Origin of the sequence: Microbacterium sp. RD1, from assembly GCF_052220165.1 — a bacterium.
In the GTDB taxonomy this organism is placed as follows: domain Bacteria; phylum Actinomycetota; class Actinomycetes; order Actinomycetales; family Microbacteriaceae; genus Microbacterium.
Genome location: NZ_JBQPOL010000001.1, coordinates 1,067,957 through 1,178,104 on the forward strand (window position 1 = coordinate 1,067,957; position 110,148 = coordinate 1,178,104).

At 69.3% G+C, this 110,148-nt stretch carries 116 protein-coding genes (2 of these 116 only partly in view); 74 read left to right on the plus strand and 42 right to left on the minus strand.

Translation table 11 applies throughout. From position 1 onward, the window contains the following. The 3 genes in view from ACTU3I_RS05105 to ACTU3I_RS05115 are tightly spaced (at most 30 nt apart) and all read left to right on the plus strand, a layout consistent with a single transcriptional unit that may run on beyond the window. Positions 1-13: the 3' end of an alpha/beta hydrolase fold domain-containing protein gene (locus tag ACTU3I_RS05105; RefSeq protein ID WP_442924561.1), read on the plus strand. It extends 242 nt beyond the left edge of the window; 13 of the gene's 255 nt are visible here — the last part of the coding sequence; the start codon falls outside the window, past its left edge; it ends in the stop codon at positions 11-13. A 30-nt stretch (positions 14-43) separates the two neighbouring features. Then, positions 44-463, plus strand: a complete 420-nt coding sequence (locus ACTU3I_RS05110) for a nitroreductase/quinone reductase family protein (protein ID WP_442924562.1) — start codon at positions 44-46, stop codon at positions 461-463. Positions 464-468: 5 nt separating this feature from the next. Next, positions 469-1,428 carry an aldo/keto reductase gene (locus tag ACTU3I_RS05115; protein ID WP_442924564.1) on the plus strand — a complete coding sequence of 320 codons (960 nt, stop codon included), beginning with the start codon at positions 469-471 and terminating at the stop codon, positions 1,426-1,428. 22 nt (positions 1,429-1,450) lie between these two features. Here ACTU3I_RS05115 and ACTU3I_RS05120 read toward each other — a convergent pair whose 3' ends face one another. Then, positions 1,451-2,032: a TetR/AcrR family transcriptional regulator gene (locus tag ACTU3I_RS05120; protein WP_442924566.1), complete on the minus strand. Its 582-nt coding sequence runs from the start codon at positions 2,030-2,032 to the stop codon at positions 1,451-1,453. A gap of 92 nt (positions 2,033-2,124) precedes the next feature. Between ACTU3I_RS05120 and ACTU3I_RS05125 the strand changes: the two genes are divergently transcribed. The 4 genes from ACTU3I_RS05125 to ACTU3I_RS05140 are packed head-to-tail and all read left to right on the plus strand — an operon-like array spanning position 2,125 to position 6,249. After that, complete coding sequence (locus ACTU3I_RS05125; RefSeq protein ID WP_442924567.1) at positions 2,125-3,003, plus strand: 3-keto-5-aminohexanoate cleavage protein; 879 nt, start codon at positions 2,125-2,127, stop codon at positions 3,001-3,003. Further along, positions 3,003-3,848 carry an HpcH/HpaI aldolase family protein gene (locus ACTU3I_RS05130; protein WP_442924568.1) on the plus strand — a complete coding sequence of 282 codons (846 nt, stop codon included), beginning with the start codon at positions 3,003-3,005 and terminating at the stop codon, positions 3,846-3,848. The genes ACTU3I_RS05125 and ACTU3I_RS05130 overlap by 1 nt, the downstream gene beginning before the upstream one ends. 35 nt (positions 3,849-3,883) lie before the next feature. Beyond that, positions 3,884-5,266 (plus strand): MFS transporter, encoded by a 1,383-nt coding sequence (locus ACTU3I_RS05135; RefSeq protein ID WP_442924569.1) that lies wholly within the window; start codon positions 3,884-3,886, stop codon positions 5,264-5,266. Positions 5,267-5,292: 26 nt separating this feature from the next. Then, positions 5,293-6,249 carry an alpha/beta hydrolase gene (locus tag ACTU3I_RS05140; protein ID WP_442924570.1) on the plus strand — a complete coding sequence of 319 codons (957 nt, stop codon included), beginning with the start codon at positions 5,293-5,295 and terminating at the stop codon, positions 6,247-6,249. 110 nt (positions 6,250-6,359) lie between these two features. On the opposite strand, the gene ACTU3I_RS05145 is transcribed toward ACTU3I_RS05140, so the two are convergent. The 4 genes from ACTU3I_RS05145 to ACTU3I_RS05160 form a co-directional block, all read right to left on the minus strand. Then, positions 6,360-7,667, minus strand: a complete 1,308-nt coding sequence (locus ACTU3I_RS05145; protein ID WP_442924571.1) for a fumarylacetoacetate hydrolase family protein — start codon at positions 7,665-7,667, stop codon at positions 6,360-6,362. 177 nt (positions 7,668-7,844) lie between these two features. After that, the gene (locus ACTU3I_RS05150; protein WP_442924572.1) at positions 7,845-8,519 is read right to left on the minus strand and encodes a response regulator; all 675 of its coding nucleotides are present in this window, start codon (positions 8,517-8,519) and stop codon (positions 7,845-7,847) included. Next, positions 8,516-9,754, minus strand: a complete 1,239-nt coding sequence (locus tag ACTU3I_RS05155; RefSeq protein ID WP_442924573.1) for a sensor histidine kinase — start codon at positions 9,752-9,754, stop codon at positions 8,516-8,518. Before ACTU3I_RS05155 ends, ACTU3I_RS05150 begins: the two co-directional genes overlap by 4 nt. A gap of 81 nt (positions 9,755-9,835) precedes the next feature. Beyond that, complete coding sequence (locus ACTU3I_RS05160) at positions 9,836-10,462, minus strand: hypothetical protein (protein ID WP_442924574.1); 627 nt, start codon at positions 10,460-10,462, stop codon at positions 9,836-9,838. 210 nt (positions 10,463-10,672) lie between these two features. On the opposite strand from ACTU3I_RS05160, the gene ACTU3I_RS05165 reads away from it, so the two are divergent. The 3 genes from ACTU3I_RS05165 to ACTU3I_RS05175 all read left to right on the plus strand — a co-directional run bounded on the left by ACTU3I_RS05165 (position 10,673) and on the right by ACTU3I_RS05175 (position 13,484). Next, positions 10,673-10,957, plus strand: a complete 285-nt coding sequence (locus ACTU3I_RS05165) for a DUF4342 domain-containing protein (protein WP_442924575.1) — start codon at positions 10,673-10,675, stop codon at positions 10,955-10,957. Positions 10,958-11,226: 269 nt separating this feature from the next. Beyond that, the gene (locus tag ACTU3I_RS05170; protein ID WP_442924576.1) at positions 11,227-12,300 is read left to right on the plus strand and encodes a Glu/Leu/Phe/Val dehydrogenase dimerization domain-containing protein; all 1,074 of its coding nucleotides are present in this window, start codon (positions 11,227-11,229) and stop codon (positions 12,298-12,300) included. Next, positions 12,297-13,484: an acetyl-CoA acetyltransferase gene (locus tag ACTU3I_RS05175; protein WP_442924577.1), complete on the plus strand. Its 1,188-nt coding sequence runs from the start codon at positions 12,297-12,299 to the stop codon at positions 13,482-13,484. The genes ACTU3I_RS05170 and ACTU3I_RS05175 overlap by 4 nt, the downstream gene beginning before the upstream one ends. A 28-nt stretch (positions 13,485-13,512) precedes the next feature. On the opposite strand, the gene ACTU3I_RS05180 is transcribed toward ACTU3I_RS05175, so the two are convergent. Further along, the gene (locus tag ACTU3I_RS05180) at positions 13,513-14,142 is read right to left on the minus strand and encodes a TetR/AcrR family transcriptional regulator (RefSeq protein WP_442924578.1); all 630 of its coding nucleotides are present in this window, start codon (positions 14,140-14,142) and stop codon (positions 13,513-13,515) included. Positions 14,143-14,227: 85 nt separating this feature from the next. Between ACTU3I_RS05180 and ACTU3I_RS05185 the strand changes: the two genes are divergently transcribed. Next, entirely contained in the window at positions 14,228-14,656 is a 429-nt protein-coding gene (locus ACTU3I_RS05185) for a DUF6640 family protein (RefSeq protein WP_442924579.1), read from the plus strand. A 42-nt stretch (positions 14,657-14,698) separates the two neighbouring features. Here ACTU3I_RS05185 and ACTU3I_RS05190 read toward each other — a convergent pair whose 3' ends face one another. Then, positions 14,699-15,313 (minus strand): TetR family transcriptional regulator, encoded by a 615-nt coding sequence (locus tag ACTU3I_RS05190; protein ID WP_442924581.1) that lies wholly within the window; start codon positions 15,311-15,313, stop codon positions 14,699-14,701. Positions 15,314-15,397: 84 nt separating this feature from the next. Here ACTU3I_RS05190 and ACTU3I_RS05195 point away from each other — a divergent pair, with 84 nt between their 5' ends. Next, positions 15,398-16,804, plus strand: coding sequence for a serine hydrolase domain-containing protein (locus ACTU3I_RS05195; protein WP_442924582.1), 1,407 nt, complete (start codon positions 15,398-15,400; stop codon positions 16,802-16,804). A gap of 52 nt (positions 16,805-16,856) precedes the next feature. On the opposite strand, the gene ACTU3I_RS05200 is transcribed toward ACTU3I_RS05195, so the two are convergent. Genes ACTU3I_RS05200 through ACTU3I_RS05215 form a run of 4 tightly spaced genes read right to left on the minus strand, consistent with a single transcriptional unit; the run spans position 16,857 to position 20,434 of the window. Next, positions 16,857-18,023: a cytochrome P450 gene (locus tag ACTU3I_RS05200; RefSeq protein ID WP_442924583.1), complete on the minus strand. Its 1,167-nt coding sequence runs from the start codon at positions 18,021-18,023 to the stop codon at positions 16,857-16,859. Positions 18,024-18,078: 55 nt separating this feature from the next. Further along, entirely contained in the window at positions 18,079-19,614 is a 1,536-nt protein-coding gene (locus ACTU3I_RS05205; protein ID WP_442924584.1) for a diflavin oxidoreductase, read from the minus strand. 41 nt (positions 19,615-19,655) lie between these two features. Continuing rightward, on the minus strand, positions 19,656-20,153 hold the full coding sequence (locus tag ACTU3I_RS05210) for an HtaA domain-containing protein (protein WP_442924585.1): 498 nt from the start codon (positions 20,151-20,153) through the stop codon (positions 19,656-19,658). After that, positions 20,150-20,434, minus strand: coding sequence for a putative quinol monooxygenase (locus tag ACTU3I_RS05215; RefSeq protein ID WP_442924586.1), 285 nt, complete (start codon positions 20,432-20,434; stop codon positions 20,150-20,152). Before ACTU3I_RS05215 ends, ACTU3I_RS05210 begins: the two co-directional genes overlap by 4 nt. 144 nt (positions 20,435-20,578) lie before the next feature. Here ACTU3I_RS05215 and ACTU3I_RS05220 point away from each other — a divergent pair, with 144 nt between their 5' ends. From ACTU3I_RS05220 to ACTU3I_RS05235, 4 genes are all read left to right on the plus strand, one after another. Continuing rightward, positions 20,579-21,154: a TetR family transcriptional regulator gene (locus ACTU3I_RS05220; RefSeq protein WP_442924587.1), complete on the plus strand. Its 576-nt coding sequence runs from the start codon at positions 20,579-20,581 to the stop codon at positions 21,152-21,154. 82 nt (positions 21,155-21,236) lie between these two features. Continuing rightward, a complete protein-coding gene (locus tag ACTU3I_RS05225) occupies positions 21,237-22,013 on the plus strand; it encodes an SDR family NAD(P)-dependent oxidoreductase (RefSeq protein WP_442924588.1) in 777 nt (258 codons plus the stop codon). 116 nt (positions 22,014-22,129) lie between these two features. Further along, a complete protein-coding gene (locus ACTU3I_RS05230; protein WP_442924589.1) occupies positions 22,130-22,531 on the plus strand; it encodes a nuclear transport factor 2 family protein in 402 nt (133 codons plus the stop codon). Next, a complete protein-coding gene (locus ACTU3I_RS05235; RefSeq protein WP_442924590.1) occupies positions 22,528-23,325 on the plus strand; it encodes an SDR family NAD(P)-dependent oxidoreductase in 798 nt (265 codons plus the stop codon). Before ACTU3I_RS05230 ends, ACTU3I_RS05235 begins: the two co-directional genes overlap by 4 nt. A 93-nt stretch (positions 23,326-23,418) precedes the next feature. Here ACTU3I_RS05235 and ACTU3I_RS05240 read toward each other — a convergent pair whose 3' ends face one another. Together ACTU3I_RS05240 and ACTU3I_RS05245 are read right to left on the minus strand one after the other, a co-directional pair. Next, positions 23,419-23,883 (minus strand): SRPBCC family protein, encoded by a 465-nt coding sequence (locus ACTU3I_RS05240; RefSeq protein ID WP_442924591.1) that lies wholly within the window; start codon positions 23,881-23,883, stop codon positions 23,419-23,421. 22 nt (positions 23,884-23,905) lie between these two features. Beyond that, on the minus strand, positions 23,906-25,036 hold the full coding sequence (locus ACTU3I_RS05245) for a quinone oxidoreductase family protein (protein WP_442924592.1): 1,131 nt from the start codon (positions 25,034-25,036) through the stop codon (positions 23,906-23,908). A gap of 159 nt (positions 25,037-25,195) precedes the next feature. On the opposite strand from ACTU3I_RS05245, the gene ACTU3I_RS05250 reads away from it, so the two are divergent. Together ACTU3I_RS05250 and ACTU3I_RS05255 are read left to right on the plus strand one after the other, a co-directional pair. Beyond that, positions 25,196-25,984: a 2-keto-4-pentenoate hydratase gene (locus tag ACTU3I_RS05250; RefSeq protein ID WP_442924593.1), complete on the plus strand. Its 789-nt coding sequence runs from the start codon at positions 25,196-25,198 to the stop codon at positions 25,982-25,984. A gap of 27 nt (positions 25,985-26,011) precedes the next feature. Further along, entirely contained in the window at positions 26,012-27,499 is a 1,488-nt protein-coding gene (locus tag ACTU3I_RS05255; protein WP_442924594.1) for an aldehyde dehydrogenase, read from the plus strand. A 66-nt stretch (positions 27,500-27,565) separates the two neighbouring features. Here ACTU3I_RS05255 and ACTU3I_RS05260 read toward each other — a convergent pair whose 3' ends face one another. From ACTU3I_RS05260 to ACTU3I_RS05275, 4 genes are read right to left on the minus strand one after another with little or no spacing between them, the layout of a single operon-like run. Continuing rightward, a complete protein-coding gene (locus ACTU3I_RS05260) occupies positions 27,566-28,375 on the minus strand; it encodes an IclR family transcriptional regulator (protein ID WP_442924595.1) in 810 nt (269 codons plus the stop codon). Further along, on the minus strand, positions 28,372-28,569 hold the full coding sequence (locus tag ACTU3I_RS05265; RefSeq protein ID WP_442924596.1) for a tautomerase family protein: 198 nt from the start codon (positions 28,567-28,569) through the stop codon (positions 28,372-28,374). Before ACTU3I_RS05265 ends, ACTU3I_RS05260 begins: the two co-directional genes overlap by 4 nt. Then, positions 28,569-29,474, minus strand: coding sequence for a VOC family protein (locus ACTU3I_RS05270; RefSeq protein ID WP_442924597.1), 906 nt, complete (start codon positions 29,472-29,474; stop codon positions 28,569-28,571). Before ACTU3I_RS05270 ends, ACTU3I_RS05265 begins: the two co-directional genes overlap by 1 nt. Continuing rightward, a complete protein-coding gene (locus ACTU3I_RS05275) occupies positions 29,471-30,196 on the minus strand; it encodes a class II aldolase/adducin family protein (RefSeq protein ID WP_442924598.1) in 726 nt (241 codons plus the stop codon). Before ACTU3I_RS05275 ends, ACTU3I_RS05270 begins: the two co-directional genes overlap by 4 nt. A 94-nt stretch (positions 30,197-30,290) precedes the next feature. On the opposite strand from ACTU3I_RS05275, the gene ACTU3I_RS05280 reads away from it, so the two are divergent. The 4 genes from ACTU3I_RS05280 to ACTU3I_RS05295 all read left to right on the plus strand — a co-directional run bounded on the left by ACTU3I_RS05280 (position 30,291) and on the right by ACTU3I_RS05295 (position 33,390). Further along, positions 30,291-30,905 carry a PadR family transcriptional regulator gene (locus tag ACTU3I_RS05280; RefSeq protein ID WP_442924599.1) on the plus strand — a complete coding sequence of 205 codons (615 nt, stop codon included), beginning with the start codon at positions 30,291-30,293 and terminating at the stop codon, positions 30,903-30,905. 74 nt (positions 30,906-30,979) lie between these two features. Then, a complete protein-coding gene (locus ACTU3I_RS05285; protein ID WP_442924600.1) occupies positions 30,980-31,876 on the plus strand; it encodes a VOC family protein in 897 nt (298 codons plus the stop codon). Positions 31,877-31,881: 5 nt separating this feature from the next. Then, positions 31,882-32,784, plus strand: a complete 903-nt coding sequence (locus ACTU3I_RS05290; RefSeq protein WP_442924601.1) for a fumarylacetoacetate hydrolase family protein — start codon at positions 31,882-31,884, stop codon at positions 32,782-32,784. A 102-nt stretch (positions 32,785-32,886) separates the two neighbouring features. Beyond that, positions 32,887-33,390, plus strand: a complete 504-nt coding sequence (locus tag ACTU3I_RS05295; RefSeq protein WP_442924602.1) for a nuclear transport factor 2 family protein — start codon at positions 32,887-32,889, stop codon at positions 33,388-33,390. A gap of 4 nt (positions 33,391-33,394) precedes the next feature. On the opposite strand, the gene ACTU3I_RS05300 is transcribed toward ACTU3I_RS05295, so the two are convergent. Further along, the gene (locus tag ACTU3I_RS05300; protein WP_442924603.1) at positions 33,395-34,108 is read right to left on the minus strand and encodes a TetR/AcrR family transcriptional regulator; all 714 of its coding nucleotides are present in this window, start codon (positions 34,106-34,108) and stop codon (positions 33,395-33,397) included. An 82-nt stretch (positions 34,109-34,190) separates the two neighbouring features. Next, positions 34,191-34,940 carry an SDR family NAD(P)-dependent oxidoreductase gene (locus tag ACTU3I_RS05305; protein WP_442924604.1) on the minus strand — a complete coding sequence of 250 codons (750 nt, stop codon included), beginning with the start codon at positions 34,938-34,940 and terminating at the stop codon, positions 34,191-34,193. A 175-nt stretch (positions 34,941-35,115) separates the two neighbouring features. Here ACTU3I_RS05305 and ACTU3I_RS05310 point away from each other — a divergent pair, with 175 nt between their 5' ends. Continuing rightward, entirely contained in the window at positions 35,116-36,075 is a 960-nt protein-coding gene (locus ACTU3I_RS05310) for an MBL fold metallo-hydrolase (RefSeq protein WP_442924605.1), read from the plus strand. A gap of 231 nt (positions 36,076-36,306) precedes the next feature. Here ACTU3I_RS05310 and ACTU3I_RS05315 read toward each other — a convergent pair whose 3' ends face one another. Then, positions 36,307-37,029, minus strand: a complete 723-nt coding sequence (locus ACTU3I_RS05315) for an alpha/beta fold hydrolase (RefSeq protein WP_442924606.1) — start codon at positions 37,027-37,029, stop codon at positions 36,307-36,309. Positions 37,030-37,118: 89 nt separating this feature from the next. Further along, entirely contained in the window at positions 37,119-37,574 is a 456-nt protein-coding gene (locus ACTU3I_RS05320) for a MaoC/PaaZ C-terminal domain-containing protein (protein ID WP_442924607.1), read from the minus strand. A 176-nt stretch (positions 37,575-37,750) separates the two neighbouring features. On the opposite strand from ACTU3I_RS05320, the gene ACTU3I_RS05325 reads away from it, so the two are divergent. The 12 genes from ACTU3I_RS05325 (at position 37,751) to ACTU3I_RS05380 (ending at position 49,933) form a co-directional block, all read left to right on the plus strand. Then, entirely contained in the window at positions 37,751-38,512 is a 762-nt protein-coding gene (locus ACTU3I_RS05325; RefSeq protein ID WP_442924608.1) for a maleate cis-trans isomerase family protein, read from the plus strand. Positions 38,513-38,533: 21 nt separating this feature from the next. After that, a complete protein-coding gene (locus ACTU3I_RS05330) occupies positions 38,534-39,214 on the plus strand; it encodes a VOC family protein (protein ID WP_442924609.1) in 681 nt (226 codons plus the stop codon). After that, positions 39,211-39,459 carry a hypothetical protein gene (locus tag ACTU3I_RS05335; RefSeq protein ID WP_442924610.1) on the plus strand — a complete coding sequence of 83 codons (249 nt, stop codon included), beginning with the start codon at positions 39,211-39,213 and terminating at the stop codon, positions 39,457-39,459. Before ACTU3I_RS05330 ends, ACTU3I_RS05335 begins: the two co-directional genes overlap by 4 nt. Next, positions 39,456-40,703, plus strand: a complete 1,248-nt coding sequence (locus ACTU3I_RS05340; RefSeq protein ID WP_442924611.1) for a hypothetical protein — start codon at positions 39,456-39,458, stop codon at positions 40,701-40,703. The genes ACTU3I_RS05335 and ACTU3I_RS05340 overlap by 4 nt, the downstream gene beginning before the upstream one ends. Before the next feature lie 65 nt (positions 40,704-40,768). Beyond that, complete coding sequence (locus tag ACTU3I_RS05345; RefSeq protein WP_442924612.1) at positions 40,769-42,328, plus strand: sugar ABC transporter ATP-binding protein; 1,560 nt, start codon at positions 40,769-40,771, stop codon at positions 42,326-42,328. Positions 42,329-42,378: 50 nt separating this feature from the next. Then, entirely contained in the window at positions 42,379-43,398 is a 1,020-nt protein-coding gene (locus ACTU3I_RS05350) for an ABC transporter permease (RefSeq protein WP_442924613.1), read from the plus strand. A gap of 61 nt (positions 43,399-43,459) precedes the next feature. Continuing rightward, positions 43,460-44,551: a sugar ABC transporter substrate-binding protein gene (locus tag ACTU3I_RS05355; RefSeq protein WP_442924614.1), complete on the plus strand. Its 1,092-nt coding sequence runs from the start codon at positions 43,460-43,462 to the stop codon at positions 44,549-44,551. Positions 44,552-44,590: 39 nt separating this feature from the next. Then, on the plus strand, positions 44,591-46,111 hold the full coding sequence (locus ACTU3I_RS05360; RefSeq protein ID WP_442924615.1) for a sugar ABC transporter ATP-binding protein: 1,521 nt from the start codon (positions 44,591-44,593) through the stop codon (positions 46,109-46,111). Continuing rightward, on the plus strand, positions 46,095-46,811 hold the full coding sequence (locus ACTU3I_RS05365) for an SDR family NAD(P)-dependent oxidoreductase (protein WP_442924616.1): 717 nt from the start codon (positions 46,095-46,097) through the stop codon (positions 46,809-46,811). The genes ACTU3I_RS05360 and ACTU3I_RS05365 overlap by 17 nt, the downstream gene beginning before the upstream one ends. Positions 46,812-46,944: 133 nt before the next feature. Then, complete coding sequence (locus tag ACTU3I_RS05370; protein ID WP_442924617.1) at positions 46,945-48,075, plus strand: sugar ABC transporter substrate-binding protein; 1,131 nt, start codon at positions 46,945-46,947, stop codon at positions 48,073-48,075. Between the two features lie 25 nt (positions 48,076-48,100). After that, a complete protein-coding gene (locus tag ACTU3I_RS05375; RefSeq protein WP_442924618.1) occupies positions 48,101-49,171 on the plus strand; it encodes an ABC transporter permease in 1,071 nt (356 codons plus the stop codon). A gap of 3 nt (positions 49,172-49,174) precedes the next feature. Beyond that, complete coding sequence (locus tag ACTU3I_RS05380) at positions 49,175-49,933, plus strand: SDR family NAD(P)-dependent oxidoreductase (protein ID WP_442924619.1); 759 nt, start codon at positions 49,175-49,177, stop codon at positions 49,931-49,933. 59 nt (positions 49,934-49,992) lie between these two features. On the opposite strand, the gene ACTU3I_RS05385 is transcribed toward ACTU3I_RS05380, so the two are convergent. Beyond that, positions 49,993-50,715: a TetR/AcrR family transcriptional regulator gene (locus ACTU3I_RS05385; RefSeq protein WP_442924620.1), complete on the minus strand. Its 723-nt coding sequence runs from the start codon at positions 50,713-50,715 to the stop codon at positions 49,993-49,995. A gap of 118 nt (positions 50,716-50,833) precedes the next feature. On the opposite strand from ACTU3I_RS05385, the gene ACTU3I_RS05390 reads away from it, so the two are divergent. The 3 genes from ACTU3I_RS05390 to ACTU3I_RS05400 are packed head-to-tail and all read left to right on the plus strand — an operon-like array spanning position 50,834 to position 53,859. Next, positions 50,834-52,501 carry a (2,3-dihydroxybenzoyl)adenylate synthase gene (locus ACTU3I_RS05390; RefSeq protein WP_442924621.1) on the plus strand — a complete coding sequence of 556 codons (1,668 nt, stop codon included), beginning with the start codon at positions 50,834-50,836 and terminating at the stop codon, positions 52,499-52,501. 51 nt (positions 52,502-52,552) lie between these two features. Continuing rightward, positions 52,553-52,915 (plus strand): EthD domain-containing protein, encoded by a 363-nt coding sequence (locus tag ACTU3I_RS05395; protein WP_442924622.1) that lies wholly within the window; start codon positions 52,553-52,555, stop codon positions 52,913-52,915. After that, positions 52,906-53,859: an MBL fold metallo-hydrolase gene (locus ACTU3I_RS05400; RefSeq protein WP_442924623.1), complete on the plus strand. Its 954-nt coding sequence runs from the start codon at positions 52,906-52,908 to the stop codon at positions 53,857-53,859. Before ACTU3I_RS05395 ends, ACTU3I_RS05400 begins: the two co-directional genes overlap by 10 nt. Positions 53,860-53,914: 55 nt before the next feature. Here the strand turns inward: ACTU3I_RS05400 and ACTU3I_RS05405 are convergent, their stop codons facing one another. Further along, the gene (locus ACTU3I_RS05405; RefSeq protein WP_442924624.1) at positions 53,915-54,763 is read right to left on the minus strand and encodes a mycofactocin-coupled SDR family oxidoreductase; all 849 of its coding nucleotides are present in this window, start codon (positions 54,761-54,763) and stop codon (positions 53,915-53,917) included. A 141-nt stretch (positions 54,764-54,904) separates the two neighbouring features. On the opposite strand from ACTU3I_RS05405, the gene ACTU3I_RS05410 reads away from it, so the two are divergent. Further along, positions 54,905-56,188, plus strand: a complete 1,284-nt coding sequence (locus tag ACTU3I_RS05410; protein ID WP_442924625.1) for a DUF222 domain-containing protein — start codon at positions 54,905-54,907, stop codon at positions 56,186-56,188. Between the two features lie 83 nt (positions 56,189-56,271). Here the strand turns inward: ACTU3I_RS05410 and ACTU3I_RS05415 are convergent, their stop codons facing one another. Then, positions 56,272-56,970, minus strand: coding sequence for an SDR family NAD(P)-dependent oxidoreductase (locus tag ACTU3I_RS05415; RefSeq protein WP_442924626.1), 699 nt, complete (start codon positions 56,968-56,970; stop codon positions 56,272-56,274). A gap of 71 nt (positions 56,971-57,041) precedes the next feature. Continuing rightward, positions 57,042-57,908: a helix-turn-helix domain-containing protein gene (locus tag ACTU3I_RS05420; protein ID WP_442924627.1), complete on the minus strand. Its 867-nt coding sequence runs from the start codon at positions 57,906-57,908 to the stop codon at positions 57,042-57,044. A 136-nt stretch (positions 57,909-58,044) separates the two neighbouring features. Between ACTU3I_RS05420 and ACTU3I_RS05425 the strand changes: the two genes are divergently transcribed. Continuing rightward, positions 58,045-59,073 (plus strand): NADP-dependent oxidoreductase, encoded by a 1,029-nt coding sequence (locus ACTU3I_RS05425; RefSeq protein ID WP_442924628.1) that lies wholly within the window; start codon positions 58,045-58,047, stop codon positions 59,071-59,073. 3 nt (positions 59,074-59,076) lie between these two features. On the opposite strand, the gene ACTU3I_RS05430 is transcribed toward ACTU3I_RS05425, so the two are convergent. Genes ACTU3I_RS05430 through ACTU3I_RS05450 form a run of 5 tightly spaced genes read right to left on the minus strand, consistent with a single transcriptional unit; the run spans position 59,077 to position 62,661 of the window. Continuing rightward, positions 59,077-59,679 (minus strand): nuclear transport factor 2 family protein, encoded by a 603-nt coding sequence (locus ACTU3I_RS05430; protein ID WP_442924629.1) that lies wholly within the window; start codon positions 59,677-59,679, stop codon positions 59,077-59,079. Further along, positions 59,676-60,530 carry a 3-keto-5-aminohexanoate cleavage protein gene (locus ACTU3I_RS05435; protein ID WP_442924630.1) on the minus strand — a complete coding sequence of 285 codons (855 nt, stop codon included), beginning with the start codon at positions 60,528-60,530 and terminating at the stop codon, positions 59,676-59,678. The genes ACTU3I_RS05430 and ACTU3I_RS05435 overlap by 4 nt, the downstream gene beginning before the upstream one ends. A 10-nt stretch (positions 60,531-60,540) precedes the next feature. Continuing rightward, positions 60,541-61,383, minus strand: a complete 843-nt coding sequence (locus tag ACTU3I_RS05440; protein WP_442924631.1) for a sugar phosphate isomerase/epimerase family protein — start codon at positions 61,381-61,383, stop codon at positions 60,541-60,543. A gap of 1 nt (position 61,384) precedes the next feature. Beyond that, positions 61,385-61,978, minus strand: a complete 594-nt coding sequence (locus ACTU3I_RS05445) for a nuclear transport factor 2 family protein (RefSeq protein ID WP_442924632.1) — start codon at positions 61,976-61,978, stop codon at positions 61,385-61,387. Beyond that, on the minus strand, positions 61,975-62,661 hold the full coding sequence (locus ACTU3I_RS05450) for a GntR family transcriptional regulator (protein WP_442924633.1): 687 nt from the start codon (positions 62,659-62,661) through the stop codon (positions 61,975-61,977). The genes ACTU3I_RS05445 and ACTU3I_RS05450 overlap by 4 nt, the downstream gene beginning before the upstream one ends. A gap of 118 nt (positions 62,662-62,779) precedes the next feature. Here ACTU3I_RS05450 and ACTU3I_RS05455 point away from each other — a divergent pair, with 118 nt between their 5' ends. The 8 genes from ACTU3I_RS05455 (at position 62,780) to ACTU3I_RS05490 (ending at position 70,289) form a co-directional block, all read left to right on the plus strand. Next, positions 62,780-63,481, plus strand: coding sequence for a VOC family protein (locus ACTU3I_RS05455; RefSeq protein WP_442924634.1), 702 nt, complete (start codon positions 62,780-62,782; stop codon positions 63,479-63,481). Further along, positions 63,478-64,347 carry a fumarylacetoacetate hydrolase family protein gene (locus ACTU3I_RS05460; RefSeq protein ID WP_442924635.1) on the plus strand — a complete coding sequence of 290 codons (870 nt, stop codon included), beginning with the start codon at positions 63,478-63,480 and terminating at the stop codon, positions 64,345-64,347. The genes ACTU3I_RS05455 and ACTU3I_RS05460 overlap by 4 nt, the downstream gene beginning before the upstream one ends. After that, positions 64,344-65,105: an SDR family NAD(P)-dependent oxidoreductase gene (locus ACTU3I_RS05465; protein WP_442924636.1), complete on the plus strand. Its 762-nt coding sequence runs from the start codon at positions 64,344-64,346 to the stop codon at positions 65,103-65,105. The genes ACTU3I_RS05460 and ACTU3I_RS05465 overlap by 4 nt, the downstream gene beginning before the upstream one ends. Before the next feature lie 72 nt (positions 65,106-65,177). Next, positions 65,178-66,236 (plus strand): ABC transporter substrate-binding protein, encoded by a 1,059-nt coding sequence (locus ACTU3I_RS05470; protein WP_442924637.1) that lies wholly within the window; start codon positions 65,178-65,180, stop codon positions 66,234-66,236. Beyond that, positions 66,233-67,114, plus strand: a complete 882-nt coding sequence (locus ACTU3I_RS05475) for an ABC transporter ATP-binding protein (RefSeq protein ID WP_442924638.1) — start codon at positions 66,233-66,235, stop codon at positions 67,112-67,114. The genes ACTU3I_RS05470 and ACTU3I_RS05475 overlap by 4 nt, the downstream gene beginning before the upstream one ends. Before the next feature lie 113 nt (positions 67,115-67,227). After that, entirely contained in the window at positions 67,228-67,998 is a 771-nt protein-coding gene (locus ACTU3I_RS05480) for an ABC transporter permease (RefSeq protein WP_442924640.1), read from the plus strand. A 7-nt stretch (positions 67,999-68,005) separates the two neighbouring features. Further along, positions 68,006-68,953, plus strand: coding sequence for a VOC family protein (locus ACTU3I_RS05485; RefSeq protein WP_442924641.1), 948 nt, complete (start codon positions 68,006-68,008; stop codon positions 68,951-68,953). Positions 68,954-69,005: 52 nt separating this feature from the next. Continuing rightward, complete coding sequence (locus ACTU3I_RS05490) at positions 69,006-70,289, plus strand: MFS transporter (protein WP_442924642.1); 1,284 nt, start codon at positions 69,006-69,008, stop codon at positions 70,287-70,289. Here ACTU3I_RS05490 and ACTU3I_RS05495 read toward each other — a convergent pair. After that, a complete protein-coding gene (locus ACTU3I_RS05495; RefSeq protein WP_442924643.1) occupies positions 70,267-71,289 on the minus strand; it encodes an NADPH:quinone reductase in 1,023 nt (340 codons plus the stop codon). The two genes, ACTU3I_RS05490 and ACTU3I_RS05495, sit on opposite strands and share 23 nt — an antisense overlap. A 73-nt stretch (positions 71,290-71,362) precedes the next feature. On the opposite strand from ACTU3I_RS05495, the gene ACTU3I_RS05500 reads away from it, so the two are divergent. Both ACTU3I_RS05500 and ACTU3I_RS05505 read left to right on the plus strand, forming a co-directional pair. After that, positions 71,363-71,878: a winged helix-turn-helix transcriptional regulator gene (locus ACTU3I_RS05500; protein WP_442924644.1), complete on the plus strand. Its 516-nt coding sequence runs from the start codon at positions 71,363-71,365 to the stop codon at positions 71,876-71,878. Then, a complete protein-coding gene (locus ACTU3I_RS05505) occupies positions 71,875-73,044 on the plus strand; it encodes an acetyl-CoA C-acyltransferase (protein WP_442924645.1) in 1,170 nt (389 codons plus the stop codon). The genes ACTU3I_RS05500 and ACTU3I_RS05505 overlap by 4 nt, the downstream gene beginning before the upstream one ends. Before the next feature lie 15 nt (positions 73,045-73,059). Here the strand turns inward: ACTU3I_RS05505 and ACTU3I_RS05510 are convergent, their stop codons facing one another. Then, positions 73,060-73,668: a TetR/AcrR family transcriptional regulator gene (locus ACTU3I_RS05510; protein ID WP_442924646.1), complete on the minus strand. Its 609-nt coding sequence runs from the start codon at positions 73,666-73,668 to the stop codon at positions 73,060-73,062. Positions 73,669-73,756: 88 nt separating this feature from the next. Between ACTU3I_RS05510 and ACTU3I_RS05515 the strand changes: the two genes are divergently transcribed. Genes ACTU3I_RS05515 through ACTU3I_RS05525 form a run of 3 tightly spaced genes read left to right on the plus strand, consistent with a single transcriptional unit; the run spans position 73,757 to position 76,253 of the window. After that, positions 73,757-74,983: an acetyl-CoA C-acetyltransferase gene (locus tag ACTU3I_RS05515; RefSeq protein ID WP_442924648.1), complete on the plus strand. Its 1,227-nt coding sequence runs from the start codon at positions 73,757-73,759 to the stop codon at positions 74,981-74,983. A 52-nt stretch (positions 74,984-75,035) separates the two neighbouring features. Beyond that, entirely contained in the window at positions 75,036-75,791 is a 756-nt protein-coding gene (gene fabG / locus ACTU3I_RS05520) for a 3-oxoacyl-ACP reductase FabG (RefSeq protein ID WP_442924649.1), read from the plus strand. Between the two features lie 3 nt (positions 75,792-75,794). Continuing rightward, positions 75,795-76,253, plus strand: coding sequence for a MaoC family dehydratase (locus ACTU3I_RS05525; RefSeq protein ID WP_442924650.1), 459 nt, complete (start codon positions 75,795-75,797; stop codon positions 76,251-76,253). A gap of 57 nt (positions 76,254-76,310) precedes the next feature. Here the strand turns inward: ACTU3I_RS05525 and ACTU3I_RS05530 are convergent, their stop codons facing one another. From ACTU3I_RS05530 to ACTU3I_RS05560, 7 genes are all read right to left on the minus strand, one after another. Then, complete coding sequence (locus tag ACTU3I_RS05530; RefSeq protein ID WP_442924651.1) at positions 76,311-77,183, minus strand: sulfurtransferase; 873 nt, start codon at positions 77,181-77,183, stop codon at positions 76,311-76,313. A gap of 155 nt (positions 77,184-77,338) precedes the next feature. Beyond that, positions 77,339-78,508, minus strand: coding sequence for a serine hydrolase domain-containing protein (locus tag ACTU3I_RS05535; protein WP_442924653.1), 1,170 nt, complete (start codon positions 78,506-78,508; stop codon positions 77,339-77,341). A gap of 76 nt (positions 78,509-78,584) precedes the next feature. Next, the gene (locus ACTU3I_RS05540) at positions 78,585-78,968 is read right to left on the minus strand and encodes a MerR family transcriptional regulator (protein ID WP_442924654.1); all 384 of its coding nucleotides are present in this window, start codon (positions 78,966-78,968) and stop codon (positions 78,585-78,587) included. Positions 78,969-79,008: 40 nt separating this feature from the next. After that, on the minus strand, positions 79,009-80,112 hold the full coding sequence (locus tag ACTU3I_RS05545; RefSeq protein ID WP_442924655.1) for an adenosine deaminase: 1,104 nt from the start codon (positions 80,110-80,112) through the stop codon (positions 79,009-79,011). Next, positions 80,105-81,394, minus strand: a complete 1,290-nt coding sequence (locus ACTU3I_RS05550; RefSeq protein WP_442924656.1) for a M20/M25/M40 family metallo-hydrolase — start codon at positions 81,392-81,394, stop codon at positions 80,105-80,107. Before ACTU3I_RS05550 ends, ACTU3I_RS05545 begins: the two co-directional genes overlap by 8 nt. Continuing rightward, positions 81,391-82,350 carry a nucleoside hydrolase gene (locus ACTU3I_RS05555; protein WP_442924657.1) on the minus strand — a complete coding sequence of 320 codons (960 nt, stop codon included), beginning with the start codon at positions 82,348-82,350 and terminating at the stop codon, positions 81,391-81,393. Before ACTU3I_RS05555 ends, ACTU3I_RS05550 begins: the two co-directional genes overlap by 4 nt. Continuing rightward, complete coding sequence (locus ACTU3I_RS05560; RefSeq protein WP_442924659.1) at positions 82,350-83,042, minus strand: cyclase family protein; 693 nt, start codon at positions 83,040-83,042, stop codon at positions 82,350-82,352. Before ACTU3I_RS05560 ends, ACTU3I_RS05555 begins: the two co-directional genes overlap by 1 nt. A gap of 62 nt (positions 83,043-83,104) precedes the next feature. On the opposite strand from ACTU3I_RS05560, the gene ACTU3I_RS05565 reads away from it, so the two are divergent. Further along, positions 83,105-83,770 (plus strand): FadR/GntR family transcriptional regulator, encoded by a 666-nt coding sequence (locus ACTU3I_RS05565; RefSeq protein ID WP_442924661.1) that lies wholly within the window; start codon positions 83,105-83,107, stop codon positions 83,768-83,770. Between the two features lie 7 nt (positions 83,771-83,777). Here the strand turns inward: ACTU3I_RS05565 and ACTU3I_RS05570 are convergent, their stop codons facing one another. Together ACTU3I_RS05570 and ACTU3I_RS05575 are read right to left on the minus strand one after the other, a co-directional pair. Next, entirely contained in the window at positions 83,778-84,527 is a 750-nt protein-coding gene (locus tag ACTU3I_RS05570; RefSeq protein ID WP_442924662.1) for an SDR family NAD(P)-dependent oxidoreductase, read from the minus strand. Further along, positions 84,524-85,846: an aspartate aminotransferase family protein gene (locus tag ACTU3I_RS05575; protein WP_442924663.1), complete on the minus strand. Its 1,323-nt coding sequence runs from the start codon at positions 85,844-85,846 to the stop codon at positions 84,524-84,526. Before ACTU3I_RS05575 ends, ACTU3I_RS05570 begins: the two co-directional genes overlap by 4 nt. A gap of 158 nt (positions 85,847-86,004) precedes the next feature. Between ACTU3I_RS05575 and ACTU3I_RS05580 the strand changes: the two genes are divergently transcribed. The 7 genes from ACTU3I_RS05580 to ACTU3I_RS05610 are packed head-to-tail and all read left to right on the plus strand — an operon-like array spanning position 86,005 to position 93,850. Then, a complete protein-coding gene (locus ACTU3I_RS05580; RefSeq protein WP_442924664.1) occupies positions 86,005-87,048 on the plus strand; it encodes a BMP family lipoprotein in 1,044 nt (347 codons plus the stop codon). A 1-nt stretch (position 87,049) separates the two neighbouring features. Continuing rightward, the gene (locus tag ACTU3I_RS05585; protein WP_442924665.1) at positions 87,050-88,618 is read left to right on the plus strand and encodes an ABC transporter ATP-binding protein; all 1,569 of its coding nucleotides are present in this window, start codon (positions 87,050-87,052) and stop codon (positions 88,616-88,618) included. Further along, a complete protein-coding gene (locus ACTU3I_RS05590) occupies positions 88,615-89,805 on the plus strand; it encodes an ABC transporter permease (RefSeq protein WP_442924666.1) in 1,191 nt (396 codons plus the stop codon). The genes ACTU3I_RS05585 and ACTU3I_RS05590 overlap by 4 nt, the downstream gene beginning before the upstream one ends. Beyond that, positions 89,783-90,676, plus strand: a complete 894-nt coding sequence (locus ACTU3I_RS05595) for an ABC transporter permease (protein ID WP_442924667.1) — start codon at positions 89,783-89,785, stop codon at positions 90,674-90,676. The genes ACTU3I_RS05590 and ACTU3I_RS05595 overlap by 23 nt, the downstream gene beginning before the upstream one ends. After that, the gene (locus tag ACTU3I_RS05600) at positions 90,673-91,677 is read left to right on the plus strand and encodes a sugar phosphate isomerase/epimerase family protein (protein ID WP_442924668.1); all 1,005 of its coding nucleotides are present in this window, start codon (positions 90,673-90,675) and stop codon (positions 91,675-91,677) included. The genes ACTU3I_RS05595 and ACTU3I_RS05600 overlap by 4 nt, the downstream gene beginning before the upstream one ends. Then, the gene (locus tag ACTU3I_RS05605; protein WP_442924669.1) at positions 91,674-93,392 is read left to right on the plus strand and encodes a dihydroxyacetone kinase family protein; all 1,719 of its coding nucleotides are present in this window, start codon (positions 91,674-91,676) and stop codon (positions 93,390-93,392) included. Before ACTU3I_RS05600 ends, ACTU3I_RS05605 begins: the two co-directional genes overlap by 4 nt. Continuing rightward, on the plus strand, positions 93,389-93,850 hold the full coding sequence (locus ACTU3I_RS05610; protein WP_442924670.1) for a ribose-5-phosphate isomerase: 462 nt from the start codon (positions 93,389-93,391) through the stop codon (positions 93,848-93,850). The genes ACTU3I_RS05605 and ACTU3I_RS05610 overlap by 4 nt, the downstream gene beginning before the upstream one ends. A 36-nt stretch (positions 93,851-93,886) precedes the next feature. Here the strand turns inward: ACTU3I_RS05610 and ACTU3I_RS05615 are convergent, their stop codons facing one another. Further along, positions 93,887-94,342, minus strand: coding sequence for a VOC family protein (locus tag ACTU3I_RS05615; RefSeq protein WP_442924671.1), 456 nt, complete (start codon positions 94,340-94,342; stop codon positions 93,887-93,889). 90 nt (positions 94,343-94,432) lie between these two features. Here ACTU3I_RS05615 and ACTU3I_RS05620 point away from each other — a divergent pair, with 90 nt between their 5' ends. From ACTU3I_RS05620 to ACTU3I_RS05680, 13 genes are all read left to right on the plus strand, one after another. Next, a complete protein-coding gene (locus ACTU3I_RS05620) occupies positions 94,433-95,407 on the plus strand; it encodes a helix-turn-helix transcriptional regulator (protein WP_442924672.1) in 975 nt (324 codons plus the stop codon). A 49-nt stretch (positions 95,408-95,456) separates the two neighbouring features. Then, entirely contained in the window at positions 95,457-96,641 is a 1,185-nt protein-coding gene (locus tag ACTU3I_RS05625) for a M20 metallopeptidase family protein (protein ID WP_442924673.1), read from the plus strand. Continuing rightward, positions 96,638-97,180: a TetR/AcrR family transcriptional regulator gene (locus tag ACTU3I_RS05630; protein ID WP_442924674.1), complete on the plus strand. Its 543-nt coding sequence runs from the start codon at positions 96,638-96,640 to the stop codon at positions 97,178-97,180. The genes ACTU3I_RS05625 and ACTU3I_RS05630 overlap by 4 nt, the downstream gene beginning before the upstream one ends. 1 nt (position 97,181) lies before the next feature. Beyond that, positions 97,182-98,387: a hypothetical protein gene (locus ACTU3I_RS05635; RefSeq protein ID WP_442924675.1), complete on the plus strand. Its 1,206-nt coding sequence runs from the start codon at positions 97,182-97,184 to the stop codon at positions 98,385-98,387. Next, complete coding sequence (locus tag ACTU3I_RS05640; RefSeq protein WP_442924676.1) at positions 98,384-98,896, plus strand: hypothetical protein; 513 nt, start codon at positions 98,384-98,386, stop codon at positions 98,894-98,896. Before ACTU3I_RS05635 ends, ACTU3I_RS05640 begins: the two co-directional genes overlap by 4 nt. Positions 98,897-98,923: 27 nt before the next feature. Next, on the plus strand, positions 98,924-99,718 hold the full coding sequence (locus ACTU3I_RS05645) for a DeoR/GlpR family DNA-binding transcription regulator (RefSeq protein ID WP_442924677.1): 795 nt from the start codon (positions 98,924-98,926) through the stop codon (positions 99,716-99,718). Between the two features lie 127 nt (positions 99,719-99,845). Then, complete coding sequence (locus ACTU3I_RS05650; RefSeq protein ID WP_442924678.1) at positions 99,846-101,492, plus strand: helix-turn-helix domain-containing protein; 1,647 nt, start codon at positions 99,846-99,848, stop codon at positions 101,490-101,492. A gap of 130 nt (positions 101,493-101,622) precedes the next feature. Further along, the gene (locus ACTU3I_RS05655) at positions 101,623-103,212 is read left to right on the plus strand and encodes a carboxylesterase/lipase family protein (protein ID WP_442924679.1); all 1,590 of its coding nucleotides are present in this window, start codon (positions 101,623-101,625) and stop codon (positions 103,210-103,212) included. Beyond that, on the plus strand, positions 103,209-104,669 hold the full coding sequence (locus ACTU3I_RS05660; RefSeq protein ID WP_442924680.1) for a mannitol dehydrogenase family protein: 1,461 nt from the start codon (positions 103,209-103,211) through the stop codon (positions 104,667-104,669). The genes ACTU3I_RS05655 and ACTU3I_RS05660 overlap by 4 nt, the downstream gene beginning before the upstream one ends. A gap of 21 nt (positions 104,670-104,690) precedes the next feature. Beyond that, complete coding sequence (locus ACTU3I_RS05665) at positions 104,691-106,268, plus strand: ABC transporter substrate-binding protein (RefSeq protein WP_442924681.1); 1,578 nt, start codon at positions 104,691-104,693, stop codon at positions 106,266-106,268. 85 nt (positions 106,269-106,353) lie between these two features. Further along, positions 106,354-107,295 (plus strand): ABC transporter permease, encoded by a 942-nt coding sequence (locus tag ACTU3I_RS05670; protein WP_442924682.1) that lies wholly within the window; start codon positions 106,354-106,356, stop codon positions 107,293-107,295. Beyond that, on the plus strand, positions 107,292-109,274 hold the full coding sequence (locus ACTU3I_RS05675; protein WP_442924683.1) for a dipeptide/oligopeptide/nickel ABC transporter permease/ATP-binding protein: 1,983 nt from the start codon (positions 107,292-107,294) through the stop codon (positions 109,272-109,274). Before ACTU3I_RS05670 ends, ACTU3I_RS05675 begins: the two co-directional genes overlap by 4 nt. Then, a protein-coding gene (locus ACTU3I_RS05680; protein ID WP_442924684.1) for an oligopeptide/dipeptide ABC transporter ATP-binding protein crosses the window boundary here: on the plus strand, positions 109,271-110,148 show its 5' portion. The gene runs 202 nt beyond the window's last position; only the first 878 of its 1,080 coding nucleotides appear in the window; it begins with the start codon at positions 109,271-109,273; its stop codon lies beyond the right edge, outside the window. The genes ACTU3I_RS05675 and ACTU3I_RS05680 overlap by 4 nt, the downstream gene beginning before the upstream one ends.

Sequence of the window (110,148 nt, forward strand, 5' to 3'; positions counted from 1 at the left end):
CCGAAGCATCTGACGAGACAAAACCGGAGAGAAGGAAAAGACAGTGGATGAACGAGCACAGCGTGCGTTGGCCATCACCCCGGCGTCATCCGCCTCGGCGCGCACCGTCGACATCACCACCATCGGCGCGCGGACCGGAAGGCCGCGCCGGATCGAGATCTGGTTCTACCGAGTGGACGGCGAGATCTATCTCACGACGCAGCCGGCGAGGAGGGCGTGGTACGCCAACCTCCGCAAGAACCCCCGATTCACCATGCACCTGAAACACGGATACCGCGCCGATCTCGCGGCGACGGCGGAAGCGGTGCTCGACGCACAGGAGCGCGTCCGCGTGTTCGAGTCGATCATCGCCGACCTGAACCAACCCCTTCACCGGGGCTACATCTCGCAACCGGTCGAGCCGCTCGAGGAGTGGCTGGACCGCAGCCCTCTCATGCACGTCACTTTCGAGGAGACATCGTGAACCGGATGACGACGCGCAGCTTGGGGGAGCAGGGCCTGAGGAGTTCCGCCATCGGGTACGGCGCCATGGGCATCTCGATGGCCTACGGCGGCAGCTCGGACAACGGCAGCGACGCGATCGTCGCCGCGTACGAAGCCGGTGTCACGCACTTCGACACCGCCGAACTCTACGGCTGGGGTGAGAACGAACAGGTTCTCGGTTGCGCCGTGGCGCCGTTTCGCGATGACGTCGTCCTCGCCACCAAGTTCGGCTTCACCTCTGACTACGGGTTCGACAGTCGTCCGAGTCACATCCGCGAGGTGGTGCACAACAGCCTGCGCTTCCTCGGCACCGACCGCATCGACATCCTCTATCAGCACCGCTACGACCCCACCGTCCCGATCGAGGAGGTGGCGGGCACCGTGAAGGAGCTCATCGAGGCGGGAGACGTGAAGTACTTCGGGTTGAGCGAGGTCGGCGACGCGATCCTGCGACGTGCCCACGCCGTTCACCCGGTGTCGGTGCTGCAGACGGAGTACTCGCTGTTCGAACGTGAGGTGGAGGCCCTGTTCCCTTCGCTCAGTGAGCTCGGCATCGGCTTGGTCGCCTACTCCCCTCTCGGGCGCGGCTTTCTCACCGGCACGGCGAAACCCGCGGGGCAGTACGACGCGGCGGACATGCGCAACTCCGACCCGCGCTGGCAGCCCGGGAATTACGAGAAGAACGTTGCGGCCACGGAACAGCTCGGAGACCTGGCGCGCTCGCTCGACGCCACCATCGGGCAGCTGGCGCTCGCCTGGCTTCTCACCCGTGGACCACACGTCGTACCCATCCCCGGAAGCCGCAAGGCCGCCCGCGTCCGAGATAACGCGGCCGCAGCGGGGCTGGACCTCGATGCGGCGACGCTCGAACGAATCGGACAGATCCTGCCCGAAGGCGGATTCGGGGCGCGCTACACCGCCGAGAACATGCCGGTCTGGGACTAGCGCGACCAGCCCGAGCGGTCCGTCACCTCGTCGCGTCGGTGCGTATCGAAGTGCGTGCGCACACCGCGGCCGCAGCAGCGACGAGGGCGCGCCGGTGGTCGCGGAGGCGCTCCGGGGACCCGGGGTCGCTCCCGTCCGCGCTCAGCAGCACGGTGGGGGACAGGTACCAGCTCTGTGCCAGAGCGAAGATGAAGACGAGTGTGTCGACCGTCTCGGCCGTGACCTCGTCGATCGCAGACATGGCCCGGACCCGCTCGACATACGCGTGCGTCGACGAGTGGCCGTGCTCGGGGCGCTCGAGCTGGCGCCAGAGGGCGATGCGCAGCGCTTCCGGGTGCGCGAGGTGATAGTCGAAGAGCCGACCCGCCCATTCCGGCAGGTCGCTGTCGACGAGCGGTACGCTCGCCGCCATCCCGTCCAACGCGGTGTTCAGCGCCGCGAAGAACAGCTCCTCCTTGTTGCCGAAGTGAGCGTAGATCGAACGCACATTCGCGTTGGCGACCGCGGCGATGCGGTCGATCCGCGCTCCCGCCAGCCCATGCTGGGCGAACTCCCGCACGGCCGCTTCGAGGATGCGCGAAGAAGTGTCGGAGGAGGAGGGCACCTTACGAGTCTAGCGAAGTAAGTCTTTCTTGACGACTCGCCGATGTGTCGACTAATGTGAAGTAAACGTTTCCTTACCGACGGCGAGGTCCCATGAAGAAGCTCATTCTCGAGATGCGTGTGAACGAGTTCGCGTCCCGCGATGTCAATCCGCACATCCCGTTCACGCCGGAGGAGCTGGGGCGGGTCGCCGACGACTGCCGCGAGATCGGCGCGGCGATGTTCCACTTCCACTCACGGACCCCCACGGGCGCACCGGACTTCTCGTACGAGACCTATCGCGACGTGATGCAGCGCGTGCGCGCGGGATCGGACGTCCTCATCCACACGTCGCTGGGCGCAGAGATGCAGGTGGCTGACCCCACCACGCGCTTGGCGAACGTCTTGCGGCTCGTTGCAGACGGGCTCGGACCAGACCTCATCCCCCTGGACATGGGCAGTAGCAACTTCGACCTGCTGACGCCGGATGGCTCGGACTTCGAGACGACGGACAAGGTGTACGTGAACTCCACAGGCACGCTCAAACAGTTCGCCGAGATCCTGCGCGAGCAGGACATCAAGCCCTACCTGCAGATCTGGAACGCGCCGAACCTGCGCCTGGCCGAGATCTTCACGTCGATGGGGATCCTCGATGCGCCGGTGTGGATGACATTCGGCATGAGTGGCGGCCGGTCCTTCATCAACCACCCGCCCACACCGGCCGGTCTTCACGCGTACCGCACGCTCGTGCCCGAAAAGCTCTCCGGGGAGTGGTCCGTGACCGTCTTCGCCGACGACCTCTTCCAGATCGCCCCGGAGGTGCTCGAACACGGAGGGCACATCTCCATCGGCATCGGAGACTACGCCTACCCCGAGCGAGGTCTGCCGACCAATCAGGAACTCGCGCTCGCCGTCGTCGAGCTCGCTCGCGAGTACGGTCGTGAGCTGGCGACCCCCGAGGAGGCCAGAGAGATGCTCGGGATGACGAGCTGATGGCCGATCGTCTGAACGGACTCATCGCCACGCTGGAACGGGGCGACGTCGCTTTCGGTGCATGGCTCCAAAACGGCGACTTCGCCGCAGCGCAGGGCGCGGGCGACTCCTCCGCCGACTTCGTCTTCGTGGATATGGAGCACACCGGCTTCGGCTTCGCCGAGCTCGGCCATTCCCTGCAGTGGCTCCTCAGCCGGCGCACCGCATCTCGGCGTCCGGCGCCGGCGTCGCCGATCGTGCGCACTCCCGTGACAGCGGATGATCGCGCGCCGTGGGTGCACAAGCAGACGCTCGACTACGGCGCGATGGGTCTCCTGCTCGCGCAGGCGTCACGGCCCGACGACGTGCGCGAGGTGGTGCAGTCCATGCGCTATCCCCGGCCCGGCGACGATGGCCCGACGGGCCGGCGCGGCGCGCTCCCCGGTACGGCGATGCGATACCTCGGCATCGATTCACCCGAGGAGTACTTCGCCCGCGCGGATCTCTGGCCGCTCAGCCCGCGGGGTGAACTGATGCTCGTGCTGCTGGTGGAGAGCGTCCAGGCCTGGGAGAACATCGACGAGCTCGTCGCCGTGCCCGGGGTCGGCGCTGTGCTCTGGGGGCCAGGTGACGGTCTCGTCAGCCTCGGCATCCACACCTTCGACGTCGCCGACCCGGTGCTGGATCCCTACCGGGCGGCCGTCGTCGCGTCGTGCAAGGCGGCGGGGGTACCCGTCGGCAACCCTGCCGCCACCGACCTTCACCGCGCGATCGACGAAGGCTTCGACTTCATATCCACCCCCGACTGGGACGAGCCGACCATCGCCGCGGCCCGCGCCTACGCCCGAGCCCGGCGACAAAGCTGACCGGCCCCCGAGTACATCGCTTCAAAGGAGAAGACATGAACACCATTTCTGGCGCTGCCTCACCGCTGCCCGACACGGGCGCACGCGTCGTCGCCCGCCTGGATCGCCTCCCCGTCACCCGGATGCAGGTGTTCTGGGTGATCGTGCTGGGCCTGGCCTACTTCGTCGAGACCTTCGACAACTCCGTTTTCGCCTACGCAGCGCCCACGATCCGAGCCGAATGGGGCCTTCCCCTCGAGTCGATCGGCGTCATCACCTCCGCCGTTTTCGTGGGCATGATGATCGGCGCGATCGTCGGCGGCCGTGTCTCCGACCGGTTCGGAAGAAAGCGGCTCCTGATCTGGTCGTCGGTGCTCTACTCGCTCGGGTCGCTGATGTCGGCGCTCGCTCCGAACTACGAGATTCTCGCCGTCAGCCGCGTGATCACCGGAATCGGAGTGCAAGCAGCGACCGGGGTCATCATGGTCTACCTCGCCGAGATGTTCCCTCGGCTTTCCCGAGGCCGATTCTTCAGCGCGCTCACATTCATCGGCCTCACGGCAGGACCTGTCACCTCTCTCCTCGCTCTTCGGCTCGCCACGGAGGGTGAGGCCGGGTCGTGGAGGTGGCTGTTCGTCCTCGGCGCCGCTGGTCTCCTCGTCGCCGTTCTGGCGGCGGTGGCCTTGCCCGAGTCCGTACGGTGGCTTCAGTCCGTGGGGCGCCACGCGGCAGCGGATGCGATCGTGTCGAAGCTCGAGGGCCGGGCCACCGCCTACACGCGCCGACCGCTGGCTGAGCCGGTCGTCATCCCTGATCTTCCGACGGCCAAGGGCACCTATCGGGAGCTCCTGTCGCCGATCTACCTTCGGCGCATCGGGGTCGCGACGGCGGGCTGGTTCCTGTTTCTGTTCGTGGTCTACGGGCATCTGTCGTGGGTGGCGACCGTGCTGGTGGAGACGGGAATGTCCCAGACGGAGGCACTCGGGTTCGTCTCCGTGCTGTCCTTCTCATCCTTCGTCAGCCCGGTACTGCTCTTCCCCGTCGCCGATCGACTCAACCGCAGGACGACGATCATGATCGCCTGTGTCGTGGCCGCCGTCAGCTTCACGGTGTTCTCTTTCGCCCCGTCCCCGATCGTGATGGTCGTCTTCGCCTTCGTCGGTCAGACGATGCTGGCCGTCGGCTCCGCGGCGTTCTACACGTATATCCCGGAGATTCTGCCGACGCACGTGCGGGGCATCGGCGCCGGCCTCATCAACGGGGTCGGCCGCGTGGGCGGCGTCCTCCAAGGGCTCGTGATCGCGGGGATCTTCGCCCTTCTCGGCTTCCAGGGGCTCTACCTCGTCCTGGCGGCGACCGTGCTGCTGGTGGGGCTCATCATCGGCCTGCTCGGAGAGCGGACAGCCAAGCGCGCCCTCGAGGAGATCTCCCAGGAATGACTTCTGCAACGCACGGAGATCCCGTCATGACCAGGCAACTCGACCCGTTCATCGCTCGGGCTCTCGCCGCTCGGGCGGAGGCGGTCGCCGCGGCCGGGGGCATGGTGTCGCCCCACCGTGACGACCCGATCGCACTCCGGCGGTTCCTCGACCCCGGCTTCCTCCCGAGCCACGCGCAGGCCGGGCCGGCCCCGGATGTCTCCTACTCCGAGTACTCCGCGGTCTCGACGGATGGAACGGTCATCCCTCTCCGGCTCTACCGGAAAGCGGGTTCCGAACCGGGCTCCGCGGTGGTCTACCTTCACGGTGGCGGCCTGATCAGCGGCTCGGTCGCGCTGTATGACCACCTCCTGCGGGCCTACGTGCAATGGACGGGAGTTCCCTTCCTGGCCGTGGACAACCGCCTCGCCCCGGAAGCCACGGGGACCGCGATCACGGAAGACGCCTTCGCGGGCGTGGAGTGGCTGCGGGAGCACGCGGCTGAGCAGGCGATCGACCCGACCCGCATCGCTGTCATGGGCGATTCCGGCGGTGGAGCTCCCGCGGCCGGAGCCGCGATCCTCGCCCGCGATCGAGGCATCCGCTTGAGGGGTCAGATTCTGATCTATCCCATGCTCGACGATCGCAACACCGATCCGGATCCGGAACTCGAACCCACAGCGGTGTGGAGCTACGACAACAACTACACGGGGTGGCACGCGCTGCTGGGCGACCGGATCGGGGCGGATGACGTGTCGCCGCTCGCCGCGCCCGCGCGCAATCGCGACTTCCGGGGACTTGCGCCCGCGTACATCGAGACCGGCGACCTCGACATCTTCCGCGACGAGGATCTCGACTACGCCGGGCGGCTCGTCCGCGCCGGTGTGAGCACGGAGCTTCACATGTATCCCGGCGCGCCCCACGGCTACGACTGGATCGGCTACGGCGGACCGCTGACGAAACGGTGGCGGGCCGACCGCATCCGCGTCATCCGCGCTCTGTGATCCGTCAGGGGGCAGGCCGCGCCTGCCATAGCGGGGCCCGAGATCGGTTCGACCGACGCCGATCGCCCCTCCGGCTTCGACCAGAGGGGCGCTCGGCAGGGCGGTCGTCGTCAGCGCAGGTCTTCGGTCTCGGACCGCGATCCGGCGACGATCTGCGTGAAGATCTGACCCAGGCCGTCGGCGCGGGTGACGATCTCGTCGCCGGGCTTCAGGTAGACGCCCGCCGCGTGCGCATCGCGGACGTACACCTCCAACGCGGAGTCGACGATCGATTCGGCATTCGTCCCGAAGCTGGCGATGTATTCCATGAACCCGAGGATGCGCTGCCGGGTGTCGGGAGCCCGGTACACGACGCCCTCGGGCGTGCCGCTCTGGATGATCGTCCCTCGGGTGATGATGCCCGGCTCAGGCGTGAGCGGCACCGCCACGCCGTCGCTGTCCCAGGTGCGGTTGCCGATCGCGAGCGTCTTCTCGATCACGGTCGGAGCGTCCCACACCATGTCCGACGGGTGTGCGCGCTGACGGAGGTCGCCGTTGACGTACAGATCGAGCTCGAGTTCTCTGTAGTAGGACTGCCAATCGGCGGGGATGACGAACAGGTCTCCGGTGCTGAAGAAGCCGGGTTGGCTCTTCGAGTTGGTGAACCCGGCTGCGTCGGTCAGATTATCGGGCTCGATCTGATCGACGAGCAGCTCGCGGTCTGTCCAGTCGTTCGTGAGCATGAGCCCCATGTGCTCCGGGATACCCGTCTCCGCCGTGATGTCGTCCATCGCGACGAGGCCGAGTTCGACCTCGTAGTCGAGCAGCCCGCCGTCGCCGGCCGCGAGCGGCTCGTTCGAGTCGGTGATCGCACCGAGCTTCGGAAAGAGGTACGGCTCGTCGATGGTCGCCTCCTCCTGATGCTCGACGTAGTTCGTGCCGGTGCCGATGTGGTGTTTGTGGGTGTCGATCGCGGTGAGCACGTCAGACGCGTCGACCGTGAGGGTGGGCCGTGACGCGTCGACGGCGATGCCCTCCAGCGCCGCGTACCCGAGCGTGTGAAATGCCGAGATGGGATCGGTGTGCACGGTGCCGGTCGCGGCGCTAAGGTCGACGCCCGTGATCCGTCCGCCGGAGTACCCGGTGACGGCGAGGACGGTCGGACCGGTCTCGGTGTCGATGCGGGCGAAGGTGAGTGCGGTGGCCGGCTCGGCGAGCGTGATGCCATCGGTGACGCCCGGCTCGAGCTTCTCGGCATAGACGAGGGGGAACTCCGGCGGCAGGCCGCGGATCACGGCGTACGAGCCGAGGCTCGCGACGACGGCGCCCGCCGCGATGATGCCGGTGACCGTCAGCCCCTTTCGGTGCCGACGCGGGAACGATCCGCTGCTGCCGGTGTCGACCGGGATGTCGGTGTCACGGATGGTGCTGCTGGTCATGATCTCTCCTCGGTGCACGGTCGCCCTGAGCGGAAGCGTTTCTCCCGCGGCGTGACCTGAAACTAGGAGTGCGATGGGCGGCGAGTCCTCACCCACGGGGTGCTCGTCGCCCGTACGCGCGTACGGCTCCGCCCACCTCGCGGGAGGGATCGTTCGATGAGGAGAGGCGCTCCGGCGTCAGCTGGGGGAGCCGGGCGTCACGAGCCCCGTTTCATACGCCAGCATGACCGCGTGGATGCGGTCGCGGAGCTGCAGTTTGGACAGGATGCGGCTGACGTGGCTCTTCGCGGTCTGCTCGGCCATGAACAGCTCCCTGCCGATCTCTGCGTTCGACCGTCCCGTGGCGATGAGGAGGAACACTTCCCGTTCGCGGTCGGTGAGGTTGTTGAACACGGTCAGGGACTGCAGACCGGCGGGCCGGCTCGCCACGAAGTTCTCGATGAGGCGGCGCGTCACGCGCGGTGACAGGAGCGAGTCGCCCCGGGCCACCACGCTCACCGCCGACGTGAGCTCCTGCACATCGGCATCTTTGAGCAGGAACCCGCTCGCGCCCGCCTCGAGTGCGGCGTACACGTACTCGTCGATGTCGAACGTCGTCAGCATGATGACCCGGGGGACGTTGGCCGCGCCGCTGGGCCGCGTCAGTTTCCGTGTGGCGTCGATGCCGTTCATCCTCGGCATGCGCACGTCCATGAGCACGACGTCGGGGTTCAGGACCCGGTTGCGGGCGATCGCTTCCTCGCCGTCGCTGGCCTCGCCGACCACGGTGATGCCGTCGGACCCGCCGAGGATCGCGGACATCCCGGCTCGATACATCGGCTGGTCGTCCACGATCAGCACCCGGATGTTCATGAGTTCTCCCGATCTCGATCGATGACCGCCGGGATCATCGCGTCGACGACGTACCCGCCGTCGGGCGTCGCGGCGGCCGACAACCGCCCTCCCAAGAGCGTGACGCGCTCGCGCATGCCGCGCAGTCCCTGACCCCCGCGGTCGACGACGGGCTGCGGGCGGGATGCGGCGGATGCGGGTGCGGCGTTTCGCACGGAGAGGAAGATGGCATCGTCCCGCGCGCTCACCCTCACGGCGGTGGATGCCCCGGGGGCGTGACGGATGACGTTGCTCAACGCCTCCTGGACGACGCGGTAGGCCGTGAGCTGCACGAGGGAACTCGTCAGGAAGGCGTCGGGGTCGGTGTCCACCCTGACGGACGTCCCTGCGCGCGATGTCGCGGTCGTGAGATCGGCGAGGTCGGCGAGCTGCGGTTGAGGCATCAGATCGGCGCTGTCGTCGGCGTCCGAGCGCAGCGCGCCGAGCAGTTGGCGCATCTCCGACAGCGCGGTGCGGGCAGAGCGGGCGATGTCGCCGAATTCCTGCTCGATGACGTCGGAAGGGGCGTCGCGCACTCTGAAGGGAGCGGACAGGGCCTGCATGTGGATGAGGGACATGCTGTGGGCGACGACATCGTGGAGTTCCCGCGCGATGCGCGCCCGCTCCTCGACGTACAGCCGTTGCGCGTGCTCCAGCTCGATGTCACGCCGGGCGCGGGCGAGGTCCGTGCGGATGCGTCCCCGTTGGCCCACCGCGATCGCGGCCGCGAGCACCGTGATGGTGTAGCTCGAGTAGATGGTGAGATTCGCGCCCCACACCGATGCCGGGACGATGTCGTCGGCCAGGAGGGCGACCAGCGCGATGAGCACGACGATGCTGACCCACCACACGGCCAGCGAGAGGATCCACCACTCGCGGATGCCGACGATGAGAACAAGAGCACCGAGCGAGATGAGGCCGGTGACGGGGAGCGGCCAGATGTCTGCCTCGGCGGAGCGGGTGACGACGGCCAGCACCACGATGGCGAGGAACTGCAACGCGGAGCCGAGGAGCGGCCGGAAGATCGCGAGCACGAGCGACCCGCACTGGACTGTCGCGATCGCGAACGAGACGGCCAGGTCGATGTCGTCCACCGCCGTCATCACGGGGACCGCGGAGACGAACAGAAGGGTGCAGAACCCCGCGAACGTGCACCACGCCCAGAACGGCAGGGCAACGGGCATCCGCGGCTTCTCCCGCGCGGTGCGGCTCGTCACGATCACCCTCCTGCCACCCGGTTGCGCTGGATGCCTGCCCGGACTCGATCTCGACGGTACGGCCGGCCGATCGGACCGGCATCACCCGATCGGGCATAACAGACCGTACCGCCGTACGGTCTGGTGGTCGCGAGCGCGAGGGTCGCGCGATCTGGGCCTCAGTGCAGGAACGTCTCGGCGGCGATGATGCCGGCGCCGAAACCGGCCGTCGTGACCCCCCGCGAGAAGCGATCGCCGCAGGGAGCCGCGGCGGTTGTGCAGAGCCAGGAAGCCCACGACGGCGAGGGCGAGCAGGCTGATGCTGAGGCTCGTCGTGTAGGCGACGACTGCCGGCAACGCTCCGGTGACGGCGATCAGCAGGGGAATGGTCGGGACGATGCACGCCTCGAGAAGGGGGAGCGTACGCCTCATCTCGAGCCAGACGGTGGCGATGCCCGTCTGGAGTGAGCCCTCGGCGGCGTGCTGGTGGGCGAGAACGGCAGAGTAGACGTGCGCGCAATAGAGCAGGACGACGCCCGCCACAGCGGAGACGGACATCTTCCAGACGGGGTAATCGGCGACGAAGGTCGCACCGACGATGGCGACGAAGAGTACGAGTCCGTGAACGGCGTGCGCGAGCGCCGCCGGCCCGATCGCTCCTGCCGCCCGCAGCGGGGTGAGTACTCGCAGGACCGTATCGGCCGGCCTTCTGACGGGGGTATCGGTCATCGTCTTCCGCTTCTCTTCGTGCTGGATTCGGGTATGAGGTTGGGCACGCTAGAGCCGTCGACCGCGATGCGCGTCACCCAGCGGTACGGCGAGCTCCCGTACCCCGGTCCGTGCGGATCGAGACCGCGGTTGGACGCGCGAGCAGGCTCCCGGCGCCTACCGTCACTGCGGTGGCCGGAAGCGCCGGACCATCCAGAAGGGAAGATCCTCATGAACGACAACAGCAAGAACGGGTACGAAGAGTTCGAGGTCAAGAGCGGCGATGCGGTCGCCCGCGTCCGCGAGATCGTCGGCGAAGGCAACGCCAGTCGCCTCTTCATCAAGCGCGACACCGGCGAGACCATCCTCGAAGTGCCCCTCACGGCGGGAGTGGCCGTCACCGCGGTCGGTGTCTTCCTCGCTCCCGTCCTGGTGGCCGTCGGGGCGGTCGCCGCACTCGTGACTCGCGTCACCATCGGCGTCGAGCGGCGGGCCCCCGCGGAAGACGAGGGGTGACCCGCGCCGCCGCGCGGGAGGCGCCCGGACCACGGTTCGCCGGTTCGCCGCCGACCCGGAGGGAGTCTCGTTCCTGCGGGGAGTGCGAGTCTGGGGGATCTCGCACTCCCCAGGTCAGATGCACTCCCCTCAGTGCAATCTGTTGACCCTCGCGGAGAGTCTAGGCCCAGATTGCGCATTCTGCCTCGGTTTAGAAGTGGCAATTGTGCAAGAGCGGAATCCGTGGGCAGATAGTCGATACGAGGTGCTTCCCACGGAACGAGGACTCAATGATGCTTCCCACCCTTGCCCATGAACGCGTCGTCTCCACGGTCGGGCGACGGTCAGGGCTTCCGATGACCGTGGCGGTGCATTCCACCGCCCTGGGGACGGCGCTCGGGGGATGCCGTCTGTGGTCCTACGAGCAGTGGGGCGACGGGTTGGCGGATGCGATGAGGCTCTCGGCGGCGATGACCTTGAAGTGTGCGGTCGCCGGCCTCGCCACCGGCGGAGGCAAATCGGTCATCGCGCTGCGACCGGGCCAGGTACTCACACCCGAGGAGCGCCGCAAGGCTTTCCTCGACCTCGGCGATCTCGTCGAGTCGTTCGAGGGCGCGTATCGGACCGCGGAGGATGTCGGCACGAGCACCGCCGACATCCTGGTCGTGCGGGAACGCACCGAGTACGCCATCGGGCTGCCCGCTGACCGGGGCGGCATCGGAGAGCCCGCCGCGCCCACCGCCGCCGGGGTGTACGCCAGCGTGCAGACGACGCTCGACAGGCTCGGCCTCGAGACGGCGGATCTGCGTGTCACGGTCATCGGGCTGGGGCAGGTCGGATCCCGCGTGGCCCAGGCCCTCGCCGACGAGGGTGCCGCTCTGACCGTCACCGACCTCGATCCCGCCCGCCGCGCATTCGCCGAAAAGATCGGCGCCGAATGGGTGCCCCTCGCAGATGCCATGACACGGCCGACGGATGTCGTCGTCCCCGCCGGCGTCGGAGGTCTTCTGACAGCCGAAGCCATCGCGGCGCTCGATTGCAAGGCCGTCGTGGGTCCGGCCAACAACCAGCTCGCCGATGCCGACGGCGACGAGCAGCTGGCGGAGCGCGGCATCCTCTGGGCACCGGACTTCGTCGTCAACGCGGGCGGTGCTCTCGCGGCCATCCTCACGGAGCTCGAGGGCCTGCCGCCGGCCGAGGTGGACGCGCGGATCGCGGGGATCGGTCGGACGCTGGCTGACATCTACGACACCGCATCCGCCGACGGGGTGACGCCTCAGCAGGCGGCGGTGCGCATCGCCGAGCGGCGCTTGGCCGACGCCGCGTCCGGAGCGCTGCCGGTGATGCAGGGGGTCGAGTCATGACGGTGGAATCGCAGTTCGGCACCGATGTGCTCCTCGTCGGCTGGGGGCACTCGCGCTTCGGCAAGCTTGCCGACGAAGATCTCGGGTCGCTCATCCGAGCGGTCGCCGAAGAGGCGATCGTGAACAGCGGCCTGGAGCCTGAAGACATCGACGAGATCTACCTCGGCAACTTCAACTCGGGTCTGCTCCCCTTGGCTTTCGCATCCTCTTTACCGCTGCAGGCCTCCGACGGTCTGCTGTATCGGCCTGCCACCCGGGTCGAGAACGCGTGCGCGTCGGGATCTGCGGCTCTGCACCAGGGCGTGAAGTCTCTGCTGGCGGGGACGGCGCGACACGTTCTCGTGATCGGAGCGGAGAAGATGACCCACGCAGCGACGTCCGTCGTCGGGGCCGCTCTCCTCGGTGCCGACTACGAGACGGCCGGTCGCGAGTCGGATACCGGCTTCGCCGGGCTCTTCGCCCGGACAGCCCGTGCTTATGAGGAGCGGTACGGGGAGGTCGCGGACGCGCTCGGGATGATCGCGGCGAAGAATCACCGCAACGGGGTCGCCAATCCGTACGCCCAGATCCGCAAGGACCTCGGTGTCGAGTTCTGCCAGACCGTCTCCGAGCGCAATCCGGTGGTGGCGCATCCTCTTCGCCGGACCGACTGCTCCCCGATCTCCGACGGCGCGGCAGCCCTCGTGCTCTCCGCGCAGCGCGTGATCGGCGCCGCTGCGGCTCCGGTGCGCCTCAGCGGCTTCGGGCAGGCGAGCGACTTCCTCCCCGCTGCGCGCCGCGACCCCACGGCTTTCGCGGGGAGCGCGGTGGCATGGAATCGTGCCCTCGAGATGGCGGAAGTAGCCGTCGGAGACCTCGACCTGGTCGAGGTGCACGACTGCTTCACCATCGCCGAGCTGATCATGTACGAGGTGATGGGCCTGACGGAGGCCGGTTCCGGGAGGCGGGCCGTCGAAGAGGGGTGGGTGCAGGCCGACGGCAGGCTGCCGGTCAACCTGTCGGGAGGTCTGAAGGCCAAGGGTCATCCGGTGGGCGCGACCGGTGTCTCGCAGCACGTCCTCGCCGCGATGCAGCTGTCGGGAACCGCGGGCGAGATGCAGCGTCCGGGGGCACGGCGCGCGGCGGTCCACAACATGGGAGGCCTCGCCGTCGCGAACTACGTGAGCGTCCTCGAGGCGGTGTGAGGCGGGCGGACGGTCGCGGTCGCGGTCGTCAGGCGTCTGCGCGGCCCGGGTCGCCGAGCGCGAGCACCTCGCGGAAAGCCGCACGCGTCTCGGCGAGGAGCTGACGGGCGCTCGTGACGCGCTGCCGTGCGGTCTCGTAGCAGGCCAACGCGACCTGGGACGCCAGGACGGCCGTCTTCTCGGGCGTGCCACGGTGGCGGAGGATCTCGGTGAGGCGCGTCGCGATCTGCTGCGCTTTGAGTGCGTCGCGCGCGCGCAGCTCGACGTGGCGATCGAGGAGCCTGGAGTGGCGCTCGTACGCGTCCGGGTCTTCGGATGCCTCCTCGCACAGTTCGAGGACGATCGGGCGGAGCTGCTCGATCGCCGCTCGGATGTCGCGGGCGGTCTCGACGCTCTCGTCCATCCCCGCTCGCGCCACGGCGTCGAGCATGGCCTGCTCCTTCGCGAAGACGACCTCCGTCTTGTCGCCGAAATAGCGGAAGAAGGTGGTGCGACCCACCTCGGCCCGCTCGGCGATATCGCTGACGGAGACGTCGTCGTAGCCGCGCGAGGCGAAGAGGTCGTCGGCGGCTTCGATGATGCGCTGGCGTGCTCGTCGCTGCTTGCGCACCGTGAGCGTCTCGGCGGGTTCGGGTCTGGACGGCGAGGCGGGCGACACCTCGACATCCTATCCGAACCGGTCTGCCGAACCGGGAGGGACGGCGAGTGATATGGTACTGAGTACCAAAATGAGGGAGTCGGAGATGTCCAGGAGAGCGCAGCGCCAGGGGTTCCCGCTCGGCAAGGCGATGATGTCTGTCGCAGCGGTGGGGATGGGGATCGGCGTGTTCGTCGCCGACTTCAACAAGACGCATATCTACAACGACGAATGGACCCCCCACGCGAAGTTCCACACCGGCCAGACGATGAGCATGGGGTTGGGGCTCGCGCTGGCCACGCTGTACAGCCTGTGGGGGCGTCCTCGCGACACCCGCATCGGCCTCGACAGTGCGGCGGTGACGGGTGCGGTCTACCACGTCAGTCAGTTGACCGCAGCCCTGTACCCGGGCACGGCCACCGCCGACCCGCCGCGCAAGGACAACTGGACGCAGCTGCTCACCACCGTGCCCGTCCTCGTGCTCACAGGCCTCGGCTACGTGCTGGAGCGACGCCGGATGACGCGAGCACACTGAACGTGGTCCGAGGGCTCGGTGCGCGCGGGCTGCCGTTGACGATCAGTCGCTGCCCGGCCGTGCCGAGATCTGCGCACGGAGCCCGGCCACGAGCACCTCGAGGCTGAAGGACCACGCCAACGTCGGGTCGTATCCGCGCAGGGCGTGGAACTGCGGAAAGCTCTCGGGCGGCAGGTCTTCCATGCCGGTCTCGGACAGCTCGCCGCGCGCCATCATGCTCCGCTCGGCGCCCACCGTCAGCGCGGGGTAGACGGCCGCCTTCACGGCGCTGTACGCATCGCCCGTGGTCAGCCCCGCACGCGTGAACGCTGCCAGGGCGACCTCGAAGGAGGCCGCCGCTCGCGCACCCTGCACCGGCCGACGCGCCAGCGCGGCGAATGCTCCCGGATGCCGGGTGGCGATGTCTTCCATGGCCGTGAAGAACGTGCGCACCCACTCCTCCCACTCCACCGGACTCACGGGGAGATGCGCCTGATCCAGCAGCATGTCGACGATCCCGTCGGTGATCGCGTCGCGGGTCTCTACGTGGTTGTAGAGCGACGTGACGTGCACGCCGAGTTCGGCGGCGATCCGGCGGAGGGTCACGGCGTCCAGGCCGTCACGGTCGGCCATGCCCACCGCGCAGTCGAGGATCCGCTCCCGGGTCAGTGCCGCCACCGAACGAGCATAACGGCCTTGACACATCTACCTACAGTGTAGGTAAGCTGGACCTACACTGTAGGTCAATCGGAGGAGATCGAGATGTTCACGTCTGAAGAGCTCGAGCGGAAGCTCACGGAGCTGATCGCTGCGCATGGCGTGCCCGGAGCGCAGCTCGCCGTACTGGACGGCGACACCGTCACCGAGGTCGCAGCGGGAGTACTGAGTCTGCGGACGGGCCTTGCCGCGACCACGGATGCGCTGTTTCTGCCCGGCTCCATCGGCAAGCTGTACACCGCGACGCTCGTGATGATGCTCGTGGAAGAGGGCAAGCTCGACCTCGACACCCCCGTGCGGACGTATCTCCCCGACTTCGAAGTCGCCGACTCGCACGCCCGCGACATCGTGACCCCTCGGAACCTCCTGACCCACACCAGCGGCTTCGACGGGGATCACTTCACCGACACCGGCCGTGGAGACGACGCGGTGGCCCGCTATGTCGCCGGATGCGCCGAACTGCCCCAGATCGCCCCGCCTGGAGCGATCTGGAGCTACAGCAACAGCGGCTACTCCATCCTCGGCCGCATCGTCGAGGTGCTGATGGGCACGACCTTCGAAGAGGCGCTCCGCGCGCGCATCTTCGCCCCGCTCGGGCTCGAGCACACCGTCTCGTTCGCCGATGAGGCGATCGTCCACCCCGTCTCCGTCGGTCATGTCCCCGACCAGGGCGATCCCTCGCAGCTGGTGGTCAGCCCCACCTGGGGGCTGTGGCGAGCCTTCGGCCCGATGGGCTCGGCGGTCGTCGCATCCGCCGGCGACGTGCTGGCGTTCGCGCAGCTGCATCTGAACGGCGGCGTGGCGCCGGACGGCATACGGCTGCTCGACGCGGAGCTTGCGGGGAGCATGCTCGAGCAGCAGGTGGAGCTCGTCGACGATTCCGTGCTCGGGCGGGGGTGGGGCCTCGGATGGATCCTCGATTCCTGGGGGGAGGTGACCGTCATCGGTCACGACGGCAACTCCATCGGACAGAACGCCTTCATGCGCCTGGCGCCGGAAGAGCGCTTCGGCTTCTGCCTGCAGACCAACGTCGAAAGCGCGCTGGGTGTGTACCGGGAGCTCGCTGCGTGGCTGTTCCAGCGCCGTCTGGGTGTGGGGCCTCGACCGGATCCGGCCGCACTCGACGATCTGCGCGTGGCCGCGCCCGAGCGGTACACCGGCACCTACCAGCGCGAGGGGCTGACCTTCCGCATCACGGCGGATGCCGAGGGCCGGCTTCTCGCGACCGTCACGCCGTCGCACGGGGTCGCGCAGGATCAGGGCTGGGTTCCGATGATCGACCTCCCGCTGAAGCCCGTCGCCCGGGAGGACTCCTTCCTGCTGAAGCTTCCCATCGCGGACGCGGACCTCCTCGCGGTGTTCTTCAACCCCGACGACGCCGACGAACTGCCGAGCTATCTCCACTTCGGTGGGCGAGCCCACCGGCGGGTCGCCGCGGACGAAGGAGATTAGGCGGCGAGCGGGGCGGGCGCCCGCGCACCGCCCGCCCCGCCCCGCCCGACGATCAGGCGGCGGTCAGAGCGAGGGGCATCTCCTCGACGGCCATCCGCGGCCATGTGATGCGCTGCACGTCCCCGGCCACCGTGATCGACGAGGTGCGGGCGAGCAGCTCCTCCAGAGCGACCCGCATCTCCATCCGCGCCAGCGGTGCTCCCACGCACTGGTGAACACCCCGTCCGAAGGCGAGGTGGCGCTTGTTCGCGCGGTCGATGTCGAAACGATCCGCGTCGGGCCAATGGGCCGGATCGACATTGGCGGAGCCGAAATGCACCAGGATGTTGTCGCCCTGCGCGATCGGCACGCCCCCGACCTCGGTGTCGACGGTCGCCCACCGTGGCATGTTCTGCTGCGGAGCTTCCAGGCGCAGGCTCTCCTCGATGAAGTCGGGTATGCGGTCCGGGTGCTCGCGGACGAACGCCTGCAGCTGAGGATCCTTCGCCAGGCGCAGCACCATGTTGCTCAGGCCGCTGGTGGTGGTGACGTGGCCGGCCATCATGATGGTGATGCCCATGAAGGTGATGGCCATATCGTCGAGACCGGCCTCACTTCCGTTGCGGATGATGTCGCTGATGACGTCTTCGCCGAGGTCAGTACGGCGCTCGGCCACCACCTGCAGCATGTAGGGGATGATCGGCGCGAGGGCCTCTTGGAGCGACTCGGTCGGCGCGTTCAGGCCGTGCCCCGTGCGACGCTCCAGCTCCGCGACCCAATCGTGGTGGAACTGCCAGTCCTCGTCGGGCAGTCCGAGGAAGCTGCAGAGCACCCGGGTGGGGTAGCGGTAGCAGAATTCCTGCGAGAACTCCGCCGATCCGCGGGCGACCATGGCGTCGACCATCTCGACGGCCATCGGGCGCACCTGGGCTTCGATGCCGGCGACACGAGACGACGCGAATCCGCCACTGATGAGTCCGCGGAAGAACGAGTGCTGCGGCGGGTCGCTTTCCAGCGGGAGGATGCGCGGGCCTTCGTCGGGCCGGACGTTGCTGAACGTCGCCGTGTCGGCGGCGACGGACATGACGTCGTCGTAGGCGAAGATCCCCGTGTACGGCGTCCCCTCCACGTCGAACTTCTCCACCGCACTCGCGGCGAGTAGCCCCGCATAGAAGTCGGCGGCGTCGGGGGTGTCTGCGTCGGCGACCGGCGTCAGGGCCGTTGCGAAATCCCACAGCATGGGTGATTCCTCTCTCTCGGGTTCCGATCGACACGTGCCGATCGGCGTGTGCGCGTCAGTAGGTGTCTTTGCGGAGCCGGGCCTGGCTCGCGAGGCCTGCGGCCCCGAGTCCGGTCGGGCGGAGGATGCGATCGAGAGTCGCCTCCACATCCGCCCCCATCCTCCGGTCGCCGCAGATGTAGACCGCCGCTCCCGCAGCGATCCAGGAGGTCAGCTCCTCCGCCTCGCGCTCGAGCAGATGCTGGACGTAGAGCTTCTCGCGCTGATCGCGGGAGAACGCGGTGTCCAGTCGCGTCAACGATCCGTCCGCCAAGAATTGCCGCCAGTCGTCCTCGTAGAGGAAATCGGCGTCACGGCGGCGATGACCGAACAGGAGCCAGTTGCGTCCCGGCGCACCGGTCAACCGGCGATGCTGGACGAAACCGCGGAACGGAGCGACGCCGGAGCCTGCGGCGATCATGATGAGGTCGGTCGCCGGATGCGGTGGCCGGAAGTGCGGATTGGGCCGGACGCGTACCGTCAGTTCCGAACCGGCCGCACGGCTGCTGAGGAGGTCGTCGCTGGCGACCCCGCGCCGGACGCCCGACGGTGCCCTTTTCTCCTCCCACCTCAGCTCCGCCACCAGCAGGTCCGCTCCGCCTTCGTGCGCAAGCGGGCTGGAAGCGATCGAGTAGGAGCGGGGAGCCATGGTGCGGACCAGGGTTCGAAGCTCATCGGCGCTGACCGGCCGTCCGCTCGCTCGAATCGCATCCGACAATCGCGACGTCGCCGCGTAGCGTGAGAGCGCCGCGGGGTCGTCCCGCAACTGCGCGAGTTCGCCGTCGGTCGCGCGCTGTGCGAGCCAGTCGAGCGCGTCGCTGGTGAGGGTGGTCACGTCGTAGCCGACGCGGAGGGATCCGGCGAGCTGCGGGTCGTCCAACCGGGCAGCGGACAGCAGCTCGGAGACGACGGCTGTCGTGTTCTCGGGGGTGACGTCGACGAGGTCGCCGGGTTCGTAGGGGATGCTCCGCGCGAAGGTCACCGTGATGTGGGCGGACTGCCGCTCGGCATGGGGGGCGGACAGGGGGCGATGCTCGTGAACGACGGCGTCGACGATGGTGCCGGGCGTCTCGATCGCGACGGCGCGCACGGCGGCGGTGTCGCCGGCATCCCTCAGCGGCGGTATCACCTCCGCGATCCAGGCGGATGCGGTGGCTTCGTACTCGAAATCGCATCGCACGAGCTCCGCAAGGCGCCGCCCGCCCAGTTCAGCCAGCCGCGCGTCCAGCTTCTCGCCGTGGCCGCAGAAGTTCGCGTACGCGCGATCGCCCAGCGCGAGCACGGCGAAATCGACTCCGTCGAATCGCGGCGCTTCCTCGCTCATCAGCGCGTCGAAGAACCGGATCGCACGCTCGGGGGGCTCGCCTTCGCCGGCGGTGGCAGCGACGATGAGAACTGTCGCGGCATCCGTGACGTCGGAGGGCGACACGTCGAACATGTCGGAAGCGCGGACGGACAGCCCGAGAGCCCGCGCCGCGCCCTCGGTCGCCCGTGCGACGCTCTCGGCGTTGCCGGACTCCGTCGCGAAGAGCACGACGACATCACCGGGCATCGTGGATCGCGATGACGAATCGGGAAGAAGAGCCGGCGCGCTCACGACGCCGGCCGTTCGAGTCGGATCCTCATCGGCGCGAGGTCCGCGCCGGGTTCGTACATGCCGCCGAAGACGTCGACGCCCGGCGCAGTGAGCCGGACCCCGGGGAGCGTCCAGGTGGCGGCGCCGCCGGCCATCGCGAAGCTGTAGTCGACCTCCGCCAGCGGCACGTCGTCGGCGAACAGCGTGCCGCCCATGGCGCCGAGCTGAAGGGACGGACGCACGACGTCCAGCGCCAGCATGCCGAAGTGACCGGAGAATCGCACGGTGCCGCCGAAGTGCAGCACCCCCTCTCCGCTGTGCTCGTCGAAGCGCGCCACGCGCGGAGGGAACACGAATCCCCACCGCGCGTCCTCTCGAGCGCCCCCGACGGCGCTCGCGCGCCCGTCGGGGAGCCCCGCGAGGTAGCGCAGGAACGACTCGCGCACCGGCCAGCCCATGCCCACGAGCGCGGGCGCGACCTCGAGGCGATCGATCGTCTGGAAGCCGGCGCTCATACCTGCGATGCCCGCCGGAGGTCGGGCGCCTCGGCCAGGAGCGGACCGATCGCCCCGAGGAAGGCCTGACCGGAGGGGCTTGCGACTGCCGCATCGAGCGCGGCGTCCGACTCCCACTCGATCACCGCGAGCACGGTGTCCGCGTCGTCGTCCTGCGTGAAGAAACGTGCGTCGCCGACGCCCGGCTGGGCGAGATAGGCCGGCCCGACTTCCCCGACAGCGGCGAAGAACGCGCCGCGCTGACCGGGATGGATGACGAGACGGATGAATTCGGTGGGCATCGGTGCCTCACTTCCTTGTGAGCGGAGAGGGTGAACTGAACACATGTCCAGTTAGTGGTGGATTCTGGACACATGTTCATCTCCGTGTCAAGCCTTCGTCCCGGCGTGCAGGGCGCGGGAGCGCCGCGGCGATATCATCGGGCCGTGATCGAGCGGGAGAGCGTCCGTGTGGAACGCACCCGTCGGGCGATCTTCGGGGCGGCGGAGGCGCTCATGCTCGAACGTCACGAGCCCATCACGGTGCAGGACGTCCTGCAGCGCGCGGGTGTCAGCCGGGGCAGTTTCTACACGCATTTCGCGGGCCTCGAAGATCTCGCCGTCGAGATGTTCCGCGAGCGCTTCTCCCAGCTCGGCCGAGCCGACCTCGAGCGGCGTGAGAGCGGCGCCGACCGCCCCATCCGCATGGCGTATCTGACCGTGCGAGAACTCGTCGAGCACGTCGTCGAGCATCGCGCCCTCTACGTCGGCGTGGACACGCTGACCGCGGGCCGTCGTGCGCACGAGACGCTGATCGACCTGCTTGCCACCCAGGTGCGGGCAACGGCATTGGCGATCCCCACGCGGCCGCCCAGCATCGACGTCGACGATCTCGCCCGCTACATCGCCGGCGGAACGATGGCACTCCTCCTCCATATCGTGCGAACCGACGACGACCTGGACGTCGATCGGACGACGGCGCGGGTGCTCGCCCTGCTGCCGGTGTGGGGCGCCGAGGACTGACCCGTCCCACCCTCCGGCACGCGCGTTGCCGGCCCCGCCTGCGGGGTGCACACAATGAGCGTCTCTCGAGGAGGAGAACGCAATGGGTGAGAACACCACGGAAACCGCGTCCGCATCGCCGACGCCGGGGCGGCTGGCCGGACGAGTCGCCATCGTCACCGGCGGCGCGCGAAATCTCGGGCAGGCTCAGGCCCTCCGCCTGGCGGGGGATGGCGCCGACGTCGCGATCCTCGACGCGGTCTTCCCCGCCGAGACGGTCGAGGCGGTCCGAGCCCTCGGCGTTCGAGCGATCGGGGTCGTCGTCGACCTGCGGGATCCGGATGCGGTCGGAGCCGCCGTCGCCGAGGTCGCGGAGAAGCTGGGACCCGTGGCGGTGCTGGTCAACAACGCCGGCATCTACCCCCTGCAGCCGCTGGAGGGGATGACATACGAGCAGTGGCGCGAAGTCTTCCGCATCAATGTCGACGCGGTCTTCCTGACCACGCAGGCGTGCGCGCCGCACATGAAGGAGCTGGGGTGGGGTCGCATCGTCAACATCACGTCGAACTCCGTCGGCCTGGTCATCCCCGCCCTCTCGCACTACATCGCCTCCAAGATGGCGGTCATCGGGTTCACCCGGGCGTCGGCGACGGAGCTGGCAGAGTTCGGCATCACCGTCAACGCGGTGGGGCCGAGCCTGACGCGCACGCCGGTCGCCACGAGTCCTGACGAGCTGTTCGAGATCGTGCCGCAGATGCAGGCGATCAAGCGGCCGGGGCTGCCGGCCGACCTCGTCGGTGCGGTGTCCTTCCTCGCCTCTGACGACGCCGCCTTCCTCACCGGACAGACCCTGTGGGTCGACGGCGGACTGCTGCGCTGACGGGGACGGATGCCGTGCCACTGAGTGGGGCGACGCCTGGGCCGGCGCACCGGCCCGGACTAGATTCCGAAGGACCCGGGCCGACCGGGGGGACAACGGCTTCAAAGGAGCAGCTCATGACCAGGAACACCCGTGAGATCTTCGCCGCCATCGACCAGATGGAGCCCACGGCGTTCACCGCGCACCTCACCGACGACGTGCGATTCCGCTTCGGCAACGCCGACGCGGTGTACGGCCACGAAGCCGTCGAAGCCGGCATCTCCGGCTTCTTCGGCACCATCGGGGGCATGCACCATCACATCCGCGCGGTCTGGGACGTCGACGCCGACACGACCGTCGCGGTGATCGACGTCGAGTACATCCGCGGCGACGGCGAGCATGTCTTCACCCCGAATGTGGACATCCTCACCTGGGAGGGCGACAAGGTCGCCGACTGGCAGATCGTGATCGACGTCTCGCCGATCTACGCGCCGCTGGACCAGGTCCCCGCTGCCGCCCGCGCGCTGCAGAGCGCATGACGGGGGAGCGCCTGGCCGGCAAGCGCGTGCTCATCACGGGCACGGGCGGTGGTCAAGGAGAAGCGGCCCAGCGGCTCTTCGCGCGCGAGGGTGCGCGGGTCGCGGGCTGCGACCTCCGTGGTGCGGAGGAGTCCGCCCGTGCACTGCGGGAGCAGGGGTGGGACGTCAGCGGACACACTGTCGACCTCAGCGACAACTCCTCGGCAGCCGCCTGGGTGGAGGCCGCGGTCTCCGAGCTCGGCGGTATCGACGTGCTCTACAACAACGCTGCGGGGTACGGGTTCGCTCCGTTCGGCGGGATGAGCCTGGAGCTGTGGCGGCACGTCATGGCCGTCGAGCTCGACATCGTCTTCCACACCACCAGCGCCGCATGGGGGCCGCTGTGCGCGGAGGGCGGTTCGCTGATCAACACCGCGTCGTACTCCGCATTGCGAGGGATCGAACCTCTCGGTCAGGTTGCGCACGCGGCGGCGAAGGGGGGCGTCATCTCGATGACGAGGGCGCTCGCCGCCGAGGGCGCTCGGTACGGCGTGCGCGCGAACTCCATCGCACCGGGCTTCGTGTCGTCCCCGGCGACCGACGGTGCCGTCGACCCGCAGGGCCGTGCGTGGCAGCTCGGCAACCATTTGATCCAGCGCCCCGGCACGGGCGACGACATCGCCTACATGGCGCTGTACCTCGCCTCCGACGAGTCCTCGTGGGTGACCGGGCAGAACTACTCCGTCGACGGCGGAGCGACCGCCGGATGGCGTGACGATGCGGAGACCGACCGCATCCGCGCGCTCTACAGCTGAGGCGAAGCAGGACGGTCCGCACCCGCCGGCGAACGGGCGCACGAGAAGAGGGTGGGAGGCGTTCGCGCCTCCCACCCTCTCCGCTTCGCCCGATCAGACCCCGGCGGTCTCGGCGGCGACCCGGCGCATCGCCGACAGCGTCGCCGCGACGGCCTTCAGATAGTCGGCGGTCATGCCGTCGGCGTACTCCTGCTCCTGCGCCGAGCCGGGGACGACGTCGGTCACGACGAGCGCGAAGGAGAACCGCAGGTGGAGCCCCTCGGCGTCCTGTTCGATCTCGTTCGCGATCGTGCCGAGAACCGGCCCGGCGATGCGGGTGAACACGACGCGCTCCTGAGCGAAAAGGCTGATCCGCTCCGTGAAGCTCTGCCCACGAAACTCGATGTCTCGATCGAACACCGTGTCCGACAGCCGCGCGGTCACCTCGCAGCTGGTCATGGCCGGCACGAACGGAAGGGCGTTGTTCGCCTTCATGACCAGCCCGTCCCACACCTGCTCGCGTGAGAGGGTCGGCTCGCCCGGTTCGTTCACCGGGAGGGCATGGGTGACATAGATCATCGTTCTTCTCCTTTCGCGGGTGTCACCGCGCCGAGGGCGCGAGGACCACCCGTCCGACGTTGGCTGAGGCCTCGACGTAGCGATGGGCCGCGGGCGCGTCCCGCAGCGGGAACGCACGATCCACCACGGTGCGAAATCCGGTGGCGACGTCGTCCCACAGCGCCCTGACCGACTCCGGGGTCGCCGTGCGCACCCCCACGATGCGGTAGCCCTGGGAATAGAGCCGCAGCATGTTCAACTCGAGTCTCTCACCGAGGAAGGCCCCGGAGGACACGATGGTTCCTCCCGGGTGCAGCGCGTCCAGCTCGTGGGCGAACACCTCCGCCGCGCCCAGATTGTCGACGATGATGTCGGCGCCGCGCCCGCCGAACGCGTCGCGCGCCTGAGCGGCGAAGGAGTCGTCGACGGCGTCGAGGACGTGCTCGAAGCCCAGCTCGCGCAACCGTGCCCGCTTGGACGGATCTCTCGAGGTCACGATGACGTTCGCTCCGCGGTGGCGGGCCAGCAGGGCGGCGGTCGATCCGAGACCACTCGTCGCGCCGGGCACGATCACGTTCATGCCGGGGTGTACACCCCCGACCTGGAGGAACTGGTGCGCGGAGACCGCGCCCGAGCCGGCCAGCGCCGTCGCCTGCGCCGGATCAACGCCCTCGGGCACGACCGTGACGTTCGCGGCGGGAACCACGCAGTATTCGGCGTACGCGCCGGGGCGGTGCACCCCGAGGATCTGCAGATGAGGGGAGAGGTCAGCCCGCCCGGCCCGGACGAACTCGTCATCCACGGGGTTGAGCACCTGGTTCACGCCGACATGGGCACCGACGGAGATCCCCGTGACGTCCCTGCCGACGGCAGCGATCGTGCCGGCGTGCTCGGCTCCGAGCACGTGCGGCAGGCGGAAGTGGGCGTAAGGGTGCGTGCCCGCCCGCGCCGCCAGGTCGAGCAGCCGGTTCACGCTCACTGCGGCCACTCGCACGAGCACCTCTCCCGGCCCCGGCTCGGGCGTCGGCAGCTCTTCCTCTCGCAGCACCTCGGGCGGTCCGAACTCGCGGAAGGGCATGGCCCACATGCGGAGCGGTACCTGTGGCGGGAGGGTGGGCCACGTCAGAAACTCGGTCTGATAGGGGGCGGTCCGTTCGTCGGCCGTCTCGATCATGCTCGCTCACCTGCCTTCACCCGCATCCGCGCGGGTTCGATCCTTTCTCCCACACACGGCCGACGAGCACCACGGACCCGTCCCAGTGACCGGCACGCGTCTTGGCGGCGACGGTGATCGCCTCCGAGACTCGGAGCGCAGCACAGCCGAAGGAGAGACATGCCGACCGCCAGGACACAGCGCATCGATGCCGCTGCGCGCCGACTCGCCGATGCAGAGTCCCAGCGCGCAGACCTCGCCCGCCTGACGGACCAGTGGGAGTCGCTCGACACCGAGACCGCCTACGAGGTGCAGGCCAGAGGCATAGCCCTCCGCGCGGCCGTCGGCCACCCCCGCATCGGCATCAAACTCGGCCTGACCTCGCCCGCCAAGCAGCGCCAGATGTCGGTGGACGCACCCATCGTCGGCGTCCTCACCGCCGACATGCGTCTGGCCGGGCAGGACGTGCCGCTGGACACGCTCATCCACGCCAAGGCGGAGCCCGAGATCGCCTTCGTGCTGGGCCGCGACCTGGTCGGACCCGGGGTCACCGCCGAGGACGCCCGGGCCGGCGTCGCCCGCGTCCACGGAGCCATCGAGATCATCGACAGCCGGTTTCGCGACTACCTCTTCCGGCTGCCCGACGTCATCGCCGACAACGCCTCATCCGCCCTGTTCGTCCTGACGACCGACGGCGTGGCGCCCGATGAGGTATCGGTGGTCAGCGAGACGGTGGACCTTCTGGTGGACGGCGAGGTCGTCGATTCGGCGACGGGGGCCGCCGTGATGGGGGATCCCTACGCCGCGCTCGCCTTCGCGGCCAACGACCTGGCCGGCCGCGGCGACCGGCTCAGAGCCGGCGATGTCGTCCTCTCGGGCGGGATGACCGACGCCAAGACCATCGCGAAAGACGGTCGGATCGAGGCCCGCTTCGCGCATCTGGGCACCGTCGCCGTTCGCGGCGTGTGAACTCGACCCCTGAGGAAGAAGGACCCCATGACGGACACCGCGATCTCGGACACCGCGTCCGGCGCCGAAGAGCTGCATTTCTTCGGTCATATCATCGACGGCGAAGAGGTTGCGTCCCTCTCGGGCGAGTCGTTCCTGAGCGTCGACCCGTACACGCGCCGGCCATGGGCTCGGCTCGCCCTCGGTGGCAGGGCCGACGCCGACCGGGCGGTGGCGGCCGCGCGCCGAGCCTTCGATTCGGGCCCGTGGCCCCGGATGACGGCGGGGGAGCGCCGAGGGATCATCCACCGGTTCGCAGACCTCATCGAGGAGCACGCCGACGAGCTGGCCCTCGCCGACACGCGCGACATGGGCAAGCCGATCACGCAGTCGCGAGGCAACGACGTGCCGCGAACGGCGATGAACTTCCGCTTCTTCGCCGACCACGCCGCGCTGACGCCGTCCGAGGTGTACCCGATGGACTCCGGGCACCACGCGTACACGCGCTACGACCCCGCGGGCGTCGTCGTGGCGATCGCCCCGTGGAACTTCCCCATGATGCTGGAGAGCTGGAAGGTCGCGCCCGCGCTGGCATGGGGCAACACCGTCGTCCTGAAGCCCGCCGAGGACTCGCCCACCAGCGCGACGATCCTCGCTCGCCTGGCGCTCGAGGCGGGCATGCCGCCCGGGGTCTTCAACGTCGTCCACGGATACGGCCCGGATTCCGCCGGTCAGGCTCTGACCGAGAACCCCGACGTGGACCGGATCACCTTCACCGGGGAGTCGGCCACCGGCAAGATCATCGCCCGCGCCGCCAGCTCGAACCTCACTCCGGTGAGCCTCGAGCTGGGAGGAAAGGGCGCCAACGTCGTGTTCGCCGACGCCGACATCGACAACGCGGTGGACTGGTCGATCCGCGCCATCTTCACCAACGCGGGACAGGTGTGCCTCGCGGGGAGTCGTATCTATGTGCAGCGGGACCTCCTCGAGCAGTTCACTCGTCGCTTCGTCGCCGCGTCCCGAGCGATGCGGCCGGGGGATCCGAAGGACCCTGCGACGCAGATCGGGCCGCTCTCCAGCGAGATCCACTACGAGAAGGTCCGCGGTTTCATCGACACGATCGCCGAATCGGGCGGAGAGAAGATCGCCGGCGGGTACGGCGACGGATGGTTCGTGGAGCCGACGGTCATCCTCGAGCCGCTGGAGTCCTCACGTCATCAGCGCGAGGAGATCTTCGGCCCGGTCGTCACGATCCGCGCGTTCGACACGGAGGACGAAGTCGTCGATCTCGTCAACGACTCGCCCTTCGGCCTGAACGCGATGGTGTTCACCGAGAACCTCTCCCGCGCGCACCGCGTGTCCAGCCGCCTGGTCGTGGGCACGGTGTGGGTGAACTGCTTCTTTATCCGCGACCTCCGTGCGCCTTTCGGTGGTGCCAAGCAGTCGGGGGTCGGCCGGGAGGGCGGTACCTTCAGCCGCGAGTTCTTCACCGAGCCGAAGGCCGTCGTCATGCAGATGGAGCCTCCCGCGCATTGACGAAGAGCGCAGAAGGGGGACGCGTCGGCGCGCGCCCCCCTTCTGTCTTACCGCGTCGGATCGCGCCTAGGACGCCGATCGACCGGCGGAGGGAGCGAGCAGCCGCGGGTGGCGCCCGAGCAGGCGCGCCAGGCCGGCGCCAGCCGCGCGCACCGCCGGGACGACGCGATCGGGCACCACGTCTGCGCTCCATCCGGCTGCGGAGATCGCCAGGACGGGTGTGCCGTCCGGTCCCAGCACGGCCGCCGCCACGGCCGAGATCCCGACGCGGCTCTCCTCGTGATCCCACGCGACGCCGCTGTCGCGCACGGCGCCCAGCTCACGGCGCAGGTCGGCCGGCGAGGTGATCGTCACGGGGCTGAGCGGGGTGAGAGGGCGAGCCAGCGCTTCATCCACGATCGAATCCGGCGACCACGCCAGCAGCGCCTTACCGACGGCGGTGGAGTGCGCGGGAAGTCGACCACCCACCCGCGAGCGCAGCGGCGGGGCTTCGCGTGCGCGGAGGACCTCGATGTAGACGACCTCGGAGCACTCCAGCACGGCCAGGTGGATCGTCAGGTTCAGCGTCGAGCGCAGATCGGCCATCGTGGGAAGGGCCGCACGGCGGAGGTCTCTGGGGCGGGAGACCGACTCGCCGAGCTCGAACATCCGGATCCCCAACCGAACCCCCGACCCGTCGCGCTCGAGCAGCCGGTGCTCGACCAGCTCGCCGACGATACGGGCCACGGATGACTTCGGCAGCTCGGTGCGGCGAGCAAGCTCCGAGATCCCGATCCCCGCGCCCGTGGGGTCGCATGCCCGCAGGATCGCCGCCACGCGTCCGATCATCGACCGGCTGTCGCCGGCCGAGGCGTCTTCGAGGGAGACGATGCTCATCGCGACGCCGCCTTCTCCGCCAGTGTGACCCCTCCGGACAGCCAGTGCTCGGCCGGGACTTCTCGGAGGATCACCCGGATGGAAGCCTCCGGCGCTCCGATGCTCTGGTGTACGGCGTCGTGTATCGCCCCGAGGAGGGTGCGCAACTGCTCCGGATCGCGTCCGTCGGACAGGGTGACTTCGACGAGGGGCATCAGGCGTCCTGAAGCACGTCGGAGGACAGCGGCCGGCGAACCTGATACTGCGTGGAGGGGCGCTGGCCCGGCCCCGCCCACAGGTCGATGTGATGCGGCAGAGCCGGGTCGAAGTAGCGCGGCTGCCACGTCGCGTCGTCCTCGATGCGACGGACGCCGTACGAGTACTCGTACGTGAGTCCTTCCGGGCCCTTGAAGTAGAGGAAGATCGCCGTCGACTGCGGGTGACGGCCGGGCCCCTGCTCGATCTCGACGCCCTCGCGCTCGAGGAAGTGCCAGCTGCGCATGATGTCGTCGATGCTGTCGACCTGGAAATTCATGTGACACAGCCCCGGCCGATCGCCGCGGAACACCGCAAGCTTGTGATGGACCTCGTCGAAGCGCATGAGGGCGGCGTTCTCACCGATCCAATCGCTGATACGCAGGTTGAACAGCGAGCTCCACCAGTCGTAGGCCACGCGGACATCCGGTGCGTCCACGCACACATGGCCGAACTCCGAGATGCCCGCAGGCCGGGTGAACCTCACCGGCGCGGTGTCGTTGACCTGGTCGGTCACGAGATCGAAGCGGTTCCCCCAGGGGTCGTCGAAGGAGATGAACTCTCTGACGCGACGCGAACGTGCCTCTTCCGCCGTGCCGCGGACCACCGGCACGCCGGCCAACGACAGCTCCTCTTCGGCTCTGGCCAACGCCGCGGAATCCCGCACGCTCAGTCCCGAGCTGAGCACCCCCGACTCACCCTCGACATACGACAGGCAGTGGTGGCGCCAGTCGGAGCGGAGGTAGTGGACGCCGTCTTCGGCGCCTCGATATTCGAGGCCGACGATCTCGGTCGCGAAGCGGATCGCCTCGGCGGCATCCGACGTTCCCGATCGCACGTAGGCGATGTCCGTCAGTTCGATCATGGTGTTCTCTCCTTCTCTCGGGCGGCGGCGACGGAGACGCTCGCTGCTTCATTCGTCGTCAGGTAGGCGTAGATGCGGGGGAGGAGCTCACTGGCGCGCTCGGTCCACCAGTGCACCTCCCAGGCGGGGAGGGGAACCGGTTCGCCGGCCGACAGCGCGTCCAGGGCCAGCCGAGCGGATGCCTCCAGCACCCACATGCGCGCGACGGCCTGCGCCAGATCAGCCCCCACGGTCACCGCGCCGTTGCCGGCCAGGATGATCGCGGCACGCCCGGCAGCACCGGCGGCGATCCGTTCGGCGCGCGGTCGTTCGCGGACGAGGATCGAATCCGGCACCAGATGCGTACCCCCCAGCAGCGCGCCGTGGCCATGGAGGATCGGCAGTTCGCGGCGGAGGGTGGCGAAAGCCGCCACCGCGGGGGGCTGAGCGCGAACCACCGCGCCGATCTCGGGTCGCGCTGCCGCGAGGGCCACGTGCAGCCACGCCTCCATAGGCGCGCCCGTCGGCAGTGTGACGGCGTCGAGGGCGACCTCGACCGGCTCGCCGTCGGATGCGAAGACGGCCAGGGGTACCGCTCGCGTGATGGAGATGCTCGTTCCCCGCCGCACCGATACGTGTCCGAAAGCGTCGGCGAGTCCGGCTCGGGCGACCGCTCCGGCGCCCTGGCGCAACTCGCGCGTGACCGCCGCCGTGTCGGGGCCACGGGGTGTCTCGCTCGCCATGAGCGTCTCCTTCGGCCGTAGATTGCAACTAGTAGAACATGTATATGTAGAGATATCAATCGAGAGATGTCGGTGCAGAGCTAGGCTCGACGACATGTCCCTGCAGTACGCGATCCTCGGCGTCCTCGACGCCCGCTCCATGAGCGGATACGAGCTGACGCGGATGTTCGAGTCCAGTGCGCGCTGGGTGTGGTCGGCACCGCAGAGTCAGATCTACCCGCTGCTGCGCAAGCTCGAGGGAGAAGGGCTGGTACAGGGCGAGGATCAGGTGCGGGGCGAGAAGATGCGCCGCGTCCAGTACTCCATCACCGAAGACGGCCGACACGCGCTCCGGGAGTGGCTGAGGTCGCCCATGGACACCCCGACCATCCGCGATCCACAGCTCTTGCAGGCTCTCTTCTTCGACATGATCGAGCCCGCCGAAGCGGACGATGTCCTCGCGCACCAGATCGAGGATCTGCGGACGCTCATCGCGCAATGGGAGGCCCATCGCGAGCGCCTCCTCGCGAAGGACACTCCTCTCCTGAAGGAGCGGCTCTCCCAGAGAGACCCCGCCGACCACGACCGCATCGCGGCATTGAAGGCCCATGTGTTCACGCATCTCATCGAGTCAGCTCGCTCGCGCGCCGAGTGGGCGGAGCAGGCCCGTCGCATCCTCGCGTCGTCGGGCTCCCCGGTGACCGCGCACGCCGACCGTCCCGCTCACTGACTCGCCGCTTCACCCGACGGGATCCCCGCGCCATAGCATGGCGAAATCGTGACCATGGACCCGAAGGAGCACCCATGAGTGGCAGCGCCGTCAACGTGACCAAGCTCGGCTATATATCCGTCGAGACCCCCGACGTCGACCGCATGGTGGACTACTACGAGGGTGGTCTGGACTTCGCCGTCGTCGAGCGGTCGGCCCGCGAGGCGTACCTCACGACCACGTTCGACCACCACAGCGTCGTCATCACTCAGGCCGACGCCCCCCGGGTGCGAGGGGTGGTCGGCTATGAGATCCGCGAGTCGGTCGCCGATGCCGAGCGGCGGCTGACCGCCGCCGGCTACGACGTGTCGCGCCGCTCGGACATCGCCCCGGCGACCCCGGACGTGCTCGTCCTGGCGGAGCCGACCACGGGGGTCGAGATCCACCTGTACGACCAGCAGTCCTCCAGCGGCGTCCAGGGGTACCCGCCGCTTCGCCCGACGAAGCTCGGGCACGTTGCAGGGTTCGTCGACGACCTCGCCCCCGTCCAGGCGTTCTACGAGGGACTTCTCGGCTTCCGGTGGTCGGACACGATCGGCGACTTCTTCGTCTTCCTCCGGTGCAACTCCGATCACCACGCGGCGAACTTCATGGCGTCGAAGAAGTTCTCGGGGCTGCATCACGTCGCCTACGAGATGCGATCCCTCGATCATCTGCAGACGATGCTGGACCATCTCGCCAAACGCGACATCCGCCTGCACTGGGGCCCCGGCCGCCACGGAGCCGGGCACAACGTCTTCACGTACCACAAGGATCCCGACGGCAACAACGTGGAACTGTTCACGCAACTCGACGTCATCCACGACGAGAAGGGCTACTTCGAGCCTCGGCCGTGGCACGAGGACTTCCCGCAGTATCCGAAGACGTGGGAGGTCGACCTCGCCGCGGTGAACTCCTGGGGTCCGATCAACTTCGAGATGATCGAGCATTGAACGCGGTGGCGAACGCGCCCCGCACGGCGTCGTGGGCCCTCGCGCAGTACGAAGTCGCGGGGGTTCCGACCCTCGGCATCCTCGCCGACGGCCTCATCCTGCGCGCCCCCGAAGGGCTTCCCGCCACGGCGATCGAGCTGCTCGATCGCTGGCGTGACGTCGAGCCGCTCCTGCGCCGGCTCGACCCCGCGACGCTGACCGTCGTTCCGGAGGCCGAGATCGTCGCGCCGATCACCTACCCGCGGAAGGTCATCTGCGCAGGCGCGAACTACTACGACCACGCCGCCGAGATGGGAACCGCCCGGCCCGACCCCGTGGCGAGCCCGTTCTTCTTTCTCAAGGCACCCACCACGACCGTCATCGGCCCGTACGCCGATATCGCTTTTCCGCTCACGGAGCAGTCGCGGACGGACTGGGAGGTCGAGCTCGGCGTGGTGATCGCGGATCGCTGCGCGAACGTCTCCGCGTCGGAGGCGATGTCGCACGTGGCCGGCTACGTCGTGGCCAACGACGTCTCTGCGCGCGGGTTCTTCGCGCGTCCCGAGGCCGTGCAGGAGCCCTTTCGCTTCGACTGGATCGCGCACAAGTCGCTGGACGCGTCTTGCCCGCTCGGGCCCGGGATCATCCCCGCATGGCAGATCGCCGACCCCGGGAACCTCGAGATGACGTTGGACGTCAACGGGGAGGTGAAGCAGCGCGGCAGCACTGCCGGTCTGGTGATCGGTATCGAGCGGCTCATCGCCGGCGCCAGCCGGCTTCTGACGCTCGAGCCCGGCGACGTGATCCTCACGGGCACGCCCGCCGGCGTGGGAGCGGCCCGGGGGGAATGGCTGAGGGACGGCGACGTCGTCACGGCGGAGATCGCTGGCATCGGTCGCATCTCCAACCGGTTCATCGCTCTCGGTTAGGTCCGCTTCGTCGCTGTCGGTTCCCCGCTCGCTTTTACGGATGCGTTGACAACATAACGGCAATGTCGGAGCATGGATCCGCGATCGCAGTCACGATGAGGGATGCGCGCCGAGCTCATGGAGGTACCCGTCATGTCGGATCGGTCGATCGAGGAACGGCTTCGGGCGTTGGAGGACCGCGCCGAGATCGCCGACCTCCTGGGCAGGTACGCCTTCGCGATCGACCGGCTGCGCTGGGACGACTTCCTGTCCTGTTTCGCGGAGGAGGTCGAGGTGAACCTGATCCGTACCGGGGGATGGCGCACCATGAAGAGCTCCGAGCTCGCGAGGGTCGTCGAGAAGGTCTTCACGTCCTACACGGCCACGCAGCACATCAGCGCGAATCCGCAGATCGCCATCGAGGGCGACCGCGCCGTCGCGTGGTCCACCCTCAACGCGACGCATTACCTCCGCGACGCCACCGGCGATCCGTGGCATCAGCAGGTCGGGTACTACGAGTACACCCTCGCTCGCCTGGGCGCGGGATGGCGCATCGTCCGGATGCAGCAGATCGTGCACTGGCAGCGGGGCAACCAGCAGATCTACGACCGCACCGTGACCTCCTGAAGCCCTAACCGGAGCGGCGGAGGAGCTCCTCGAGGCGATCGATCTCGCGACGGACGCTGCGGAGGACGTCGGTCGGGGTCGCCGACGTCAGCCGCCCCGGCTCTGCCGCGAGGCCGTGGATGGCGAATTCGGCGAGTTCGGCGGATACGGCGTCCACGTCGCCGCCGGTTCCTGGGCGATACCACCAGGCGACCCAGTTCACGACGCCGAGCACGCCCAGGGCGGCGATCGTCGGAGTGACGGGACGGAACTCGCCGAGCGCGACCCCCTCCTCGACGACGCGGGTGATCGAGCGCAGGACCGCCCGCCGGTTGGCGGTGTACGAATCGGCGACGGACTCGGGGAGATCGGCTTCGGAGCGCAGCAGCAGCCGGAAGCGCTCGCCGTGCTCGCCCTGCTGGTGCACGAGGTGTCGCACGATGTCTCGCATCCGCTCGGTGGCCGACAGCTCTTCTTGGCGCGCGATGTCTGCGACCTCGGTGGCCGCGGCCACCGTCACCTCGGTGACGAGCTTGGCGAGAAGCTCGTCCTTGCTGCTGACGTAGTGATACAGCGCGGGGCGCGTCAAGCCGACCGCGTCGGCGATGTCCTGGAAGCTGGTTCCCGAGAACCCCCGCTGCGCGAAAAGGCGGGTGGCTTGTTCGAAGATCTCCTGCTCGACCAATCCCCGCCGCACTCCGCGCTTCCCGCCCCCGGGGCCGCTGTGAGTCTCGCTCATGGATTCACGGTACACGCTGCTGTGACGGACGCGTCAACTCTTCGTCTCAGGTGATCGACGATCGAGTCGCTCGGGGGCGAGGTCAGCGTCGGTTGAGCAGAATGCCGCCGTCCACGGAGATGTCGGCGCCGGTGATGTAGGACGCGTCGTCCGAGGCGAGGAAGAGCGCGGTCCGGGCGATCTCCTCCGGGCGCCCGAAGCGCTTCAGCGGGATCCGCTCGACGAGCCACTCCTGCCGCTCGGCGGAGTTCTGCTGGTGCATCGGGGTATCGATGACGCCGGGATTGATCACGTTGACACGGATGTCGTCCTGGGCGAGTTCGGATGCCGCCACCTGCGTCATGCCGCGTACGGCGAACTTCGTGCCGGTGTAGGCGAGAAGCTCCGGCTCGCCGCGCACGCCGGCGGCGGAGGCGATGTTCACGATGCTGCCGCCGCCGGCTCGGCGCATCGGAGCGGCCACCGCGCGCATGCCGAGCATCACCCCCAGCTGGTTCACGCCCACCATCAGGTCGAAGTGGTCAGCGGAGAAATCGTCGACGGAGTTCTCCCGCGAGATGCCGGCGTTGTTGACGAGCACATCGATGTGGCCGTGCTCGGCCTCCACTCGTTCGATCAGCGCCGCCCAGTCGGCCTCGACCGCGACGTCGTGATGAACGTACGTCGCGTGGGGGCCGAGCGCGTCGGCGAGGGCGCCCCCGAGTCCATCGTCGACGTCCGTCACCACGACGGACGCGCCCTCCTCGGCGAAGAGACGCGCCGTCGCGGCTCCCATGCCGCGTCCGCCGCCCGTGATGATCGCGACCTTGCCTGCCAGGCGTCTCCGGGCCATCCAAGGCCCGCCGTCATCGGGAACGGGGAGTGGGCGTCGTAACTGGGTCATCGTCGATCCTCGTTTCGTTGCGAGCATCCGATGCTAGGGAAATGCTGTCATCACTGTCAATAGATCGACGCGACTGTAAGGAACTATGGCACACTCGTCTTAGTCCCCACGAGGAAGGATCGCCATGACGAGGTGGCAGGTTGGAAGATTCAGCATCACGGACGTTCCCGAGCTGCCCATCGAGGTCGGGTTGCTCGACGGGCTCATCACACAGGCGACACCGGATGTCGTCCTCGGTATCGACTGGATGAGGCCGTACTACGCCAACGACGCCGGCCAGACGCTCTGGGACATCCACTCCTATGTCATCGACGACGGGGAGACCGTCATCCTCGTGGACGCCGGTGTCGGCAACGACAAGAACTACCCGATGCAGCCGATCTGGACCGGCTTGCACACCGACTTCCTGGATCGTCTCGCCGAGGCGGGATATCGGCGCGAGGACATCGACGTCGTCCTCCTCACGCACCTGCACCTCGACCACGTCGGCTGGTGCGCCGTCCAGGATGAGGCCGGCGCCTGGGTCCCGACCTTTCCCCACGCGCGCCTGGTGCTGGTCGCGGAGGAGTACGAGCGTCATCTCGCGCAGATCATCCCCTCCGATGAGCCGGCCGCGGCGGAGGGGGGTGGTGAGGAGGTCGACCTGATCGCGCGGGCTTTCCACGCGGACGGGCGTGCTCTCTCCGACCAGACGACGTTGATCCAGGCGGAGTCCCTGCAGCCGGTGATCGACGCCGGGCTCCTCGAACTTGTCGCCTCCGACGCCGAGATCGCGCCGGGCGTGCGCTACGTGTCGACGCCTGGCCACACATCGGCGCACCACAGCGTGCGGATCGAGTCCGAGGGCGACTCGGCGTTCATCACCGGCGACTTCATCCATCACCCGATTCAGATCGCACGCCCGGACTGGAGCTCGCAGGGGGACTGGGACGGTGGGATGTCGGCCCGGAACCGGCGGGTCTTCTATGAGTCCGCCGCCGGCACCGACCTCCTGGTACTGGGTACGCATTTCGGAGGCACGAGCGCCGGTTACATCGTCGCGGACGACGAGGGCTACCGCCTCGTCCCGGAGCCCGCCATCTGATCGTCGAGGCGACGACCGCCGGGCCCCGGGATGACGCCTCGCCGCGTGTACGACCATGAGCAGACGGCCACCTATGGGCTCGTAGACGAGCTCAAGAGAGTCGGTTCCCGGGCACGGAGATCCAATCGTGCACCTTAGGGCTGTCCGACGTGTCGCCGCGGGACGGATCGTTCTCCCCCGGCTCGATCCCGCCCCCGCGCGCCGGGTCTGACCGGGCCGCCCGCCGCCGCGTCACACGACGTCGGAGATGCGCTCCCACACGGCCTGCGCGTCCTCCAGGAACAACGAGTGGCCGAGGCCGGAGATGCGCCGGATGTCCCAGCCCTCGGAAGCCAGTTCTGCGGGCAGCGGGTCGGGGACGACGAATCGCGCGTCCTCCGACAGCAGCACCGTGGACGGGACGCGCGACGCGCCGACCGGGCGGGGATGGGTCGCGACGTCTTGGAACACCCGTAGCGCCATCCGACGGTCCCAGCGCTGGCGAGCAGCGGCGACGCGCACCTCGTTCTCGGGGGTGACCGCGGCCGCCCGCACGCCACGCCCGCGGGCGGCGATGAACAGCGGGAGAGTGAAGCGGGCGTTGCGCACCAGCCATCCGCCGAGGCCGCCGGTGGGCAGTGCGACGCGAAAACCCGGATCGAGATACAGCGCCCGGCGCGGGGCGAGGCGCTCTATCGCGTGGGCGACCACGACGCCTCCGAGCGAGTGGGAGATGACGTCGTCCACTCCCTTCGGCAGCGACTCGACGAGGTCGTCCGCGAACTCGCGCACGGTGTAGGACGCCGCGCGCGCCGAGCGTCCGTGGCCACGCAGATCCACCGTCGTGACGGTGTACTTCCGCGTTGCCAGCGCGATCTCGGCGAGGTCGTGCCACGTCTCACCGTCACCGGCGAGACCGTGCACCAGCGCGATGTGCTGGGGGCCGGAACCCGCCGAGGAGGTGTGCAGAAGCATCCGGCAACCCTACTGAGCGAGCGTGCCGCGAGCCTGCAGGCGCTGCGGTCGCCCGCATGACGCGTTCCGGCGGCTGAGCGTGACCCCCTCTACTGCGCGGCGCGGCGTCGCACGTAGGAGTCGGCGGTCTTGGTGAGGATCGCACGGCCGCCGGCGTTTCGGAGTTCGCCCCGAGTCGTCACAAGCGCCCGGGAATCATCGCGGAGGGCGACGGCGACGACGGTCACCGTACCGAAGACGGTCACGTCCGGCCGCAACGGCGAGGTCAGCTCGATGTCGCGGATGGCGCGGCCCGCGATCACGTCCCACGTGGAGAGCAGATTCGTCACGGCCAGACGCTGCAGGATCGCCAGCGAGTGCACGCCGCTGCCGATGATCCCGCCGAAGAACCCGGCGGCGGCGGCCTCCTCGTCCACATGGAAGGCCTGCGGATCCCATTGCCGCGCGAACGTGACGATCTCTTCGAGCGACGGCGTATGACTGCCGATCTCGATGCGCTCGCCGACGACCAGGTCTTCCGCCCGTGTGAGCCTCGGTTCGGTCATGGGTACTGCCTCCTCGCCGAGATGCGGCAATGGTTGGTGCAACGAGCATGGTGACTATTCGACGATACCGTCGTAGCCGGTGGGCCGACGTCTATCAGACATACACGACAAAATATTGACGCAGATGTTGACAAGACGAATCGAATGATCGAGCATGGGATCTCGAAAGGGGTGCCATGTCTCCCACACGAATCGGGCTCGTCGTTCCGAGCTCCAACACCACGGTGGAAACCGAGATGCCCGCCATCCTCGGACGTCACGCCTCCGCGCAGTTCTCTTTCCACTCCAGCCGGATGCGGATGGCCCGGGTGTCCCCGGAGCAGCTGGCGGCGATGAACGCGCAGCGGGAACGGACGATCCTCGAGCTCGGCGACGCACGTCCCGACGTGATCCTCTACGCCTGCCTCGTCGCACTCATGGTCATGGGCCCGGGGGAGCACCAGCGCGTGGAGGGGCTCATCGCCGAGCAACTGGCCACGGGCGGCTCCGAGGCGAAGGTGCGCTCGAGCGCGGGCGCACTCGTCGAAGGCGTCCGCGCGCTCGGCGCCTCGCGCGTCGCCCTCGTGACGCCGTACATGCGTCCCCTCGCCGAGAAGGTCGTCGAGTACATCGAGGCCGAAGGCATCGAGGTCGTCGACTGGCGCGCACTCGAGGTGGAGGACAACTTCGAGGTCGGCTGCATCCCGGGCAATCGCGTCATGGAGGCCGCCCGGTCGCTGGACCGGAGCAACGCCGACGCGCTGATCATCTCGGCCTGCGTGCAGATGCCGTCGTTCGATCTCATCGAGGGAGCTGAGCAGGAGTTCGGCATCCCCGTGCTCTCCGCGGCGACCGCCGGCGCGTACTCGATCCTTCGGGCAACGGGCCTTCCCATCGACATCCCCGGCGCGGGATCGCTGCTGCGAGTCGACGCGCCCCTGGCCACAGCAACGTCCTGATCCGAAACGGAGTTACCCCCGATGACTGTTCCCCTCGACGGCAAGCACCTCGTTCGCGGTGTCGACCACGCCGCCTTCCCGACCTTCGACCCCGCCGCGACAGTGCGCTTCTATCGCGACACGCTCGGCTTCCCGGTCGTGCACTCGATCTGCGCGGCCGGATGGGGGCCCGAGGACCACCCCGACTTCATCCATTTCTTCTTCGACATCGGCAACGACGACCGCATCGCGTTCTTCTACTACTTCGGCATGCCCGCTCCGGACACCAGCCGCGGCAAAGGCGACGTCTACGCGCGGTTCGACTCCGACACCTCGGAGTTCTTCGTCCGCTCGCGGCACATCGCGCTGCACGTCGACTCGGAGGAGCACCTGCTGGAGTACCGGCGACGCCTGGACGACAGCGAGTGGCCCGTCGAGATGCAGATCCAGCACGAGACGATCGAGTCGATCTACACCCACGACCCGAACGGCTACTTCTTCGAGATCACGCGGGCACTGCGCCCCGTGACGCCTCAGGAAGACCTCGACGCCAACCTCACGATCGATGCTCTCGTGGAGATCGTGCAGCAGCCCGGGGCGTCGATGGATGCGCTTCTGGTCCGCAAGGCCGAACTGATCATGGAGCGTGCCGAGGCGTGGCAGACCGCGCAGAGCACCGAGCGCGAGCTGATCCCGAGTCCCGAAGGTCCGGTCCGCCGATGACGCAGCGGCTGTTCGTCCTCGACGTTCCCGAGAACGTGCCCATCGTCGAGACCGCGAGTCAGCACCCCGAGGTGACCCTCGATCGCATCGGGCCGTACTTCGTCCTCTCTGCCGACGGCACGGTGAGTGTCGATCGGCGCTCCACCGGAGCGCGCCACGCGGTCTGGTACAGCTGGATCGGCGGGATCAAGGGGTGGCGGATCGAGGCGTGGAACGGCAACGAGCTCCGTCTGGTGCCCCGATGACCGCCTCGTCCGCCACACGCCTGGGGGCCGGGCGCTACGCCGAGATCGGCGAGGTCGACATCGCACACGCGGTCGCCGCCTCGGTGCACGAGCTGCAGACGGCCGACGGTGCCCGGGTCACCGGTGTGCTGCGGACCCCCGCGGGCGCGCGGGCGGTGGTCGCGATCATGCATCCGCGCCAGGATGTGACCCACCATCCGCTCGTTCCGCTGCTGCTCTCGCAGGGGTATGCGGTGTGGACGCAGGGTTCACGGTCGCCGAACAACGACCTCACGCTGCTTCACGAGCAGGCGATCATCGACCTCGCGGCCGGCCAGGTCTTCCTCCGGGAGGCCGGATTCGCCTCCGTGGTGCTGCTGGGCCACTCCGGGGGCGGCACGCTGTCGGCGTTCTACACCTCCCAGGCCGCGCGCACGCCGGCCGGCCGCCTGACGGCCACCCCGTCGGGCCGCCCGGTCGCGCTCGCCGAGGTCCCGATGCCGCTTCCGGACGGGATCGTCTTCCTGGCCCCGCACCCGGGACAGGGCGCACTCCTGCAGCGGGTCATCGACCCCTCGGTCATGGACGAGGCCGATCCGCTGTCGGTCGACCCGGATCTCGATCCCTTCGATCCGCGCAACGGATTCGCCGAGCCCGGCATCTCGAGCGCCTACCCGGCCGAGTTCATCGAACGCTACCGCTCGGCCCAGATCGCCCGGGTCCGGCGGATCGACGCGGCCGCGAAGCGCTTCGTCGACGAGGCGGATGCGGCCAGAACAGCGTTCGCCGCACACGAGAGCGCCGCGGATCGTCGCAGGGCCTTGGTGCCCCGAGTGATCCTCGTCCCGCGCACCGATGCCGACCTCCGCAACGTCGACCTCTCCCTCGACCCCAACGACCGCCCCTACGGCTCGCTCTTCGGTCGCCGCCCCGACCTCACCAATTACGGGCTGGTCGGGTTCGGTCGTCTCTCCACCCCCGAGGCCTGGCTCTCGACCTGGTCGGCCACGACGACGAACGCCGACTTCCTGCGCTGCGCACCCGACGTCACCGTTCCGAGCCTGCTGCTGGAGTTCACCGGCGACCAGGCGTCCTTCCCCGGCGACATCCAGGCGATGGCGACTGCGCTGGGCAGCGAGGACCTCATGGTCGACGCCGTCGAGGGCACCCACTTCGGTGGCCCACTGCATCGCGGCGGGGTACCCGGCGCCGTGCTGGCATCCGAGCGGATGCGCACGTGGCTCGGTGACCGGTTCACCCCCTGACACCCACCCCCGCGCTCGTACCCGACCCGGAGCATCGAGGCTCCGCTGCACAGAAGGAGAGGCACATGGACGTGGCTCGCACCGATTCATCCCCGGGCTCCCCCGCGCTGCGGTTCTCGGCGTTGTCCAAGAGCTTCGGGCACAGCGTCGTCCTGGAGGACGTATCCTTCGACGTCGAGCCGGGAGAGATCCACGCGCTCCTCGGCGTCAACGGCGCCGGGAAGTCGACGCTCATCAAGATCCTCGCGGGCGTCTACCGGCAGGACGCCGGCAGCATCGAGGTGCAGGGCGAGTCGCTTCCGGCCGGACACGACGCCGATGCCGCGCGGGCGGCCGGGATCGCCTTCGTGCACCAGGACCTGGGCTTGGTCGAAGATCTCAGCGTTGCCGACAACATCGCCCTGCAGCTCGGGTTCGAGCGCCGCTTCGGGCTCGTCGACGCGCGAGCGACGTCGGCGCGGGTGGCTCGCGTACTCGCGACGGTCGGAGCCGAATTCTCCCCCGAGCGGCTCGTCAACTCCCTCTCGCGCGACGAGCAGGTCCTGTGCGCGCTGGCCAGAGCGCTCGCGCTCGACCCGCGCATCGTGGTGCTCGACGAGGTGAGCGCGAGTCTCCCGAAGCCCGAGGTCGAGCGCCTCGCGACGTCCTTGCGCAGCATGCGCCGTGGCGGCGCGGCGTTCATCTATGTCACGCACCGGCTCGACGAGCTGACCGGCCTCGTCGACACCGTCACGGTGCTGCGAAACGGTCGGAAGGTCGTCACGGCTCCGCTGGCGGAGCTGACGCACGACGCGTTGGTGCGCCACATCGTCGGCTCCGACCCCGTGCGCACGGCACCGGACGCCCGGTCCGTCGACCAGGGCGCCGCCCGTGGGGAGGTTCCGCAGCTGGCCGTGCGTGAACTGACGACCGAACAGCTCAGCCAGCCGATCTCCTTCGACGTGTACGCCGGGGAGGTCCTCGGCATCTGCGGTCTCGTGGGAAGCGGCACGCGTGAGCTCGCGCAGGCTCTCGCCGGCGCCCGCCGCGCGACCGGCGGCTCGGTGCAGTTGAGGGGTGAGTCGCTCCCCCTCGGCGACACCGAGGGCATGGCACGCCGCGGTTGCACGGTGGTGCCGGGTGACCGACAGCGCGAGGGCATCATCACGGGCTTGGGCATCCGCGAGAATCTGCTTCCCACCCGTCGGAAGTTCGGCGGGTGGACCAGCGCCGGTTTCCGGCGCCCGCGGGGCGAGACGACCGCCGTGTTGGAGACGTGCGAGACGTTCGGCGTCGTTCCGCGCGACAGGGCGGACCGCGACGTCGCCGAACTCAGCGGCGGGAATCAGCAGAAGATCATCTTCGCCCGCGCGCTCGCCGACCGTCCGGAGGTGGCGGTGCTGGAAGACCCCACGGCGGGAGTCGACGTCGGATCACGCGCGGTGCTGTACGAACTGATGCACGACGCCGCGCGTTCGGGCACGGCGATCGTGCTCATCAGCACCGATTTTGAAGAGGTCGCGGCGCAGTCCCATCGCGTGCTCGTCCTCTGCCACGGAGAGGTGTCGGCGGAGTTCCGCGACGCGCGCGATGTCAGCGCCGACCAGCTCGCCGAGGCCAGCTACTCCCTCCTTCCCACCCCCTGACCCGTTTCGCCGGGCGCGACAGCGTCCGCTCGCTCTCGACGAGGAGTGCCGTGACCGCCGCGCCCACCACCATCGAACCGTCCAGCCCGCCGACCCGTCGTCGGACGGCGTGGAGACGCCGCATCCTCGGCGAGGAGACCGGCGTCCTCGGCGCCCTGATCGTTCTGGTCGTGATCATCTCGGTGATCCACCCGAGCTTCCTGGAGTTCCACTCGATCACGTCGGTCCTGCGCGATTCCGCCTTCGTCGGTCTCATGGCGATCGGGACGGTCTACCTGCTGTCGATGCAGGAGCTGGACCTCTCCATCGGCAGCGTCTTCGGCCTCAGCGCCGTCGCCTGCGCGCTCCTCATCCGCAACGGCGTGGACGCCTGGCTCGCCGCCGGTCTCACCCTGGTCCTGGCCGCAGTCATCGGCGCCCTGAACGCCACCATCGCCAACGTCTTCCGGCTCCCGGGGATCATCGTGACGCTCGGGACGCTGTCGGTGTACCGGGGCATCGATCTGGTCATCAGCGGTGGCGCATCAGTGAGCGTGCCGACGGACGGAAGCTTCTTCGACATCCTGGGACGCAGCATCCTGGGTATCCCGACGTCGATCGTCGTCCTGGTGCTCGCCGGCGTCGTCTTGCACGTCGTGTACCGATGGACCCGTTTCGGCACGCTCGTCCGTGCCGTAGGGAGCAACGTCCGGGCAGCCGAGTACGCGGGTATCCCCGTCCGCCGCGTGCGACTCCAGGCGTTCACGCTCACGTCGGTCCTCGCCGGGGTCGCCGGTGTGCTGAGCGTCGCCTTCTTCGGAACGGCCGACCCTTCGCTGGGCACCGGCCAGGAGATCGCGGTGATCGCCGCCGCCATCATCGGCGGAACGGCGCTGTCGGGCGGCTCGGGCACCGTGATCGGAGCGGTGCTCGGCGCCATCCTCATCACCGTCATCAACGCCGGTCTCGTCTACTTCGGCGTCAACGCGAACTGGGGCACCCTCGTCACCGGTCTCGTCATCATCGGCGCCGTCGCGCTGGACAGCACGCTGCGCAACCGTCTGCTCTCGTTCACCCGCAAACGGGCGTGAGCGCCACCCTGTGGGCTTCACCCGGAGCCGACACCCTCACCGAGGTTCGAAGGAGAATCACATGAAGATCCACCACCGCATCGCCGCCGCGGCGATCGTCCCCATCGCCGTGCTCGGTTTCACCGCGTGCGCCTCCGCCGGCGGCGGAGAAACCGGCGGAGGTGGGGAGGAGGCCGTGAAGATCACGCTCATCCCCGGCGTCACCGGCCTGCCGTGGGGTCAGGCCATGGCTGCCGGCGGCGAGGCAGCGGCAGAAGAGGTCGGAGGCGTCGACTTCTCCGTGGCGGGTCCGGCCAACGTCGACCCCAACGCCGCGGTCAAGGCCTTCCAGCAGGTCGTCTCGGCGGGCGCGGACGGCGTCGTGCTGAACGAGCTGCCACCGGAGTTGTTCACGCGCCCGGTCGAAGACGCCGAGGCCGCCGGTGTCGCCGTGCTGCCCATCACCACCGCACCGGCGCCTGACAGCACATCGACGTCGTTCGTTGGCGACAGCGGTTTCCAGCTGGGACGACTCGGCGCGGATGCGATCGCCGACGCGCTCATCGCCCAGGCCGGTTCCGAGGATGTCACCGGCGACATCGTCACCGGGATCTGCGTGCCCGGACTGTCGGTGCTGACCTCCCGCATCGACGGGTTCACCGAGCGCATGGCCGAGCGCCTGCCGGGCGTGACGGTTCTCGAGCCGTTCGACAGCAAGGGAGACCCCGCCGCGAACTTCAGCGTCTGGCAGCAGGCCGTCGCCGCGAACTCCGACGCCATCGCGATGATGGGCCCCTGCCAGCAGGATGTGCAGAGCCTGGTGAAGATCAAACAGGACTCCGGTGCCACCTGGCAGCTGGCCGGGTTCGACATCGACGACGTCGCTGTCGGCGGCGTGGAGGACGGCACCGTCGTCGGGCTCTTCCCGCTCTCGGCTTACCTGCAGGGCTACGTGGCCACCCGGTTGCTGGCGGAGTCGCTCGTCAATGACGAGCCGCTTCCCGAGGGCTGGGTCGAGACGCCCATCGTCGCGGTCACGGCCGACAACGTCGATGAGATCGTTGCCCGCGAAGCCTCCCTGGACGCTCAGGCGGAGTTCTGGAAGCCGTACATCGACGACATCTTCTCGAGCGGGTCCGTGGAGACCCGCCCCCTCGCCGAAGCGAACGAGTAGGGGAGAGGAACGCGGTACGACATGTACTCAGCACGTTCGGTGACGAAGAGGTACGGCTCGGCGCCCGCGCTGTCGGAGGTGAGCTTCACCGCCTCCGCCGGCGAGGTCCACGCCCTGATCGGGATGAACGGGGCGGGAAAGTCGACCCTGGTGAAGATCCTCGTCGGCGCGGAGCAACCCGATTCCGGGGAGCTCTCGCTCGATGGGCGGACGGTCACGTTCGGGTCGACCCGCGCAGCAGGTGAACACGGGATCGCCGTCGTCGCTCAAGACCTGAACGTGTTCGAGCACCTCACCGTGCTCGCGAACCTCTTCCTCATGCGCGAGCCGCGCAGAGCGGGGCTCGTCGACACCGCCGCCATGCGTGCGCGGGGTCGGCGGGCCCTCGCGCGCGTGGGCCTGGACATCGACCCCCGGACGCCGGTGAGCGCGCTCGCACCGGCGGACCGGCAGCGTGTCGCGATCGCCCGCGCGCTCCTGTTCGATCCGCGGGTGCTCGTGCTCGATGAGCCGACCTCGGCGCTGCAGGCCCGCGAGACGGAGCGACTGCTCGAGCTGGTCCGAGAACTCCGCGACAGCGGCGCGGCGATCGTGTACGTGTCGCACTTCCTGCAGGACGTCTTCAGCATCGCCGATCGCGTCACGGTGCTCCGCGATGGGCGGGCGGCGCTCGCCGGGATTCCTGCCGCCGACACCACGCTGGCCGAGACGGTGAGGGTGATGGCCGGAGACGTCGAGCCGCGCCTGCCCCCACCGAGCGCCGCCCCCCGCGCGAACGTGCCCACCGGGATCAGCCTCGAGGTCGACCGGCTCACACTGCCCGGGGCGTTCGAGGACGTGTCCTTCCGCGTCGCCGGTGGCGAGATCCTGGGCCTCGCCGGTCTCGAAGGCTCGGGGGCGCGAGAGGTCGTGGCGAGTCTGTTCGGGGCGACGCCCGCGACCTCCGGAAGGGCGATCCTGGCCGACGGACGGATCATCGGCCGGAACATGACAGCGAGCGTGCGTCGTGGCGTCGCCTATGTCCCGCCCGATCGGCAGAGCTCGGGCGTGATGATGGACGCCAGCGTCGTCGACAATCTGCTCCAGGTACGGGTGGCGACGCTCGGCCGCGGCGGATTCCTGCTCACCCGTCGCTCGTTGACCCGGCGGGCCGCGCGCCGTATCGAACAGCTGGGGATCAAGGTCGACCAGCCCAGCGATCGCCTGGGCTCTCTTTCGGGCGGAAACCAGCAGAAGGTGCTGCTGGGCAAGTGGCTCGAGGCGGATGCATCGGTCTTCCTCCTCGACGACCCCACCGCCGCCGTGGACGTCCACGCGCGAGCGGACATCCATGCGGTCATCCGCGCCCTCGCCGACTCCGGCGCCGTGGTCGTCGTCGCCTCCAGCGACACCGACGAGCTCATCCAGCTGTGCGATCGCGTCGGGGTGCTGTATCAGGGACGCCTCCGAGGCGTCGTCGCCGCCGATGACCTCACGACACCCGGCCTGCTCGAGGCCGTCAACACGGGCGAGACCCTCGCGGTGCCCGGGAAAGGAACATCGCATGCGCGAACCCACTGAAGGAGCCGCGCGCGACCAGCGTGTCGCGGTCGTCACCGGCGGAGCGGGCGCCATCGGGTCGGCGGTCGTCGCCGCGCTCGAGGCATCCGGTCATCGGACTGTCGTCATCGATCGGGCGGCGGGGATCGCGTGCGATCTGTCGTCGGAGGAATCGACTCGGCAGGCGGCCGAGGAGGTGCTCGCGATGTATGGCCGGTGCGATGTCCTCGTGCATTGCGCGGGGATGTTCGACCCTATGCCGGTGAGCGATTTCAATATCCCGCGATGGCGCACGCTCATGGCGGTGCACATCGAGGCGCCGCTGCTCCTGGCTCAGGCCTTCGCTCCCGGGATGATCGCGCGCGGGTTCGGACGATTCCTCTTCATCACGTCGGACGGTCAGTGGCTGCCGATGGATGCGGAGTTCCTGCCGTACGTGACGAGCAAGGCGGCGCTCAACGGGCTCATGCGCAATCTCGCCGTGACATTCGGCGGCGACGGGATCGCGGCGATGGCGGTGGCTCCCGGGCTCACCGACACCCCGCTGGCACGGTCCGTCGTCAAGGACGGCGCCATGGAGGCCGTCGTCGACGCGCAGGTGCTCAAACGCGCGCTCGTGCCTGCCGACGTCGCGCACACTGTCGCCTTCCTCGCGTCCGAGGGCGCCGAGGCGCTCACGGGTCAGATCCTCGTGCCCAATGGCGGGGCCTACCTGTACTGAAGCGCCGCGACCTTGACAGGGAACCGGCCGCGCTCTAAATTGACACATAAGTCAGGTGTTCGACACACATGATGAATAGGCCGGACAGCACGGCCGCACCCCGCACATCCCTGGACTACGAGGAGGTAGGACTGTGAACACATTCCGCAAGAACGGCCCGACACGACGGGGCATCGCCGTCTGGGGGGCGGTGGCCGCCCTGACTCTCGCGCTGGCCGGATGCTCCGGCGGCTCCGCCGACACGGCATCCAGCACCGACGACAAGGCCACCGTCGTGGACGCGATGAACCCCGTCACCGAGGTCGCGGCGCCCACCGAGGCCTTCGAGCCGCCGACCGACAAGCACATCCTGCTGCTCATCTGCGGAAGCGGCGGCCAGGGCTGCGTGGACGAGGGGAGCGAGACCAAAGCAGTCGCCGAGTCGCTCGGCTGGCAGGTCGACCTCGTCGACGGCAAGCTCGACCCCACCGTCTGGAATCAGGTCGTCAAGCAGGCCGCGGACTCCGGGGTCGACGGCATCATCTCGGTCTCGTCGGACCCGAACCTGTTCTCCGAGGCCATGCAGGCTGTCGAGGCGAAGGGGATCCCGTTCGTCGTGACGAATCAGATCCCGCGGGATACGGATGTCGCAGGCATCGACGCGTACATCGCCCCCGACCCCGTGGCCGGCGGCGAGGACGTGGCCGACTGGATCGTCGCGGACAGCGGTGGCAAGGCGAACGTCCTGCTCCTCGACCTGCCCGGCTACGACTCGGCCATGACGCGCACCGCGACGATCGCGGAGAAGATCGAGGCCGACTGCCCGGACTGCGTTATCGAGAAGGCCGACGTCTCGGTGCAGACCATGGGCACGAGCCTGGCTCCGCTGGTGACCTCGCGCCTCCAGCAGAACCCCGACATCGACTACGTGTGGTCGCCGGATGACTGCTGCGTCAGCTTCGTCCAGCAGGGGATCCAGCAGGCCGGCCGCACCGGTGATCTCAAGCTCGTCTCGATGGGCGGGTTCCCCGACCAGCTCGGCAACGTCGGCACCGACCAGCTCGCGGCCGATCTCGCGACCCCCACGCTGTTCGAGTCGTGGCTGTCGGTCGACAGCCTGGCTCGCCTCATGGCGGGGCAGCCGGCGGAGCAGTACTGGCCGGTTCCGCAGCGTCTGTGGACGGCGGCCAATATCGCGGACGCCCCCGACACCATCAGCGAGTCCGGCTGGAACCTCGACCTGGACTACGAAGCCCTGTTCGACGGGCTGTGGGGCCGGTCCTGAGCGCCGGCGGTAGGGAGACGGAAAAGTGAGCAGTGATGTGAAAGGTTCGCCGGGAGCGACGGGGCTGGCCGAGCGTGCGCGCACGCAGCCGGACCTCGGCCCGGCGGGCGGGTTCGACGGATCGTCGCCGCGGCGCCGAGGTGGCGAGCTCCTCGCCGACGCAGGATCGCGCTTCGCCCTGATCGGCGTCCTCGTGCTCCTGTGGGTGGTTTTCAGCGTGGTGAACCCCGCCGCTTTCGCGACGGTGTCCAACCTCCAGACGATCCTGTCGGTGCAGGCGACGACGGGGCTTCTCGCCCTGGCCGTCGTCGTGCCGCTGGTGGCCGGGCACTTCGACCTCTCGACGGGATTCCAGTTCGGCCTGGCCCAGAGCCTGTGCGCCTTGCTGGTCATCCGGCAGCAGTGGAACCCGCTCCTCGCCCTGGGATTCGTGCTGGTCGTCGGAGTGGTGATCGGTGTGGTCAACGGTCAGCTGATCACGAGACTGCGGCTTCCGTCGTTCACCACGACGCTGGGGACCGGCATGGTCGTCCTGGGGCTCACCGAGTGGCTCACGCGCAACCAGGTGATCACCGGGCCCGCCCCGGCCTGGTTCCTCGACCTGGGGCGCATGCGCGTGGCCGGCATCCCCCTGCCGTTCCTGTACCTCGCCATCGTCGCGATCGTGCTGTTCGTGCTGCTGGAGTACACCGTCTGGGGCCGGCGCGCCTACGCCATCGGCGCCAATGTGGTGGCGGCACGGCTCTCGGGCATCTCGGCGGATCGGCAGGTGCGCCAGAGCTTCGTCATCACGGGGGTCCTGTGCGGGTTGGCCGGATGCATCTCGATGATGAGCCTGGGCGGGTCCTCTCCGGTGATCGGACTCGGATCGCTCCTCCCCGCCTTCGCCGCCGCTTTCCTCGGTGCCACCTGCATCCGGCCGGGCCGTTACAACGTGGCCGGCACGATCGTCGCCGTCTACGTCATCGGTGTCGGCATCACGGGTCTGCAGCAGCTAGGTGCCGAGATCTACATCCAGGACCTGTTCAACGGTGCGGCCCTCTTGATCGCGCTCATCATCTCCACTGTCGCTCGTCGGCGCCGAGTGGCGGGCTGAGCGATGCTGGACGACAAGACTGTTCTCATCACCGGCGGCGCCAGCGGCATCGGGGCGGCGACCGCGGCGCACATCGCCTCTCTCGGGGCGCGGGTGGCCGTGGTCGACCTCGACGACGAGGCGGGACAGGGCGTCGTCGACGCCATCCGGTCGTCGGGCGGCACAGCGTCCTATTTCCGGGCGGACGTCGGCTCCGAAGACGAGGTCGAGGCCATGGTGGCGGCGGTGATCGACACCTTCGGTTCCCTCGACGGCGCGTTCAACAACGCCGGCATCGAGCAGGCGAACGTGCTCCTGCATGAACTCACCGCTGCCCAATGGGACCGTGCCATCCGCGTCGACCTCACCGGCGTCTTCACCTGCATCAAATTCGAGGTCCGCGCGATGCTCGAGCGTGGCGGCGGGTCGATCGTCAACACCTCCAGCGCACTCGGCCGGGTGGCCGTCCCTCTGGCCAGCGAGTACATCGCCGCCAAGCACGGCGTGATCGGGCTCACCCTCGCGGCGGCGGCCGAGTACGGCACCCGCGGCATCCGTGTCAACGCCGTCCTCCCGGGGGCCATCGAGACGCCGATGGTCGCACGCGCCGTGCAGGACCCGGCTTTCGCCGAGCATTTCACGGCCATCCGCGCGCGGCACCTGCTGGGCCGGCTGGGCGCGCCGTCGGAGATCGGGGAGGCGGTGGCGTGGTTGCTGTCGCCGCACGCCTCGTTCGTCACCGGGACGGCGATGTCCGTGGACGGCGGCTACCTCGCCAACTGAGCCGAACCCGGGTGCGTCCCGCGACCTCCGTGAGAGCGGAGGGCGCGGGACGCATCCGTTCATTCGGGGTCGAGCAGGTCTTCCAGGCGATCGATCTCGCGCCGCACGCTGCGCACGACGTCGAGCGGAGTGCTGGAGGCCGGACGGCCCTGCTCGCCGGAGAGGCTGTGCACCGCCATCTCGGCGAGTTCGTCGCAGATGGCATCCAGATCGTAGGACGATCCCGGTCGATACCACCACGCCACCCAGTTGATGATGCCGAGCGTTCCGAAGGCGGCCACCGTCGCCGTCATCGGTCGGAACTCGCCCTGGGCGATTCCCTCCTCGATCACCGACGTGAGGGAGCGCAGGACCGCGCGGCGGTTGGTGGCGTACGACTCCGCCACCGACTCGGGGAGATCGGCCTCGGAGCGCAGCAGCAACCGGAAGCGCTCGCCTTGTTCGCCCTGATGGCGAACCATATGGCGGACGATCGTGCGGAGGCGTTCGGTCGCCGACAGCTCGGTGCGCTCGGCCACCGAGGCGATGTCGGTGGCCGCCACGACCGTGACCTCGGCCACCAGCTTCGCCAGCAGGTCGTCCTTGCTCTTGACGTAGTGGTAGAGCGCGGGGCGGGTGAGGCCCACCGCTTCGGCGATGTCCTGAATGCTGGTGCCCGCATACCCCCGCTGCGCGAACAGTCGGGTGGCCTGGTCGAAGATCTCCTGCTGGACGAGGCCGTGGCGGATACCGGTCTTCTTCGGCGTCGCGTCGGTGTCGTCGCCCGCGGCTCTGCTCTGCATGCAGACCACGGTACCGGCTGCGGCGCGAGCCGCATCGATCGGAAAATCTACATTAGCGTCCATAGTTTGACAGAAGAGTATCCAGCTTCTATCGTAGGAATCCGACGGCGAAGATGACGTGCGGGAGGCCAGCTTGATGGACTGGGGTGGGAAGGTCATCACCTTTCCCGAGGATGCGGTGGCGCGCTACCGGGACGCGGGCCTGTGGGGCACGCTCCCCGTCGCGGCGGAATTCTCCCGCGCGGCAGTGGCGCACTCCGATCGGGCCGCCGTCATCGCCCACGACGGAGCGCTCACCTTCGCCGAGCTCGACGCGCTCACCGATCGTCTGGCGAGCGGGCTCGTAGGTCTCGGACTTCGCCCGGGGGATCGAGTCATCGTGCAGATGACGAACCGGCTGCTCTCGATCGTCGCCTGGTACGGGCTGCTCAAGGCAGGTCTCATCCCGGTCTGCACGCTGGCGGCGCACCGAGCACACGAGATCGGAGCCATCAGCCGCAAGGTCGGCGCTGTCGCGCACCTCGTGGAGTCCTCGCCCGCCGACCGGTTCGACCTGGTGTCCTTCGCCGTGGACATCCAGCGAGATCATCCTTCGCTGCGGCACGTCCTGACCGCCGGAGCCTCGGCGGGCGCGCCCGGGATCCGGATCGAGCAGCTCATCGCCGACGCCGACGCCTCTGCCGCTCGCGAGGTGGTCGCCGCGATCCAACGGGCCATCGACCCCGACGACGTCGTGTGCTTCCAGCTGTCGGGCGGAACGACGGGGGTCCCCAAGATCATCCCGCGCCTGCACGCCGAGTACTGGTACAACGCCCGCGCGTTTGCCGCGGCGAGCGGGTGGACGGCTGAGACGCGCGTGGCGCATCTGATCCCAATCATCCACAACGCGGGGATCTCGTGCGCGCTCCACCCGGTGCACAGCGTCGGCGGCACCCTCATCCTCACGACGGCCGTGCTGGACGAGGCCCTGCCGATGCTCGCCCGCGAACGACCCACCGACGCACTCATCGGCCACGGCCACTTCACGATGGTCGATCACCCCGGGTTCGGCGCAGCGATGGCATCGATGCGCCGGGTGCTCCTCTCGGGCGCCAAGGTGCCCCCGCGCGTCTTCGGCGCTTTTGAAGGCCTGGGGGTGTGGGTCGGGCAGACGTTCGGCATGGGGGAGGGGTTCTTCGCGTTGTCGACCCCGGTGTCCAGCCGCGCGGCCCGGACCACGACGGTCGGTGTGCCGATGTCGGAGCTGGACGAGTATCGAGTGCTCGAGCCCGGCACGGAGACCGAGGTCCCCGACGGCTCCATCGGCGAACTGGTCTGCCGTGGTCCGTACACGATCCGCGGATACTTCGACGCGCCCGACATCAACGCCGTCGCCTTCACCTCCGACGGCTTCTATCGCACCGGTGATCTGGTCGTGGCACGCGAGGTCGACGGGGAGCGCAGCATCGCCGTCGAAGGACGACTCAAAGACCTCATCAATCGCGGGGGCGAGAAGATCAGCGCAGAGGAGGTCGAAGGGCTTCTGCTGCGACATCCGGGAATAGCCGCCGCCGCCCTCGTCCCGATCCCCGACGAACGGCTCGGTGAGCGGGCCTGCGCGTACCTGGTGGCCGCCGGGGCGCCTCTCGAGCTCAGCGACATCCAGCGCCATCTGGAGGCGCTCGCGCTGGCCAAGTTCAAGTGGCCGGAGCGTCTCGAATGGGTCGACGCCCTCCCCAAGACCCCCGTCGGAAAAGTCGACAAGAAACTGCTCCGCGCCCGCGCCGCCGCGCTCGTCGCGGTGTGAACCCTGCCCACCCCATCCCCGCGCCACGGCGGCGCCGACAAGGAGAACACCATGATCAAGATGATCGTCTTCAACAAGCGCAAGGAAGGCGTCACTCCGGAGGAGTACCGCCACTACTACGAGACCATCCACGCGCCCCTGGCCGAGAGCTTCTTTCCGACGGTGGGCCGTTACCGACGAAACTACGTCGACCACGACCGGTCGTTGCAGACCGAGCGGTTCCAGGACGACTGGGAGTTCGACTCGATGACGGAGGTGTTCTTCGAGGACTGGGAAGCGTTCCAGACGTTCCGCGACAAGAGCGCTCAGCCTGAGGTCCGCGCGCGGATCCTCGAGGACGAGCACAAGTTCCTCGACCCCACGGCCATCCGCCGTTTCATCGTCGAGCCCGACGGGGATGACCCATGGCAGTGACCGACGAGGCACCCGCCACGACGTCGTGGCGGGTGGGAGCGTTCACGGTCACGGAGGTGCAGGAGATCCCGATCGCCGTCGGGCTGCTCGACGGCCTCATCGCACAGGCCACTCCCGACGTCGTCCTCGCAACCGACTGGATGCGTCCTCACTACGCCACCGAGACCGGGCAGACCGTATGGGACATCCACGCGTTCGTCATCGATGACGGTGCGAACGTCGTGCTCGTCGACCCCGGATGCGGCAACGGCAAGAGCCTTCCCCTGCAGCCGTCGTGGAGTGATCTGGACACGCCCTTCCTGCAGCGGCTGGAGGATGCCGGCTATCAGCGCGAGGACGTGGACCTCATCCTTCTGACGCACCTGCATCTGGATCACATCGGGTGGTGCACGACCAAGGACGCCGACGGCCGGTGGGTGCCCACCTTCCCCAACGCGCGGCTGGTGATCGTCCTAGAGGAGTACGAGCATCACCTCGAGCAGCGTGATGCCCCGGACGATCACACGCACGACATCGTCTTCGAGGGGTCCGACCCGAGCCTGTCGCGCCAGCTGAAGCTCGTATGGGCCGAGACCATCCAGCCCATGATCGACGCGGGAAGGGTCGACTTCGTCTCCCGCAACGCCGAGGTGCTCCCCGGCGTGTCCTATCAGTCCACCGCCGGACACACTCTCGGGCACCACAGCATCCGCATCGAGTCGGAGGGGGAGTCGGCCTTCATCACGGGGGACTTCATCCACCACCCGATGCAGATCGCCCACCCCGACTGGAGCTCCCGCAACGACTGGAACGTCGAGGAGTCGGCGCGCAGCCGGCGCGCGTTCTTCGAAGCTGCCGCCGGGACCGACTTGCTGGTCCTCGGGACGCATTTCGCGGGCAGAAGCGCCGGCTATATCGTGCCGGACGGCGACGGATACCGTCTGGTGGCGGACAAGCCCGCCTGATCGACGCACAGAGGGAGGGGAGCGCCGCGGCGGCGCTCCCCTCCCTCGTGTGTCCTCAGCTCGCGTGGGGGATGGTGAAGGGCGCGAGCGCCCCGGCGTCGACGGGGATCGTCGAACCCGTCACGTAGCGCGACTCGTCTGAGGCGAGCCACAGCACGGCCTGGGCGATGTCGACCGGCTCGGCCCACGGCACGTCGAGGATGTGCATGGCCGACATCGTGCGGCGCACCTCGTCGTCCGTGGCCGACGGGTTGCCCGTCCAGTTGCCGCGGATGGCGGCGTTGTCGATCATGGGCGTCCGCACGTTCGACGAGGCGATGGCATTGACGCGGATGTCGAAGGGGCCGAGCTCCACCGCGAACGCCTTCATGAGCCCGCTCACCCCGTGCTTGGCGGCCGTGTAATGGGCCAGATTCGGAATTGCCACGAGGCCCGCGATGGAGGACGTGAGGATGATCGACCCGCCGCGGCCCGCCTCGATCATGTGCGGAGCGGTCGCCCGGACGGTGCGCCAGCTGCTCGTCAGGCACCGGTCAATGGTGTCGACGAAGGCCTCCTCGGACATCTCATAGGAGACGGCGGGGCCCGTCGCGGCGGCGTTGGCCACCACGATGTCTATGGAGCCGAACTGCTCGACCCCGAGTGCCGCTACCCGCTGCAGGGCGGCGAGGTCCCGGGTGTCGGCCTTCTCGAAGAGGATGCGACGCCCGGTGGCCTCCACTGCCGCGATCGTCTCGTCGCGATCTTCGAGCGTCGACATCCGATACGGGACGCCCTCGGCGTCTTCGAGGATGTCCAGCGCGACGATGTCGGCCCCCTCCTCGGCGAGGCGCACGGCGTGCGCTCGTCCCTGCCCGCGTCCGGCTCCGGTGATGAAGGCGACCCTGCCCTCGACTCGACCCATGGTTGTTCCTCCTCGGTGACATGGCGTGAGACGATGCAACCATCATTGACGTTGAATAGTCAACATAGATGTAGATCCTACGAATGCGGTTCATGGAATCCGGCCCGCTCGAGTGTCGGAGGTATGTTCTAGCCTTCGGATATGAACACCGGAGACTTCGATCGGGCGGGAGAACCGCCGGAGGAGGCTCTGTGGGATGAGGCCGCGTTCGCGGGCGGGCTGCTGGATCCGCTGGATCTGGTCACAGACGTCTCGACGATGATGTCCGTGCTGGCGGCAGAGCGGTACGAGCGCGTCGCGGCGTTGTACCGAGACGCGTTGCGCGAGACCACGGTGTTCCGCGGATCGCAGCCGGAAATCATCGAGCGGTCGCTGCGGTGGGAGCTGGCGCTGGCGTTGCAGATCACCGAGTTCGCCGCCGACCGGATGCTGCGCACGGCGGAGGGCCTCGTGGAACGGTATCCGGGGATGCTGGATCTGCTGCGCCACGCCCGCACCACCGAGCGCCACGCGGAGGTGTTCGTCGAGCTCGTCGACATCGTCGAGCCCCGCCTGCGCGACCGGGTCATCCCGACCGCACTGGAGCTCGCCGGGGCCCATCCGTTGGGCACTTTCCGGCGACGGTTGCGTGCCCTGGTGGACACCGTCCGAGCCGCGACCCTCGAGGAGCGGTACCAGGATGCTGTCGCCATGCGCCGGGTCGCGATCGAGGCGGGCGCGGACGGGATGGCGTGGCTGATGGTGCACCTGCCCGCCGTAGAAGCACACGCTGCCTATGAGCGGGCCACCGCGATGGCGAAGCTCCTCGCCGCGCGCGACGGGGAGAGCCGCACCCTCGACCAGCTCCGCGCCGACATCCTCGCCGACCTGATCATCGACGGCAGCGTGCCCGCCCATCCCGACGGGGTCCGCGGGATCCGCGCCACCGTCGCCGTCCTGGTCCCCGCCCTGGCGCTCCTGGACGACGCCCACGCCACAAGCAGCGAGCCGGCCACCGTGGAGGGCGTCGGACCCATCCCGCTCAGCCGAGCGCGGGAGCTGTGCGGGGGCGAGAAGGGGTGGACCCGCATCCTCACCCACCCCGAGACCGGCATCATCCTCTCCGTCGGCCGCAGGCATTACGAAACACCCGCACCGTTGCGAAGACTGGTGCAGTGGCGGGCCGGGCGATGTCTCGGCCCGGGATGCGGGGTCCCCGCCTCCCGGTGCGAGATCGATCACCGGATCGCGTGGGAACACGGAGGACGTACGGAGCTGACGAACCTGAACCCGCTCTGCACCGGGCACCACACTCTCAAGCACCACGGTGGATGGACTATCCACCCTCTCGACGGCCACGCCGGTGCGCTCGAATGGACTTCACCCCTCGGGCGCCGCTATGTCGTCCATCCGGAACGCACCGTCCCGGCGTTCACGCCCGGCTGATTCGACGAAGCCCGCTCAGGGACGCACGGGGCGCAGGATGTGCGGTGTCTTCTCTCCGACGGTGTGAAGGGGCGTGGATGGTCTCAGCGCATCGTGGAGCCGCCGTCGACGACGAGCACCTGCCCGGTCATCGCCTGCGCGCCCTCCGAAGCCAGGAACGCGACGGCGGATGCGGTGTCTTCGGGAACGAGCGCGCGCTTCATCGCCTGCGTGGCGACGACGGCCTCTAGCTGAGCCGGGTCGTTGACGCTGCGGGCGATCGGGGTGTCGGTCAGGCCCGGCGCGACGGCGGTGACGGCGATCCCGTCGCCGCCGAGCTCCATGGCGAGCGTGCGAACGATCCCCATCATCGCGCCTTTGCTGGCGACGTAGGGGAGAAACTCCCCGCCGGGCGGTGACCACAGCGTGTCGGAGGCGATGAAGATGATCCGACCGAACTGCCGCTCGATCATGCCGGGGGTGAAGGCCTGCGCCAGCCACAGCGGCGCTTCGACGTTGACCGCCTGCACCGCCCGCCAGCGATCGGCGTCGAGCTCATGCAGATGCATCTGGTCGATGATCGCGGCCGAGTGCACCAGCACGTCGACGCGGCCGTGCTTCTCGAGCACCTCCGCGGCTGCGCTCCGGGTGGCTGCCTGTGTCGTGAGGTCGGCACGGATGTCGCCGCCGCGCCGGCCGAGGGTGACGGTGCGGTAGCCGCTGGCCTGGAGAGCCGTGGCGATGGCGGTGCCGATCGCACCGCTGCCGCCGGTGATTACGGCGACGCGCTCGTTTTCAGACATGGGAGCACCTGCTTTCTTGCATGACGAGCCGCCCTCGGACGCGGTCGCGCGAGGGTGGCAGGGAGGGTGAACTACGGCTGGGAGTCGCTGTCGACCGGGGCGAGGGCTCGCCGCTCGGAGGCGGGAACCGTTGCGCCGAGCAGCGTCAGCTTCTCCGCGGCCGGAGAGCCCGCGGTCGCGTGGTAGACGACCAGCGTGATCCCATCGGTGCCGGTGAGCTGGAGGCGCTCTCGGTGCAGCTCGATCTCACCGAGCTGCGGGTGGTCGAAGGCGACCGGAGCGCTGCGCTGCGACCCGACGGTGTGGCGGCTCCACAGCTTGCGGAAGTAAGGGCTGCCGACGGAGAGCTGTCCGACGAGTTCGACGAAGCGCGGGTCGTCCGTCTCGGGTCCGACCGCGGAACGGAGGCTCGACACATAGCACTGGGCGGTGCCCTCCCAGTCGACGAGGTGCTCCTTCTCGGCGGGATCGAGAAAGACGTCCCGCAGCTGGTTGCGGCCGGGGACGAGGCGGGGCGAGAGGGCCGTCGCCTGCGCGTTCGCGGCGAGGATGTCGAAGTAACGGCCTTCCAGGAATGCGGGATGCGGCAGGCTTTGCATCAGCTCCCGCGTGCTGCGCGGCACGGTCTCGCGGCGCGGGCGGGGACGTCTTCCGCGCGGCTTCTCCGACACGAGATCGACCACGTATGCGAGGTCCTCATCGTCGAGTTGGAGGACACGGCCGATGGCCTCCAGTACCTGCACCGAGGGGTTCCGGTTGCGGCCCGTCTCCAGGCGGAGGTAGTAGTCGATGCTGATCCCCGCCAGCATGGCGACCTCTTCGCGACGCAGGCCGGGCACCCGGCGGTCGCCGCCGCCGCTGACTCCCGCCTGCGCCGGCGTCACCAGGCCGCGGCGAGCACGGAGGTAAGCGCCCAGGTGGTTCGGATCGTCGCTCATATCAGCACCGTAACCGCCCGTCACCGGGTCTTGGGTTGCCCTGTGACTCCACTGGTACGTCGTGGCACTGCCCCGCCCGCGCCCGATCCGGTTCTCTGAACAAGCGACGCATTCCGCGCTCGACGAAAGGACACGCATGAGCACGCCCGTCAACCGCCAGATCATCCTGACAGCCCGCCCCGAGGGCAACCCGAAGCCGACCGACTTCGAGATCGTCGAGCGGCCCGTGCCCGTCCCCGGCGACGGTCAGGTTCTCGTGCGCAACACCCTCGTCTCGCTCGACCCCTTCAACCGCATCCTGATGGGTAACGCCAACAGCGACCAGCCGCCCATCGAGGTCGGCGACACCATGTTCGGATTCACCGTCGCCGTCGTGGAGCAGAGCAACCACCCCGACTTCGCGCCGGGCGACCACGTGTCGGGTTATCTCGGCACCACCGGATGGCAGGACTACGCCCTCTCCGACGGATCGGACATCCGCACCGTCGATCCCGAGGCAGCCCCCCTGACCGCGCACCTCGGGCTCCTCGGCATCACCGGCCTCACCGCATGGGTGGGCCTGACGAAGATCATCTCCCTTGCACCGGGGAAGACCCTCGTCGTGACCGCGGCCGCCGGCGGCGTGGGATCGGCGGCGGCCCAGATCGGCAAGATCCGGGGCCTGCGCGTCGTGGGCGTCGCCGGGGGACCGGACAAGACGCGCCACCTCCTCGACGACCTCGGTCTGGACGCGGCGGTCGACTACAAGGCGCCCGATTTCGCCGAGCAGCTGGCCCGCGCGGTGCCCGACGGCATCGACTTCCTCTACGAGAACGTCGGAGCCACGCAGTTCCCGCTGATGATGGAGCACATGAACCTGAACTCGCAGGTCGTCGTCGGAGGTGTCATGTCGCAGATCACGAGCACGAACCTCACCGAGGGAGCCAACGACCTTCCGCAGGTGCTGCGCAAGATCTTCTACCGGAACCTCTCCGTGCACGGCTTCGACGTGACGCAGTTCTACGGCGACTACCAGGAGTTCCTCGACGACCTCACCCCTCACGTGCTCGCCGGAAAGATGCACAGCGCCACGCAGGTGATCGAGGGCCTGGAGAACATCCCGACCGCCTTCCCGCAGATGTTCACCGGGCGCGGCGTCGGCAAGCTGGTCGCGAAGATCGCCTGACCCTCACGCCGAGCCGAGCGCGTCGCCCGCCAGCCACGCGTCCCCGGCCTCGTACAGACGCTCCACTTCGGCGCCGACGAGGCCGGGGACCTCGCGGTGCACGGTCATGCCGGAGCGGGTCTGGGAGTAGAGCAGGTGCCGGCACCCCGGCGGATAGGTGGCGAGCTCTTCCTCGTCCAATCGCGGATATCGACCCGGCGTCACAGGGTCGATGCGGTCCTTCTCGTAGATGGGCTGCCGCAGCGCAAGTGCCCATCGACCCTCGCGCTGCTCGAAGAAGTCATAGAAGCGGCCGGTGCATGTCACGTCCACCTCGACGTCGTCGAGCACGAGGCGCTGGGAGATGGTCATCTTCGTCTGAGCGATCGCGCGGGAGCCCGAGACGTCCACCGCGGTGCCGCCCAGGAAATGATGCACGAGCACCCCGGCAGCGAACGCCGCCGCGGCGCCGTCGACGAACTCGTCGGCGGTGCCGCGGAACCAGGTGGTGTGCATCCGTCCGCCCGGATGCCACGTCGTCCGCAGGCGCTCCCAGTCCCCGGCGTCGCGCCACACCGCCCACGAGTCGATGACCGAGCGGATGTCGGTCTCGTCAGCGGCGCTCACCGCTGCGTCGCCAGGGCGTCGTCGGCAGCCACCGTCGCACGCGCCAGCGCGAGGGCCTCGCGCGTCTCGGCGACCGTGCGCGGTCGCCGTCCGAGGGCTGCGGCCAGGGCGACCGCACGCTCCACCAAGGGAAGGTTGCCGTCGGTCTTCACTCCCTTGCCGAGGTAGAGGGTGTCCTCCATGCCGGCGCGGGCGTTGCCTCCGAGCGCGAGCGCGATCGCGGTCAGCTCGAGGTTGGGGCGTCCGATCGCGATGACCTGCCAGACGGCGTCCGCGGGCAAGCGACCGGCGATCATGAGGAGGTTCTCCGCCGTCGCTGCCATGCCGCCTCGCACGCCGAGCACGATCGACACCTGCAACGGCTCCTCGCCGAGCAGCCCGTCATCGCGCAGGCGCAGGGCCGCCTCGACGTGTCCGGTGTCGTAGATCTCGAGCTCGGGCTTGACCTGAAGATCCCGCATCCGCGCCGCCAGTTCCCGGACGTCCCCTGGCGGGTTGAGGAACATCGCGTCGCCGAAGGACATCGTGCAAGGGTTGAGGGTGGCCATCGGTGGACGCAGCTCCACGAGGCGGGCGCGCTCCTCGAACGGCACGGCCAGCCCGACGCCGGTGGACAGCTGGATGAGGATGTCGCAGCGCTCCTGGATCAGGTCGATCGTGCGCCGCGCGATGTCGAGGTCGGCGGTGGGCCGGTCGTCCTCGTCGCGGAGGTGGATGTGGGCGATCGAGGCGCCGGCGAGATACGCGCGGTGCACCTCCTCGGCGATCTCCAGCGGCTGCGTGGGCAGGGTGGGGTTGTCTTTCTTCGTGGCGATCGGGCCCGTCGGAGCGACGGTGATGGTCACGTCCATGCGTGTCTCCTCACTGAGATGCGGATGCTGCGAAGCGCGTCGGGATCGCCGGCGCGAGGGGAAGGGAAAGCGCGGAGGCGGCGTCGGCGAACGCCGTTTCCGGGTCGGGCGAGATGATCTCGAGAATGTGGGTGGCCGGCAGCGACATCCGGTCGAGCTCGGCGAGAATCTCGTCGAAGCGCACCGTGCCGCGGCCGATCGGGTCGTGCGCCCACGCGCCGGGGCGCGCGTCGGAGAGGTGCGTCTGCCCGACGAGGTCGCCGAGGAGACGAAGGGCGGCGACCTGGTCCTCCCCGATCGACTCCGCATTGGCGACGTCGTACGCGACGCCGACGTTGCCGGCTCCCACCTCGCTGGCGAGCTCCGCAACGTCGGCTGCGGCGGGCAGACCGCTCGTCGGATGGTTCTCGACGAGCAGGGCGGCAAGCCCTGCGGAGGCGGCGATCTCGCTCAGCGCGATCATGCTCTCCGCCGCACGAGCGAGAGTCGCAGCCCGCTCCGGTGGCACCGCGCCCACGCGCCCGGGTACGACCACCACCGCCGGCGCACCGAGATCGACGGCCAGCCGGATGATGTCGGCGTAGACGCCGATCGAGTACTGCCGCACGTCGGGCAGAGCACTGGCGAGGTTGAGATCGACCGGTTGCGGATTGATGCTCGCGAAGGCGATATCGTCCCTCTCGAGCCCGCTCCGAAACCGTGACCGCTCGGCGGCATCCAGCTCGCTGGGCCAGAGGTGGCCGGGGACTGCGAGGACGTCGATCTCCCGGTACCCCAGCCCCCGCAGACGCCGCATGCTCTCCGCGGCGTTCAGGCGCCGGATGAAGGAGAACGTGCTCGCCCCGAAGATCACGTCAGCGCCTTTGCAACCAGAGCCGTTCGGCCTCGTAGAAGGCCTCGACCTCGTCGGGGCGGTCCTCGCCCAGCAGGTCGTCGAGCACCTCGTATCCTCGCTGTGCGAGAAACCAGGCCAGCAGCCGGAAAGGCCGGCGGTACCGGGCGAGCTCGGCCTGATCGATCGAGACGGACTGCCCGGGCGTGGCCACTACGATCAGATCGCGCTCGTAGACGGTGTCGAGCTGCGAGATGCCCCAGCGCCCGTCGCGGCGCTCCGCGCGGTATTCCAGGCGCAGGTAGGTGTGCAGCACGGCGTCGACGTCATCGAGGCGGATGGGCGCTTCGATGACCGTGGGAAGTTCGGCCACGGCACGGTCCGCCACGACGGAGATGTACGGCGGCGACAGGCGGTGCGTCGACACGTTTCCGTTCGCATTCATCCTCGCCGTGTCGGCGACGTTGTCGTACGCGTTGCCGGAGAACCAGCTCAGATGAACCGTCGCATCCGGCCAGTACTGCTCGCGCATCTGATCCCATCGGCGCCGATCGCGGCCCTGTCGCTCCTGGAGGACCAGCTGACGCACGGCCTCGATGTCTTCCGCGGCGCTCATTCAAACACTCCGGCGTCGAGGATGTACTCGGTCGTGAGCCGCAGGTGGTGCTGGAGGGCGGCGACGGCGCGCGGATCGCGGGAGGTGGCCAGCTCCATGAGTTCCCGGTGCTCGGCGGGGATGTCGCGCTGTTGCAGGTGCGCCTTCACCTCGCCGACGGGGTTGCGGCCCGAGAGCTGCCGGTAGAGCTCGGCTCCGTCGCGGAGGGAGTTGGTGAGCGCGAGCATGCGCGGGTTGGTGCAGGCCGACACGAGGGCGTCGTGAAACGCCGCGTGCGCGTCGCTCCACGCCTGGGTCGTACCGGGCTCGCCGTCGTCGGCGAACGTCGCGCGCTCGAGGACGTGGTGTGCGGAAATCACCCCCGCCTCCCACTGCACGTCGCCGTGCTCGATCGAGCTCTCCAGCGCTGCGCCCTCGATGAGGACGCGCAGGTCGGTGATCGCCATGAGGTCTTCGCGGGAGATGTCGACGACCCGGAAACCTTGATTGGGGGTGAGCTCCGCGAGGTTGTGCTCGGCGAGGCGGCCCAGCGCTTCACGGACGACCGATTGGCTGGCGTCGTACCTCGCGGCCAGGGCGGCCAGTCTCAATGGCTGACCCGGCGCGAGGTCCCCGCGCAAGATCGCGGTTCGGAGGACGTCGTGCATCTGGCCAGCACGGGTCACGGGCGTCGTCTTCGGCACGCTCTGACGATAACAGCTTTTTCAAATCTGGCAAGGATTTTGGAAAATCTGTTGCCTTATCCAGAATCGTGGGGAATGATCGGGACCACTCGACGACGAGGACCCAAGGAGAGTGAACGTGTCCACGGATCACAGCCAGTACTTCCGGACCCCCAAGCCCCGGCCCATCCGGCCGCCGAAGCTCCATCACGCGACGTTCATGACGCTCGACGTGGACGCGATGGTGGCCTTCTACGAGCTGGTGGCAGGGCTCCAGCCGGTGTACTACGCCGAGCACGCCGCGTGGCTCACGAACGACGACGCCAACCACCGCATCGCGCTGCTGCGCCTGCCTGACGTGCATCCTCCGATCGACAAGCCCCACAGCGCGGGGCTTCACCACACCGCGTTCGAGTACGACTCCTTCGACGGCTGGATCGACAACTACGAACGCCTGCGCGCCGCCGGCATCATGCCGGTCATCAGCCTCGACCACGGCATGACGATGTCGTTGTACTACCAGGATCCCGACGGCAACGGTGTCGAGATCCAGGTCGACATGTTCGGAGATTGGGCGCTGTCGAAGGAGTGGATGTGGGCATCCCAGGAGTTCAGCGAAGACCAGATCGGTCCGCAGTTCGACCCCGACAAGGTGCTCGCCGCGTATCGCTCCGGGATCTCCGCGGACGAGATCCACGCCGGCGCCCGTCGCGGTGAGTACGCCCCGGACCGGCCCCGCGCCGTCGTGACCTTCGACGACCCCTGGCCCGCGCGCATCGCGGCCGACCCGACTCTGGCCGCGGGCATGCCGCGTGTCACGACTCCTGGAGACCTCTCATGAAGATCGCCAACCTCAACTCCCGCGCCGTCCTGCTCGTCGAAGGCGACGGCGGCGCGACCGCCGTGGACATTGCCACCGCCAGCGGCGGTCGGTTCGGGCCGGAGCCGCGCAAGGTCTTCGAGCAGTGGACCGAGTTCAGCGCGTGGGTCACCGACGCCGAGCTGACCGGCGGTGACCGCTTCGATCCCGCGGAGCTCGAGGCGCCGGTGCCCGACCCGCGCCAGGTGTTCGCGATCGGGCTGAACTACCGCGACCACGCCAAGGAGGCGAAGCTCGATGCGCCCGAGCATCTCGTGGTGTTCACCAAGTTCGCGTCCTCCCTCGCCGGTCCCAACGTCACCGTCGAACTTCCCAGCGACAGCGTGGACTACGAGACCGAGCTCGTCGTGGTGATCGGCCGTGAAGTGCACCAGGCGGACCTCGACACCGCGCAGGCCGCGATCGCCGGCTACGCCGTGGGCCAGGATTACAGTGAGCGGGCGGTGCAGCTGCGGGGGCCGGCACCGCAGTTCAGCCTGGGCAAGTCGTACCGCAACTTCGCGCCGTTCGGGCCGGCGGTGACCACTGCCGACGAGGTGAGCGACCCCGGATCGCTGCGGATCACCGCCACGCTCGAGCGGCCGCGCGAGGAGGGCTCGGAGACGATCCCGCTTCAAGATGGGACGACGGCGGACCTGATCTTTCCCGTCGCGCAGATCATCGCCGACCTCTCGCAGGTTGTGACGCTGCATCCGGGTGACCTCATCTTCACCGGGACGCCGGCCGGCGTCGGTGCGCCACGGGGTCTGTTCCTGCGGCCGGGCGACGCTCTCACGAGCACCATCGAAGGGGTCGGCTCGATAACGAACAGGTTCGTCGGACGATGACCGATCCCAAGGTGCACCTCGTCACCGGAGCCCTCGGCGGCATCGGCCGGTCAGCGGCGCGCCTGCTGGCCGAGTCGGGCGCGCACGTGGTCGTCACCGACCTCGTGGACGCCGGTGGCGCGGATTTCGCCGACGAGCTGTCGGCGCTCGGCGCCGAGGTGGCGTTCCGCGCAGCCGACCTCACCGACGAAGACCAGGTGCGCGACCTTGTGGCGTGGATCATCGGGCGGTTCGGACGCCTCGACGGCGCCTTCAACAACGCCGGCATCGCTCAGCACGAGAAGCCGCTCGTGGAGCTCACCTCGGCCGAGTTCGACCGTGTGATGCGTGTCAACGTGCTGGGCACGTTCCACTGCGTCAAGTACGAGATGCGCGCCATGGTCGACGGTGGATCCATCGTCAATACCTCCTCGGGTCTGGGCGCCCTCGCCCTTCCGGACAAGGCGGAGTACATCACGTCCAAGCACGCGGTGAACGGCCTGACACGCGCGGCCGCGGTCGAGGGCGGGCCTCTCGGCATCCGCGTCAACGCGCTCCTTCCCGGCTCCATCCGCACCCCCATGCAGGAGTCGCTCTTCGGCGAGCTCGACGGACCAGCCGTGCAGCAGCGAGCCGCCGCCCTCCACCTTCTGGGCCGGATGGGTGACCCCGACGAGATCGGCCGCGCGGCGCGCTGGTTGCTCTCGGACGAAGCGTCCTTCGTGACCGGGGCGCTCTTCGCCGTCGACGGCGGCGTGACGGCGGGACGACGTCTCTGACCCACACCCGCCTGCAGTGAAATGAACCGCTCCGGCGCCCGTCCGGAGAGAACTGAGCAAAGGAGCTTGGAAATGAACCACCACACCCACCCCCGCCGCGCCGTTGCGCTCGTCGGGGCCGCGGCTCTCGTCGCCGCGTTGACCGGATGTGCCACCGAGGCCTCGCCCTCGTCATCCGGGTCCGCCGAGAACACCGAGCCGTTGACGCTCTCCATCGGCGTGCGAAACCTCATGGCCTCCTCCGCCCCGCTGTACTGGGCGGAGGCCGAGGGCTACTTCGACGACGCCGGGCTCGATCTGAACCTCGTCGTGGGGGAGGCAGCCCAAGCCTCGCAGCTCGTCGCCGGTCAGACCGATCTGTACTGGGGAGGCGCCCAGGGGGGGCTGTTCGGAATCGTCAACTCCGGGAAGCCGATCCACACGATCTACGGCATCGATGCCAGCTCGAGCGCCTACGTCGTGACCTCCAACGACGCGGTGAAGACTCCGGCCGACTGCAAGACGGTCACCACCGCCCCCGCCGGCACGGTCATGCACGCCTGGACGCGCCAGCTCGAGCGGATCTACGACGTGCAGTGGGAACTCACGCAGCTGACCACCATCCCGGCCATCCTCGCCAACGTCGTCGCCGACCGCACCGACTGCGCGATCGGCAACGTCACGTACTACCAGAGCGCGATCGACGACGGCACGCTCCGGGTCATCCTCGACCCGGCAGCGACCGATGACCTGCCGAAGGACTGGCCGGAGGTCGGTGTCGAAGACGTCGTCGGCGGGCTCCCCGACGTGCTCGAGAGCAAACGCGATGCCGTCGAACTCGTCCTGAAGACGTACAACGAGGCGCTGCAGGACTTCATCGAGACCGACTCGACGGAGATCGCGGAGACCCTTCACGCCTCCGACCCCGCATGGGCGGCCGCAGGCTCCGTGGAGGTTCTCGCGACGTCACTGGACCAGTTCAAGAACTTCCTGAGCCCCGACGACGGCTACATCGCCGGAGACACCTGGGAGCGCACCGTCGACTTCTTCGAAGCCGGCGGGCTGGACTTCCTCGCGACCGACCCGAGCCGCTTCGACTACGCCAACTCGGTCGACATGTCCTACTTCGAGGAGGGAATCGGAAAGCCATGAGCACACTCGAAAACGGCGTCCTCGGTGCGCGCGGCCCCCGCGCCACCGAGGGGTCCCGAGGGGCCGCCATCCACTTCCGCAACGCCGGATACAGCTACCCCAGCGGGCTCGAAGTCATCTCGGGCATGAACCTGTCGGTGAGGCGTGGCGAGAGCATCGGGATCGTCGGGCCCAGCGGCTGCGGCAAGAGCACGGTGCTGAGCCTCATCGCGGGGCTGCGCACCGTGCAGACAGGGAACGTGGAGGTGTCCCCGGACGACTCCGGGCGTCATCTGCTGAGCATGGTCTTCCAGAAGGACACCGTTCTGCCGTGGCTCACGGTCGAGCAGAACATCCGACTGCACTACCGCTTCCAGCGCGCCCGCGGAAAGCGCGACGGCCTGTCGCGAGCCGATGTGGACGACCGCATCCGCCAGCTGATCGCGATGGTGCACCTCGAGGGCTTCGAGAAGGCTTACCCGTATCAGTTGTCAGGCGGCATGCGCCGGCGGGTGGCCGTGCTCACGAGCGTCGCGGCCTTCCCCCAGGTACTTCTGCTGGACGAGCCGTTCTCGGCCATCGACGAGCCGAGCCGCGTGGCGATCCACCAGGACGTGTTCAACATCGTCCGCGAGTTCGGCATCACCACCGTCCTCGTCACACACGACCTTGCCGAAGCGGCGAGCCTGTGCGACCGGGTGTACATCATGGGCCCGCGACCGACCTCGGTCTACAGCAGCCACGAGGTGCCGTTCGGATCCGATCGGGAGATGATGGCGCTCCGCGAGAGCCAGGAGTTCCTCGACCTGTACAGCACGCTGTGGGGCGACCTGCGGCTGCAGATCGACGCGCAGCACCGCGTGGATCCCGAGAAGGCGGAGAAAGGCGGGCGACCCTGATGTCTGCTCACACGGTCGAGACCCCTGCGGCCGACACACGACACCCCGAGGCGGCTCCCCGTCGCACGACGCGGTCGCGCCGACTCAACACGAAGTCTCGGACAGTCATCACCGTGACTCAGGTCCTCGTCGCGGTGCTGGCGCTCCTTGCCTGGCAGTTCATCCCCCAGATCGGCAACGTGTCGCAGTGGCGCTTCCTGGACCCGTACTTCATCGGCTCGCCCTCGCAGGTGTTCACCGATCTCACCGATCTGCTGTTCGGCGCCAACGGTGTGCCGTCGGTGTGGCAGTTCCTGTGGCCCACCTTCCTGGCGTCGGTGCTGGGCCTGGTGATCGCCATGATCTTCGGGGGTGCGCTGGGCCTGCTGCTGGGAAGCTTCGAGTTCCTCGGGGCGGTCTTCCGCCCGTTCGTCGTGGCACTCAACGCCGTGCCGCGCATCGCGCTCATCCCGATCGTGGTCGTGCTGTTCGGCACGGGGTTGGTGAGTTCGATCGCGATCGCGTTCATGGTGGTGTTCTTCGTCGCCCTGTTCAACTCCTACGAGGGGGCGCGCACCGAGGAGGTGCACGTGAGGCAGAACGCGCAGCTTCTCGGGGCATCCGGATGGGACATCATGTGGCGGGTGCGGTTTCCCTACGCCCTCGCGTGGACACTGTCGAGCCTTCCCGTCGCGGTCAGTTTCGCGATCGTGTCGGTCGTCACCGGCGAGATTCTCACCGGCTCGGCGGGGATGGGTCTGCTCATCACGACGGCGACCAACGCCGCCGACAGTAATATGACGTTCGCGGTGATCATCGTCCTGTCGGTGTGTGCACTGCTCATGCTGTGGATCGCCGAGGAGTTCAAGCGGCGGGTGCTGCACTGGTGGATCCAGCAGGACTGAGGAGACGATGAGTGCTTTCACGCAGGTGGCGCTGTGCACGTCGGACATCGCGCGCACCACGCGCCTGCTGACGGAGGCGCTCGGCTTCGCCAACGCCGGCGGCCGCCCGCGCTGGGGGGCATGGGCCGCCCGCGTGCAGGAGCTGCCGACCGGCGACGACACCTACTGCATGATGTGGTGGCTCGTGGGAGGCCAGGACTTCTTCCAGTTCGAGCTGTTCCACCACACGAGCCCGCCGCAGCGCCCGCGGTCGACGGATTGGAGACCGTCGGATCTGGGATGGGTGCGCTTCGGCGTCGCCGTCGCGGATCTCGACGCGACCCTCGACCTCCTCGGCCAGGCGGGGGTCTCGCCCCTCACCGACCCAGTGGAACGCGACGGCGTGCGGCGCGTGTGCGTCCGGGAGCCGGGAGCCGACGCGATCATCGAGCTGACGGAAGGCGGCGCCGGCCCCGCGGTGGTCTCCGCTACCGCTTCGGTATCGGATCTCGGTGCCGTTCGCCGGTTCTTCGCCGACGCGCTCAGACTCGTCGAGATCGATCCGCTCCTGCTGCACCGGCCCGACGACGAGGCGCTGTGGGGACTCGCGGGGGCTCGCCGGGAATGCGCGGTCTTCCGTGTGGGCGATGCACTGGTCGAGTTCGTGCGCTATGAGGAGCCGTCGCCGCGCCCTCCCGTGCCGGGTGCGCTGCTGAGCGACCAGGGCATCATGAACATCGCGCTCGGCTATCGCGACCGCGCCGAGATGGCGGCGGCGCTGGAGGCGCTGTACGAGGTCGGCGCGACATCGTCGAACGATCTGCCCGACGTCTCCGGCGGCGTCTATCTGCGAATCGTCGACGGACTGTCGATCGAGCTGCTCCTCGTTCCTCCCGACCTCGACGACGTCTTCGGGTTCCAGCGCCACGCGCTTGCTGCCCCCGGCGCCGCCGCATCCGCCGCGCGGACCGCGTGAGGCCCGCGATCTGCCGCAGCCGTCGCTCGCGCCTGCCGGCCGCGGTGGGGAGATGACTCTGCCCGCGCCACGCCGCATCGTGGCGGTCGCCATCGTCATCGCGGCGGTCTTCCTCATGCCGCTGGGCGTGACCGGTACCGCAGTGGCGCTGCCTGCCATCGCGATCGACCTCGGGCCGAGCTCCGCGGGCCTGCAATGGGCGGTCAACGGGTTCAACCTCGCGTTCGCGCTGTCGACGGTCTTCGTCGGAAGCATCACGGATGCCGTCGGTCATCGCCGGACGTTCGTGCTCGCGCTGCTCGCGCTGGGGACGGCCTCGACCCTCAGCGCCGCGGCGTCGTCCTATCTCGCGCTCGACATCGGACGAGTGCTCGCCGGGCTCGGCGGCGGCGGAGTCGTCGTGAGCGGATCGGCGCTCCTGGCTCAGCTGCACCCGGACGAGGCGGGAAGACGCCGCGTCTTCGCGCTCTTCGGCTCGGCGGTCGGGTCGGGGCTGGCCCTCGGGCCGACGATCTGCGGCCTGCTCGTGACGGGGATCGGATGGCGCGGCGTGTACGGCGCGGTCGCGATCGCCTGCGCCGTGCTGCTGGCGCTGACCGCCGCGATTCCGCGCGGACGTCCCGCCGCTCGCGCCGGGCGCCCGGCCGCCGCCGGCGCGGTGCTGCGCGATCGCCGATTCCTCGCCCTCGTCCTGATCCCGCTGGCGCCGGCCGTTGGCTACATCACGATGGTGAGCTATCTTCCCGTCGCCCTCGCCGCGACCTTCGGATGGGACGCCGCCCAGGCCGGGCTCTTCCTTCTGCCGATGACCCTTCCCGTCCTCCTCGCGCCCCTCCTTGCCGCTCGCCTCGTCGCCGGCGGGCGCGGCATTCGCCCCACCGCCGTCTTGGGTGCGTCGCTCGTGGCGCTGATTCTTGGCGACGGAGGGCTGCTGCTGCTCTCACCCGACATCTCTCCGGCGTGGCTGATCGCGCCGCTGGTGCTCATCGGCGTGGGATACGGACTGCCGCTCGGACTCATCGACTCCGAGGCACTCACCGTGGTACCCCGCACGCGTGCCGGATTCGCCGCGGGCGTGCTCAACCTCGTGCGCACCGGCGGTGCGGCCGTGGCCGTCGCTCTCTACGGTGTGAGCATGGTCGCGCTGCTGGGCCGGTCTCTGCCGAGCGCGGATGCCGCACGGGTAGCCGCGGGAGCAACCGGCCATGAGGATGCCTATGCCGACGCGTTCCGTGTGCTCGTGATTGCGATGATCCTCACCGTGGGGGGCCTGTGCGCCCTCATTGTGTGGCTGCACCGCGGGACCGGAAGGGTCACATCTCCGCGACGCGGATGAGCACCTTCCCGACCGTGGCGTTCTGCACCGCGTCGTGTGCGGCGGCGGTCTCCTCCAGCGGGAACCACGTCAGCGGCAGGCCGGCCTCCTCGCCGACGGGCAGCGCTCCATGATGCAGGGCCACGGTGATGTCCTCCGCCGCGGCCTCCCATGCCGCGGGCGTGACGGTGTAGAGGAGCACGCCCTGCACGCGGAGGTTCTTCGCGAACGACGGGCGCGTGGGCATCGAGAAGGTGTCGCCGCCGTCGTCGGCGTAATAGGCGATGCTCGCGGCGTTGCCGGCGACGGCGGCGTCGATGGCGGCATTGACGGCGATCGAGACCTCGACGACGTGGTCCACCCCGTCCGGCGCGATCTCGCGCACACGCGCGACGACGTCTTCCCGCGTGTAGTCGACCGTATGGTCGGCGCCGGCTGCGGTAGCCAGGGCCGCCTTGGCGGGCGAGGAGACGGTCGTGATCACCGTGGCGCCGGCCCAGTGGGCCAGCTGGATGGCGGCGTGCCCGACTGCGCCCGCTCCTCCGGCGACGAGCACCGTGCGTCCGGCGAGGGCGCCGGGAAAGAGCCGGGCCGGGCCGTTCTCGTGAACGGTCAGCGCGCGGTGGGCGGTCATCGCGGGAACGCCCAGCGACGCGCCCACGGCGAAATCGACTCCCTCGGGGAGCCGGACGACCCGCTCGGACGGGAGCACGGCGTACTCCTGCGCGGTGCCGGTCGGGCGCTGGTGGGCGGCGAGGTAGATCCACGCGCGGTCGCCCACCGTGAGGTGGGAGACCCCCTCGCCCACCGCATCCACGATGCCGGCGCCGTCTTGATCGGGGACGATCTCCGCGAACTCGTCGAGGCGGGCTGTTGCCGCGCGCGCCTTCCAGTCGGTGGGGTTGACCCCCGACACCACGATGCGTACGCGCACCTCGCCGGGGCCCGGATCGGCCGGATCCCGGTCGGCGAGGGAGAGGACGGAGGAGTCGCCGTGCGACGAGTAGACGATCGCCTTCATGCCTCCACGCTAGCGGTCCGCACGCCGACACGGATCTGAGTACATAAAGCGTAGTCAGGTGTACGATGGCGCCATGTCGCCCACGATGCACGGGATTCTCGCCGCGCCGGATCGCACGGAGCTCGGCGACGGATGCCCGATAGACCGGGCGAGCAGCCTGCTCGCGCGGCGCTCGACTGTGCTGCTTCTTCGCGAGGCCTGGTACGGCACGTCGAGGTTCGATGATTTCGTGGAGCGCACCGGGCTGACGCAGTCGGTCGTCGCCGCACAGTTGCGCCACCTCACCGAGGAGGGGCTGCTCGAGAAGCGGTCGTATCGCGAGCCCGGGCAGCGGGGAAGGCAGGAATACTTCCTGACCGACGCCGGTGACGAGCTCGTCCCGCTTCTCGTCGCATTCGCGGCCTGGGGCGATCGGCACCTCCCGCGTTCCCGTCGCCTGCGCATGGTGCATGACTCCTGCGGCGCGGATGTCCACGTCGATGTGCGGTGCGCAGCCGGCCACGACCTGCACGACGGTGAGATCGTCGTCTCCCTGGAGCGCACCGCGCGTTCTGACTCAGCCGAAGAGAAGGAATCGAGTTTCCTATGAACACCGCCGTCATCGTCGATGCCGTCCGCACTCCCGTCGCCAAAGGAAAGCCGGGCGGCGCCTACTCCGAGATCCACCCCGTCGATCTGCACGCTCATTCCCTGAGGGCGCTCGTGGAGCGGACCGGCATCGACCCCGCCGTCGTGGACGACGTGATCAGCGGGGCGGTCGGTCAGGTGGGCGAGCAGTCCGTGGACACCGCCCGGTGGGCGCTTCTCGCGGCCGGGTTCCCGGAGTCCGTGCCGGGCGTCACGGTGGACCGACAATGCGGCTCGAGCCAGCAGGCCGTGCACTTCGCCGCGCAGGGAGTGATGGCCGGCGCCTACGACGTGGTCATCGCGTCCGGTGTGGAGTCGATGAGCCGCATCCCCATCGGGTCGCAGACCGAGGGCAAGGACTTCGCGGGCCCGAGCATCGCCGCGCGCTACGCCGGCGGCCTCATCCCTCAGGGAATCAGCGCGGAGCTCATCGCCGACCGGTGGCAACTGTCTCGAACCGAGCTCGACGACTTCGCCGCAGAGTCGCACCGGCGGGCGGATGCGGCGTGGAAGAACGGTCTCTTCGACTCACAGGTCGCCTTCGTCAACGAGCTGCACGTCGATGAGACCATCCGCCCCGGGACGACTGCCGAGACGCTCGCCGGTCTTCGGCTCGCTTTCCGCAGCGACCGCTGGGAGGAGCGGTACCCCCACCTCGACTGGAAGGTCACCGCGGGAAACAGCTCACCGGTCAACGACGGCTCGGCTGCACTCCTCATCGCCAGCGAGGATGCCGCGTCTCGCCTCGGTCTCACGCCCCGTGCGCGCGTGCACTCGTTCGCCGTCGCCGCGGATGATCCGATCTTCATGCTCACCGGCGTCATCCCGGCGACGCAGAAGGTGCTTGCGCGCGCCGGGATGTCGATCGACGACATCGACGCTTTCGAGGTCAATGAGGCGTTCGCATCCGTGGTCCTGGCGTGGCAGAAGGAGACCGGCGCGCCGATGGAGAAGGTGAATGTGAACGGGGGAGCCACGGCGATCGGACACCCCCTGGGCGCATCGGGTGCGCGCCTCATGACGACGCTGCTCGGCGTGCTCGATCAAACGGGCGGACGCTTCGGGCTTCAGGTCATGTGCGAGGCCGGCGGCCAGGCGAACGCCACCATCATCGAACGCCTCGGCTGAGGTCGAGGGCGGCTTCTACGGGTCGCTCGGTGCCCCCACCATCCGCAGCGCGAGCTCGGTGTAGTAGTCGGCGATACGCTCCGGCGTCCACTCACCGGCTTCGCGGTACCAACGCGCGATGTCGAGGCCGAGTGAGAGCAACGCCACCATCGTCATGTGCGGGTCGCCGAGGTGGAAGTCTCCCTGCGCGACCCCCGCGCGGAGGATGTCTTCCATCGTCGTTTCGATCTCGCGACGGAGGGCCCGGATCTCGGCGAAGTGATCACTGCTGAGCGACGGCAGTTCGCGCGTGATGATGACGGCTTCGGTGTGCTCGCGCGCATGGAAGGCGGCGAAGGGCCGCATGAACGCCTGCAGCTGGGTGGTGGGGTCATCGGATGCTGCACGAGCGGCGCGCGCGATCGCGACCGCCTCGTCGTGCCCGTCTTTCGATATCGCGTACAGCAGCTCTTCCTTCGAGCGGTAGTGCACGTAGAGCGCGGCGGTGCTGAGGCCCGCGGCGGCGGCGATGTCCCGTGTCGTGGTGCCGTGGAATCCCCGCTCCGAGATCGCGCGTACACCGGCGGCGCGAAGGTTCGCGCGGGTGACATCCGCGCGCGACGGGATGCGGTGACTGGCGGACATACGACTCCTCGGCGCCTCAGGGTTCCATCGTCTCAAATCTGTCGGTATAGTCCTCACTAAGCAAGCGCTCAGTAAGTGAGGATCTCCCATGCCAGAAGCGGTCATCGTCTCTACAGCGCGGTCGCCCATCGGGCGCGCGAACAAGGGATCGCTGAAAGATCTGCGCCCCGACGACCTCACCGTCCAGATGGTGCGCGCGGCTCTGGACAAGGTGCCAGAGCTCTCACCGTCCGACATCACCGACCTCATGCTCGGGTGCGGGCTCCCCGGCGGTGAGCAGGGCTGGAACATGGGGCGAAACGTCGCCGTCCTGCTCGGCTACGACCACCTTCCCGGCACCACGGTCACGCGCTACTGCTCCTCGTCGCTGCAGACCACGCGCATGGCGTTCCACGCGATCAAGGCCGGCGAGGGCGACGCCTACATCTCCGCGGGCGTCGAGACGGTGAGCCGCTTCTCGCGGGGGACCTCGGACTACATCCCCGGCTCGGACATCCTCAACCCGCTGTTCGACGAGGCGAGCGCTCGCACCGCCGATCGCTCGACCGGAGGTGCGCCGGTGTGGCGAGACCCGCGCGAGGACGGCCGCGTCCCCGACGTCTACATCGCGATGGGGCAGACCGCCGAGAACGTGCAGCAGCTCCTCGGGATGAGCCGCGAGGAGCAGGACCAGTTCGCCGTTCGCAGCCAGAACCTCGCCGAGGCGCAGATCGCGTCGGGATTCTGGGGTCGCGACATCACGCCCGTCACCCTGGCCGACGGCACGGTCGTGAGCGCGGACGATGGCCCGCGCGCAGGAACGACGCTGGAGGCGGTGAGCCAGCTGCAGCCGGTATTCCGCCCCGACGGGACGGTGACGGCCGGAAACGCGTGCCCGCTCAACGACGGTGCCGCCGCGGTGATCGTCATGAGCGACACGAAGGCGAAGGAGCTGGGTCTCACGCCGCTGGCCCGTATCGTCTCGACCGCGGTCACCGGGCTCTCGCCCGAGATCATGGGCCTCGGGCCCGTCGAGGCGATTCCCGCCGCGCTGCGCAACGCCGGCATGGGGATCGACGACATCGACCTGTTCGAGATCAACGAGGCGTTCGCGGTGCAGTCGCTCGGCTCGGCCCAGCAGCTGGGCATCCCGATCGACAAGCTGAACGTCAACGGCGGTGCCATCGCCGTCGGGCATCCCTTCGGGATGACCGGCGCCCGCATCACCTCCACGCTCATCAATTCGCTGCAGTGGCACGACAAGCAGTTCGGCGTGGAGTCGATGTGTGTCGGCGGGGGGATGGGCATGGCCATGGTTCTCGAGCGGCTCTCCTGAGCCGCATCCGGATTTCCCCGATTCCGACCCTTTCACCTCAAGGAGACTGTCCATGACCACGCCCCGCGTCGCCATCGTCACCGGAGCCGCACGCGGCATCGGCGCCGCCACCGCCCTCCGTCTCGCACGCGACGGGCACGCCGTCGCCGTCCTCGACCTCGTCGAGGATGGCTGCCTCCCGGTCGTGCAGGCCGTCGAGCGGGCCGGCGGCCGCGCTCTGGCCGTCGGCGCCGACGTCAGCGAGGAGGACGCCGTCGCGAGCGCGTTCGCCCGTATCGAGGCGGAGCTCGGAGCCCCCACGATCCTCGTGAACAACGCCGGCATCATCCGCGACAACCTCCTCTTCAAGATGACGGCCGGGGACTGGGACGCGGTGATGGGGGTGCACCTGCGAGGCGCGTTCCTCATGAGCAAGGCGGCCCAGGCATACATGACCAAGGAGGGCTTCGGTCGCATCGTCAACATGTCGAGCACGTCGGCACTCGGCAACCGGGGACAGGCCAACTACGCCGCCGCCAAGGCGGGGATCCAGGGCTTCACGAAGACGCTCGCGATCGAGCTCGGGAAGTTCGGCGTCACGGTGAACTCGATCGCGCCGGGATGGATCCAGACCGAGATGACCGCGGCGACCGCGGAGCGCATGGGCGTGCCCTTCGAGGAGCTTCTCGAGCAGTGGGCGGGCCAGATCCCCGTCGCCCGGGTCGGCCAGCCCGAGGACATCGCCGCCGCCGTCTCCTTCTTCGTCAGCGAGGACGCGGGATTCGTCTCCGGGCAGATCCTGTACGTCGCCGGCGGACCTCTGGGCTGACCCGTGCGCGTCTTCGCCGGACTGGACGAGGTCGCCGCCGCCGTGGGCACCTCGATCGGCGAGTCGGGCTGGCACACGGTCGACCAAGAGCGCATCGACGCCTTCGCCGGGGTGACCGGCGATCCGCAGTGGATCCACGTCGACCCCGAGCGCGCCGCCGCAGGCCCTTTCGGGCGCACGATCGCCCACGGGTATCTGACGCTCTCGCTTGTCACGCTGTTCCTCGACGAGACCTTCCGTGTCGAGGGCGCCGGAATGGCGGTGAACTACGGCGCGGACCGCGTGCGGTTCCCCGCGCCGGTGCCCGTGGACGCCCGAGTCCGCGGCCGCGTCGAGTTCGCCGACCTCTCCGAGACCGCACGCGGTCATCTCCTGCGCTCGACGGTCACGGTCGACATCGAGGGGAGCGACCGACCGGCGTGCGTCGCCGAAATCCTGACGTTCTACCCGAAGGCGGACTGAGGAGAACGCGCCAGCGCATCGCGCGACCCGCCCGGCCGCGGCTCGGCCGTCAGCGGGTCAGGCGCGCACGAGGGGGAGGGAAGGGTCGGCGATCCATTCCGCGAGCGAGCCGTCGTAGACCTTGACGTTGTCGTACCCGGCCAGGCTGAGCGCGAAGGCGTCCATGGACGCCGCGATCCCGCCGCCGCAGTACGTGATGACGGGCTGATCCTTCGTCACCCCGGCGCGCGCATACGCTTCGGCGAGCTCGGTCGAGGGGCGGTAGTACCCGCTCTCGCGCTCGACGTTGGCGTACCACGGAACGTTGACGCTACCGGGGATGCTGCCGCCCCGCTCATCGGCGGGCACACCCTCTCCGCGGAACTCGGCGGGGGAGAGCGAGTTGATGAGGCATGCCGAGTGCACGCCGTTGGTCACGCGTTCCACCTCCTCCCGCCGGGCGATCAGGTGCTCCCGCGGCGACGCGACGAAGAGTGAGGGCGTCGGCGGCGGGGTCGCTTCATCCGTCACCGGCAGCCCTGCCGCCTGCCAGGCACGGAGTCCGCCGTCCAGCACGCTGACGTCGTCGAAGCCGAAGTAGCGCAGCAGCCACCACAGGCGCGGTGCGAACGTCGGCAGCTCCTGCACGTACGCGACGACATGCACACCGGGACGGATGCCGAGGGCGCCGGCGGCCGCCTCGAACTGGTCGATCGTGGGCAGCTGGAACATCACCGAACCGTCGGGGTCGGAGAACTCCGAGATGAGGTCGGCGAACACGGACCCGGGGATGTGCGCGGCGTCGTATCCGTCGCGCCCGCTCGTGATGCGGTAGGGCTGACCCTCTCCGTCGCGGGTGAGGTTGACGGAGGCGTCGACGATCAGCACGTCGGGGTCGTCCAGATGCGCGGATAGCTCGGCGGGTGAGACGAGGGCGGGAAGCTGCGGCATGGCCGAACGCTAACCAATCTCGCCATCGTGCGGTCGCCCGGTCGTGACATTTCGACACACGGCGCTGGCGGCGAAGCTGCTCGCTGGCCGTTCCCCCGCACCGATCGGCTGGTAAACCTCGCCCAAGGCAGCCGAATGGTGCGGGGGAACAGCGATCAGGCGCCGAGCCCCGCGTAGATCGCATCGACGTACGCGCGGGCGCGGTCGGAGCCGAGGATGTCGCCGCCCATGCGGTTCATCACGTAGGCGACGGCCACGCGCCGGTCGCGGTCGACGATGCCCATAGAGCCGCCCCATCCGCCCCAGTACCCCACCTGACCCGTCGGCACCCACGGAAGGGTGCGCTCGTCGCTGACGGCGAAGCCGAGAGCCCAGCGCAGGTACAGTCCGTTGACGAGGTCCACGCCGTCAGTGTTCGCCCGAAGGGCCTCGGCGGCGACCTCTTCGGAGAAGAAGCGCATGCCTTGCGAGCTGCCGCCCTCCGCCAGCACCGAGAGCACCGTCGCGAGCGACCGGGCATTGCCGTGGCCGTTCGCTCCGCCGACCTGCGCCGCACGCCACTGCGGGGTGTTCGCGGCGAGGGGATCGATCGCAGGCCCCGTGAACGTCCTGTACACCGGGGCCGAGTGGTCGAGGTCTTCCAGGTCGAACGGCAGCGGCGGCGGCGGGACCAGCGTCGCGATGCGCGGCGCATCCGTCTCGAGCGCCCCGATGCGGAGGTCTGCGCCGAGCGGCGCGACCAGCGTCTCGTCGACGAACGTACGAAGGTCCTGGCCGGTCACGCGCCGGACGATCTCGCCCACGAGGTGGCCGAAGTTGAACAGGTGGTATCCGGATGCGGTGCCCGGCTCCCACCACGGCGACTGCGCCGCCATCCGCGCCACGGCGGTCTCGGTGTCGTACAGGTCGGCGAGGGTCGCCGGGTGGTCGAGTCCCGAGACGCCCGAGGAGTGCGAGAGGACGTCGCGCACGCGGACGCCGGCTTTCCCGGCGGCGGCGAACTCCGGCCAGTACGTCGCCACGGGGGCATCGAGGTCGATGCGACCGTCGTCGACGAGACGGAGGAAGGCCAGCGTCACCACGAGCTTGGTGTTGGACCACAGGTTCACGATCGTGTCCTGCTGCCACGGGGTCTGACGCTCGGGGTCCTGCCATCCGCCCCACAGGTCGACGACGAGCTCGCCGTCCACGACGACGGCCACCGATGCGCCGACCTCTTCGCCCGACGCCAGCTGGCGCTGCAGTTCCTCAGCCACGCCGTCGAAGCGAGGCGTACGGAATCCGCTCACCGTGTCGAGCGAGGAGCCCGACAGATTGCTTGCCATTTTTGCACTCCTTCCGCGCTCGCACCACCGTGCGAGTCCGCGGAGAAAGCGTGCAACGTTGCCATTAGTGCGAAGGTCAAGCCCCGCGCGGGAGCTCCCGCAGTTCTTCGGCGTGCGTGCGCTCGAGGTACGCGGTGAGGGCGCGCGAGCGGAGCATCATCTCGCTCGCGCGCGTGGCGAGCGCGTCGGCATGCGTGCGCAGCGCCTGGCGGACGCGAGGATCGGTGGGCGCCGGAAGCACGGCGTCGAGGGCGGCCGTGGGGAGGATGTCGACGATCGCCCTGGCCGGCACGCCCGCGGCCAGCAGCGCCCGCACCTGGCGCGCACGGTAGATGCCCTCGTCGCAATAGGTGCGGTATCCGTTCACGTCGCGACCCGGAACGACGAGCCCCTGGTTCTCGTAGTACCGCAGCATGCGCGTCGACACGTCCGACAGCTCGGCGGCTTCGCTGATCAGCATCCCCGGTCCCTCCTCAGCCTCGAGAAGTGCAACGTGCCTGTCAGATTACTGTTCCCGCGGTGCGCGCAACAGGCTCGGCGAGGGTCGATCGCAAGGTCGCGCGGAGAGATCGTCGCAGCTCGTGCCGCTCCGACGCGGGGAGGAACGCGGCGTCGGCGGCGGTGAGCTGGAATCGGGCCAGATCGGCGAGGGTGTATCCGAACGCCTCGGCCAGCCGTACGAGTTCGCCGGTGGCCGAAGTGCCGCTCAGAAGCCGGTTGTCCGGACTGACCGTCACCGCGAACCGCAGCCGCTGGAGCCGGTCGAACGGATGCTGCGCCATCGAGCCGGACGCGGCGCCGGTCTGCCGGTTCGAGGAGGGACAGATCTCCAGCGCGATCCCCCCGTCGAAGATCCGCTGAGCTGTGGTGCCGAAGTCGTCGCGGGGCCCGATGTCCTCGACCAGCCGCACGCCGTGTCCGATCCGCCGTGCCCTTCCGTCGGTCAGCGCGCCGCGGATGCTGTCGATCCCATCCGCCTCACCCGCGTGGATGGTCACCGGGAAATCCTCGGCGGCGAGCAGATCCAGGGCGGCGCGATGTCGAGCGGGAGGGAATCCCCGTTCCGCTCCGGCGAGGTCGAACCCGACGACATCGCCCCGGTTCGCGAGGGCCAGTCGCGCGATCTCCAGGGAGCGGTCGTCCGTGCGCAAGGCGCACAGGATCTGAGTGACGCGGATCGCGGTGCCGCCGCGCGCTGCCTCGGCTGCACCCGCCGACAGGCCCGCCGTGACGGCGGCCAGTGCGGCAGCGGGCGGGAGCGCGGCGTTCGTCACCTCCTCGGGTGCCCAGCGCACCTCGGCGTAGACCACGCCGTCCGACGCGAGATCCCGTGCGCACTCGCGCGCGACGCGGTACAGCGCGTCCGCGTCTCCGCGGAGCAGATCGACGAGGACATCGGAGACCGCGAGGTAATCCTCGAGCGATCCGGAGCATCGGGCCACGATCTCACGGGCGAGCGAAGCCGGGTCCTCGGTCCACAGGGCACGCCCTCGCGCGGCAGCGAGCTCCAGCACCGTCTCCGGGCGCAGTCCGCCGTCCAGGTGGTCGTGGAGGATCACCTTCGGAAGGGCCCGAACCTGGTCGCTCGTGGGTGCCTCAGGCATCGAAGTAGCGGTACGCGCCGCTCACCAGAAGCTCCACCGCAGTGCCGATGGAGGCGAGGTCCACCCACTCGTCGGCGGCGTGGAGGTTGTCGCCGGTGGGTCCCAGGACGATAGCGGGGGCCCAGCCTCCGCCGTGCACGATCTTGGCGTCGCACACCATCGTCCCAGCGGTCGTCGGCCGGGTGAGGGGTGCCTCGCCGCCCGCGCCGCCGGTGAAGGCCATGACGAGCGGATGTTGCGCAGGAAGCTCCGCACCCCGGTGTCCGCCGTGCGACCATACGGTGACCTCGCCCGGCCGCCCGTCGGTCGCCCGGCGCACCGCATCGGTCAGTTCTGCCGCCGCCTGCTCCTGCGTCTCGCCGGGGAGCACACCCATGAGCCCGCGCAGTTCCCCTGTTCCGGCGCGGGTGGCGAGCCAGTCGCCGGAGTGGATCAAGAAGTTGACGAATCCGGGGAGGTCGTCGGGGTCGTATCCGCCGGCCGCGTGCGCGCGGGCGGTGCGGCGTTGCTCGAGCTCCTCCAGAGCGACGGCGGCGCGCGCCAGGGTGGGGGCGGCGCTCGTCCCCCACGAACGTCGAAGCATCCCGCCGGCGCGGCCGTGCACGTCGACGCCGAAGGCCTGGATGCCGACATGCCGGTGCACGACGTCGAGGTTCGTCGGCTCGGCGAACACCACAGCATCCGCGTGGTGGCCGCGCGCGATCACCGCCATCGTGCCGTTTCCGCCCGATTCCTCTTCGGGCACCGCCGCGAAGGCGATCCGGCCGGGCCCCCTCCAGTGCTCCGCCAGGTACCGGAAGGCCAGCGCCGCCGCGACGAGACCGCCCTTCATGTCCATGGCCCCGCGCGCGTAGAGACGCCCGTCGGAGACGGACGGCCGGTACGGGTCGTGGCGCCACGTCTGGCCGTCTGCGGGCACGACGTCGACGTGCCCGTTGAGCATGAGCGTCGGGCCGGTCTCGCCCACCGTGTGAACGGAGACTTCGAGACCGGGAAGCGTGTCGGCGTAGCGGGGGTCGCGCTCGAGCAGTTGAGACCACAGCCGCTGCGCATCCAGCGGAGACTCGAGCGCCTGCACCGCCTCCCAATCGGGGATCCACCGGTCATGGCTCGCCGCCGCGGGGGCGCCGACCAGCGCGTCGACGCGGTCGAGCACATCGTTCTGCTGGAGTGTGGCGGGGAAGCTCGGGATGCGCACGAGATCGGCGAGTGCCTCCTCGAGGGGCGGCACGCCGCGCAGCCAGGAGCGGACGTCGTCGCGGACGTCGTCCGGCCTGGTCATTCCGCCCCCGTCACACGACGGACGTACCGGTCCACGAAGGCCGCGCGGTCGACGTCCAAGACGACGTCCACGAGCGGTGCCGACCCCCATACCGCGCCGCCGTCCCGCCCGACACGTCGGTCGGCCACGGTCATGCCGCGCGTGTAGCGACCCTCCAGCTCCACGTGCAGCCGCAGCTTCTCCGACGCCAGGATCAGTTCGGGATGCGCGACGATCCCCACCGTCAGCGGCGAGTGCATCGCGCATCCGTACCGTCCGAGGATCGGCTCGTAGAACGACATGTACGACGGCGCCCCCGCAGCGACCAGCTTGGCGCCGGGTGTGTCGGCGCCGCGCACCGCGTCGAGCTCGGCCTGTCCGAACACCGTGTCGTCGGTGACGTCGAGGCCCACCTGGACGAATTGCCAGCTCTGGTCGAGCACGACACGCAGTGCCTCCGGGTCGTGGAGGGCGTCGGCCTCGGCGACGGGGGTGACGTTGCCGTGGTGGAGGACGGCTCCTCCCATCCACACGACTTTGCGCAACCGCTCAGGCAGAGTCGGGTCGAGGTGCACCGCGAGGGCGAGATTCGTCACCGGACCGAGGCCGATCCAGACCAGTTCGCCCGGGTACTCGTTCACGAGGTCGATGGTGAGCTGCGCTGCCGAGCGCGGGTCGAGGTTCGTGTATGCCGGCTCGGGCAGGTTGGCGTTGCCGAACCCGTCGTCGCCGTGGATCTGCGGGTTGAAGACCGGGATCTCGCCGGCGAGGGCGAAGGCCGCCCCTTTGCCCACGGGGGCGTTCGATCCGAGCTCCTCCATGATCACGGCGGTGTTTCGTGTCACCTTGTCGACGTCGACGTTGCCGAAGCTCGTCGTGACGCCGACGATGTCCAGTTCGGGCGAGAGCAGGGCGTAGATGAGCCCCATCCCGTCGTCCACACCCGTGTCGGTGTCGATGATCACACGCGTCGTCATCAGAGGTCCTTCCGTTCGTGCGCAGACGTAGGTTGTTCGAGGGCGACGATGCGCGCAGGAGCGCCGTCCAGCCCGACGAGGGGGAGAGGGAGGCAGATGAGGTAGGTCTCCGCGGCAAGCTGGGCGGTGTTCACGAGGCACTCGGCCAGCACGACGTCGGCCTCCAGAAGCACCCGGTGCACCTCATGAAGGTGCGAGAACGAGGGCGTCGGCGTGTCGATCCCCACGAAGCGCACGCCGCAGTCGACCAGCAGGCGCGCCGCGTCCGGGGAGATCTCGGAAAACCCCTCCCAGTACTGCGGCGTCCCGCGATGCCGCTCCCATCCCGACCGCAGGATCACTCGCCCGGCGGAGCGGATTCGCGCGACATCGCTGTCGAGGTGACCGGCCATGAGCGTCCCGCCGGGACCGACCGGGACGTCGATGACAGCCGCCGCACCGATCATGGCGTCGAGGGGGAGATGCTCGCTCGTCGTGCCGCCGCGGAGGAAGTGCGCGGGCGCGTCCACGTGCGTGCCGAGCTGGCTGAAGAGATCGACGTGCCACATCTCGATCCCGCCGTCCTCGTGCGTCGAGAAAGGGCGGAAGCGCGCCGTGGGCTCCCCCGGGAAGGCGTCCATCCCCGACGCCAGCGGAAGCGTGAGGTCGATGATGCGAGGCCGGTCGAAGCGGACCGGATGCGCCGTTGTCATGCCGCGAGTATACTGCAACTGGTCTTACCGGCCAGACCGGATTCTGCCGATATAAAAGGAGCATGATGCTCGACAGCGGAAACACGCAGCGCGCGCGTGTCGCCGACGACCTGCTTCGCGAGATCCGTGAGGGCGTGTACCCCGTGGGGTCGAAGCTTCCGTCGGAGCGTCAACTCGCCGAGGCCTACGGTCTGAGCCGGCCCGTCATAAGGGAAGCGCTCGGGATGCTGAGCACGCTCGATGTCATCGAGATCCAGATGGGCCGCGGTGCGTTCGTCGTGAGCAACGACGTCTCCACCGAGCAGACCACGCCGTACGGACTCCTCGACGTCGTCGATGCGCGCGAGGTCATCGAGGCCGGGGCGCTGCGTCTGGCATCGGTGCGTGCGGAGGCGCCGGAGAAGGAGGCCGTCGCCGAGGCGCTGGAGGCGCTCGAGCGAGCAGTGCGCCTCGGCGAGGAGACCACCGCGCCTGACCTGGGACTGCACCGGAGCATCGTGCGTGCGGCGCGTTCGCCGCTGCTGGAGAAGTTGTGGGACGACATGAACGACGAGATCGCGCAGACGATCCGCATCAGCCCGCACGGCCGCGCGATGAGTCAGGCGATCCTCGCCGACCACCGCGCGCTCGCGGCCGGCGTCGTCGAGGGCGACCTCGGCGGGGCGATGGCGGCTTCGCGGACGCTGTACGACCATCACCGCGATTTCCTGAGGTCGCTCCTGGGCTGACGGGTGCCTAGCCGAGCCTTTCCAGGCCCCACTCCGCGTTGGCGGCGAGCAGGCCGCCGTCCACGGCGACGAGGGCTCCGGTCATGAAGGCGGCCAGCGGACTGGCGAGGAACGCGACCACCGTCCCCACCTCCTCGGGCTCGCCGATCCGCCCTGCGGCGTAGACGGACGACATCCGTTCTTCGGCGCGGGCGGCGTCGCCGGTGGCGTTCCACGCGCGCGTTGTCAGCGGTGTTCGGATGGCGCCGGGAAGCACGGCGTTCACGCGCAGGCGTCCGGCGTACTCCAGCGCCGCCGTCCGGGTGAAGTTCACCACGGCGCCCTTGCTGATGCTGTACACGGCGAGGGCGGGGTCGCCGGTCACCCCCAGTACGGAGCCCATGTTGACGATCGCTCCTCCCGTGGCGGCGGTGGCTGCGAACGCGCGCGTCATCTCCACCGTGCCCACGACGTTGACGGCGAGGAGTCGCTCGAAGGCCTCCGTACTGGTCTCCGAGAGACGCTCCTCGTATTGGATCGCGGCGTTGTTGACGAGGATGTCGGCGCCGTCCGCGGCGGCGAGAGCGGCGTGACGAGCGGCCGCGTCGGTGACGTCCCCGGCGATCGCCTCATCCGGCGCGCTCGTGACGGGAGCCGTCGGGTCGAGCGAGACCACACGCGCACCGGCGCGCTGCAGAGCGGTGACGCACGCTGCGCCGATGCCGGCGGAACCGCCGGTGACGACGGCCGTCCGCCCCGTGAGGTCGATGCCGATCATCGCTTACCCGCCACGGCTGCCAGTCCTTCTTCGAGCGCGACCAGCACGCGGTCGACATCGTTCTCGGTCACCGCGGTGCTGAGGCATCCGGTGCCGCGGGGCATGACCAGCACGCCCCGCACCAGCATCTCAAGCCGCAGCGCGGAGAACAACGTGGCGTCCGCGGCGCGGTAGGCGCGGTACGAGCGGACCTCCTCTTCGGTGATCGAGATGTTGAACATCGACCCGAGTCCGTTGACGTGGACGGGCACGCCGGCGGCCGCGAACGTCGCCCGGATTCCCTCCCTCAGTCGCTCCGTGCGCCGCTCGAGCACGGAGTACGCGCTTCGGTCGAGTTCGGCCATCGCGGCGCGTCCGGCCGCCAAGGCCATCGGCGTCGCGGTGAAGGTGCCCGTCTGCAGGACGGCCGGGGACGCTCCCTCGAGCGCGCCGAACAGGTCGGCTCGCCCGCCGAACGCCGCCAGCGCGTGACCGCCGCCCATGATCTTCCCCAGGGCGACGAGGTCGGGGCGATACCCCCATCGTCCCTGCGCGCCGCTGTAGTCGGCGCGCAGGGACTGGATCTCATCGAACAGAACCAGGGCGCCGGCGGCTGCGGCGCATTCGAACACCACGTCGAGAAAATCGCTCTCGGCGGCGATGAGGGCTCCGTTGCCGAGGAAGGGCTCCACGACCACGACGGCGATCTCCTGCCCCCACTGCGCGAACGCCGCGCGCACCGAGTCGAGGTCGTTGTACACGGCGGTGATGGTCCCGGTCGGCTCCAGACCCGCCGAGGCCGGGCGTGCCGGCTGTGCTGCCCCGGGGGAGAGCTCCGGCAGGACCGCGATGTCCTGGTACAGCTCGTTGTGCGACCCGTGGAAGCCGCCTTCGAACTTCAGCACACGGGTGCGGCCGGTCGCCGCCCGCGCCAGCCGCACCGCGAACGCGACCGCCTCGGAGCCGGTGGTCGTGAAGTGCAGCCGCTGTGCCGCCGGGATGCGCTGGCGCAATTCCCGGGCGTAGTCGGCCTCCAGCGCGTGGGCCGTGCCGATCGCAGACGAGACACTCAGCTGCTCCACGGCGGCACGGGTGGTCGCGGCGTGCCCGTGGCCGTGCGGAAGGCTCGTGTAGTTGTTGACGAGGTCGAGGTAGTCATTGCCGTCGACGTCGGTGATCGTCGCGCCCGAGGCTGCGGCGGCATAGAAGGGATACGGCTCGAACGCCAGCGTCGCGCGCGAGACGCCTCCGGGGATGAGGGCGCGGGCTTCATCGAAGAGCCGCCTCGAAGTCGGTGTCCTGCTCTCGTAGAGCTCGAGAGCCGAGGTCACGATCGTCATGTCCCCTCCTTGGGATCATCTCGCCGGCCGCCGAGGGAGTTCGGATGTCGGCTGGCTTGCGCTGCGGGGAGTCGCTGCGGTATTACTGGTTATACCAGTCGGACCACCCGACCTGCAATCCGACCGCCGCGAGGCGTGACTCTCGATGAGGAGTGAATATGCGTACCCGTTCTCTGATCGCCGCAGTCAGCGCCGTGGGCGCCGCGGCACTGGTGCTGACCGGATGCTCCGGCGGGTCGAGCCCCGCCGGAGGTGACACGTCGGAAAGCGTCGCCATGCTCGTTCCGGGTACCGCCGGGGACGGCGGCTTCTTCGATCAGGCGATCGCGGGCGTGGACGCCGGGGCCGAGGAGGCGGGCTGGGAGACGCAGATCGTCGAGGCCGGCTACGAACCCACCCGGTGGCAGCCCGCACTCGACGACCTCGCCAATGGAGGGAGCGACACGATCATCACCTCGACCTTCGCCATGGTCGACCTGCTCACTCAGGCCGCGTCGAAATACCCCGACAAGCAGTTCGCGATCTTCGACGCCGTCGTGGACGCGCCGAACGTGTACTCGATCACGTATCGCTATGACGAGACGGGATTCCTCGCGGGGGTGCTGGCCGGCCTGCTGGAGACGGCCGACGGCGTCGAGCGCATCGACGGCACGGGAGTCGTCGGCGTCGTCGGCGGCCAGGACATCCCGACGATCAACGACTACATCACCGGCTTCGAAGCGGGCGTGGAGAGTGTCGCTCCCGACGTCACGGTGCTGAAGGCCTACGCCGGTTCGTTCGCCGACCCCGTGAAGGGCAAGGCGATCGCGGCGGACATGATCGCCCAGGGCGCCGAGATCGTCTTCACCGCCTCGGGCGGCACCGACACCGGCGTCTTCGAGGCGGCCGCCGAGGGGAACGTGTGGGCCATCGGCAACGCCGAGGTGCAGACCGAGTCGCCCGACATCAACGGCACGCCCGTCATCCTCACGGCCTCCACCACGAGCACGAAGGAGTCCGTGCAGGACGCGGTCCTCCAGGCTGCCGACGGGGCGCTTCCGTTGGGGGAGACGCGATCTTTCGGTGTCGCGGACGGGTCCATCTGGATCGTCGAGTCCGACCTGTACACGCAGGTGGTGCCCCAGGCCATTCGCGACCGGGTGGCGGCACTCACCGAAGACGTCGCTGCGGGCGAGTACGAATCGCTGCTGACGGGCGAGTGACATGACGGAGACCCTCGGCGCGCAATCCGCTGCGGATGCGCCTCCCGGCCGAAGCGAGGTCGTGCTGGAGTTGCGCGACATCGTCAAGCGCTACGGCGGGGTGGCGGCCAACGACGGCGTGAGCCTGACGCTCCGGCGGGGCACCGTTCATGCGGTGCTCGGTGAGAACGGCGCGGGAAAGTCGACGCTCATGAAGATCCTCTTCGGCGTCGAGCGCCCCGACTCGGGCGAGATCGTGATCGACGGGACGGCGCAGGACTTCCGTCGTCCCGGCGACGCGATCGCCGCGGGGATCGGCATGGTCTTCCAGCACTTCGGGCTGGTGGGCGAGTTGACCGCCCTGGACAACATCTCCCTCGGCGCAGAAGTCGGGGGACCGTTCGCGGTGCGTCGCTCGGTTGCCCGGGCCCGCATCGCCGAGGTCGCGCAGGACGCGGGACTCAGCGTGCCGCTGACCCGGCGAGTTGATCAGTTGACCATCGCTCAGCAGCAGCGGGTGGAGATCCTCAAGGCGCTCTACCGCGGCGCGCGCATCCTCATCCTCGACGAGCCGACAGCGCTGCTCGCGCCCCAAGAACGGCTCGGGCTGTTCGAGGCGGTGCGACGCCTGCGTGCGTCGGGGGTCTCCGTCCTGTTCATCACTCACAAGCTCGAAGAGGTCGAACTGCTCACGCAGGACATCACGATCATGCGGCATGGCAGGGTCGTGGCGACGCGGCGCACCGGCGAGGTGTCGACGGCTCAGCTCGTCTCAGACATGGTCGGCGGCGAGAGTCCCGCGGTCAGCAGTCCCGAGAGGCATCCGTCGGGTGAGGTCCTGCGTGTCAGCGATTTGACGGCCGCCGCCGAGTCGGCCACTGGCGTCCGCGGCGTCACGCTCGGCGTGCGCGGCGGAGAGATCCTCGGCGTCGTCGGCATCGACGGGCAGGGGCATCAGGCGTTCTGCCAGGTGCTCGCCGGGGTGCGACCGCGCACCGGCGGGCGCATCGCCTATGAGGGGCGCGTGCGATCACGCTGGGACCGCCCCGCCACGATGCGTCTGGGGATCTCGTACGTGCCCGAGGACCGCCTCGTCGCGGGCGTGGCCAAGGACCTCAGTATCCGGGAGAACCTCCTGGCGAATCGGATGAACGATCCCGCGTTCGTGCGGGGAGGGTTCCTCCGCCGCCGCGCCGCCGCCGCGCACGCGGACGCGATGATCACGCGGTTCGACATCCGCTGCCGCAACGGCGACCAGCGGGCGGGTACCCTCTCGGGCGGGAACATCCAGAAGATCGTGCTCGCCCGAGAGCTCTCCACCGACCCGCGTCTGCTCATCGTGTGCGAGCCGACGCGGGGACTCGACATCGGCGCCATCGCCGCCGTGCACCAGCGGCTGTCGGATGCCGCCGAGCGCGGCGCCGCCGTTCTCGTGCAATCGAGCGACCTCGACGAGGTGCTGGCGATCGCCGACCGCATCGTCATCTTCCGGGAGGGGCGGGTCGTGGCAGATCTGGCGAATTCCGACGAGGTCGATATCGCGCGCCTGGGAACTCTCATGCTCGGGGACACCTCGGAGGCGGCGGCATGAGACTGTCTCTGCGGCCACGCACCGCCTTGACCGGTGCGCTCGTCCTGCTCGCCTTCCTCGCCGGGCTCTACGGCCTCTTCGTCCTCACCAGCGACGATCCGGGGGCGGCCCTGCAGGGCCTGTTCACCGGCGCGGTCTCCAGCCCCGGTCGCATCGCGCAGTGGCTGTCGTACTCGAGCTTCCTCATGATCACGGGTGCCAGCGTGTGTCTGGTCTTCCGGGTGGGGATGTTCTCCATCGGCGCGGAAGGCCAGGTCTTCGTCGCCGCGCTCCTGTCGGGCGTTCTGGTCCTCGCTCTCGGCCCTTCGCCGCTCGCCCTGCCGTTGGCCGTGGTCGCCGCAGCGATCGCCGGGTTCCTCTGGGGTGTCATCCCCGGGCTCATGAAGGCGTACCTCGGCGCGGACGAGATCGTCACGACTCTGATGATGAACTACGTCGCGACGTTCCTCTTCGCTTTCGTCATCAAGGAGTTCCTCCAGCCGGATGGCGCGGGCTTCCCGGTGTCGGAGTTCTTCGATCCGTCATCGTGGTTCCCCACGATCGGGACCGCCCCGGCGATCTCGTCCACGCTCATCCTGGGACTGGCCGTCTGCGTGATCGTCAGCGTCGTGCTCAACCGCACCCGGTTCGGCTATCGCCTGCGGGTCGTGGGCGACAGCCCGAGATTCGCCCACGCCAACGGGATGCCCGTCGCGCGGCTGATCTGGTTGTCCATCGCCGTATCCGGGGCGATCGCCGGTCTGGCCGGCGCCGCGATAGCCTTCGGCGGGACCAATCGCCTCATCCTGGGCATGGCCGCCGGCATCGGGTTCGACGGCATCCTCGTCGCCCTCCTCGCGGTCAACCGGCCGATCCTCGTCCCCCTCATGGCCCTCGCATACGGGTTCCTGCGAACCGGCGGAGACGTCATCCAGGTGACATCCAACGTGCCGCGCGACATCGTCGTGGTGCTGCAGGGCGTCATCATCCTCGTCCTCGCCGCCGCTCTCCGGCGGTGGGAGCGGCGTTCCGGTGCCACGGTCGTCGACGAGGGCGCCACCGGAGCCACGGTCGGCTTGGCCGCCGTCCATCCCACGCCCCCATCGCCGCCCGGACCGGTCGATTCCGTGACCGGCGCGCCCGCATCCGAACCCCGCACACCCGGACTGTCCGAAGGGAGCAGCCATGTTCCTGGCAAGCGTTCTTGAGCTCGCCACCCCGCTCGTGCTGGCAGCGCTCGGCTGCCTGCTCACTGTGCGCGCCGGGGTCGTCAACATCGGACTCGACGGCATGATGCTCGGCGGCGCCTTCGTCGGTGCCGCTGTCTCGACAACGCTCCTCGGGCCCTGGATCGGGTTGCTCGCGGCGGCCGCCGTCGGCGCGCTCCTCGCCGGGGTCCTCGCCATCGCTCACCTGCGCTTCGGTGCCGACATCATCCTGGCCGGCATCGCGATCAATCTGCTCGCTGCCGGCGGCACGGTGCTTGCGCTCGTGGCTCTCACACGGGACTCTGGTTCGGCGCAGAACATCCGCTCCACCCCGCTGCCGTCCGTCGATCTGCCGTTCCTCTCCGGCATCCCCGTGCTGGATGCGCTGTCCGCCGCGTCGCCGCTCACGAGGCTGCTGATCCTCGGCGTGCCGCTGTTCGTCTGGATGTACTTCAACTCCCGGTGGGGTCTCTGGACGCGCGCGGTCGGCGACAATCCCGCCGCCGTCGTCGAGGCGGGCATCTCCCCGCAGCGTGTGCAGTGGGGCGCGCTCCTGACCTCCGGAGTGCTGGCCGGATTGGCCGGGGCGCAACTGTCGCTGTTCACCACCAGCACTTTCGTCCGCGACATGGTGCAGGGCCGCGGATTCATCGCGCTGGCCGCGGTGTACCTGGGGCTGAAGCACCCGGTGGGGACCCTCGTCGCCGCCAGTGCGTTCGGGCTGTTCGAGGCGCTGGCCACCGTCCTCCAGGTGAGGACGACCATTCCCACCGACCCGATTCTCGCGCTGCCGTATGTGGTGACGATCATCGCGTTGGCGGTGAGCGGGGTGCGCTACCTCACCAAGCAGGGAGGGCTTCGGCTGGTATGAATGCCTTCGTTCCGGTGACGACGTCGCTGCGCGCCCAGACCCACGCGGACTCCGCCCTCGATCGGCGCACGTGGCCCATCGCGGCCGGCCTCCTGCAGTTCCCCGAGGTCCTTCCCGACGGAACGAGCGTACGTGCGCTCGGCCCGAAGGCATGGCGAGAGACCTTCGCCGAGATCGCCGATGCCGGGTTCGACGCCGTCGAGCTGACGGACGTGTGGCTGAAGGCCGGCGACCTCAGCGCGCGCGAGCTGGCGGACCTGAGCGCGGTCGCGGAGGCCGAGGGGCTCGACCTCGTCGCCGTCGCCGCCATCCGTCGGTCGGTGATCGACGACGCCGCCGGGTACGAAAACCTCGCATACAGCCACCGATCCATCGACGCCGCCGCAGCGATCGGGGCGCGGGTCTTCTCGCTCGGCCTCCACGAGCCCCTCTCACGTGCGCAGCAGGGGGCGCTGTGGTTCTGGACCGAGGCGGGGGCCGTCAACGACCCCGCCGACCGAGATCGATGGGACACGGCGGTCCGCCGCATCCGGGAGCTGGCCGATCATGCCGAGCAGGTCGGCGTGTCGCTGGCGCTCGAGATGTATGAGGACACCTACCTCGGGACGGCGGAGTCGGCCGTTCGTCTGGTCGAGGAGGTTGGTCGCGACAACGTCGGGCTGAATCCCGACACGGGCAACCTCCTGCGTCTTCATCGCCCGATCGAGGACTGGCGCGAGGTGCTGCGCGTCGTCCTGCCCTACACCACCTACTGGCACGTGAAGAACTACGCGCGGGACGAGGATGCGGCCGCGGGCCTGTACACGGCGGTGCCCACCTCCCTCGCCCTCGGCCTCATCGACTACCGCTGGGCGGTGCGGGAGGCGATCTCGGCCGGCTTCGCGGGGATCCTCACATGCGAGCACTACGGCGGAGACGGCTTGAGCGTCAGCGCCGCGAATCGCGACTACCTCCGAACGATCCTGCCCCGCCGCTCGCGGGAGAAGGGAGCCCCCTCATGACCAGCGTGATCGACACCGTGGAGCGGTTCGCCGACGACGCCATCGACGGACTCGTCGAGGTCTATGGCCGCTATGTGCGCCGGGTCGACGGGGGTGTCGTCCGCGCCGCGACGCCCGAGCACGGGCGGGTCGTCGTCGTCATCGGCGGAGGTTCGGGGCACTATCCCGCGTTCGCCGGTCTCGTCGGCGCCGGGCTCGCCGCCGGCGCGGTGTGCGGCAACGTCTTCACCTCGCCGTCGGCCGGTCAGGCGTACCGGGTCGCGCGCGCCGCGAACGCCGGGGGAGGGGTGCTGTTCAGCTACGGCAACTACGCCGGCGACGTGCTGCACTTCGGCTTGGCCGCAGAACGCCTCACCGCGGACGGCATCGATGTGCGCACGGTCCTCGTGACCGACGACATCGCCAGCGCGCCCGCAGGCGAAGAGGAGCGGCGACGAGGCATCGCCGGCGACTTCGTGGTTTTCAAGGTGGCCGGCGCCGCCGCCGACCGCGGGGACGACCTCGACGAGGTCGAGCGGCTCGCCCGTCTCGCGAACGCACGCACGCGCACGCTCGGAGTCGCCTTCTCGGGGTGCTCCCTGCCGGGCGCCGAAGGGCCGCTGTTCTCGGTGCCCGAGGGGACGATGTCGATCGGACTGGGGATCCACGGTGAGCCGGGGATCCGCGACGTGCCGCTGGCGTCGGCGTCCGATCTCGCCGAGCAGCTCGTGTCCGCGCTTCTGGCTGAGCGCCCCGAAGATGCAGACGGTCGCGTGGGTGTGATCGTGAACGGCCTGGGTTCGGTCTCGTACGAGGAGTTGTTCGTCGTCTTCCGCGCCGCCGCCGCGCTCCTGCGCGAGGCGGGGCTGGAGCTCGTCGACCCGGAGTGCGGCGAGCTCGTGACGAGCCTCGACATGGGCGGGCTTTCACTCACCCTCGTGTGGCTGGACGACGAACTCGACCCGCTGTGGCGCGCTGCGGCCGCTACACCCGCCTACCGCAAGGGCGCGATCGAGCTGCCGAGGGCGCATCCCGAACCAGGAAGCGACCACCTGCCCTCGGTGGATGCCGCCGTGCGGCCGGAGTCGGAAGCCATGATGGCGCTCGCCCCGGCGATCGTCGCCGCCGGCGGCCGCGTGCGAGCCGTTCTGCAAGAGCACGAGGAGGAGCTCGGGCGCATCGACGCGTACGCGGGCGACGGCGATCACGGCATCGGGATGGTGCGCGGCATCACCGCCTTCGACCACGCCGCGCGGGACATCATCGCGCGACACGGTGGGGCATTCGCCGCGCTCACCGGTGGCGCCGAGGCATGGTCCGAGCGCGCCGGAGGAACCTCGGGCGCGCTCTGGGCCGCGGCGCTCACGGCGGCTGCGAGGGCGCTGCGCGAGGCAGATGCGTCGGTCGAGACCGCCGTCGTGCGCGCGGTCGAATCGGCGCTGGCGGCCGTGCAGCGGCTCGGCGGTGCACAGGTGGGCGACAAGACGATGGTGGACGCGTTCGCGCCCTTCGCCGGCGAACTGCGTCGCCGTTCCGACGCCGGCGAGTCTCTCGCATCCGCGTGGTCCGGCGCGGTCACGGTCGCCGAGGCAGCGGCGCAGTCGACCGCATCGCTTCGGCCCCGGCTCGGGCGCGCGCGACCTCTCGCCGAGAAGAGCGTCGGTCACCCCGACGCGGGCGCCGTCTCGTTCACCTACATCGTGGCCGCCCTGGCCGACATCAGAGGAGAGTCATGACACTGTGGCGCATCGTCATCGGAAGCGATGACGCCGGGTACGAGTACAAGGAGATCCTCCGCAAGGACCTGGAGGCCGACCCGCGCGTCGGCGACGTCGTCGACGTCGGTGTGGACGCGGACGGGCACACCCCGTACCCGGACGTGGCCGCGGTAGCGGCCGGTCGCATCGTCGCGGGCGATGCGGATCGCGCGCTCCTGGTGTGCGGCACGGGACTGGGGATGGCGATCGCGGCGAACAAGGTCACCGGAATCCGCGCCGTCACCGCGCACGACAGCTTCTCGGTCGAACGCTCCGTGCTCTCCAACGACGCCCACGTGCTCGCGCTCGGTCAGCGGGTCGTCGGCATCGAACTCGCGCGCCGCCTGGTGTCGGAGTGGCTCGGGTACCGCTTCGACCCGACCAGCCCCTCGGCGGAGAAAGTGGGGCGCATCGACGCGCTCGATGCCGCGCGGTGAGGCCTCCGCCGCGTCGGCGACGGAGGCCGTGCCGAACTAAGCCGACGGCGCCGCCACGTCGAGAACCCACGTCACGCCGTAGCGGTCGGTGAGCATGCCGAAGCCGGCACTCCAGGCCGATGAGGCGAGGGGCTCGACGACCGTGCCGCCCTCGGAAAGGGCATCCCACGAGCGCTGAACGTCCGCGAGCGAGTCGCCCCGGACCGAGACGAAGAAGGGCTCGTGCGTGAGGGTCACGCCGTTCTCGCGGCGCGTGGAGGACGTTCGCGGCGACGGGACGGCGCCGGGGATGTCGTACGCCATCACCCGGAACCCGTCCGGGCTCTCGATCTGGCCGAAGACCACCGACTGCGCACCCGGTGCCTCGGCGGGCATGCCGAAGTCAGCGTAGGTGGCGATGGTGATGTCACCTCCGAACGCCGCCTGGTAGAACTCCAGGGCTGCGCGGGCTTCGCCGGAGAAGTTCAGGTGGACAGTGGTGCGGATGCTCATGGTGTTCCTTTCGTGCGGGCCGATCCCGCGGGATCACTCTTTCGTCGGTAGAGGTCTGTATCCGTCCTATACAGGAGACAGAATCGGAGCATGACCACGACGACCTCCCGCCTGCTCGAGGTGCTCTCGCTCCTGCAGGCGCGGCCGGAGTGGCCCGGCTCGACGCTGGCCCGGCGACTGGACATCAGCCCTCGTACGGTGCGGCGCGATATCGAGCGTCTTCGCGACATGGGCTATCGCATCAGCGCGAGGAGGGGGCCCGACGGCGGCTACCGCCTGGAGGCGGGGAGCGAACTCCCGCCGCTCCACTTCGACGACGAGCAGGTGCTCGCCCTCGCCGTGGCCCTCCGCACGGCGACGAACGCGGGGGCGGGGGTCGAGGAGGCCGCCCTTCGCGCGCTCACCACCGTGCGTCAGGTGATGCCGCAGCGCCTTCGTCATCGGCTGGACGCGATCGAGTTCACGTCCCTGGCCGCACCGGCCGCATCCGTTGCACCCTCGCCCGAGGTGCTCGTCACGGTGTCGGCGGCGGTGCGGGCGCGCCACGTGCTCCGCTTCGACTACGGTGACCCGGAGTCGGATCGTCCTCCGCGGCGCACGGAGCCCCACGGTCTGGTGGCTGCGGCGGGCCGGTGGTATCTGGTGGCGTGGGACCTCGACCGCGACGACTGGCGGATCTACCGCGTCGACCGGCTGTCCCCGCGCACCCCGACCGGTCCGCGCTTCTCGCCTCGAGACGTGCCGGGCGGCGACCTTCGCACATTCGTCGCGGGGCGATTCCGCGGGGCGGAGGCGGGGGGCGACTGGCCGTGCGTCGGCTCCGTCGTCCTTCGTCTGCCGGCCCGCGATGTGCTGCCTTTCGTCGGCGACGGTGTGGTCGCCGAGCTCGGTCCCCGCCGTTGCCGCGTGACGGCGGGGTCGTGGTCGTGGATCGCCCTGGCTGCATGGTTCGCCCGTTTCGACGCGCCGTTTCAGGTCGAGAGTCCGCCGGAGTTGAGTGATGCCGTGCGTGACCTCGCCACGCGCCTCGCCGCGAGCGCGCCAGCGCCGGCGAGCGAGACGTAATCGGATTACAGAAACGTGTAATCTGATGACGTCACTCGAGAGGATTCCTATGCCGTCCCAGAAAGACCCCGGAACCGGCGACGTCCGCGCGCTCCGCCGCCGTCTGCACGCCATCCCGGAAGTGGGCCTCGATCTTCCCGAGACCCAGCGGATGCTGCGTCGGGAGCTGGAGGGCCTTCCGGTCCGCATCATCGAGGGCCGCGGGCTGTCCTCGCTCGCGGTGATCATCGAGGGCGCGTCCCCTGGGCCCACGGTGCTTCTGCGCGCCGACATGGACGCGCTGCCGCTCACCGAGGAGAGCGGCGAGGAGTTCTCCGCGACCGGCTCGACCATGCACGCGTGCGGGCACGACCTCCACATGGCCGCGCTGGTGGGGGCCATCCGCCTGCTGTGCGCGCGGCGCGATGACATCGAGGGCACGGTGCTGGCGATCTTCCAGCCCGGCGAAGAAGGCCACGGCGGCGCCGCCCGCATGATCGCGGACGGCGTGCTGGAGACCACAGGCAGCCGGCCCGTCGCGTCCTACGGGATCCACGTGTTCTCGTTCCTGCAGAGCGGCGTCTTCCTGTGCCGCCCGGGCGCGGTCATGGGAACGACCGTGAACTTCCGCCTCTCCGTGGTCGGGCGGGGCGGTCATGCCGCCCGCCCGCACACCGCGCGCAACCCGATCCTGCCCGCCGCCCTCATCGTGCAGGCCGTGCAGAACCTCGTCACGCAGAACAGCACGTCCGCCGATCCTCTCATCGCGACGATCGGCTCGTTCCAGGCCGGCGATGCGCCCAACGTGATCACCGATCGTGCCGTGCTCGGTGTGAGCCTGCGTGCGCTGTCCGTCGACCGCATCACCGCCGTCCGAGACGACCTGGTCCGCATCGCGGAGGGCATCGCCGGCAGCTTCGACATGAGCGTGTCCCTGGACGAAGGTCCCCTCATGCCCCCGACGGTGTCGGATCCGTTCGACGCCCGTCTGGTGGAAGATGTCGTGACCGACGTTCTCGGGCCACGCGCCTTCCGCCCTCTGGAGCAGCCCGAGATGATCGCTGAAGACTTCTCCCTCTTCCTCGAGGAGACCGGCGGCGCCTTCCTCTTCGTCGGGGCCGGATCCGAGGAGAGCGGGGTGGCTCCGAATCATTCGTCGCGCGCTGTCTACGACGACGCCGTGGTCCCGGATGCCTCGCGCGTGCTCGCTGAGCTGGCCGTGCGGCGTTTGGCCGGCGCACGAGGGGGAAGGTGAGCCGGGCGGACGATCTCCTTCCGGAGATCGTCGACGTCCTGCGCGCGCGCGGCCCGGAGGGCTTCGTCCTGCAGACCCTCGCGGAAGAGCTCGGGACCTCGAGCCGGATGCTGATCTACCACTTCGGCGGACGGGATCAGCTGCTCGGGCGTGCCCTGCGCCTCGTCCGCGCCGACACCATCCGGATGCTCGAGGCCCCGCCGCCGGCCGGACTGCGAGAGGCGATCGACCGGTGGTGGGAGCACTACACCGCCCATTTGGAGGAACTGCAGCTGTTCTTCCATCTCACGGCCCGCCGCTTCGAGATCCCGGAGCAGTTCGAGGAGTTCGCGCAGGACGCCGTCCACGGGTGGGTGGCGTACTTCGCCGACGCACGGCGCGCCGAGGGCGGGGCAGCCGAGGACGCGGACGAGCTCGGCCGGCTCGCCGTCGCGACACTGCGGGGTCTCGCCGTCGACCTGCTGCTCACCGAAGACCGGCCCCGCGTCGATGCGGCGCTCGCCCGCTTCCAGGCGCTCCTGCCGGCTGCGCGGACCTGACGTGCTGCGGTCTTCCGCCGCGGCGCCGGCGCGCCGCGTGCGCTCCGTCGGGATGCTCGTGGTCGCCACCTTCGCGATCGTCATGATGCTCCCGAGCCTTCCCAACCCCCTCATGCCGCTGTACGTCGCACGATACGACCTCAGCCCGCTCGCCCAGGCCGCCGTCTACGCCACGTACCTCGCCGCGTTCGTCATCGTGATGCTGATCCTCTCGACGCGCACCCTCCCGGTCCGGACCCTCACGGCGCTGCTGTTCGTGGGGATCGTCGTTGGGATCGCCGCGGATCTCGCCTCCGCCCCGGCCGGGTCGCTGTTCGCGCCGATGTTCGCCGGCCGCGTCCTGACCGGGGTGAGCGGAGGGCTGGCGACCGCGGCCGCGTCCGCTCTCGCGCTGATCCTCCTCGGGGTGCGGGCGCGCACCATGGTCGGCACCGGGGCGGTCCTCGGGTCGCTCCTGGGGAACCTCGCCGCCGGCGTCGTCGGCACGGTTCTGCCGCTGCCCACGGTGTCGACGTATCTCCTTCATGCCGTCATCCTCACCGCAGCGCTCGTCGTCCTCGCCGTCGCGCTGCGCCCCGCGCTCCGGGCCGTCCCACCGCCGGTCGTTCGCACCGAAACCGATGCTCCCGGCAGTCCGATCACGAGGCGCCACCGCCTGGCCGGTTATCTGCTCGGCGGCGGTGCCTGGGCGATCGCGGGCATGCTCGTCTCGCTCCTTCCGTCGGCGCTCGGAACGGCCGGAACGGTGTCTCCGCTTCTGGCGGCCGTTCCTCCCTGCGTGATGTTCGCGGTGGCCTTTCTCGCGCAGCGCGCCGTGCAGCCGGTGATGCGGTCCCTGCGCGCATGGCACCTGTTCCCGGCCATGGTCGTCGGCTTCGTCCTCCTCGCCGCCGGGCTGCGCACCGACTCATGGCCCCTCATCCTGGCCTCGGTCGTGGTCCTGGGCGCGGCAGAGGGGCCGGCGTACTCGCTGGGGCTGGCGACGGTGACCTACGGGCTGCCTCCTGGTCGACACGCCCGCATCACGTCCGGATACTCCGCCATCGCCTATGTCAGCTGCGCGCTGGGGAGCCTCGGGGTCGGGGCGATGGCCAGCGTCGTGGGGATGCCGACGGCGCTGCTCCTGACGGCGGGGTGCTTCGTCGTGCTGGGGGCGGTGGCGATCGTCTCGGCCGGTCGTCCCCAAGACCTCCGGGCAGTGACGTGAGCGGCGTCGACGATCCGCCGCCGCGTGTCCTTCGCATCACGTTCCGCGCCGCTGACCAGGACGCGCTCGTGCGCGCCTTCCAGGTCGTCCGTCAGCGGCGGGTGCGCATCCTCGGGGCGACAGTCTCCCCGCCGGATGCGGCGGGGTGGCAGGACGTGACGCTGTCGCTGTCGTCCACGACTCTGACCGGGAACATGGCGGGGAAGCTTCTCAACCGCGTCGTGTCGGTCACGCAGGTGGCGGTGCGGGAGGACGAAGCGCGCATCACCGCGTACGTCGCCGTGCGCGCGACACCTCTCCTGCTCACGCAGGTGCTGGCCGCGGGAAGCGATCGGGTTCGTGTGCTCTCCAGCCGCGGCGAGGAGATCGTCCTCGAGATCGGCGGCAGCGAGGAGTACGTCGCGGGCTTCATCGCGGGCATCGACGGGAGCACCATCCGGGCGTCCTCCCGCAGTGGCCCGGTCTTCCCGCCGTGGCCCGCACGACGACGCGGAGCAGGCGATCGCTGAGGCCGGTCCTGCCCCTAAGATCGCGCCATGACGCGCATTCCGCCCGAGGGGCGCACCGCCAACGCCTCCCTGACGCGGCGATCGGAGCTTCTCGCCCTCATCCGCACGCAGGGGCGGCTCGATGTGATCGGGGCGCCGCAGCTGCTGGGCGTCTCGGCGGAGACCGTGCGCCGGGATCTTCGCGCGCTGGAGACACAGGGCCTCATCCGCCGCGGCTACGGCGTGGCCTACCCGGTCGAAAGCGGTGCGTTCGAGAGCTCGCTCGATGTGCGCAGCAACATCAACCCCGAGGAGAAGTACCGGATCGCGCGTGCTGCCGTGGGAAAGCTCGGTGAGGCGCAGACGGTCTTCATCGACGAGGGATTCCAGATGCAGCTCGTTGCGCAGCACCTGCCGATCGACCGTCCCCTGACGGTCGTCACGGCGTGTCTCCCCGTGGCGACGCTCCTCGCCGCGCGCCCCAACGTCCAGGTGCTCGCGCTCGGCGGGCGCGTGCGAGGGAGCACGTTGGGGGTCGTGGACTTCTGGGCGGAGGAGATGCTCTCCCGTCTGACGATCGACGTCGCGATCCTCGGCGCCAACGGCGTCTCGGTGGAGCGCGGCATGACGACCCCTGACCCCGCCGTCGCGGCGGTGAAGGCGGCGGCGGTGAAGTCAGCCGTCCGGCGGATCTTCATCGGGGCGCATCACAAGTTCGGAGCGGCGTCCTTCATCAAGTTCGCCGAGGTGCAGGACTTCGAGCTCATCATCACCGGCCACGAACTGTCGGCCACGGCCGCGAACCGCTTCACGATCGCCGGAAGCTCGATCCTCCGCGTCTGAGTCCACGAGCGGTCAGGAAACGGTCGTCCGGGCACCGCAGAATCCACACAACGGGCGCTCCTCGTCGTCGGAGGCTCGACCGGCTCCATGTGCCCGCATCGCCTGGCTCGCCACTACCATCGCCGATATGGAGCTCCGGGGCACGGTCGACCGCCCGCAACCGTCGATGCCGCTGGGCGCATTGCTGACCGATCTCGGATCCACTGTCCTCGACATCGCCTACGGGAAGATCGCGCGTGAGCTCGAAGTGCGCGACGTCGTGCTGCTCGACCCGCTCGATCCGCCGTCGTCGCTCGACGGAGCTCTCGTCCTGGGTGCCGGGGTCAGCGGGGTCGGTGCCACGGTCGCCCTTCTCGAAGCGCTCGCGGAGGGCGGAGCGGCGGGTCTCGTCCTTCGCGACCCGGTGAGTGTCGACCCGGAGGTGGCGGATGCAGCGGCGGCCGCGGGCATGCCGGTGTTCGCGCTCAGCCGGGGCGTCGGCTGGGTGCAGGTGGCGAACTCCCTGGTCACGACCCTCGCCGGCGACCCGGTCGACGCCACGGGTGAGGAGCGCCCGGCCGTGACCTCCGGCCGCTTCGACGCCGACTACCTCTTCGAGATGGCGAACGCCACGTCGCAGCTGCTGGACGCCCCCATCATGATCGAGGACCTCAACTCCCACATCCTGGCGTACTCCGACGACCAGGATCGCGCCGACGACGCCCGTAGGATCGCCGTGCTCGGGTCCAGGATGCCCGCCCACTACGTGGAGTTGTTCCGCGCCAGCGGCGCGTTCAAGTCGATCTACGCGTCGGACACCCCGGTCTACCTCGACGACCTCGGGGAGGGTGTGCTCCCTCGCGCCGTCGTGAGACTGTCGGCGGGGAACGAGATCCTCGGGTCGCTGTGGGCGGCGGTGCGCGGCCCTCTCGCCCCCGCGCAGGAGGCGTCTTTCGTGGCGGCGGCGCGGATCGTCGCCTCGCATCTCCTCCGCGGCCGCGCGGACATGGATGCCGAACGTCGCGCCCGTCGTGCCGTGCTCGCGGCGCTGCTGGCCGGCGGAGCCACGGCCGCGTCCATGGCCGACGGCGCGGGAATCGCCACCGGGTCCTACGTCGTGCTCGCCGTCGAGATCGCCGGCGCCGGGAATGCGGAGGAGGCGCGCGAGGACATCGCCCGTGAGACGCGCATCGCGCACGCCCTCTCGCTCCATCTCTCCGCCGTGCACCCCGGCAGTGTCGCGGGCCTCGTTCACGGGCGTATCTACGGAGTGCTGCACCTGCGCACGGAGCCGGCCTCGTCGAGCGCCTACGTGCGACAGGTCGCCGAGCAGTTCGTCGAGCGGATGACAGACGACGTCATCGTGACGATCGGGCCGCTCGTGCGTCAGGCGGAGGAGATCGGTACCTCCCAGCGCGAGGCGGACCGCACGCTGCGACTCGTGCTCTCGTCGGAGACGGGAAGCGAGCGCCGCGTCGTCCGATCGGAGGATGTCCAGACGGAGCTGCTCCTCTGGGAGATGCGCGAGCGGATGGCCGAGCGCGGCGAGACGTTCACGGGGCCCGTCGCCGCGCTCACCGAGTGGGATCGGGTCAACGACACCGACTTCGCCCAGACCCTCGACGTCTTCCTGTCGTCCTTCGGCGACATCGCCCGAACGGCGTCGGTGCTGAATGTGCACCCCAACACCTGCCGTTACCGGCTTCGACGGATCTCGGAGATGACCGGGCTCGATCTGTCCGACCCCGACGCACGGTTCGAGGCCATGCTCCAGCTCCGCCTCTTGCGACTCTGACGCGGAATCGGGCATCAACCGGTCACGCGGTGTGGTGAAAACCTCTCCCCGCGTGCAGCACCCCCGTGCTTGCATGATTCGACCGCCAGGACGGCGGACATTCCGGCTTCCGGTCAAGGGGGATCACTGCATGCACGCTGTGCACGTTCGCGCGGACACCACCGCCCCGCTCCGCGAGGTGACGGCGCCGTGCGGCACGGTACAAGGTCGCGAGGAGACGGGCGTCGCCGTCTTCCGCGGCATCCCCTACGCCCAGGCTCCGGTCGGGGATCTGCGTTTCGCTCCGCCGCAGCCGCTCCCTCCGCAGGAGCGCATCGATGCCACCCGGTTCGGCGCCGTCTCACTGCAGGACATCGACCCCCTTCCCGAGGCGCTCCCCGGGACCGAGCACAATTACTACGCGGCGGATGTGCGCGCCGACGAGGACTGCCTCTCGCTGAATGTGTGGAGCGCCGACCCCACCGGCTCGGCCCCGGTGTACGTCTACATCCACGGGGGCGCGTTCCTGTGCGGCTCGGGGACCGGCCCCTGGATCTCCGGTGCGAACCTTGCGCGGAAGCACGGCGTCGTCGTGGTGACGATCAACTACCGGCTCGGCATCCTCGGCGGGCTCTGGCTCGGAGACTACGAGCCGCAGAGCTCGAACCTGGGCGTGCAGGACGCGATCCAGGCGCTGCGGTGGGTGCGCGAGAACATCGCGGCATTCGGCGGCGACCCCGCACGAGTGACCGTCGGCGGCGAGTCCGCCGGCGGCATGGCGACGCTCGCGCTGCTGAGCGCTCCCGACGCGCATGGCCTCTTCGCCCGCGCCGTCGTCGAAAGCGCCCACGTGGCCGCGTTCGTGCCGCTCGACGAGGCCCGCCGGGCCACCGCCGCCGTCCTCGAGCGACTCCACATCGACCCCGCGGCTCCCGACGTGCTCGATCAGCTGCGGGCCGTCTCGGTCTTCCGCATCGCGGCCGTCCAGCGCGAGTTCGGCGTCCGCGTGCGGACCTTCCCGCTGGTCACCGACGATCGCATCCTGCCGTCCGACCCCCTGGCCGCTATCGCCGGGGGCGCCGCGCGATCAGTCGACCTCCTCATCGGCAGCAATCGCGAAGAAGACCGGCTGTTCACCATCACCGGATGGGGGAGCGAGCCGAGATCGATCGACGACACGGTAGCCGACCTGCTGCACGATCCCGACGCGCGCGCGGCCGCCGGGAGGCTCTATGCCGAGGTCCAGGCGGCGGGTGTGGGCAGCGACGCCATCGCGTTCGCGATCACGGCCGATCACGATTGGGCCGAGCCCGTCCGCAGACTCGTGGACGCGCACTCCGCGTCGGGCGGCCGCACCTACCATTACCAGTTCGCGTGGGCGTCGACGGCCGTGGGCGGCGCCGTGGGGGCGGCTCACCTCGTCGAGCTGCCGTTCTTCTTCGACAATCTCGACGCCCCCGGCGTCCCCGCGCTCCTCGGGCGAGAAGCCATCGACGATCCCGCGACGGTCGCCCTCGGTCACGACCTCGGCGCGACTCTGGCGCAGTTCGTGCGTACGGGCAACCTGGCCGCCGGCGCCGTCGGGGACTGGCGACCCTACACCGCGGCCGATCGGGCGACCATGGTCCTCGACCGGCGCTCGGAGGTGGTCGTGGACCATCTCGCTGAGCGGCTGGACTTCTGGGCCGACTCCCGCGATCTGTCGACGCGTCCGCTCGCCTGGTTGGGGGCCGGCGAATGAGCGCGATCGCACAGCCGGGATACGTCCGGAACGACCTGACGGTCGGGATCGTGCATTTCGGGGTGGGGAATTTCCACCGCTCGCACCAGGCGATGTACCTCGACAGGCTCTTCACCGCGGGCGTCGGGCGCGACTGGGCCATCTGCGGCGTGGGTGTCCTGCCTCCGGATGCGGCGATGCGCGACGCGCTCGTCTCGAACGACATGCGCTACACCCTCATCGAACGGCATCCCGACGGCGCGGCGATCGCTCGCTCCATCGCCTCGATCGCCGAGTACCTCTTCGCCCCCGACGACCCCGAAGCCGTCCTCGAGAAGCTCGCCGACCCGGCGGTGCGGGTGGTGTCGCTCACGATCACCGAGGGCGGCTACAACATCAGTGAGGTCACCGGGGAGTTCGACCTCGCCTCGCCCGGTGTCGCCGCCGACCTGCAGCCGGGGGCGGAGCCGCAGACGGTCTTCGGTCTCGTCACGGAAGGCCTCCGTCGCCGCCGCGACCGCGGCATCGCGCCGTTCACGGTCATGTCGTGCGACAACCTGCAGGGCAACGGCATCGTCGCCGAGAAGGCGTTCACGGCGTTCGCCCGGGCGCAGGATGCCGAGCTCGGCGCGTGGATCGCCGCGTCGGTGCCGTTTCCCAGCAGCATGGTGGACCGCATCACCCCGGTCACCGGCGCCGAGGAGCGCCGGTTCGCCGCCGACGAGTTCGGAGCCCGAGACGCGTGGCCGGTCGTGAGCGAAGGCTTCGTGCAGTGGGTGCTGGAAGACCGGTTCGGTCCCGGTGGGCGTCCGCCGCTCGAGCAGGTCGGCGTGCAGCTGGTCGACGACGTCGTGCCCTTCGAGAAGATGAAGCTCCGGCTCCTCAACGCCAGTCACCAGGCCCTGGCGTACTTCGGGTACCTCGCCGGGCACCGTTTCGTCCACGAGGCCGCGACCGACCCGCTGCTGGTCGCGCTGCTCGAGCGGTTCATGGCCGACGAGGCCGAGCCGACCCTCGACCCCGTCCCCGGCGTCGACCTCGCCGCGTATGAGCGCGGCCTGATCGAGCGCTTCGCGAACCCCTACGTGCGGGACACGCTGCTGCGCCTGGCCACCGACGCGTCCGACAGGATCGCGACGTTCGTCCTGCCGATCGTGCGCGACCGGATCGCCGCCGGCGCCTCGATCGCCCTGAGCGTCGCCGTCGTCGCCAGCTGGGCGGTGTTCGCGCGCGGCGTCGACGAGTCCGGCGCCGCCATCGACGTGGCCGACCGTCAGGCGGACGTCGTCGCAGCCGCCGTCGAGGACGCCGCCGGCGACCCGGCGGCCTTCGCATCGCAGCAGCGCCTCTTCGGAGACCTGGCGGCCGACCCCCTGTTCGTCGAGGCCTTCACCGAGGCCTACGGCGTTCTCCGTGAGAGCGGCGCCCGTGCCGCGCTCACTTCCCTCGTCGATGCTCCTGGCATCGTCGTTAGATAGCTCCAAGAGAGGAATCGCATCATGTTCACCACAGCACGATCGCGTCGAGTCCGGGCGTTTCGCAGCGCCGCGCTCGCCGTGGCCGCGGCGGCAGCACTGACGCTGTCGGCGTGCTCCGGTGGTGGCTCCGGGGGATCGACTTCCGGCGCGTCATCGGACACCCTGACCATCGCCATGACCACCCCGCCGATCAGCCTCGACCCGACCACGGCCGGAAACGGCATCCCGCTCAGCTGGTACATGGCACTGGCCTACGAGCCCCTCATCGAGCGCACGCCCGAGGGCGTCGCCGAGCCGGGCCTCGCCGAGGACTGGGCGTACTCCGAGGACCGTCTGTCGTTCGTGATGAACCTCCGCGAGGGCGTGCAGTTCAGCGACGGCAGCGAACTCACCGCCGAGGGCGTCGTGGAGTGGCTCAAGCACTACCAGGCCAACGGCACGTTCGCCGCCTGGCTGGCCAACGTCAGCGCCATCGAGGCGACCGGCCCGCTGCAGGTCACCCTCACCCTGAGCACCCCCGACCCGCTCCTGCCGTGGGGGCTCGCCCAGGGCGGCAACGCCGGAGCGGTGGTCTCCCCGGAGGGCATGGCCGACCTCTCCAAGCTCGGATCCGAGACCTTCGGCGCCGGGCCCTACATGCTCGACAAGGACGACACGATCGCCAACTCGAGCTACACGTTCGTGAAGAACCCGAACTACTACAACCCCGACGCGCAGCACTACGAGAAGATCATCGTGAAGGTCATCACCGACCAGAACTCGATCCTCTCCGCCATGCGCTCCGGCCAGGTCCAGGTCGCGCAGGGCTCGGCGACCAACGCCGAGGCAGCCGAGTCGGCGGGGCTGACCGTCACCTCCGCTCCGCAGGCGATGGTCGGCATGTACATCGCCGACATCGACGGCACCGTCACGCCGGCGTTCAAGGACGTGCGTGTGCGGCAGGCGCTGAACTACGCCCTCGACCGCGAGGCCATCACGGAGTCGGTCTACGGCGAGTTCGGCACCCCCACCGCCCAGTACGTCCCCGAGGGCATCGGCGGGTTCCTCCCCGAGCTCGAGGAGGTGTACCCCTACGATCCCGAGAAGGCCAAGGAGCTCCTCACCGAGGCGGGCTATCCGGATGGGTTCACCTTCACGATGCTCGGTCAGCCGGCCATCGACAGCGGTGACCTGCTCGCGCAGGCCATGATCGCCCAGTGGGCCGAGATCGGTGTGGACGTCGAGTTCAAGAACATCCCGGCGTTCGCGGACTACGTCGACGCGTACTTCAGCAACCAGTACCCGGCGACGACGATCAACTTCAACTACTCCGTACAGTTGGTCGACACCCAGCAGCTCGTGACGAACCCGGCGGTGTACAACACCTTCGGCTACAACGACGCCAAGGCGAACGAGCTGGCCAACGTCCAGCGCCAGTTCGACACCGACACCCCCGAGGGCATCGCCGCCGCGGAGGACTCCGAGACGTACATGGTCGAGGGCGCCTTCGCGGTACCCGTGGCCAGCGTCGCGTCGGTGCTGTTCTCGGACAGCTCGGTGACGGATCTGCAGTTCGGTCCGTACATCCCCGACCCGACGCTGTGGCGGCCCGCGAACTGAGCGGACCTCGGGCGACGCCCGATATGCCCGGTGCCGCCGGCTCCTCGCCGGAGCCGGCGGCACCCCCACCTCCCAGGAGCATCCGATGATCAAGACCCTCGCGTGGCGACTGCTCGGCTCGCTGGCGCTTCTCGTCCTGGTGCCGACCGTCACGTTCTTCATCCAGGCGATCGTGCCGACCAACATCGCCCGCTCCGTGCTCGGGCTGAACGCCTCCGAGGAGGCCGTGGCCGCGCTCAACGAGCGACTGGGTCTGGATCAGCCGCTGATCGTGCGGTACTTCGACTGGCTCGGCAACGCCCTGCAGGGTAACCTCGGCGTCTCTTACACCACGCTCGAGCCCGTGCAGAGCATCCTCGCCCCGCGTCTGCCGGTGAGTCTGTCGGTCATCATCGGCGCCCTCGTGGTCTTCACCGTCGTGGGGCTTCTCCTCGGCATCCTGTCGGCCACCGGCGGTCGCGCCGTCGGCACGCTCATGGATGCGGTGTCCTCCATCGGCATCGCCGTCCCGAACTTCTGGCTGGCCGTCATCCTCATCGCCGTCTTCGCGGTGCAGTTGAACCTGTTTCCCGCGACCGGCTACGTCGACCCGGCGGTGAGCTTCCCGCTGTGGCTGGCCTCGCTCGTCCTCCCGGTGATCGCGCTGGCGTTCGCCGGCATCACCTCCGTCGCCAAGCAGACGCGCGACCAGATGCTGCTGGCGATCGCGAGCCCCTATGCCCGCACGCTGCGGGCCAACGGCGCCTCGGAGACTTCGCTGGTCTACAAGCACGCATTGCGCAATGCGGCGGGCCCGGTGATCACGGTCATCGGCATCATCTTCGTCGGCGCCCTCAGCGGCTCGGTGGTCGTGGAGAACATCTTCGTGCTCCCGGGTCTCGGGAGTCAGGCGCTGCAATCGACCCTGCAGCACGACCTCCCGGTGATCCAGGGGATCGCGGTGTACTTCACCGTGATCGTCGTGATCGTCAACGTGCTCATCGACGTCGCGACCACCGCGCTCAACCCGAAGGTGCGTGCCGCATGACCGCTCTGCTCGAAGAGACCACCGCGCAGGCAGAGGCCGGCGCCGCCCCCGGCGCACGCCTGCACGTGCTGCGCGACTTCCTGCGCCGCCCGCTCGGCGTGATCTCGGGGGCGTTCCTCGTGATCGTCGTGCTCGCCGTGCTCCTCGCGCCGTGGATCGCCCCCTACGACCCCCTGAAGCAAGACCTCGCCGGCGCCCTGTCGGGGCCGACCGCCGAGCATCTGCTGGGTACCGACCGCCTCGGTCGCGACGTGCTCAGCAGGCTGCTGTGGGGTGGACAGGTGAGCCTGCTCGGGCTCGTCGAGGCCCTCGTCACCGCCTTCGCGATCGGCATCGTGTTCGGCTTGGTGGCCGGCTACATCGGACGCGTCACCGACAACGTCATCTCCCGCGCCACCGACCTCGTGATGGCGGTGCCGGCCGCGGTGCTGCTGCTGATGGTCTACTCCATCACCGACAACAACGCTCATGCCGGCATGGTGATGCTCGGCATCCTCTCGGCGCCCACGATCCTGCGTGTCACCCGCGGGGCGGCGCAGTCGGTGCGTGAGGAGACGTTCGTCTCCGCGTCCCGCGTCGCCGGTCTCGGGCGGTGGAAGATCATGGGCCGCCACGTCCTGCCGAACATCTGGGGCCCCATCATCGTCAACACCGCAGTGCTGGCGGCGGTCATCCTCGGCGTACAGGGCGGCCTCAACTACCTCGGCCTGGGCGTGAACCCGCCCGAGCCCAGCTGGGGCGGCATGGTCGCCGAGGCGCAGCAGTCGCTCAACCAGCATCCGTGGCTCATCATCCCCAGCGGGCTGCTCATCGGCCTCGTCATCATGTCGCTGGTGCTCGTCGCCGACGCCATCCGCGACGCCACCTCGGCCAAGCGCTCGCGTTCGGGTCGCCGCGCGAAGAAGCCCGCGGCGTCGCGTCTTCCGGATGCCGCGGATCGGCCGCGGCCCGCCGACGCCCGGGAGGGCGCCGTGCTGTCGGTGCGAGGGCTCAGCGTCGCCTTCGACGGCCTCGAGGTCGTCCGTGCCGTCGACTTCGACGTGCTCCCCGGTCAGGCCCTCGCGATCGTGGGCGAGTCGGGCTGCGGCAAGACCGTGACAGCCTCAGCGGTGCTCGGGAGCCTCGGCGCCAACGCGCACATCACCGGGAGCGTCGTCTACGACGGCACCGAGCTCAACGGCGCGCCCGCGGCGGTGCGCCGCGCGGTGCGCGGGACCGGCATCGGCTACATCTCCCAAGACCCGATGGTGGCGCTGGACCCGAGTTTCACGGTCGCCAACCAGCTCGGCGAGCTCGTCGGCCGGCACGACGGGGTCCGCGGTCGGGCGCGCCGTGCGCGCGTGCTCGAGCTGCTGAGCCTCGTGGGCCTCCCGAATGTCGCGGACGTGGCCAAGCGCTATCCGCATCAGCTCTCCGGCGGCATGGCTCAGCGGGTCGCGATCGCGTGCGCTCTCGCCGGTCGCCCCCGCGTGCTCGTCGCCGATGAGCCGACGACGGCTCTCGACGTGACGGTGCAGGGTGAGATCCTCGCGCTCCTCCGGCGCCTGCAGAACGAGACCGGCATGGCGATCGTGCTCATCACGCACGACCTCGGCGTCGTGGCCGATCTCTGCACCTCGGTCGCGGTCATGTACGCCGGCGAGGTGGTCGAGAGCGCGGAGGTGGAGCGGCTGTTCCAGCTGCCCGCGCACCCGTACACCCGCGCCCTGCTCGCCTCGAACCCCATCGTCTCCGAGCGCGGTGCAGCGCTGCCGTCGATCCCCGGCACCGTGCCGAGCCCGGCGAACTGGCCGCACGGGTGCCACTTCTTCGATCGCTGCGCCTTCCGCGTCGACGCCTGCGCGTCGGCCCCGATCCCCCTCATCCAGGTGCGCGGCGAGCTCGAGCACGACGCCCGCTGCATCCGCCTGGACGAGGTCAGCGCCCCCCTCGACGTCGATGCGCTCAGAACAGCGCAGGAGAAGGTGACGACGCCATGACGATGACAGACCTTTCCGCCGCGCGGCCGGATGCGGCCGACCCGCTCCTGACCATCGAGGACCTCTCGGTGGCCTACTCGCGGGGCCTCGGGCGCAAGCCCTTCGTCGCCGTTCCCCAGCTGAACCTGAGCGTGGGCCGCGGTGAGACCGTCTCGATCGTCGGGGAGTCCGGGTCGGGCAAGTCGACGATCGGGTCGGCCATCCTCGGCCTGCAACCGGCGGCATCCGGCTCGATGATCCTCGACGGCATCGACCTCCGCGCCGTCTCGCGCCGCGACCGCAAGCGGCTCCAGTCGACGCTGCAGGCGGTGTTCCAGGATCCGTTCAGCTCCCTGGATCCGTCCCGCACGGTGGGCGATGCCGTCTCCGAGCCGCTGCGCGTGGCCTTCCCGCGGATGCCGCGTGCCGAGGTCGCGGAGCGGACCGCCGCGATCCTTGCCCGCGTCGGCCTCAATCGCGCCGCCATGACGAAGTACCCCGCGGAGTTCTCCGGCGGGCAGCGCCAGCGCATCTCGATCGCCCGCGCCCTCGTGCTCGAGCCGAAGATCGTCGTGTGCGACGAGGCGGTCAGCGCCCTGGACGTCTCGGTGCAGGCGCAGGTGCTGAACCTCCTCGCCGAGCTGCAGCGCGAGGTGGGGACGAGCTACGTCTTCATCTCCCACAACATGGCCGTCGTCCGCCACATCTCCGACCGCGTCGTCGTGCTCTATCGCGGCCGCGTGATGGAGGAGGGGCTCGCCGAAGACGTGTGCGATCGTCCCGCGCATCCGTACACCCGGTCTCTGCTGGCCTCCGTCCCCGTTCCCGACGTCGCACAGCAGCGGGAGCGACGGCTTGCCCGCGCGAGCGCCGTGACGCAGTCGGGCATCGAGCC

Coding starts and splice junctions, on each gene's coding strand:
- ACTU3I_RS05115 (WP_442924564.1), top strand. CDS start 469: ATGACGACGCGCAGCTTGGGGGAGCAGGGCCTGAGGAGTTCCGCCATC.
- ACTU3I_RS05125 (WP_442924567.1), top strand. CDS start 2,125: ATGAAGAAGCTCATTCTCGAGATGCGTGTGAACGAGTTCGCGTCCCGC.
- ACTU3I_RS05130 (WP_442924568.1), top strand. CDS start 3,003: ATGGCCGATCGTCTGAACGGACTCATCGCCACGCTGGAACGGGGCGAC.
- ACTU3I_RS05135 (WP_442924569.1), top strand. CDS start 3,884: ATGAACACCATTTCTGGCGCTGCCTCACCGCTGCCCGACACGGGCGCA.
- ACTU3I_RS05140 (WP_442924570.1), top strand. CDS start 5,293: ATGACCAGGCAACTCGACCCGTTCATCGCTCGGGCTCTCGCCGCTCGG.
- ACTU3I_RS05145 (WP_442924571.1), bottom strand. CDS start 7,667: ATGACCAGCAGCACCATCCGTGACACCGACATCCCGGTCGACACCGGC.
- ACTU3I_RS05150 (WP_442924572.1), bottom strand. CDS start 8,519: ATGAACATCCGGGTGCTGATCGTGGACGACCAGCCGATGTATCGAGCC.
- ACTU3I_RS05160 (WP_442924574.1), bottom strand. CDS start 10,462: ATGACCGATACCCCCGTCAGAAGGCCGGCCGATACGGTCCTGCGAGTA.
- ACTU3I_RS05165 (WP_442924575.1), top strand. CDS start 10,673: ATGAACGACAACAGCAAGAACGGGTACGAAGAGTTCGAGGTCAAGAGC.
- ACTU3I_RS05170 (WP_442924576.1), top strand. CDS start 11,227: ATGATGCTTCCCACCCTTGCCCATGAACGCGTCGTCTCCACGGTCGGG.
- ACTU3I_RS05175 (WP_442924577.1), top strand. CDS start 12,297: ATGACGGTGGAATCGCAGTTCGGCACCGATGTGCTCCTCGTCGGCTGG.
- ACTU3I_RS05185 (WP_442924579.1), top strand. CDS start 14,228: ATGTCCAGGAGAGCGCAGCGCCAGGGGTTCCCGCTCGGCAAGGCGATG.
- ACTU3I_RS05195 (WP_442924582.1), top strand. CDS start 15,398: ATGTTCACGTCTGAAGAGCTCGAGCGGAAGCTCACGGAGCTGATCGCT.
- ACTU3I_RS05200 (WP_442924583.1), bottom strand. CDS start 18,023: ATGCTGTGGGATTTCGCAACGGCCCTGACGCCGGTCGCCGACGCAGAC.
- ACTU3I_RS05205 (WP_442924584.1), bottom strand. CDS start 19,614: ATGCCCGGTGATGTCGTCGTGCTCTTCGCGACGGAGTCCGGCAACGCC.
- ACTU3I_RS05210 (WP_442924585.1), bottom strand. CDS start 20,153: ATGAGCGCCGGCTTCCAGACGATCGATCGCCTCGAGGTCGCGCCCGCG.
- ACTU3I_RS05215 (WP_442924586.1), bottom strand. CDS start 20,434: ATGCCCACCGAATTCATCCGTCTCGTCATCCATCCCGGTCAGCGCGGC.
- ACTU3I_RS05225 (WP_442924588.1), top strand. CDS start 21,237: ATGGGTGAGAACACCACGGAAACCGCGTCCGCATCGCCGACGCCGGGG.
- ACTU3I_RS05230 (WP_442924589.1), top strand. CDS start 22,130: ATGACCAGGAACACCCGTGAGATCTTCGCCGCCATCGACCAGATGGAG.
- ACTU3I_RS05235 (WP_442924590.1), top strand. CDS start 22,528: ATGACGGGGGAGCGCCTGGCCGGCAAGCGCGTGCTCATCACGGGCACG.
- ACTU3I_RS05240 (WP_442924591.1), bottom strand. CDS start 23,883: ATGATCTATGTCACCCATGCCCTCCCGGTGAACGAACCGGGCGAGCCG.
- ACTU3I_RS05245 (WP_442924592.1), bottom strand. CDS start 25,036: ATGATCGAGACGGCCGACGAACGGACCGCCCCCTATCAGACCGAGTTT.
- ACTU3I_RS05250 (WP_442924593.1), top strand. CDS start 25,196: ATGCCGACCGCCAGGACACAGCGCATCGATGCCGCTGCGCGCCGACTC.
- ACTU3I_RS05255 (WP_442924594.1), top strand. CDS start 26,012: ATGACGGACACCGCGATCTCGGACACCGCGTCCGGCGCCGAAGAGCTG.
- ACTU3I_RS05260 (WP_442924595.1), bottom strand. CDS start 28,375: ATGAGCATCGTCTCCCTCGAAGACGCCTCGGCCGGCGACAGCCGGTCG.
- ACTU3I_RS05265 (WP_442924596.1), bottom strand. CDS start 28,569: ATGCCCCTCGTCGAAGTCACCCTGTCCGACGGACGCGATCCGGAGCAG.
- ACTU3I_RS05270 (WP_442924597.1), bottom strand. CDS start 29,474: ATGATCGAACTGACGGACATCGCCTACGTGCGATCGGGAACGTCGGAT.
- ACTU3I_RS05275 (WP_442924598.1), bottom strand. CDS start 30,196: ATGGCGAGCGAGACACCCCGTGGCCCCGACACGGCGGCGGTCACGCGC.
- ACTU3I_RS05280 (WP_442924599.1), top strand. CDS start 30,291: ATGTCCCTGCAGTACGCGATCCTCGGCGTCCTCGACGCCCGCTCCATG.
- ACTU3I_RS05285 (WP_442924600.1), top strand. CDS start 30,980: ATGAGTGGCAGCGCCGTCAACGTGACCAAGCTCGGCTATATATCCGTC.
- ACTU3I_RS05295 (WP_442924602.1), top strand. CDS start 32,887: ATGCGCGCCGAGCTCATGGAGGTACCCGTCATGTCGGATCGGTCGATC.
- ACTU3I_RS05300 (WP_442924603.1), bottom strand. CDS start 34,108: ATGAGCGAGACTCACAGCGGCCCCGGGGGCGGGAAGCGCGGAGTGCGG.
- ACTU3I_RS05305 (WP_442924604.1), bottom strand. CDS start 34,940: ATGGCCCGGAGACGCCTGGCAGGCAAGGTCGCGATCATCACGGGCGGC.
- ACTU3I_RS05310 (WP_442924605.1), top strand. CDS start 35,116: ATGACGAGGTGGCAGGTTGGAAGATTCAGCATCACGGACGTTCCCGAG.
- ACTU3I_RS05315 (WP_442924606.1), bottom strand. CDS start 37,029: ATGCTTCTGCACACCTCCTCGGCGGGTTCCGGCCCCCAGCACATCGCG.
- ACTU3I_RS05320 (WP_442924607.1), bottom strand. CDS start 37,574: ATGACCGAACCGAGGCTCACACGGGCGGAAGACCTGGTCGTCGGCGAG.
- ACTU3I_RS05325 (WP_442924608.1), top strand. CDS start 37,751: ATGTCTCCCACACGAATCGGGCTCGTCGTTCCGAGCTCCAACACCACG.
- ACTU3I_RS05330 (WP_442924609.1), top strand. CDS start 38,534: ATGACTGTTCCCCTCGACGGCAAGCACCTCGTTCGCGGTGTCGACCAC.
- ACTU3I_RS05335 (WP_442924610.1), top strand. CDS start 39,211: ATGACGCAGCGGCTGTTCGTCCTCGACGTTCCCGAGAACGTGCCCATC.
- ACTU3I_RS05340 (WP_442924611.1), top strand. CDS start 39,456: ATGACCGCCTCGTCCGCCACACGCCTGGGGGCCGGGCGCTACGCCGAG.
- ACTU3I_RS05345 (WP_442924612.1), top strand. CDS start 40,769: ATGGACGTGGCTCGCACCGATTCATCCCCGGGCTCCCCCGCGCTGCGG.
- ACTU3I_RS05355 (WP_442924614.1), top strand. CDS start 43,460: ATGAAGATCCACCACCGCATCGCCGCCGCGGCGATCGTCCCCATCGCC.
- ACTU3I_RS05365 (WP_442924616.1), top strand. CDS start 46,095: ATGCGCGAACCCACTGAAGGAGCCGCGCGCGACCAGCGTGTCGCGGTC.
- ACTU3I_RS05380 (WP_442924619.1), top strand. CDS start 49,175: ATGCTGGACGACAAGACTGTTCTCATCACCGGCGGCGCCAGCGGCATC.
- ACTU3I_RS05385 (WP_442924620.1), bottom strand. CDS start 50,715: ATGCAGAGCAGAGCCGCGGGCGACGACACCGACGCGACGCCGAAGAAG.
- ACTU3I_RS05395 (WP_442924622.1), top strand. CDS start 52,553: ATGATCAAGATGATCGTCTTCAACAAGCGCAAGGAAGGCGTCACTCCG.
- ACTU3I_RS05400 (WP_442924623.1), top strand. CDS start 52,906: ATGGCAGTGACCGACGAGGCACCCGCCACGACGTCGTGGCGGGTGGGA.
- ACTU3I_RS05405 (WP_442924624.1), bottom strand. CDS start 54,763: ATGGGTCGAGTCGAGGGCAGGGTCGCCTTCATCACCGGAGCCGGACGC.
- ACTU3I_RS05410 (WP_442924625.1), top strand. CDS start 54,905: ATGAACACCGGAGACTTCGATCGGGCGGGAGAACCGCCGGAGGAGGCT.
- ACTU3I_RS05415 (WP_442924626.1), bottom strand. CDS start 56,970: ATGTCTGAAAACGAGCGCGTCGCCGTAATCACCGGCGGCAGCGGTGCG.
- ACTU3I_RS05420 (WP_442924627.1), bottom strand. CDS start 57,908: ATGAGCGACGATCCGAACCACCTGGGCGCTTACCTCCGTGCTCGCCGC.
- ACTU3I_RS05425 (WP_442924628.1), top strand. CDS start 58,045: ATGAGCACGCCCGTCAACCGCCAGATCATCCTGACAGCCCGCCCCGAG.
- ACTU3I_RS05435 (WP_442924630.1), bottom strand. CDS start 60,530: ATGGACGTGACCATCACCGTCGCTCCGACGGGCCCGATCGCCACGAAG.
- ACTU3I_RS05445 (WP_442924632.1), bottom strand. CDS start 61,978: ATGAGCGCCGCGGAAGACATCGAGGCCGTGCGTCAGCTGGTCCTCCAG.
- ACTU3I_RS05460 (WP_442924635.1), top strand. CDS start 63,478: ATGAAGATCGCCAACCTCAACTCCCGCGCCGTCCTGCTCGTCGAAGGC.
- ACTU3I_RS05465 (WP_442924636.1), top strand. CDS start 64,344: ATGACCGATCCCAAGGTGCACCTCGTCACCGGAGCCCTCGGCGGCATC.
- ACTU3I_RS05470 (WP_442924637.1), top strand. CDS start 65,178: ATGAACCACCACACCCACCCCCGCCGCGCCGTTGCGCTCGTCGGGGCC.
- ACTU3I_RS05475 (WP_442924638.1), top strand. CDS start 66,233: ATGAGCACACTCGAAAACGGCGTCCTCGGTGCGCGCGGCCCCCGCGCC.
- ACTU3I_RS05485 (WP_442924641.1), top strand. CDS start 68,006: ATGAGTGCTTTCACGCAGGTGGCGCTGTGCACGTCGGACATCGCGCGC.
- ACTU3I_RS05490 (WP_442924642.1), top strand. CDS start 69,006: ATGACTCTGCCCGCGCCACGCCGCATCGTGGCGGTCGCCATCGTCATC.
- ACTU3I_RS05495 (WP_442924643.1), bottom strand. CDS start 71,289: ATGAAGGCGATCGTCTACTCGTCGCACGGCGACTCCTCCGTCCTCTCC.
- ACTU3I_RS05500 (WP_442924644.1), top strand. CDS start 71,363: ATGTCGCCCACGATGCACGGGATTCTCGCCGCGCCGGATCGCACGGAG.
- ACTU3I_RS05505 (WP_442924645.1), top strand. CDS start 71,875: ATGAACACCGCCGTCATCGTCGATGCCGTCCGCACTCCCGTCGCCAAA.
- ACTU3I_RS05510 (WP_442924646.1), bottom strand. CDS start 73,668: ATGTCCGCCAGTCACCGCATCCCGTCGCGCGCGGATGTCACCCGCGCG.
- ACTU3I_RS05515 (WP_442924648.1), top strand. CDS start 73,757: ATGCCAGAAGCGGTCATCGTCTCTACAGCGCGGTCGCCCATCGGGCGC.
- fabG (WP_442924649.1), top strand. CDS start 75,036: ATGACCACGCCCCGCGTCGCCATCGTCACCGGAGCCGCACGCGGCATC.
- ACTU3I_RS05530 (WP_442924651.1), bottom strand. CDS start 77,183: ATGCCGCAGCTTCCCGCCCTCGTCTCACCCGCCGAGCTATCCGCGCAT.
- ACTU3I_RS05535 (WP_442924653.1), bottom strand. CDS start 78,508: ATGGCAAGCAATCTGTCGGGCTCCTCGCTCGACACGGTGAGCGGATTC.
- ACTU3I_RS05540 (WP_442924654.1), bottom strand. CDS start 78,968: ATGCTGATCAGCGAAGCCGCCGAGCTGTCGGACGTGTCGACGCGCATG.
- ACTU3I_RS05545 (WP_442924655.1), bottom strand. CDS start 80,112: ATGCCTGAGGCACCCACGAGCGACCAGGTTCGGGCCCTTCCGAAGGTG.
- ACTU3I_RS05550 (WP_442924656.1), bottom strand. CDS start 81,394: ATGACCAGGCCGGACGACGTCCGCGACGACGTCCGCTCCTGGCTGCGC.
- ACTU3I_RS05555 (WP_442924657.1), bottom strand. CDS start 82,350: ATGACGACGCGTGTGATCATCGACACCGACACGGGTGTGGACGACGGG.
- ACTU3I_RS05560 (WP_442924659.1), bottom strand. CDS start 83,042: ATGACAACGGCGCATCCGGTCCGCTTCGACCGGCCTCGCATCATCGAC.
- ACTU3I_RS05565 (WP_442924661.1), top strand. CDS start 83,105: ATGATGCTCGACAGCGGAAACACGCAGCGCGCGCGTGTCGCCGACGAC.
- ACTU3I_RS05570 (WP_442924662.1), bottom strand. CDS start 84,527: ATGATCGGCATCGACCTCACGGGGCGGACGGCCGTCGTCACCGGCGGT.
- ACTU3I_RS05575 (WP_442924663.1), bottom strand. CDS start 85,846: ATGACGATCGTGACCTCGGCTCTCGAGCTCTACGAGAGCAGGACACCG.
- ACTU3I_RS05580 (WP_442924664.1), top strand. CDS start 86,005: ATGCGTACCCGTTCTCTGATCGCCGCAGTCAGCGCCGTGGGCGCCGCG.
- ACTU3I_RS05585 (WP_442924665.1), top strand. CDS start 87,050: ATGACGGAGACCCTCGGCGCGCAATCCGCTGCGGATGCGCCTCCCGGC.
- ACTU3I_RS05590 (WP_442924666.1), top strand. CDS start 88,615: ATGAGACTGTCTCTGCGGCCACGCACCGCCTTGACCGGTGCGCTCGTC.
- ACTU3I_RS05595 (WP_442924667.1), top strand. CDS start 89,783: ATGTTCCTGGCAAGCGTTCTTGAGCTCGCCACCCCGCTCGTGCTGGCA.
- ACTU3I_RS05600 (WP_442924668.1), top strand. CDS start 90,673: ATGAATGCCTTCGTTCCGGTGACGACGTCGCTGCGCGCCCAGACCCAC.
- ACTU3I_RS05605 (WP_442924669.1), top strand. CDS start 91,674: ATGACCAGCGTGATCGACACCGTGGAGCGGTTCGCCGACGACGCCATC.
- ACTU3I_RS05610 (WP_442924670.1), top strand. CDS start 93,389: ATGACACTGTGGCGCATCGTCATCGGAAGCGATGACGCCGGGTACGAG.
- ACTU3I_RS05615 (WP_442924671.1), bottom strand. CDS start 94,342: ATGAGCATCCGCACCACTGTCCACCTGAACTTCTCCGGCGAAGCCCGC.
- ACTU3I_RS05620 (WP_442924672.1), top strand. CDS start 94,433: ATGACCACGACGACCTCCCGCCTGCTCGAGGTGCTCTCGCTCCTGCAG.
- ACTU3I_RS05625 (WP_442924673.1), top strand. CDS start 95,457: ATGCCGTCCCAGAAAGACCCCGGAACCGGCGACGTCCGCGCGCTCCGC.
- ACTU3I_RS05645 (WP_442924677.1), top strand. CDS start 98,924: ATGACGCGCATTCCGCCCGAGGGGCGCACCGCCAACGCCTCCCTGACG.
- ACTU3I_RS05650 (WP_442924678.1), top strand. CDS start 99,846: ATGGAGCTCCGGGGCACGGTCGACCGCCCGCAACCGTCGATGCCGCTG.
- ACTU3I_RS05655 (WP_442924679.1), top strand. CDS start 101,623: ATGCACGCTGTGCACGTTCGCGCGGACACCACCGCCCCGCTCCGCGAG.
- ACTU3I_RS05660 (WP_442924680.1), top strand. CDS start 103,209: ATGAGCGCGATCGCACAGCCGGGATACGTCCGGAACGACCTGACGGTC.
- ACTU3I_RS05665 (WP_442924681.1), top strand. CDS start 104,691: ATGTTCACCACAGCACGATCGCGTCGAGTCCGGGCGTTTCGCAGCGCC.
- ACTU3I_RS05670 (WP_442924682.1), top strand. CDS start 106,354: ATGATCAAGACCCTCGCGTGGCGACTGCTCGGCTCGCTGGCGCTTCTC.
- ACTU3I_RS05675 (WP_442924683.1), top strand. CDS start 107,292: ATGACCGCTCTGCTCGAAGAGACCACCGCGCAGGCAGAGGCCGGCGCC.